Annotated in this window: 102 protein-coding genes, 4 tRNA genes, 3 rRNA genes, 2 pseudogenes and 1 riboswitch (1 of these 112 only partly in view); of the genes and pseudogenes, 64 read left to right on the forward strand and 47 right to left on the reverse strand. The window is 53.9% G+C overall.

Annotated elements, in window-relative coordinates; genetic code table 11:
- Window positions 1–100 precede the first annotated feature (100 nt).
- Together rph and pyrE are read left to right on the forward strand one after the other, a co-directional pair.
- Window positions 101–817, forward strand: a complete 717-nt coding sequence (rph, locus tag LK04_RS19355) for a ribonuclease PH (protein ID WP_039328141.1) — start codon at window positions 101–103, stop codon at window positions 815–817.
- Window positions 818–866: 49 nt separating this feature from the next.
- Entirely contained in the window at window positions 867–1,508 is a 642-nt protein-coding gene (pyrE, locus tag LK04_RS19360) for an orotate phosphoribosyltransferase (protein ID WP_034823839.1), read from the forward strand.
- Between the two features lie 85 nt (window positions 1,509–1,593).
- On the opposite strand, the gene slmA is transcribed toward pyrE, so the two are convergent.
- The 3 genes from slmA to coaBC form a co-directional block, all read right to left on the reverse strand.
- Window positions 1,594–2,190 (reverse strand): nucleoid occlusion factor SlmA, encoded by a 597-nt coding sequence (gene slmA / locus LK04_RS19365; RefSeq protein WP_039328145.1) that lies wholly within the window; start codon window positions 2,188–2,190, stop codon window positions 1,594–1,596.
- Window positions 2,191–2,306: 116 nt separating this feature from the next.
- A complete protein-coding gene (gene dut, locus LK04_RS19370) occupies window positions 2,307–2,765 on the reverse strand; it encodes a dUTP diphosphatase (protein WP_039328147.1) in 459 nt (152 codons plus the stop codon).
- A complete protein-coding gene (coaBC, locus tag LK04_RS19375; protein ID WP_039328151.1) occupies window positions 2,743–3,963 on the reverse strand; it encodes a bifunctional phosphopantothenoylcysteine decarboxylase/phosphopantothenate--cysteine ligase CoaBC in 1,221 nt (406 codons plus the stop codon). Before coaBC ends, dut begins: the two co-directional genes overlap by 23 nt.
- Window positions 3,964–4,153: 190 nt before the next feature.
- On the opposite strand from coaBC, the gene radC reads away from it, so the two are divergent.
- The 4 genes from radC to mutM all read left to right on the forward strand — a co-directional run bounded on the left by radC (window position 4,154) and on the right by mutM (window position 6,348).
- Window positions 4,154–4,810, forward strand: coding sequence for a RadC family protein (gene radC / locus LK04_RS19380; RefSeq protein ID WP_039328154.1), 657 nt, complete (start codon window positions 4,154–4,156; stop codon window positions 4,808–4,810).
- A gap of 242 nt (window positions 4,811–5,052) precedes the next feature.
- On the forward strand, window positions 5,053–5,289 hold the full coding sequence (gene rpmB, locus LK04_RS19385) for a 50S ribosomal protein L28 (RefSeq protein WP_007885297.1): 237 nt from the start codon (window positions 5,053–5,055) through the stop codon (window positions 5,287–5,289).
- A gap of 11 nt (window positions 5,290–5,300) precedes the next feature.
- Entirely contained in the window at window positions 5,301–5,468 is a 168-nt protein-coding gene (gene rpmG, locus LK04_RS19390) for a 50S ribosomal protein L33 (protein WP_001051798.1), read from the forward strand.
- A 70-nt stretch (window positions 5,469–5,538) separates the two neighbouring features.
- Complete coding sequence (mutM, locus tag LK04_RS19395; RefSeq protein WP_039328161.1) at window positions 5,539–6,348, forward strand: bifunctional DNA-formamidopyrimidine glycosylase/DNA-(apurinic or apyrimidinic site) lyase; 810 nt, start codon at window positions 5,539–5,541, stop codon at window positions 6,346–6,348.
- Between the two features lies 1 nt (window position 6,349).
- Here the strand turns inward: mutM and coaD are convergent, their stop codons facing one another.
- From coaD to LK04_RS19425, 6 genes are all read right to left on the reverse strand, one after another.
- Window positions 6,350–6,838, reverse strand: a complete 489-nt coding sequence (gene coaD / locus LK04_RS19400) for a pantetheine-phosphate adenylyltransferase (protein WP_039328164.1) — start codon at window positions 6,836–6,838, stop codon at window positions 6,350–6,352.
- A complete protein-coding gene (locus tag LK04_RS19405; protein ID WP_039328167.1) occupies window positions 6,835–7,611 on the reverse strand; it encodes a glycosyltransferase family 2 protein in 777 nt (258 codons plus the stop codon). The genes coaD and LK04_RS19405 overlap by 4 nt, the downstream gene beginning before the upstream one ends.
- A gap of 3 nt (window positions 7,612–7,614) precedes the next feature.
- Window positions 7,615–8,889: a lipid IV(A) 3-deoxy-D-manno-octulosonic acid transferase gene (gene waaA / locus LK04_RS19410; protein ID WP_039328170.1), complete on the reverse strand. Its 1,275-nt coding sequence runs from the start codon at window positions 8,887–8,889 to the stop codon at window positions 7,615–7,617.
- Window positions 8,890–8,974: 85 nt separating this feature from the next.
- Window positions 8,975–10,108, reverse strand: a complete 1,134-nt coding sequence (locus LK04_RS19415) for a glycosyltransferase family 4 protein (protein WP_039328174.1) — start codon at window positions 10,106–10,108, stop codon at window positions 8,975–8,977.
- Window positions 10,101–11,177, reverse strand: a complete 1,077-nt coding sequence (rfaQ, locus tag LK04_RS19420; protein ID WP_039328176.1) for a putative lipopolysaccharide heptosyltransferase III — start codon at window positions 11,175–11,177, stop codon at window positions 10,101–10,103. Before rfaQ ends, LK04_RS19415 begins: the two co-directional genes overlap by 8 nt.
- Window positions 11,178–11,250: 73 nt before the next feature.
- Window positions 11,251–12,201, reverse strand: a complete 951-nt coding sequence (locus LK04_RS19425; protein ID WP_039328179.1) for a glycosyltransferase — start codon at window positions 12,199–12,201, stop codon at window positions 11,251–11,253.
- A 215-nt stretch (window positions 12,202–12,416) separates the two neighbouring features.
- Between LK04_RS19425 and LK04_RS19430 the strand changes: the two genes are divergently transcribed.
- Entirely contained in the window at window positions 12,417–13,448 is a 1,032-nt protein-coding gene (locus tag LK04_RS19430; RefSeq protein ID WP_039328182.1) for a glycosyltransferase family 9 protein, read from the forward strand.
- Here the strand turns inward: LK04_RS19430 and LK04_RS19435 are convergent.
- Window positions 13,423–14,394, reverse strand: a complete 972-nt coding sequence (locus LK04_RS19435; RefSeq protein WP_039328185.1) for a polysaccharide deacetylase family protein — start codon at window positions 14,392–14,394, stop codon at window positions 13,423–13,425. The two genes, LK04_RS19430 and LK04_RS19435, sit on opposite strands and share 26 nt — an antisense overlap.
- Window positions 14,395–14,579: 185 nt before the next feature.
- Here LK04_RS19435 and LK04_RS19440 point away from each other — a divergent pair, with 185 nt between their 5' ends.
- A complete protein-coding gene (locus LK04_RS19440; protein ID WP_039328188.1) occupies window positions 14,580–15,662 on the forward strand; it encodes a glycosyltransferase in 1,083 nt (360 codons plus the stop codon).
- Window positions 15,663–15,697: 35 nt separating this feature from the next.
- On the opposite strand, the gene tdh is transcribed toward LK04_RS19440, so the two are convergent.
- Window positions 15,698–16,726, reverse strand: coding sequence for an L-threonine 3-dehydrogenase (gene tdh, locus LK04_RS19445; RefSeq protein ID WP_039328191.1), 1,029 nt, complete (start codon window positions 16,724–16,726; stop codon window positions 15,698–15,700).
- Entirely contained in the window at window positions 16,723–17,931 is a 1,209-nt protein-coding gene (locus LK04_RS19450; RefSeq protein ID WP_039328194.1) for a glycine C-acetyltransferase, read from the reverse strand. Before LK04_RS19450 ends, tdh begins: the two co-directional genes overlap by 4 nt.
- A 232-nt stretch (window positions 17,932–18,163) precedes the next feature.
- Here LK04_RS19450 and rfaD point away from each other — a divergent pair, with 232 nt between their 5' ends.
- Genes rfaD through LK04_RS19470 form a run of 4 tightly spaced genes read left to right on the forward strand, consistent with a single transcriptional unit; the run spans window position 18,164 to window position 22,031 of the window.
- Window positions 18,164–19,096 carry an ADP-glyceromanno-heptose 6-epimerase gene (rfaD, locus tag LK04_RS19455; RefSeq protein WP_039328197.1) on the forward strand — a complete coding sequence of 311 codons (933 nt, stop codon included), beginning with the start codon at window positions 18,164–18,166 and terminating at the stop codon, window positions 19,094–19,096.
- Window positions 19,097–19,113: 17 nt separating this feature from the next.
- Window positions 19,114–20,157, forward strand: a complete 1,044-nt coding sequence (gene rfaF / locus LK04_RS19460; RefSeq protein ID WP_039328200.1) for an ADP-heptose--LPS heptosyltransferase RfaF — start codon at window positions 19,114–19,116, stop codon at window positions 20,155–20,157.
- Between the two features lie 2 nt (window positions 20,158–20,159).
- Entirely contained in the window at window positions 20,160–21,122 is a 963-nt protein-coding gene (rfaC, locus tag LK04_RS19465) for a lipopolysaccharide heptosyltransferase RfaC (RefSeq protein WP_039328204.1), read from the forward strand.
- A complete protein-coding gene (locus LK04_RS19470; RefSeq protein ID WP_039328207.1) occupies window positions 21,123–22,031 on the forward strand; it encodes a hypothetical protein in 909 nt (302 codons plus the stop codon). It abuts the gene before it with no gap.
- A 34-nt stretch (window positions 22,032–22,065) separates the two neighbouring features.
- Here the strand turns inward: LK04_RS19470 and LK04_RS19475 are convergent, their stop codons facing one another.
- From LK04_RS19475 to envC, 3 genes are all read right to left on the reverse strand, one after another.
- Window positions 22,066–23,145: a glycosyltransferase family 9 protein gene (locus LK04_RS19475; RefSeq protein WP_039328315.1), complete on the reverse strand. Its 1,080-nt coding sequence runs from the start codon at window positions 23,143–23,145 to the stop codon at window positions 22,066–22,068.
- 129 nt (window positions 23,146–23,274) lie between these two features.
- Window positions 23,275–24,177, reverse strand: a complete 903-nt coding sequence (locus tag LK04_RS19480) for a divergent polysaccharide deacetylase family protein (protein WP_039328317.1) — start codon at window positions 24,175–24,177, stop codon at window positions 23,275–23,277.
- Window positions 24,178–24,180: 3 nt separating this feature from the next.
- A complete protein-coding gene (gene envC, locus LK04_RS19485; protein ID WP_039328211.1) occupies window positions 24,181–25,482 on the reverse strand; it encodes a murein hydrolase activator EnvC in 1,302 nt (433 codons plus the stop codon).
- A 250-nt stretch (window positions 25,483–25,732) separates the two neighbouring features.
- On the opposite strand from envC, the gene LK04_RS19490 reads away from it, so the two are divergent.
- From LK04_RS19490 to cysE, 5 genes are all read left to right on the forward strand, one after another.
- Window positions 25,733–26,164 (forward strand): rhodanese-like domain-containing protein, encoded by a 432-nt coding sequence (locus tag LK04_RS19490; RefSeq protein ID WP_039328214.1) that lies wholly within the window; start codon window positions 25,733–25,735, stop codon window positions 26,162–26,164.
- A gap of 17 nt (window positions 26,165–26,181) precedes the next feature.
- Entirely contained in the window at window positions 26,182–26,436 is a 255-nt protein-coding gene (gene grxC, locus LK04_RS19495) for a glutaredoxin 3 (protein WP_039328217.1), read from the forward strand.
- A 39-nt stretch (window positions 26,437–26,475) separates the two neighbouring features.
- Entirely contained in the window at window positions 26,476–26,940 is a 465-nt protein-coding gene (gene secB, locus LK04_RS19500) for a protein-export chaperone SecB (protein WP_034823785.1), read from the forward strand.
- Window positions 26,940–27,959, forward strand: coding sequence for an NAD(P)H-dependent glycerol-3-phosphate dehydrogenase (gene gpsA / locus LK04_RS19505; RefSeq protein WP_039328222.1), 1,020 nt, complete (start codon window positions 26,940–26,942; stop codon window positions 27,957–27,959). The genes secB and gpsA overlap by 1 nt, the downstream gene beginning before the upstream one ends.
- Before the next feature lie 67 nt (window positions 27,960–28,026).
- Complete coding sequence (gene cysE / locus LK04_RS19510; protein ID WP_039328225.1) at window positions 28,027–28,842, forward strand: serine O-acetyltransferase; 816 nt, start codon at window positions 28,027–28,029, stop codon at window positions 28,840–28,842.
- Here the strand turns inward: cysE and trmL are convergent.
- The 3 genes from trmL to cpxR are packed head-to-tail and all read right to left on the reverse strand — an operon-like array spanning window position 28,839 to window position 31,419.
- Entirely contained in the window at window positions 28,839–29,312 is a 474-nt protein-coding gene (trmL, locus tag LK04_RS19515; RefSeq protein WP_039328230.1) for a tRNA (uridine(34)/cytosine(34)/5-carboxymethylaminomethyluridine(34)-2'-O)-methyltransferase TrmL, read from the reverse strand. The genes cysE and trmL overlap by 4 nt on opposite strands.
- Window positions 29,313–29,347: 35 nt before the next feature.
- The gene (gene cpxA / locus LK04_RS19520) at window positions 29,348–30,724 is read right to left on the reverse strand and encodes an envelope stress sensor histidine kinase CpxA (protein ID WP_039328236.1); all 1,377 of its coding nucleotides are present in this window, start codon (window positions 30,722–30,724) and stop codon (window positions 29,348–29,350) included.
- Window positions 30,721–31,419, reverse strand: coding sequence for an envelope stress response regulator transcription factor CpxR (gene cpxR / locus LK04_RS19525; protein ID WP_039328240.1), 699 nt, complete (start codon window positions 31,417–31,419; stop codon window positions 30,721–30,723). The genes cpxA and cpxR overlap by 4 nt, the downstream gene beginning before the upstream one ends.
- A gap of 150 nt (window positions 31,420–31,569) precedes the next feature.
- Between cpxR and cpxP the strand changes: the two genes are divergently transcribed.
- The 5 genes from cpxP to LK04_RS19550 all read left to right on the forward strand — a co-directional run bounded on the left by cpxP (window position 31,570) and on the right by LK04_RS19550 (window position 36,377).
- Window positions 31,570–32,082, forward strand: coding sequence for a cell-envelope stress modulator CpxP (gene cpxP / locus LK04_RS19530; protein WP_039328243.1), 513 nt, complete (start codon window positions 31,570–31,572; stop codon window positions 32,080–32,082).
- A 200-nt stretch (window positions 32,083–32,282) separates the two neighbouring features.
- Window positions 32,283–33,185: a CDF family cation-efflux transporter FieF gene (gene fieF / locus LK04_RS19535; RefSeq protein WP_039328246.1), complete on the forward strand. Its 903-nt coding sequence runs from the start codon at window positions 32,283–32,285 to the stop codon at window positions 33,183–33,185.
- Between the two features lie 207 nt (window positions 33,186–33,392).
- Window positions 33,393–34,355, forward strand: a complete 963-nt coding sequence (gene pfkA, locus LK04_RS19540; protein ID WP_039328251.1) for a 6-phosphofructokinase — start codon at window positions 33,393–33,395, stop codon at window positions 34,353–34,355.
- Between the two features lie 147 nt (window positions 34,356–34,502).
- Window positions 34,503–35,492, forward strand: coding sequence for a sulfate ABC transporter substrate-binding protein (locus LK04_RS19545; protein ID WP_039328254.1), 990 nt, complete (start codon window positions 34,503–34,505; stop codon window positions 35,490–35,492).
- Window positions 35,493–35,621: 129 nt separating this feature from the next.
- A complete protein-coding gene (locus tag LK04_RS19550; RefSeq protein ID WP_039328256.1) occupies window positions 35,622–36,377 on the forward strand; it encodes a CDP-diacylglycerol diphosphatase in 756 nt (251 codons plus the stop codon).
- Window positions 36,378–36,513: 136 nt separating this feature from the next.
- On the opposite strand, the gene tpiA is transcribed toward LK04_RS19550, so the two are convergent.
- The 3 genes from tpiA to fpr form a co-directional block, all read right to left on the reverse strand.
- The gene (gene tpiA / locus LK04_RS19555; RefSeq protein WP_039328259.1) at window positions 36,514–37,281 is read right to left on the reverse strand and encodes a triose-phosphate isomerase; all 768 of its coding nucleotides are present in this window, start codon (window positions 37,279–37,281) and stop codon (window positions 36,514–36,516) included.
- Between the two features lie 120 nt (window positions 37,282–37,401).
- Window positions 37,402–37,992, reverse strand: coding sequence for a YiiQ family protein (locus LK04_RS19560; protein ID WP_039328263.1), 591 nt, complete (start codon window positions 37,990–37,992; stop codon window positions 37,402–37,404).
- A gap of 106 nt (window positions 37,993–38,098) precedes the next feature.
- Window positions 38,099–38,845, reverse strand: a complete 747-nt coding sequence (fpr, locus tag LK04_RS19565; RefSeq protein ID WP_039328266.1) for a ferredoxin--NADP(+) reductase — start codon at window positions 38,843–38,845, stop codon at window positions 38,099–38,101.
- Between the two features lie 291 nt (window positions 38,846–39,136).
- On the opposite strand from fpr, the gene emrD reads away from it, so the two are divergent.
- Window positions 39,137–40,333: a multidrug efflux MFS transporter EmrD gene (gene emrD, locus LK04_RS19570; RefSeq protein WP_039328269.1), complete on the forward strand. Its 1,197-nt coding sequence runs from the start codon at window positions 39,137–39,139 to the stop codon at window positions 40,331–40,333.
- On the opposite strand, the gene glpX is transcribed toward emrD, so the two are convergent.
- From glpX to LK04_RS19585, 3 genes are all read right to left on the reverse strand, one after another.
- Window positions 40,323–41,333 (reverse strand): class II fructose-bisphosphatase, encoded by a 1,011-nt coding sequence (gene glpX / locus LK04_RS19575; RefSeq protein ID WP_039328271.1) that lies wholly within the window; start codon window positions 41,331–41,333, stop codon window positions 40,323–40,325. The two genes, emrD and glpX, sit on opposite strands and share 11 nt — an antisense overlap.
- A gap of 98 nt (window positions 41,334–41,431) precedes the next feature.
- Window positions 41,432–42,943: a glycerol kinase GlpK gene (gene glpK / locus LK04_RS19580; RefSeq protein ID WP_034823749.1), complete on the reverse strand. Its 1,512-nt coding sequence runs from the start codon at window positions 42,941–42,943 to the stop codon at window positions 41,432–41,434.
- A 29-nt stretch (window positions 42,944–42,972) separates the two neighbouring features.
- Entirely contained in the window at window positions 42,973–43,821 is an 849-nt protein-coding gene (locus LK04_RS19585; protein WP_039328274.1) for an MIP/aquaporin family protein, read from the reverse strand.
- A 421-nt stretch (window positions 43,822–44,242) separates the two neighbouring features.
- On the opposite strand from LK04_RS19585, the gene zapB reads away from it, so the two are divergent.
- Window positions 44,243–44,482 (forward strand): cell division protein ZapB, encoded by a 240-nt coding sequence (gene zapB / locus LK04_RS19590; RefSeq protein ID WP_034823745.1) that lies wholly within the window; start codon window positions 44,243–44,245, stop codon window positions 44,480–44,482.
- A gap of 153 nt (window positions 44,483–44,635) precedes the next feature.
- Here zapB and rraA read toward each other — a convergent pair whose 3' ends face one another.
- The 6 genes from rraA to priA form a co-directional block, all read right to left on the reverse strand.
- Window positions 44,636–45,121 (reverse strand): ribonuclease E activity regulator RraA, encoded by a 486-nt coding sequence (gene rraA / locus LK04_RS19595; protein ID WP_039328319.1) that lies wholly within the window; start codon window positions 45,119–45,121, stop codon window positions 44,636–44,638.
- Between the two features lie 154 nt (window positions 45,122–45,275).
- Window positions 45,276–46,610, reverse strand: coding sequence for an HslU--HslV peptidase ATPase subunit (hslU, locus tag LK04_RS19600; RefSeq protein ID WP_039328277.1), 1,335 nt, complete (start codon window positions 46,608–46,610; stop codon window positions 45,276–45,278).
- An 11-nt stretch (window positions 46,611–46,621) separates the two neighbouring features.
- Complete coding sequence (hslV, locus tag LK04_RS19605; protein WP_071885763.1) at window positions 46,622–47,152, reverse strand: ATP-dependent protease subunit HslV; 531 nt, start codon at window positions 47,150–47,152, stop codon at window positions 46,622–46,624.
- A 187-nt stretch (window positions 47,153–47,339) separates the two neighbouring features.
- Window positions 47,340–48,230, reverse strand: a complete 891-nt coding sequence (gene ftsN / locus LK04_RS19610) for a cell division protein FtsN (protein WP_039328280.1) — start codon at window positions 48,228–48,230, stop codon at window positions 47,340–47,342.
- Window positions 48,231–48,379: 149 nt separating this feature from the next.
- Window positions 48,380–49,384 (reverse strand): DNA-binding transcriptional regulator CytR, encoded by a 1,005-nt coding sequence (gene cytR, locus LK04_RS19615; RefSeq protein ID WP_418903655.1) that lies wholly within the window; start codon window positions 49,382–49,384, stop codon window positions 48,380–48,382.
- Window positions 49,385–49,584: 200 nt separating this feature from the next.
- Window positions 49,585–51,783, reverse strand: a complete 2,199-nt coding sequence (priA, locus tag LK04_RS19620) for a primosomal protein N' (RefSeq protein WP_039328286.1) — start codon at window positions 51,781–51,783, stop codon at window positions 49,585–49,587.
- Between the two features lie 222 nt (window positions 51,784–52,005).
- Between priA and rpmE the strand changes: the two genes are divergently transcribed.
- On the forward strand, window positions 52,006–52,221 hold the full coding sequence (gene rpmE, locus LK04_RS19625) for a 50S ribosomal protein L31 (RefSeq protein WP_021506837.1): 216 nt from the start codon (window positions 52,006–52,008) through the stop codon (window positions 52,219–52,221).
- 77 nt (window positions 52,222–52,298) lie between these two features.
- Here rpmE and metJ read toward each other — a convergent pair whose 3' ends face one another.
- Entirely contained in the window at window positions 52,299–52,616 is a 318-nt protein-coding gene (gene metJ, locus LK04_RS19630; RefSeq protein WP_034823729.1) for a met regulon transcriptional regulator MetJ, read from the reverse strand.
- A gap of 277 nt (window positions 52,617–52,893) precedes the next feature.
- On the opposite strand from metJ, the gene metB reads away from it, so the two are divergent.
- The 3 genes from metB to metF all read left to right on the forward strand — a co-directional run bounded on the left by metB (window position 52,894) and on the right by metF (window position 57,591).
- The gene (gene metB, locus LK04_RS19635; RefSeq protein WP_039328291.1) at window positions 52,894–54,054 is read left to right on the forward strand and encodes a cystathionine gamma-synthase; all 1,161 of its coding nucleotides are present in this window, start codon (window positions 52,894–52,896) and stop codon (window positions 54,052–54,054) included.
- Window positions 54,055–54,056: 2 nt separating this feature from the next.
- Window positions 54,057–56,489, forward strand: coding sequence for a bifunctional aspartate kinase/homoserine dehydrogenase II (locus tag LK04_RS19640; RefSeq protein WP_039328294.1), 2,433 nt, complete (start codon window positions 54,057–54,059; stop codon window positions 56,487–56,489).
- 205 nt (window positions 56,490–56,694) lie between these two features.
- A complete protein-coding gene (metF, locus tag LK04_RS19645; RefSeq protein ID WP_039328297.1) occupies window positions 56,695–57,591 on the forward strand; it encodes a methylenetetrahydrofolate reductase in 897 nt (298 codons plus the stop codon).
- 230 nt (window positions 57,592–57,821) lie between these two features.
- Here the strand turns inward: metF and ppc are convergent, their stop codons facing one another.
- Both ppc and argE read right to left on the reverse strand, forming a co-directional pair.
- Window positions 57,822–60,473 (reverse strand): phosphoenolpyruvate carboxylase, encoded by a 2,652-nt coding sequence (ppc, locus tag LK04_RS19650; RefSeq protein ID WP_039328300.1) that lies wholly within the window; start codon window positions 60,471–60,473, stop codon window positions 57,822–57,824.
- Window positions 60,474–60,719: 246 nt separating this feature from the next.
- The gene (gene argE, locus LK04_RS19655) at window positions 60,720–61,868 is read right to left on the reverse strand and encodes an acetylornithine deacetylase (RefSeq protein ID WP_059109822.1); all 1,149 of its coding nucleotides are present in this window, start codon (window positions 61,866–61,868) and stop codon (window positions 60,720–60,722) included.
- A 169-nt stretch (window positions 61,869–62,037) separates the two neighbouring features.
- Between argE and argC the strand changes: the two genes are divergently transcribed.
- The 5 genes from argC (at window position 62,038) to oxyR (ending at window position 67,698) form a co-directional block, all read left to right on the forward strand.
- Complete coding sequence (argC, locus tag LK04_RS19660) at window positions 62,038–63,042, forward strand: N-acetyl-gamma-glutamyl-phosphate reductase (protein ID WP_039336502.1); 1,005 nt, start codon at window positions 62,038–62,040, stop codon at window positions 63,040–63,042.
- Window positions 63,043–63,057: 15 nt separating this feature from the next.
- A complete protein-coding gene (gene argB / locus LK04_RS19665) occupies window positions 63,058–63,831 on the forward strand; it encodes an acetylglutamate kinase (protein ID WP_039336504.1) in 774 nt (257 codons plus the stop codon).
- A gap of 15 nt (window positions 63,832–63,846) precedes the next feature.
- Window positions 63,847–65,064 carry an argininosuccinate synthase gene (locus tag LK04_RS19670; RefSeq protein ID WP_039336506.1) on the forward strand — a complete coding sequence of 406 codons (1,218 nt, stop codon included), beginning with the start codon at window positions 63,847–63,849 and terminating at the stop codon, window positions 65,062–65,064.
- A 76-nt stretch (window positions 65,065–65,140) separates the two neighbouring features.
- Window positions 65,141–66,514 (forward strand): argininosuccinate lyase, encoded by a 1,374-nt coding sequence (argH, locus tag LK04_RS19675; protein ID WP_039336508.1) that lies wholly within the window; start codon window positions 65,141–65,143, stop codon window positions 66,512–66,514.
- A gap of 266 nt (window positions 66,515–66,780) precedes the next feature.
- Window positions 66,781–67,698, forward strand: coding sequence for a DNA-binding transcriptional regulator OxyR (oxyR, locus tag LK04_RS19680; RefSeq protein WP_039336511.1), 918 nt, complete (start codon window positions 66,781–66,783; stop codon window positions 67,696–67,698).
- Here oxyR and sthA read toward each other — a convergent pair.
- Window positions 67,681–69,081: a Si-specific NAD(P)(+) transhydrogenase gene (gene sthA / locus LK04_RS19685; protein WP_021506825.1), complete on the reverse strand. Its 1,401-nt coding sequence runs from the start codon at window positions 69,079–69,081 to the stop codon at window positions 67,681–67,683. The two genes, oxyR and sthA, sit on opposite strands and share 18 nt — an antisense overlap.
- Window positions 69,082–69,274: 193 nt before the next feature.
- On the opposite strand from sthA, the gene fabR reads away from it, so the two are divergent.
- Complete coding sequence (fabR, locus tag LK04_RS19690) at window positions 69,275–69,919, forward strand: HTH-type transcriptional repressor FabR (protein ID WP_039336513.1); 645 nt, start codon at window positions 69,275–69,277, stop codon at window positions 69,917–69,919.
- 18 nt (window positions 69,920–69,937) lie between these two features.
- Window positions 69,938–70,294 (forward strand): YijD family membrane protein, encoded by a 357-nt coding sequence (locus LK04_RS19695; RefSeq protein ID WP_039336515.1) that lies wholly within the window; start codon window positions 69,938–69,940, stop codon window positions 70,292–70,294.
- A gap of 36 nt (window positions 70,295–70,330) precedes the next feature.
- On the opposite strand, the gene trmA is transcribed toward LK04_RS19695, so the two are convergent.
- Window positions 70,331–71,434: a tRNA (uridine(54)-C5)-methyltransferase TrmA gene (gene trmA, locus LK04_RS19700; protein WP_039336517.1), complete on the reverse strand. Its 1,104-nt coding sequence runs from the start codon at window positions 71,432–71,434 to the stop codon at window positions 70,331–70,333.
- A gap of 99 nt (window positions 71,435–71,533) precedes the next feature.
- A riboswitch (cobalamin riboswitch) is annotated at window positions 71,534–71,716 on the forward strand.
- Window positions 71,717–71,785: 69 nt separating this feature from the next.
- On the opposite strand from trmA, the gene btuB reads away from it, so the two are divergent.
- From btuB to LK04_RS19750, 9 genes are all read left to right on the forward strand, one after another.
- Window positions 71,786–73,657, forward strand: a complete 1,872-nt coding sequence (gene btuB, locus LK04_RS19705; protein ID WP_039336519.1) for a TonB-dependent vitamin B12 receptor BtuB — start codon at window positions 71,786–71,788, stop codon at window positions 73,655–73,657.
- The gene (murI, locus tag LK04_RS19710) at window positions 73,602–74,453 is read left to right on the forward strand and encodes a glutamate racemase (protein ID WP_039336521.1); all 852 of its coding nucleotides are present in this window, start codon (window positions 73,602–73,604) and stop codon (window positions 74,451–74,453) included. Before btuB ends, murI begins: the two co-directional genes overlap by 56 nt.
- 396 nt (window positions 74,454–74,849) lie before the next feature.
- Window positions 74,850–76,389, forward strand: a 16S ribosomal RNA gene (locus tag LK04_RS19720).
- Between the two features lie 73 nt (window positions 76,390–76,462).
- A tRNA-Ile gene (locus tag LK04_RS19725) sits at window positions 76,463–76,539 on the forward strand.
- A gap of 117 nt (window positions 76,540–76,656) precedes the next feature.
- Window positions 76,657–76,732 (forward strand) — tRNA-Ala (locus LK04_RS19730).
- A gap of 204 nt (window positions 76,733–76,936) precedes the next feature.
- Window positions 76,937–79,842, forward strand: a 23S ribosomal RNA gene (locus LK04_RS19735).
- 228 nt (window positions 79,843–80,070) lie between these two features.
- Window positions 80,071–80,186: ribosomal RNA gene (gene rrf / locus LK04_RS19740) — 5S ribosomal RNA — on the forward strand.
- The 16S, 23S and 5S rRNA genes sit together here with 4 tRNA genes alongside, the layout of an rRNA operon.
- A gap of 102 nt (window positions 80,187–80,288) precedes the next feature.
- Window positions 80,289–80,365 (forward strand) — tRNA-Asp (locus LK04_RS19745).
- An 8-nt stretch (window positions 80,366–80,373) separates the two neighbouring features.
- Window positions 80,374–80,449: transfer RNA gene (locus tag LK04_RS19750), tRNA-Trp, on the forward strand.
- Window positions 80,450–80,567: 118 nt separating this feature from the next.
- On the opposite strand, the gene hdfR is transcribed toward LK04_RS19750, so the two are convergent.
- Window positions 80,568–81,389, reverse strand: coding sequence for an HTH-type transcriptional regulator HdfR (gene hdfR / locus LK04_RS19755; RefSeq protein WP_034820037.1), 822 nt, complete (start codon window positions 81,387–81,389; stop codon window positions 80,568–80,570).
- A gap of 121 nt (window positions 81,390–81,510) precedes the next feature.
- On the opposite strand from hdfR, the gene LK04_RS19760 reads away from it, so the two are divergent.
- Window positions 81,511–81,849: a DUF413 domain-containing protein gene (locus LK04_RS19760; RefSeq protein WP_039333392.1), complete on the forward strand. Its 339-nt coding sequence runs from the start codon at window positions 81,511–81,513 to the stop codon at window positions 81,847–81,849.
- 28 nt (window positions 81,850–81,877) lie between these two features.
- Here LK04_RS19760 and LK04_RS19765 read toward each other — a convergent pair whose 3' ends face one another.
- Window positions 81,878–83,398, reverse strand: coding sequence for a YifB family Mg chelatase-like AAA ATPase (locus LK04_RS19765; RefSeq protein ID WP_039333389.1), 1,521 nt, complete (start codon window positions 83,396–83,398; stop codon window positions 81,878–81,880).
- Window positions 83,399–83,725: 327 nt separating this feature from the next.
- Between LK04_RS19765 and ilvL the strand changes: the two genes are divergently transcribed.
- The 6 genes from ilvL (at window position 83,726) to ilvA (ending at window position 90,288) form a co-directional block, all read left to right on the forward strand.
- The gene (gene ilvL, locus LK04_RS20250) at window positions 83,726–83,824 is read left to right on the forward strand and encodes an ilv operon leader peptide (protein ID WP_071531048.1); all 99 of its coding nucleotides are present in this window, start codon (window positions 83,726–83,728) and stop codon (window positions 83,822–83,824) included.
- Window positions 83,825–83,973: 149 nt separating this feature from the next.
- Window positions 83,974–85,620, forward strand: a complete 1,647-nt coding sequence (gene ilvG / locus LK04_RS19770) for an acetolactate synthase 2 catalytic subunit (RefSeq protein WP_039333388.1) — start codon at window positions 83,974–83,976, stop codon at window positions 85,618–85,620.
- Window positions 85,617–85,874 (forward strand): acetolactate synthase 2 small subunit, encoded by a 258-nt coding sequence (ilvM, locus tag LK04_RS19775; protein WP_034820026.1) that lies wholly within the window; start codon window positions 85,617–85,619, stop codon window positions 85,872–85,874. The genes ilvG and ilvM overlap by 4 nt, the downstream gene beginning before the upstream one ends.
- Window positions 85,875–85,892: 18 nt before the next feature.
- Window positions 85,893–86,822 carry a branched-chain amino acid transaminase gene (locus tag LK04_RS19780; protein ID WP_034820022.1) on the forward strand — a complete coding sequence of 310 codons (930 nt, stop codon included), beginning with the start codon at window positions 85,893–85,895 and terminating at the stop codon, window positions 86,820–86,822.
- 61 nt (window positions 86,823–86,883) lie between these two features.
- Window positions 86,884–88,734, forward strand: coding sequence for a dihydroxy-acid dehydratase (gene ilvD / locus LK04_RS19785; RefSeq protein WP_039333387.1), 1,851 nt, complete (start codon window positions 86,884–86,886; stop codon window positions 88,732–88,734).
- 6 nt (window positions 88,735–88,740) lie between these two features.
- Window positions 88,741–90,288 (forward strand): threonine ammonia-lyase, biosynthetic, encoded by a 1,548-nt coding sequence (gene ilvA / locus LK04_RS19790; RefSeq protein WP_039333386.1) that lies wholly within the window; start codon window positions 88,741–88,743, stop codon window positions 90,286–90,288.
- Here ilvA and ilvY read toward each other — a convergent pair whose 3' ends face one another.
- Window positions 90,289–91,170: an HTH-type transcriptional activator IlvY gene (ilvY, locus tag LK04_RS19795; RefSeq protein ID WP_039333397.1), complete on the reverse strand. Its 882-nt coding sequence runs from the start codon at window positions 91,168–91,170 to the stop codon at window positions 90,289–90,291. It lies immediately after the preceding gene.
- A 161-nt stretch (window positions 91,171–91,331) separates the two neighbouring features.
- On the opposite strand from ilvY, the gene ilvC reads away from it, so the two are divergent.
- The gene (ilvC, locus tag LK04_RS19800) at window positions 91,332–92,807 is read left to right on the forward strand and encodes a ketol-acid reductoisomerase (protein ID WP_039333385.1); all 1,476 of its coding nucleotides are present in this window, start codon (window positions 91,332–91,334) and stop codon (window positions 92,805–92,807) included.
- 281 nt (window positions 92,808–93,088) lie between these two features.
- On the opposite strand, the gene LK04_RS19805 is transcribed toward ilvC, so the two are convergent.
- The 3 genes from LK04_RS19805 to LK04_RS19815 all read right to left on the reverse strand — a co-directional run bounded on the left by LK04_RS19805 (window position 93,089) and on the right by LK04_RS19815 (window position 96,659).
- Window positions 93,089–94,423, reverse strand: coding sequence for an MFS transporter (locus LK04_RS19805; RefSeq protein ID WP_039333384.1), 1,335 nt, complete (start codon window positions 94,421–94,423; stop codon window positions 93,089–93,091).
- Between the two features lie 289 nt (window positions 94,424–94,712).
- Complete coding sequence (gene yhjD, locus LK04_RS19810; RefSeq protein ID WP_039333383.1) at window positions 94,713–95,714, reverse strand: inner membrane protein YhjD; 1,002 nt, start codon at window positions 95,712–95,714, stop codon at window positions 94,713–94,715.
- Between the two features lie 45 nt (window positions 95,715–95,759).
- A complete protein-coding gene (locus tag LK04_RS19815; RefSeq protein WP_039333382.1) occupies window positions 95,760–96,659 on the reverse strand; it encodes a LysR family transcriptional regulator in 900 nt (299 codons plus the stop codon).
- A 115-nt stretch (window positions 96,660–96,774) separates the two neighbouring features.
- Here LK04_RS19815 and LK04_RS19820 point away from each other — a divergent pair, with 115 nt between their 5' ends.
- On the forward strand, window positions 96,775–97,533 hold the full coding sequence (locus LK04_RS19820) for an SDR family NAD(P)-dependent oxidoreductase (protein ID WP_039333381.1): 759 nt from the start codon (window positions 96,775–96,777) through the stop codon (window positions 97,531–97,533).
- Between the two features lie 139 nt (window positions 97,534–97,672).
- Here the strand turns inward: LK04_RS19820 and LK04_RS19825 are convergent, their stop codons facing one another.
- Entirely contained in the window at window positions 97,673–98,521 is an 849-nt protein-coding gene (locus LK04_RS19825) for a PhzF family phenazine biosynthesis protein (protein ID WP_039333379.1), read from the reverse strand.
- Window positions 98,522–98,634: 113 nt separating this feature from the next.
- Here LK04_RS19825 and LK04_RS19830 point away from each other — a divergent pair, with 113 nt between their 5' ends.
- Window positions 98,635–99,258 carry a glutathione S-transferase family protein gene (locus tag LK04_RS19830; protein ID WP_039333378.1) on the forward strand — a complete coding sequence of 208 codons (624 nt, stop codon included), beginning with the start codon at window positions 98,635–98,637 and terminating at the stop codon, window positions 99,256–99,258.
- Here the strand turns inward: LK04_RS19830 and LK04_RS19835 are convergent.
- Window positions 99,225–100,715, reverse strand: coding sequence for a PLP-dependent aminotransferase family protein (locus LK04_RS19835; protein WP_039333375.1), 1,491 nt, complete (start codon window positions 100,713–100,715; stop codon window positions 99,225–99,227). The genes LK04_RS19830 and LK04_RS19835 overlap by 34 nt on opposite strands.
- Before the next feature lie 136 nt (window positions 100,716–100,851).
- Between LK04_RS19835 and LK04_RS19840 the strand changes: the two genes are divergently transcribed.
- A complete protein-coding gene (locus LK04_RS19840) occupies window positions 100,852–101,439 on the forward strand; it encodes a LysE family translocator (RefSeq protein WP_039333373.1) in 588 nt (195 codons plus the stop codon).
- A 39-nt stretch (window positions 101,440–101,478) separates the two neighbouring features.
- Here LK04_RS19840 and LK04_RS19845 read toward each other — a convergent pair whose 3' ends face one another.
- The 4 genes from LK04_RS19845 to LK04_RS19860 form a co-directional block, all read right to left on the reverse strand.
- The gene (locus tag LK04_RS19845; protein ID WP_081998112.1) at window positions 101,479–101,844 is read right to left on the reverse strand and encodes a helix-turn-helix domain-containing protein; all 366 of its coding nucleotides are present in this window, start codon (window positions 101,842–101,844) and stop codon (window positions 101,479–101,481) included.
- Window positions 101,841–102,146: a type II toxin-antitoxin system HigB family toxin gene (locus tag LK04_RS19850; protein ID WP_039333393.1), complete on the reverse strand. Its 306-nt coding sequence runs from the start codon at window positions 102,144–102,146 to the stop codon at window positions 101,841–101,843. The genes LK04_RS19845 and LK04_RS19850 overlap by 4 nt, the downstream gene beginning before the upstream one ends.
- A gap of 131 nt (window positions 102,147–102,277) precedes the next feature.
- On the reverse strand, window positions 102,278–103,888 hold the full coding sequence (mqo, locus tag LK04_RS19855; protein WP_039333371.1) for a malate dehydrogenase (quinone): 1,611 nt from the start codon (window positions 103,886–103,888) through the stop codon (window positions 102,278–102,280).
- A 531-nt stretch (window positions 103,889–104,419) separates the two neighbouring features.
- Complete coding sequence (locus LK04_RS19860) at window positions 104,420–104,662, reverse strand: DUF1158 domain-containing protein (protein ID WP_039333369.1); 243 nt, start codon at window positions 104,660–104,662, stop codon at window positions 104,420–104,422.
- A gap of 283 nt (window positions 104,663–104,945) precedes the next feature.
- Between LK04_RS19860 and mntP the strand changes: the two genes are divergently transcribed.
- The 9 genes and pseudogenes from mntP to LK04_RS19905 form a co-directional block, all read left to right on the forward strand.
- Window positions 104,946–105,518, forward strand: a complete 573-nt coding sequence (gene mntP, locus LK04_RS19865; RefSeq protein ID WP_039333367.1) for a manganese efflux pump MntP — start codon at window positions 104,946–104,948, stop codon at window positions 105,516–105,518.
- 655 nt (window positions 105,519–106,173) lie between these two features.
- The gene (dgcN, locus tag LK04_RS19870; protein ID WP_039333365.1) at window positions 106,174–107,181 is read left to right on the forward strand and encodes an N-acetyltransferase DgcN; all 1,008 of its coding nucleotides are present in this window, start codon (window positions 106,174–106,176) and stop codon (window positions 107,179–107,181) included.
- 1 nt (window position 107,182) lies between these two features.
- A complete protein-coding gene (gene dgcA, locus LK04_RS19875; RefSeq protein ID WP_039333363.1) occupies window positions 107,183–108,148 on the forward strand; it encodes an N-acetyl-D-Glu racemase DgcA in 966 nt (321 codons plus the stop codon).
- 15 nt (window positions 108,149–108,163) lie between these two features.
- Complete coding sequence (locus LK04_RS19880; RefSeq protein WP_039333361.1) at window positions 108,164–110,029, forward strand: ABC transporter ATP-binding protein; 1,866 nt, start codon at window positions 108,164–108,166, stop codon at window positions 110,027–110,029.
- A 21-nt stretch (window positions 110,030–110,050) separates the two neighbouring features.
- A complete protein-coding gene (locus tag LK04_RS19885) occupies window positions 110,051–111,592 on the forward strand; it encodes a glutathione ABC transporter substrate-binding protein (protein ID WP_039333359.1) in 1,542 nt (513 codons plus the stop codon).
- Window positions 111,593–111,692: 100 nt separating this feature from the next.
- Window positions 111,693–112,622 (forward strand): ABC transporter permease, encoded by a 930-nt coding sequence (locus LK04_RS19890; protein WP_039333357.1) that lies wholly within the window; start codon window positions 111,693–111,695, stop codon window positions 112,620–112,622.
- Complete coding sequence (locus tag LK04_RS19895; protein ID WP_039333356.1) at window positions 112,622–113,506, forward strand: ABC transporter permease subunit; 885 nt, start codon at window positions 112,622–112,624, stop codon at window positions 113,504–113,506. The genes LK04_RS19890 and LK04_RS19895 overlap by 1 nt, the downstream gene beginning before the upstream one ends.
- Window positions 113,507–113,508: 2 nt before the next feature.
- Window positions 113,509–114,567: pseudogene (locus LK04_RS19900) on the forward strand (P1 family peptidase).
- A 131-nt stretch (window positions 114,568–114,698) separates the two neighbouring features.
- A pseudogene (locus tag LK04_RS19905) lies at window positions 114,699–115,343 on the forward strand (M55 family metallopeptidase) (it continues 128 nt past the right edge of the window).

The raw sequence follows: 115,343 nt of genomic DNA on the forward strand, positions 1-115,343 counted from the left end.
CGGCTAAATTTCATCCGGGATTGTCGCTCACGCGGGCAGGACAGCCGGGTGGGAAGTCCGTATAATGCGCAGCCAAACCTAAGCAAGCCGGAGAGAAACCATGCGTCCAGCAGGCCGTAACGCATCTGAAGTGCGTCCCGTCACCCTTACTCGTCACTACACCAAACACGCTGAAGGCTCTGTCCTTGTCGAGTTCGGTGAAACCAAAGTGCTGTGTACCGCCACTGTTGAAGAAGGTGTGCCGCGCTTCCTCAAAGGGAAAGGTCAGGGCTGGGTCACCGCTGAATATGGCATGCTGCCGCGCTCAACCCACAGCCGTATGGCGCGTGAAGCGGCGAAAGGTAAACAAGGTGGGCGCACGCTGGAGATTCAGCGTCTAATTGCCCGCTCGCTGCGTGCAGCAGTGGATTTAGAGGCTTTGGGTGAATTTACTATCACGCTGGATTGCGATGTGATTCAGGCTGATGGCGGCACTCGCACCGCATCCATTACCGGCGCTTGCGTGGCCTTGGCCGATGCGCTGAATGCGCTGGTGGAGGCCGGTAAACTGAAAGCCAACCCGATGAAAGGCATGGTTGCTGCCATTTCTGTCGGGATTGTGGGCGGTGAAGCGCTGTGCGATCTGGAGTATGTGGAAGATTCCGCGGCTGAAACCGACATGAACGTGGTGATGACAGAAGATGGCCGCATGATTGAAGTACAGGGCACTGCTGAAGGTGAGCCGTTCAGCCATGAGGAATTACTGCAGTTGCTGGCGCTGGCGCGAGGCGGCATTGAGCAGTTGATTCAGGCGCAAAAAGCAGCGTTAACAAATTGATTTAACAGGCGACCACAGAGTCGCCTTTTCTTTATTTGAGGAGTGAGAAATGAAAGCCTGGCAGCGTCAGTTTATTGAATTCGCCCTGAACAAAGGGGTTCTGAAGTTTGGTGAGTTCACACTGAAATCGGGTCGTAAAAGCCCGTATTTCTTTAACGCCGGTTTGTTCAATACAGGACGTGATTTAGCGCTGCTGGGACGTTTTTATGCGCAGGCACTGGTAGACGGTGGTGTGGACTTCGATCTGCTGTTTGGCCCAGCTTATAAAGGCATTCCGATTGCGACCACCACCGCGGTGGCGCTGGCCGACCACCATGACCGTGACGTGCCTTATTGCTTTAACCGCAAAGAAGCCAAAGACCACGGCGAAGGTGGCTTGCTGGTGGGCAGCCCGCTGCAGGGTAAAGTGATGCTGGTGGATGATGTGATCACCGCAGGCACGGCAATTCGTGAATCCATGGATATTATCAGTGCGCATAACGCGACGCTGGCGGGCGTGATGATTTCTCTGGATCGTCAGGAGCGTGGACGGGGTGATATCTCTGCCATTCAGGAAGTCGAGCGCGACTACCAGTGCAAAGTAACCGCTATCATTACGCTGGCGGAGCTGATTGACTACCTGGAAGAGAAGCCGGAGATGGCGGACCATCTGGCGAAAGTGCGAGCCTATCGGAAAGAGTACGGGATATAATCTCGCTGTATGATGACGGTCGCCATGAATGGCGACCCTACTGCGACGTTTCGTAGGGTGCGCTTTGAGGTGCACCCACTCATGATTACACTAACTGCGCGGCCATCAATGGCCAGCGGGTGTCGAAATCCGCGGTGGGACGGAAGCGGAATTCAGAGCGCACATAACGCGACAGTAACCCTTCACAAAACGCCAGCAGTTGGCTCGCCAGCAGCGTTTCATCGGTTTGGAAACCATCACCTTCACGCATTTTTTTCTCACGCATCACCTGACGTAGCTGCACCTCAATGCGTTCAAACAGCTGGTTAATGCGCCCTTGCAGGCGATCCTGTTCAAACATCAGCGCGTGCCCAGTCAGAATGCGCGTCAGCCCGGGATTACGCTCACCAAATCCCAGAATCAATTGCACGATAAGACGCAAGCGGGCAACTGTTTCTTTTTCATCTTTCAGGATCAGATTGATGCGAGTAATCAGACTGTCTTCGATAAATTCGATCAGGCTGTCGAACATGCGCGTTTTGCTGGGGAAATGACGATACAGCGCCGCTTCCGAAACGCCTACATTGGCTGCCAGCTTGGCGGTGGTGATGCGCTGACTGCCATCGCTCGACTCCAGCATTTGCGCCAGCGCCTGCAAAATCTCTTCGCGACGATTCCGTTTCGCGACTTTTTTTTCTGCCATGACCTTCAAGACCCCTGAGATTCACCAAAAACAGGCAATACTGCCTCATCTACCACAAGCGCAATGGCCTGTGGCGATGAGAAATAAAAAGATGGCTTAGCGAAAAGTGTCGCGTGTTACTGGCGGCCAGAGTGACCAAAGCCGCCTGCACCGCGATCGCTGGTGTCGAATTCTTCTACCAGATTGAATTCGGCTTGCACAACGGGTACGAACACCAGTTGCGCCAGGCGGTCACCAGGTTGCAGAGTGAAGCTGTCCTGACCACGGTTCCAGACCGACACCATTAACTGACCCTGATAATCGGAGTCAATTAAGCCGACCAGGTTACCCAGCACGATGCCGTGCTTATGACCCAGGCCCGAACGCGGCAGAATCACTGCTGCCAGTGAAGGATCGGCAATATGAATTGCCAAACCGGTAGGCACCAACGTGGTCATGCCTGGGGTGATCTCCAGAGCACCATCCAGGCAGGCGCGAAGATCGAGGCCTGCAGAACCTGGGGTTGCATAAGTTGGCAGCGGGAATTCATTACCCACACGCGCATCAAGAATTTTAACGTCGATTTTTTTCATCATAACGGCTGACAATCTCGTCTATTAATTGTTGGCCAAGGAGCGTCTTATCACTGAGCGGTAAGACTTTCTCTCCTTCCTGCCAAAAAAGGTGAAGAGCATTGGTGTCGCTATTGAATCCCTGTCCGGCCTGCGCCACATCGTTGGCGCAAATCAGGTCCAGGTTTTTCCGCACCCGTTTTTGCCGCGCGTATTCTTCCACATTCTGGGTTTCGGCAGCAAATCCCACCACATAAGGGCGATTTTTCTGCAATGCGGCAACACCGGCGACAATGTCTGGGTTCTTCACCAACTGCAGCGTGACGTTATCATCGCCACCCTGTTTTTTGATTTTCTCTGCGGCAATGGATGCCGCCCGGTAGTCTGCCACGGCAGCACTGGCAATGAAAATATGTTGTTGGCTGATTTGCGCCATCACGGCGGCTTCCATTTCCAGTGCACTGCCCACATCAACACGCTTCACGCCCGCCGGTGTTGACAGCGAGACCGGGCCGGACACCAGTGTCACGTTGGCACCGCGTTTGACTGCCGCCGCGGCAATGGCGTAACCCATTTTTCCCGAGCTGTGATTACTGATATAGCGCACCGGATCAAGCGCTTCACGGGTTGGACCGGCGGTGATCATAATGTTGAGATGTTGCAGATCGTTGACGGGCGCCGCCCATTCAAGTGCATAAGCCACAATGGCCAGTGGATCAAGCATACGCCCAGGGCCGATATCACCGCAGGCCTGGCTGCCGCTATCCGGGCCCCAAATCAAGACGCCACGTTGATGTAAACGCTGCAAGTTCTCTTGCGTGATGGCCGCGCGATACATTTGTTGATTCATGGCGGGCACGATGGCCAGGGGCGCTGCGCTGGCGAGGCAGGCCGTCGTGACCAGATCGTTAGCCATACCTGCGGCGAGGCGCGCGATCAGGTCAGCCGTGGCGGGAGCCAGCAGGATCAGGTCAGCCCATTTGGCCAGCTCAATATGGCCCATTGCCGCTTCGGCGGCGGGGTCGAGCAGATCATCAAATACCGGATAGCCAGAAACGGCTTGTAAGCTCAACGGCGTAATAAACGCTTTCGCGGCTTCGGTCATCATCACACGCACGTCAGCGCCGCGATCGCGCAGCCGACGCACCAACTCAGGAGCTTTATAAGCAGCAATGCCGCCGCTGACACCGAGCAGAATTTTTTTACCGGCTAATCCCGTCATGTTTCTGGCCTCAACTCAAAACGGATTGCTGCGTCACACGCGGCAGATGGAGGGAACTTTATCACAAAATCCGCTACTCGCCTTTTCACTGCCTGCGGCCTTTGCGAGCCGTCTCTGAAATCGCAACCTGCTTGCTGGTGTGAAACCTGGCTGGCGCGCACAATCGCCACTTCGCAGGGAGGGCAAGGCAATGACAGAACTGGCACCACGGGAAAAGCTGGCGTTAAAGGGCGCGGAATCACTGAGCGATGCAGAACTGCTGGCAATATTTTTGCGCACGGGCAGTCAAGGCACCAACGTGATGCTGCTGGCACAGCTGATGCTCAATGAGTTTGGTTCACTTTATCGCATCATGACGGCGAGCCATGAGGCGCTGGGGAAGATCAAAGGGTTGGGCTCGGCGAAGATTACGCAGTTGCATGCGGTAGCTGAGCTGGGACGGCGCTTTTTTGCCAGCCAGCTGGCACGGGAAAATGTGATGGAAAATCCGCAGGTGACGCGTCATTACCTGCAAAGCGTGTTGGCGCATCAGGAACGCGAAGTGTTTATGGCGCTGTTTCTGGATAACCAACATCGTGTCTTGCAAGCACAGAAGATGTTTTCCGGTACCATTGCCAGCGTTGAGGTACATCCACGTGAAATTGTGCGTGAAGCGCTGAAACTCAACGCCGCTGCCGTGATTCTGGCGCATAATCACCCTTCTGGCATCGCTGAACCGAGTCGCGCCGATCGCGATATCACCGGTAAAATCGGGCAGGCTTGTGCCTTACTGAATATTCGTTTGCTTGACCATTTGGTGATCGGTCGCGGCGAGTACACTTCTTTCGCTGAGCGCGGCTGGCTGTAAAACATGCGTCTGGTTGGGCAGAAATGATGCATTTTCGCGCGATCCATAGGGATCTTTATCTGTTCGGGACTTGAGCACACCGCCTGAGCGGCGTATACTACGCCACCTTTGAGAATCTCGGGTTTGGCGTTTGGGTCAGCTTAGCGGGTTCACATGGAACTCGCCTGGCGGGCTAAGGCCTGACGAGGCGGCCAAAACCTAGTTTTTAAAGCTCGAGCTTATTTGATTTTTGGAGAATAGAAATGTCACGAGTCTGCCAGGTAACTGGAAAGCGTCCGGTGACGGGTAACAACCGTTCCCACGCAATGAACGCGACGAAACGCCGTTTCCTGCCGAACCTGCACTCTCACCGTTTCTGGGTTGAGAGCGAAAAGCGCTTCGTTACTCTGCGTGTATCTGCTAAAGGTATGCGTGTTATTGATAAAAAGGGCATTGATACGGTTCTGACCGAAATCCGCGCCCGTGGTGAGAAGTACTAAGGAACTGAATCATGGCTAAAGGTATTCGTGAGAAGATCAAGCTGGTTTCCTCTGCTGGTACAGGTCACTTCTATACCACCACGAAGAACAAGCGCACTAAACCAGAGAAATTAGAACTGAAAAAGTTCGATCCGGTTGTACGTCAGCACGTGATCTACAAAGAAGCCAAAATTAAGTAATTTTGGTGTTCTTGCTAAAAACCCGGCTTCGGCCGGGTTTTTTGTTTCTGCGGTTTGTTGAGGAGATGACATGCCTGAATTACCAGAGGTAGAAACCAGCCGACGTGGCATTGAGCCACATCTGGTGGGCGCAACGATTTTGCATGCGGTGGTGCGTAACCCTCGCCTGCGTTGGCCGGTCTCGCACGAAATTCATGCGCTAAGCGACCAGCCCGTGCTGAGTGTGCAGCGTCGCGCAAAATACCTGCTGCTGGAACTGCCGCATGGCTGGATTATCATTCACCTCGGCATGTCCGGTAGTTTGCGTATTCTGCCCGGCGAACAGGCGGCTGCGAAGCACGATCACGTCGATTTAGTGATGAGTAACGGCAAAGTGCTGCGCTACACCGACCCGCGTCGCTTTGGAGCCTGGCTGTGGACCGCTGACCTGGAAGGCAGCAGTGTGTTGGCGCATCTTGGCCCGGAGCCGCTCAGTGCCGAATTTGATGGTGCTTATCTGTTTGAGAAGTCACGCGGTAAACGTACGGTGATTAAACAGTGGCTGATGGATAACAAAGTGGTGGTCGGCGTGGGCAACATCTACGCCAGCGAATCGCTGTTTACGGCTGGAATCTTGCCCGACCGCCCAGCGATGAGTTTAAGCCGCGAAGAGGCAGAGCTGATGGTTGCCACCATCAAAGCCGTGTTACTGCGCTCAATTGAACAAGGCGGTACTACGCTGCGTGATTTCCTGCAAACGGACGGTAAGCCGGGCTATTTTGCACAGGAACTGCAGGTCTATGGCCGGGCGGGAGAGCCGTGTCGCGCGTGTGGTACACCGATTGTCAGCGGTAAACATGGCCAGCGCAGCACCTTCTGGTGCCCACGCTGTCAGCACTAAATCAAGGTTGCTGCGCCAGTCGCGCCAGCAATGCCTGATGCACTACGGCAGGCAGAAATGCCTGCACATCGCCATGATGACGTGCAACTTCCTTCACCAGTGACGATGAGACGAAAGAGAAACCTTCGGACGGCATCAGAAAAACGCTTTCCAGGTTAGGCAGCAGATGGCGATTCATTTGTGCCAGTTGCAGCTCATATTCGAAATCTGATACGGCGCGTAATCCCCGCACCAGCACATTGGCGTTTTGCGCTTTGGCAAAATTCGCCATGAGATCGCTGAAACCCACAACCTCGACATTCGGCAGATGCGTTGTCACCTGACGCGCCAAATCCACGCGTTCATCCAGTGAGAACAACGGTTTCTTGCTCGGGCTGGCGGCAATGGCCACCACGATGCGGTCAAACATTTGCGCCGCGCGCGTGACAATATCCAGATGCCCCAGTGTGATGGGATCAAACGTGCCGGGATAAATCGCTTTAGTGCTCATACGCGGCCTTGTGTTGAGGTGTGATGCAGCGCCCAGAGCGCCGAGTATTTGTTGAAGGTGTACTGTGCGTTCACGACAGCCAAAATCCAGCCCTGTTTGCCATCAAGGAAGCCGGCGCGCAGTAACAGGGTTTTGAGGAACGCCCCCAAGGTGTGGCTGAAAATGGAGAAAAGCCCACAGCGTTTGCCGCGCTGGAAACGCTCAACTGCCCAGGCTTCGGCATAATTCATCTGTTTGCGCTGAAAAGCGATCAGATCGCGGCAGGTGAGGTGCTGCAAATCACCGGTGAGCGCAACAACTGGCGCGCCTTGCGTATCCAGCGATTCGTGCACCAGGTTGTCGTTGTAGTTGAGTGCGCGTGGATACAGGCGCAGAACGCGATCCGGATACCAGCCACTATGGCGCATAAAGCGGCCAAGGAACAAATTACTGCGTCCGAGGCTGTAAACCGTATTCGCTGCGGGTTGCTCCAGGACGTGTTCAATCGCACGGCGTAATTCAGGCGTCACACGCTCATCGGCATCCAGCATCAGGATCATATCGCCGCTGGCAAAAGCCTGCGCGCGTTGACGCTGTTTACCAAAGCCATCCCAACCTTCCGCCTGATAAACCTGTGCGCCCAGTGCACGGGCAACGTCTGCCGTAGCGTCCTGACTGCCGGAATCCAGCAGCACAATCTCATCGGCCCAACTGACCGAGGCTAACGCCTCAGGTAGCAGTTCAGCTTCGTTTTTGGCGATCATCACCACGGAGAGACGTTGGCGTTGCGACATGAGTTAGTGAGCTCGCGGCGGTAAATGAGGTTCGAGTAACTGTAGCAGACGCTGTAATGCGCCCTGGTTTTGATGCAGCACTTCCACGGCATGTCGGCCATAGTAGCGGCGATAGTCGTCATCCTGCAGCAGGTTAGCGACTTGTTTTTCCAGCGAAATCACATCGGTAACCGTGATCAAACCTTCCGCCTGCTGCAACTTGGCGCAGATATCTTTGAAGTTCCAGATGTGCGGCCCCATCAATACGGGAATGGCATGCGCTGCCGGTTCCAGTGGATTGTGGCCGCCGCGCTCGACCAGACTTCCGCCGACAAAGGCGATATCGGCAATGCCGTACAGCATCATCAGTTCGCCCATGGTATCGCCGATCACCACTTGCGTTTCGCTGGACGGAATTTCACCGCTGCTGCGCAGAATAAAGCTGAAGCCGCGTTTTTGCGTCAGATCGCAGGCATCTTTGAAACGTTCAGGATGGCGTGGTACCAGAATCAGCAGCAGGTCTGGGAATTGCTGCAGCAGACGGCGATGGGCATCAAGAATGATGGTCTCTTCACCTTCATGAGTACTGGTCGCAATCCACACCTGGCGGCGCGAAGCCCACTGGCGGCGAAGCGTGACGGCTTTTGCGGCCAGTTCAGGGGTGACAGAAATATCAAACTTCAGGCTGCCCGTGACGGCCAGATGTGAACGTTTAAGTCCGAGGCTGAGGAAGCGATCGGCATCTTCGCTGTTCTGCGCCGCAATCAGCGTAATGCGTTGCAGCAAGTCACGCATAAAGCCGCCCAGCTTTTTATAGCCTTTGGCCGAACGTTCAGACAGGCGCGCGTTGGCAATCACCAGAGGAATCTGGCGCTGATGCAGAATCCGGATAATGTTGGGCCACAGCTCAGTTTCCATAATGATCACCAGACGTGGATTGACGGTGTCGAGGAAACGGTTGATGGAGCCGGGCAAGTCGTAAGGCAGATAGACGTGATGCACGTCTTTGCCAAAGGCAGACTGGGCGCGTTCCGAACCGGTTGGCGTCATGGTGGTGACAGTAATGGGGAGCGTTGGGTAGCGATGGCGCAGTGCGCGTACCAAGGGTACCGCGGCCAGGGTTTCGCCCACGGAAACAGAATGCAGCACAATGCCATGCGGTTGCACTTTGCCAACGCAATAGCCGTAGCGCTCAGCCCAGCGTTTACGATAGGCCGGTGCTTTTCGACCGCGCAGCCACAGGCGCAGCCAGATGAATGGCTGAATCAGATAGAGCAGGGCTGTGTATAGAGTTGTCATAGTTATCGTTACGACAGGTTCGCGTCAAAAAACACATGAAAGGCGGCATGTTATCAGAAACTGGCCGCCTGCTCATACCACTTCGTCAGCTGGCCTTCAGTACCTGCTGATAAAGTGAGGTCAGTGCCTGCGCCAGTCGTTGCGGACCAAAAGGTTCGATTCTGCGGCGTGCGGCTTCGCCCATGGCAGAATTCTGTAAAAGCGCAGGTGTCGCCATAATGGCATCATTTAACGCTTTGATATCCAACGCATCGCAAACGAAGCCTTCTTGACCTGCTGTAATGAATTCTGCACCACCGCAGCCCGTGCTGGTGATTACTGCTAAACCACAGGCCATCGCTTCCAGCACCACATTCGGAAAAGGATCATAAAGCGTCGGCAGCAGCAGTGAATCAGCCGCATGATAGTACGGCTGGACATCCTGCTGTACGCCAACAAAGCGCAGGCGATCAAGACAGTTAAGCTGGTTAGCTAACTGCTGATAACGCGACAACTGCTTATCCTGACCAACGACAATCAGATAACGGTCACTGTTGGCCAATGCGCTAATGGCGGCTTTCAATCCTTTGCGCTCAAAGCCGGAGCCGACATAAATCATCACCGTGGCATCTTGCGGCAATGTCAGTTGCTGACGCATGGCATAGCGCTGGGCTTCTGTGGCTGGCTGAAAACGTTGGCTATCGATGGCGTTATGAATGACGTGTATCTTGCTGCCATCGAGCGTGAAATGACGCAAAATATCCTGTTTGACCATCTCTGAATTACAGATGACGGCTTTTAAGGACGGCGTGTTGAACATTTCCGCTTCAGCCTGCAATACATAGCGATGATAAGGGCTGAGGCTGGCGCTTAAACGCTGCCAGGGCGAGACGATGCGTGCCCGCTGCTCAAGCCACACGCGATGCACGCCGTCACCGGCGCGAAAGATATCGCAGCCCGCGATACGTTCGTGACTCTGAACGATATCGAACTTTTCGCGCTCCCAGCATTCGCGTGCGGCGCGCGCAAATCCGCGTTCGCGTGAGACGCGGCCAAATTTAGCGGGATTGCAAATGTGCAGATGCCAGGCCGGATTGGGCGTGCCCTGCCAGCTGCGGGTAATGATATTGAGATCGAGCTGTTCACTATCCAGCGCTTCCAGCGCACGTGAAATAAAGCGCTCAGCACCGCCATCCGGGCGATATTTCTGCCGGACAATCGCCAGGCGTAACTTAGTCATGCAAAAAACTCCTTGCGGCGGCAATCACATCCTCAACGGGAATCGCGGAGAGATAGCGCTGCTCGGTTTTTGTATCGATATCGTCGGGGGATGGCAGCGGAGCATAATCACCGGCCCAAATGACGCGATTATTGTCACCCCACGGACGCCAGTGATGCAGCTTGGTGGGACCAAACAGTGCCAGGCAAGGCGTATTGAGCGCGGCGGCCATGTGCATTGGGGCTGAATCCACGCCAATAAACAGTTGCGCTGCATCGATCAACGCCGCCAGTTGCGGTAGTGAGAGCTGCCCAGCCAGTGACACCACGTTCTGGCTATGGCAGAGCGACTGAATGTTAGCGATCATCGCCTGCTCTTTCTGATCCGGTGCTGCGGTCAGGACAACGGTGTGGCCATCGGCAGTGAGCGTATCGATGAGCTGCGCGACTTTTTCATCTTCCCAGCATTTGAATACCCAGCGTGAGGTCGGCTGTATCACGATAAACGGGCCGGTGACGTGTTGCTGCGCCAAAACAGCCTGCACTTTTTGCTGATCGGCTGCGCTAAAGTGCATCGAGGCTTTCGCACCTTCCGCACTGATGCCGAGTGGTTCCAGCGCCGCCATATTTTGCTCAACGGTGTGCAGCTGATTGTAGTTCTGAGTGGATATCAAGTGATTATGGCACCAGCGCCAGAGTGCATTATCGCGCTTCGCAAAGGCAAAGCCGATGCGAACCGGTGCGGCAGAAAAGCCGGTAATGATCGCACTGCGCCACTGATCGGCAAGGTTAATCACCACATCATAATGGCAGGCACGGACCGCAGAGAGCAGGGCCATTTCATGGCGAAACTTTTGCCAGCCGCCTTCCTTTTTCCAGTTACGATCGATGATATGCAACTGACGGATGGCGGGATGTGCTTCCAGCATTGGCCGCGTCTCTTTATACAACAGGACGTCGATATTGGCCTGGGGATAGCGCTGGCGTAGTGCATTGATAGCCGGCGTGGTCAGCAGCATATCGCCGTGATGACGCAGCTTAATCAGCAGAATATTTTTCGGTGCAAACTGGGCTGGAATCGGGCTTGCCATACTCAAATGATCTCAAAATTCAGTGAGCTGATTGTAGGGCAAACCCCCAGGGTGCGAAAGCCAGCCGCGGCGCTTATTTCTTACGCCAGCGATAAATCCGGCTCAACCACAACATTAACTGATACCACTGTCTGGCACCGCGTGCGTTACGCAGCATTCGTTTGTGAGTTTGAGTGGCAAAGATATCCGCAATCATCGCCTGGCGTGCGCTCTCTTCGGGCTCGCGGCGGATGGAGTGGCAGACGCTGAGTGCTTCACGGGTAATCTGATAGTGAAATGCCGGATAAATTTTAATGCGTGTGCGATAGCTTGTATTGATCTCTTCCAGCATCTGCGCGATTTTCAGGTAGTGCTGTTGATATTCCACGTTACGCTGACCTGTGCGCTTGCGATTACTGATCGATGCATCGTGCATGTAATACCGATACAGCATCTGATCGGTATAGCGCACACGTTTGACGTTGAACATAAACTCGGTGGTCCAGGGAATATCCTGATGGTGTAGTCCCGGCTCGAAGGTGAGATTGAGTTGTTCAATCAGTTCGCGGCGGTAAATACCAAGCCACACTACATGCATATAACGATGGGTCTGTAACGCGGTGTTCAGCCACTCTGGCCCACTGAGCACTTGGGTGCTCCTTAAACGATCCAGAGGAATCAGCGGTTTGGTGGTCTGGCTGGCTTTGAAGAACCATTCAGCGTTGCATTGCGCGGCGTCTAACTCATCACTTTCTGCCATCTCGACCAGCGTTTGATACATCGCCGGGTTCATGGTGTCGTCGGCGTCTGGGAAAGTGACGTATTTGCCCCTTGCGACGGCCAGCCCGGCATTACGTGCACGTGAAACTCCGCCATTGGCCTGATGGATGACACGTACATGAGAATGCTGCTGCGCGTAGGCATCGGCCCGTTCACCTGAGCCATCGGTGGAGCCATCATCAACGATGATAATTTCCAGTGAGCTTAGCGTTTGCGTCAGCAGGGACTGCATAAAAGTCTCGAGCATCGCACCGGCGTTGTACATCGGCGAGATGATGGAGAGTAAGGGAGCATTTTCCGACATTGTTGTGATGTTTTTATCAGTAATTAACGAAATTCTTACGTTAATTATTGCTAAGGAATTCAGAACTTTTTGGACATTTATGGTCAAAAGTAGTTAGCTCGCTAGCATTTTCGCACTTTTAGGAATGGTGATAGCCGAAAAGCGCAGCATATATCTTTATACACCTGGGTCTTAGCATGAAAAATATACTCGTTATCCGACGCGATAATATCGGTGATATGGTCTGTACCACTCCTTTACTGGAAGGCATAAAACAGGCATTTCCAGAAGCAACCATCACTTTGCTGGTGAACAAAATTGCGCAGGATGTGGTGAGTTACAATCCCCATGTTGACCGTCTGTATGTGTATAAGAAAGCCAAGCATCGCGCCAAAAATGAGACCACGCTGGGCGTTTACTGGCAACGGGTGAAGATCATGCTGGCACTGCGTAAAACCCGATTTGATGCCACCATTCTGGCCAATCCTGTGCCTTGCAAATACAGCCTGAGGCTGGCGAAGTTGGCGGGCGCGCACAACATTATCGGCGCCGCCCAGGCAGATGCGCAGCTGGATCATCCCTTCCAGAAAACAGATTTTCACGGCAAGCATCAGGTTGAGCACACCTACTCTTATCTTTCGGCATTAACGGATGCCTACCCCGCGGTCCCTCAGGTCAATCTCTACCTCGCGGAGGCAGAACGCGAAGCGGCGAGCGCACGCGTCGCAGCATTATTTCCCGCGCCGGGTAAAGTCTTCGGTGTTCATATCAGTAGCCGCAGCCCAAAACGCCGTTGGCCGGTGGCATCTTATGCCGCTTTTATTAATAAATTGCTGGAAGATGAGCAGGCGCGGGTACTGGTTTTCTGGTCGCCGCAAGGCACACTGGATGCCAATGATAAAGGCGATGCCGCACGCGCCGATGAGCTGATGGAACAAGTAAACTCAGCCCGCGCAGCACGTTACCCAACTGCGTCAGTGCGTGAGTTGATTGCCGGTTTTGACCGCTGTGAACAAATTTTGTGTAGCGATGGTGGCCAGATGCATTTGGCCGCAGGTTTACATAAAAAGCAGGTGGTGTTCTTTGGCGATACCAATGCCAGCATCTGGCATCCGTGGTCTGGAAAGTACCATATTATGCAGACCGCTTCCGGTGAATGCAGCGATGTCACTCTGGAAACGGTCTGGCAGGCCTGGCAGGAACTCAGCGCTGAGCCTGCTGGCGTGTGAAGCTGGCGTAATATTCCGCCAGTGTCTGGCCGACAAAGTTCGGTGCCAACCAGCTAAACAGCGCTTCGAGATCTTCGTATAGCTGCTCGATGTCACGTTCATTTTTAAACGTTGGGCTACCATCGGGCATGAATTCGGAGCTGTGCAACATAAACTCGGTGTAATTGTTCCCTTCCGCCAGTGACATCTCCACGACGCGCTTCATATCTGCAATGTTGCCACCCGATGGGCGCAACCAGTGCACAGCAGGGCTTTTTTGTTTACCGCGTAGTCGGTAAGCACCCTGTTTGAACGCATTCATCAATGCGGAATACTTGTACTGGATGCTCATCGGGACTTCGAGTAGCGATGAATCACCACTGCGCGAAATATCCTGTGGATCGATGAAATAAGGTTTGGCCGGGAAATGGGTATAGTTAGTGCCGCCGTTACCTTGCGGCGCACCGCGCGTGTAGGACCAGTTCACACGTGGCGTGACCGAACAGTCTACCTGATAGCCCAACTCAGTCAGGATCGCAGCGTAGCGTTCATCAAATGCCCAGCGACCGGCGCGATGACTTAACATTTTGGTTTGGAACTTTTCTTCGAGGAGATCCGTCATATAAGCGACTTTGTCACGCAGCACGCTATCGGGGTACTCGATCAGAAAAGGCTGCCAGCGCCAGTCATCGTCAGTCAGCGGGGCTTCGGGTGGACTGTTCCAGGCATGGAGATGCATCCCGATTTCGCCTTGCTTACGGGCAATCACATCTTTGCCAAATTCGACAAACGCAGGATCAATCGCCATTTCATAGTTGGTCAGCCAGGTGGGTTTAAAACCATAACGTTCGCACAACGCCTGAAAACGTGGCAGATAGCCGGTGTTTTTGGTGGTGATTGAGCGGTGATTGCGCCAGAGATTGTCGCCTTCGGTGTCAATGGTAATAAGGAACGCGTGCCGGGTCATGTTCGCCGCCTGAGGCCAATAAAATCGCAATGTTACGCTGTGCCCTGCAGTGACGCAAAACTATTTGTCTCGGCAGTAAACAGGCGAAAAGGGGGATGAATGTGCGTTAATATTCTCCACGCATAGCTGGCATTCACCCGTTTTCTAAAACTGATAGGTAGGACAATTTGTCAAAACGCATACTGATGGTGATCGATGGTTTACCAGGCGGCGGCGCCGAGAAGGTGGTGTTGACGCTGGTTGCTGGTATGTTGGCGCTGGGGCATCGAGTCTCACTCTTTTCTCTGCGCAAAGTGTGCGAGTATCCGTTGCCAGAAGGCGTGGATTATCACGTCATTCAGGACACCAACCGTAAGCCGTGGCGCAAATTGACCGAACTCAGTCGGCGTGCTCGTTTACTGGATGCCGCCGTCAGGAAGGCGGAAAAAGAGGGCGGTCAATTCGATCTTGTGGTCTCACATCTGCACAAAACCGATCGTATTGTGCGCCGCAGCCGGGCACTCCGGCAGGAGAAGACCTGGTGTTGCCTGCATGGCGTATTCTCTGCATCTTATTTGGGGCATCGCACCGGGTTATCTCGCTGGTTGAAGGCACGTAAAATCCGTCAGGTTTATCAGGGACGCAACGTGGTGGGTGTCTCGCCCGCGGTGCTTGAAGATCTCAAGTCTGCTTTTGCCGTGCAGCCCTCACGTGAAGCGGTGATTGGCAACCCATTCGATGTTGAGCAAATTCGACAACTGGCCGCCGAGCCCGCTGACGTGCCGCCAGCCGGTTTCCTGGTGCATGTGGGGCGCTTCCACGAAACTAAGCGCCATGACCGTCTGCTTAAAGCCTATGCATTGAGCAATATCCAACAGCCTCTGGTGCTGTTAGGCCAGGGTTCACCTGAACGCAAAGCCGCCCTGCAAGCGCAGGCGCAGACGTTGGGTATCGCCGACCGGGTGATTTTCCAGGGCTTTACGCTGAACCCGTATGCCTGGATAAGCCGGGCAACCATGTTGATTGTCAGTTCGGATAGCGAGGGCTTTGGAAACGTCCTCATCGAAGCGATGCTCTGCGGCACGCCTGTGGTAAGCACCCGTTGTCCCGGCGGTCCAGAGTGGTTATTGCAGGGCGATTTAGCGCGTGGTCTGTCCGAACTTAATCCGGAATCCCTGGCGGAGAAAATGCAGGAGATTTATCAGCATCCGCCACTCATACAGGCCGATGCATTTGCCGGGTTTGATACTTTATCAATCTGTCAGCAGTATCTGGCATTGAGTCGATAGAGCCTGCGGGAGGGTTGCTTACCTCCCGCAAACAGTTAATCCCAGCTCAATACCACTTTCCCAGAGCGACCAGAGCGCATCTCGTCAAATCCTTGCTGGAAATCATCGATGTGGTAGCGGTGTGTAATGATGGGCGTTAAATCGAGACCAGACTGAATCAGCGCCGCCATTTTGTACCAAGTCTCAAACATCTCACGGCCATAAATGCCTTTGATGAATAATCCTTTAAAGATCAACAGATTCCAGTCAATGGCCATCTCACCCGGGGGGATCCCCAACAAGGCGATGCGCCCACCGTGGTTCATGACGTCCAATAACGTGCGAAACGCTGGGGGGGCGCCAGACATCTCCAGCCCAACATCGAAACCTTCGGTCATGCCCAATTCCGCCATCACATCACGCAGATTTTCCTGCGCTACGTTGACTGCGCGGGTGACTCCCATCTGGCGTGCCAGACTAAGCCGATACTCGTTGATATCGGTGATCACCACATTACGTGCACCCACATGTTTGCATACTGCCGCCGCCATGATGCCAATCGGACCCGCGCCAGAGATCAGCACATCCTCACCGACCAGATCAAAGGACAACGCGGTATGCACGGCGTTGCCGAAGGGATCGAAAATCGCGGCCAGTTCATCCGGAATATTGTCGGGGATTTTGAAAGCGTTAAAAGCGGGGATAACCAGATATTCAGCAAAACAGCCCTGACGATTGACACCCACTCCAACCGTGTTGCGGCAGAGATGCGTGCGCCCGGCGCGGCAGTTACGGCAATGGCCGCAGGTGATGTGGCCTTCACCCGAAACGCGATCGCCAACTGAAAATCCCTTAACCTCTTCACCCATTCCCACGACTTCACCGACATATTCGTGGCCCGTGATCATCGGGACGGGAATAGTCTTACGCGACCAGTCATCCCAGTTGTAGATGTGCACGTCCGTGCCGCAAATCGCGGTTTTGCGAATTTTAATCAGCAGGTCGTTATGGCCAGGTTCTGGAATCGGTGCATCGTTGATCATCCAGATGCCTTCTTCGGCTTTTAATTTAGCCAGCGCTTTCATTTTGCCGCTCCTGTAATCACACCCAGCTGTTGGCCAATGCGCGTAAAGGCCGCGACGGCATGCTCAAGCTGTGCCTGCGTGTGCCCGGCAGATATCTGCGTGCGGATACGCGCCTGACCTTGTGGCACCACGGGATAGAAGAAGCCCGTGACGTAAATACCTTCCTGTTGCAGCAGGCTGGCAAACTGCTGTGCCACTTTGGCATCACCCAACATCACCGGAATAATGGCGTGATCGGCTCCCGCCAGCGTAAAGCCTGCGGCTGTCATTTTTTCGCGGAAGAAGCGGGCATTTTCCCAGAGACGTTGGCGTAAGCCATCGCCTTCACTCAGCAAATCCAGCACACGCAGTGAGGCGGTGACGATGGCGGGGGCCAGCGAATTAGAGAACAGGTAAGGGCGTGAACGTTGACGCAGCCACTCGACGACCTCTTTTTTGGCGGCCACGTAGCCACCGGATGCGCCGCCTAACGCCTTACCTAAGGTGCCGGTCAGGATATCAACGCGGTCCATGATGCCACAATATTCGTGTGAGCCACGCCCGGATGCGCCGACAAAGCCAACAGCATGAGAATCATCTACCATCACCATTGCATCAAATTCGTCGGCTAAATCGCAAATACCCTGCAAATTAGCGATAACGCCATCCATTGAGAACACGCCATCGGTGGCGATCAGGATGTGACGCGCGCCCTTATCACGCGCCTCTTGCAAGCGGATGCGTAGCTCGCTCATATCGTTATTGGCATAGCGATATCGCTGCGCTTTGCACAAGCGCACACCGTCAATGATCGAGGCGTGGTTGAGCGCATCAGAAATGATGGCGTCTTCCGCGCTGAGCAGGGTTTCAAACAGACCGCCGTTGGCATCAAAACAGGAGGAGAAAAGTATGGCATCTTCCATGCCCAGAAACGCCGCCAGCTTGTGTTCTAACTGCTGATGAATATCCTGAGTTCCGCAGATGAAGCGCACCGACGCCATGCCAAAACCATGCGAATCCATGCCCTCTTTGGCTGCCTGTATTAACGCAGGATGATTAGCCAGGCCAAGATAGTTATTGGCGCAGAAGTTAATGACGGGTGGGCTGTTGGCGACGGTGATTTCCGCCTGCTGTGCCGACGTAATGGTGCGTTCCTGTTTGAACAATCCGTCCTGACGTGTTGTCTCAAGCTGTTGACGGATTTGCGAATAAAACTGACTGGACATGATTCTGCTCCTCAGATAGCAAAATTTTGGCACATATTACTGATCGAAAAGCATCGTGCCGACATTTACGCCAGGGAAATCTCAGTTTTGCAGCATAGTTCACGTGATGGTTGCGATTTGTGCAGCCGTTGCAGAGTCATCTGGCTGCCTGTCTCGGGCTGAAATGTTATGATGTTAGGCATTAGTGCGTGAAACCTCCTGTTTCACCCCAAACTGTTTAAAGGCAAAGCATATGATTATCGTAACCGGTGGCGCTGGCATGATTGGCAGCAACATTGTTAAAGCGCTGAACGATCGCGGTCTTACCGATATTCTGGTGGTGGATAATCTGAAAGACGGCACCAAATTCGTGAACCTCGCGGACCTCGATATCGCGGATTACATGGATAAAGAGGAATTCCTCTCTTACATCATGTCCGGCGAAGATCTGGGTCCCATTGAAGCGGTGTTCCATGAAGGTGCTTGCTCAGCGACCACCGAGTGGGACGGCAAGTACATGATGGATAACAACTATCAGTACTCAAAAGACCTGCTGCATTTCTGTCTGGAACGTGAAATTCCGTTCCTGTATGCCTCTTCAGCCGCCACCTACGGCGGCCGTAATGAGAACTTCATCGAAGAACGCCAGTACGAGCAGCCTCTCAACGTCTATGGCTACTCAAAAATGCTGTTTGACCACTATGTGCGTCAGATTTTGCCAGAGGCGAATTCGCCGGTGTGTGGTTTCCGTTACTTCAACGTATACGGCCCACGCGAAGGGCATAAAGGCAGCATGGCCAGCGTGGCTTTCCACCTCAACACCCAGATCGGCGGCGGTGAAAATCCGAAACTGTTTGAAGGCAGCGACGATTTCCGCCGTGACTTCATCCACGTTGATGATGTGGTTGCGGTTAACCTGTGGTGCTGGGAGAACGGCATTTCGGGTATCTATAACTGCGGCACGGGTCGCGCGGAATCCTTCCAGGAAGTGGCGGATGCGGTACTGAATTTCCACCAGAAAGGCCAGATTGAGTACATTCCGTTCCCAGACAAGCTGAAGGGTCGCTATCAGGCCTTCACCCAGGCCGATCTCACCAACCTGCGTGCAGCGGGTTACGACAAGGCGTTCAAAACTGTCGCGCAGGGTGTGGGTGAATACATGGCCTGGCTGAACCGTAACGCATAAGGAATCCGGCACCAGCGATGAAAATTCTGGTTATTGGCCCATCCTGGGTCGGCGATATGATGATGTCGCAAAGTCTCTATCGCACGCTCAAGGCTGAGCATCCAGATGCGGTGATTGATGTGATGGCGCCGGCCTGGTGTCGGCCTTTACTGTCACGCATGCCAGAGGTCAATCAGGCGCTGGCGATGCCGCTTGGCCATGGTGCTTTAGCGCTGGGTGAGCGGCGTCGTTTGGGGAAATCTCTCAGCGCCAGTGGCTATGATCGCGCTTACGTGCTGCCTAACTCGTTTAAATCGGCGCTGGTGCCGTTTTTTGCCGGAATTAAACGCCGTGTCGGTTGGCGTGGTGAGATGCGTTATGGCTTGCTAAATGATGTGCGCGTATTGGATAAACCGGCATTTCCGCTGATGGTCGAGCGTTATGTGGCGCTGGGTTATGATCAGCCAGTATCTTCTGCCCAGCAGTTACCGCAGCCCTTGCTCTGGCCGCAACTGCGCGTAGATGATGAAGAAAAGCGCATGACGGCCGCGCAATTTTCACTTTCCGCCGATCGTCCGGTTATTGGGTTTTGCCCAGGGGCTGAATTTGGCCCGGCTAAGCGCTGGCCGCATTACCACTATGCTGCCTTAGCGGAACAACTGATTGGTGAAGGCTATCAGGTTGTGCTGTTCGGCTCGGCTAAGGATCGTGAAACCGGTGACACTATTGTGCAAACGCTATCAGACGACGCGCGTGCACACTGCAAAAATCTGGCCGGTGACACGCAGTTGGAGCAGGCCGTTATCTTGATTGCTCACTGTGCTGCCGTTGTCAGTAATGACTCTGGCTTAATGCATATTGCTGCCGCGCTGAATCGCCCACTTGTGGCGTTGTATGGCCCAAGCAGCCCGGATTTCACGCCGCCATTGTCGCATCAGGCTCGCGTTATTCGTCTGATCACGGGCTATCACAAAGTGCGTAAGGGTGATGCCGAAGAAGGCTATCACCAGAGTTTAATTGATATTCAGCCTGCTCGCGTTCATCAGGAACTGAGTGCGCTGCTGCAGCCGGTGCGGGAGTAGCCATGCACGTTTTGATTGTTAAAACCTCCTCAATGGGAGACGTGCTGCATACCTTACCTGCACTCACCGATGCGATGCAGGCCATGCCGGGCATCCGTTTTGATTGGGCAGTGGAAGAGAACTTCGCTCAAATCCCAGGCTGGCACCCAGCAGTGGATAAAGTCCTGCCGGTTGCCATTCGCCGCTGGCGTAAACACTGGTTTGGCAGCCAGCAGCGTGAAGAGCGTGTGCTTTTCAAGCGTGACCTGCAATCGCGTGAGTATGACGTGATCATTGATGCGCAAGGCCTGATTAAAAGTGCTGCGCTGGTCACGCGCTTGGCTAAGGGGATCAAACACGGGCAAGACAGCCGGAGTGCCCGTGAGCCTTTTGCCAGCTGGTGGTATGACAAACGTCATGAAATCAATAAGCAACAGCATGCCGTTGAGCGAACGCGGGAACTGTTTGCCAAAAGCCTTGGATATGAAAAACCGGCTACGCAAGGCGACTATGCAATTGCCCGACATTTCCTCTCCATGCTGCCTCAGGATGCACATCAGTACCTGGTGTTCCTGCACGCGACCACGCGTGACAATAAACACTGGCCGGAATCGCACTGGCGTGAACTGATAGAGCTGGTACAGCCAACGGGCCTGAAAATAAAGCTTCCTTGGGGGGCAGAGCATGAGCATCAGCGTGCATTAAGAATGGCTGAGGGGTTTACACATGTTGAGGTGCTGCCAAAGCTTACGCTGGAACAGGTTGCGCAGCAGTTAGCTGGCGCGCGTGCGGTGGTCTCTGTGGATACCGGCTTGAGTCATCTGACAGCCGCGCTGGACCGGCCCAACATCACGCTCTTTGGGCCAACCGATCCAGGCTTGATTGGGGGATATGGTCAAAATCAGCATGAACTACGCGGTGAAGATGGCACCATGCAGGCAATTTCTGCCAACAGGGTCATGGATAAATTGCGGGAATTACTCTGAATGGACTCGATCTTCAAGCAATTGTATCGTTATACCCATGCCAGGGTTATGCGGCACAACGAAAACTTTTGGCCGTATATTGCGATTCAACGTGCAGATGAAGATCATATTCAGAAATTATCGTACTGCAGAAAAAATGTTCCCCTGGAAAATCTGAGTGATCTTCATGCGAAGGTGTCTGGCGATGTGACCATTCTCGCCACAGGGCCGTCTATCAATTCACTGGATTTGCAAAAGCTGTCCGATACCACTTTTATTGGTGTTAATGGGGCCTATCATTTACGTAATAATGTTAAGTTTTCTTATTATGTCATTGTGGATCGTGGGTTTGTTAAGCAACGTGCAAATCTGGTTAAGGACGTGCTGGCGGACAAAAATTTAGTGCTTTTCACCACTGTGCACTGTTTGAACGACATGCTTAAGAGCGTGTTGTTAAACGACATCCAGTGTCGATTGGCAATTATCGAAGATCTCAGCTTCAAGGTGTTCCGTGAAAAGGTTATGCCCTATGACTACGAACGGTATTACCGAGAAAAAAACGGCATTAAAATATTCCCCACTGAACCCCGTGCAGGGTTTTCATGGGATATCCGTCAGGGGATTTTCGATGCAGGTACCGTTGCCTATTGGGCTCTGCAAATTGCCGCGTGGTTAGGTGCTCATCGTATCTTATTGGCCGGTGTCGATATGAATAACTTTGACGCGCCAAGGTTTTATGAAAGTGAGGGAGATAAATTACCCAGTTTTCTCTCTTCTAATTTTGAAAGCATCATCAGACCTGCTTTTCTGCATGCAAGTAGAGAGTTGGGCCGCGCAAATATCAAAACCTATAATTTGTGTTTAAATAGTGGATTAGGCGATGATATTTTTGAAAAAACCACGCCGGATGTGCTTTTTCCTCAGAAATAATCCGCCAGGTTATTAACCTAACCTGGCAGTGAAATTATTTTTTAATCACCATCTTCAATTCCTGCAAAACGGTATCGACGCTGATTTTCCGCAATGGGTAGATCGCGTCGTCGCCTGCTTCCGGTTCTATGCGAATCGTTTTATGAATCGATAAATCCTGATACGGGCCTGTATGCCGTGGGTTAGCGCTGACGTACAGGCTCACCGTTGGCGTTTGGGCTGTAATGGCAATATGCAGCGGACCGGTGTCTCCGGTGACTAATGCATCGATCGAATTGATGAGTTCAATCAACGCTGGAAGACGGGTTTTTCCAATGTAAGACGTCACTCGGGAGTGATATTTTTCAGGCAACATTTTGAAGAACTCTTTTTCAATTGGCTGGTCTTGTCCTGCACCTGTCAATATCACCTTCGAGTCAGCAATGTCAGTGAAAATACGTTCTGCTAATTGAGCAAAATGCTCAACAGGCCAGCAGCGATTTTTACCTGATGCCCCCATCTGAAAACCAATGGTTGGACTCAGAGCGCTGCGCGGCGTTTTATTAACCGCAATCGGAAACTGCATTTTAATATCGGCCGGATCACAGCCTAAAACGCTAATTAAATCCATTTTGCGTTGAATGATATGGCCATCTACGCTGGTCGAGTATTTATCCAGCCAATGGTTAAATACCGGTTTGTCATGGCGAAAGTTATCTCGAATGATATACTTTGAACCACCAAGGCGGGAGCATAAAATATCGTAACCCAGGCTTGAATGTAAAAGTAATGTTAAGTCTGGTTGGAATTGACGTATTTTTCTAATCAAGTTCGGTGCACGAACAATTTTATTATCCCAGATGGCGACTTGATCAAACCATTCACTTTTTTCGACCAGATCGCGGTTTTTATCACTGGATACCAGCATAAGTTTGGCAGCAGGGTAACGGCGTTTTATGGCTTTAATGGCTGGGGTGTTGAAGAGTAAATCCCCTAATGCAGTCGTTGAGAAAATAACAATGCGTTCAAATTCATGATTTGAACTTAACGGCTGCTTATTTTTATCAATCTGACTCAGTCTGGCATGCAAACTCAGTACGTTATTGATTAAATTTATTTTCCAAATCTTTTTCATTAATCCGATTAACCCTAAGAACCTGGCAAATTTGACATCAATGCTGGGAAATAATTTCGTTATCATAACGAAAAAAACGCCAGTCCCGAATGGCACTGACGTTAATTTTTCATGTTGTTGACGATTAGCTTAGAAAAGCGAACCTAACTGTTTGATTAGTTTGCTTTCTGAAACATGCTCGATGATCAGATCCACCGCACGGCTTTGTGGTACTGGCGGTAGCGGTTTACTCACCTTACACACGCCCGGCGCATGGAACTTGGTGGGCAGCGGTTTTGCTGGCTGAGAGGATGGGCCGGATCCCTGATGCAACGGTTCATTCAGTAGCTGGCTTGGGCGTACCAAGGTGATATCGCCAGGCAGCGATGGCAGCATTTGTTGCAACACGCGAACCGTGGTCGGATGCGGATGACCAATCGCAATGGCATAGCCATCACGCTGTGCCAGTTTAACTGCGCGGGTGAATTGCTCGCGAATCGAAGCTTCATTCTGGCTGTCATCGAGGAATACGCGGCGTTTGAGTACTTTTACATGCGTGCCTTGCGAGGCTGGAATGGACTGGCTGTTGCCAATCGTCATGCTATCGAGAAAGTAGTAGTTGTACTGGTTGAGTACCTGCATCACTTTCTGCATGCCGGGCAGGCTTGAGGTCATTTTGCTGCCCATATGGTTGTTCAGGCCCACGGCGAACGGGACTTTACCCGTTGCATCGCGAATGATGCGTGCGATCTCTTCGCTGCTCATTTCCGGAGTGAGGGTATCTTTCTCCAGTGGCTGCTTACTAAGCGGTGCCATGGGCAGATGGATCAACACTTCATGGCCGCCCTGATGGGCTTTGGTCGCCATTTCACGCGCGTGTGGTGCATTGGGAAGTACAGCGACGGAAATCGCCGCTGGCATTTGCAACACTTTGTTCTCTTCTACAGGCCGGTAACCGAAGTCGTCGATGACTATCGAAAGTTTGCCGGCCTGAGCAGAAAGTGACAAAAACAGCGCACAGAGCGCGATTGAAAGCTTTTGGGGCTGAAACAACACTTATCTTCCTAACCACGGTAGTGGATTGACGGCCTTTCCCTGGCGTCGGATTTCAAAGTAGAGCGAAGGCGTGCCGCGGCCGCCACTGGTACCCACTAAAGCGATAGGCTGTCCTGCCTTCACCTGAGTACCGACGCTCACCAGCGCACTTTGGTTGTAGCCATAAAGACTCATGTCGCCTTTACCATGTTCCAGCACCACAACCAGACCGTAGCCTTGCAGCCAGTCGGCCATCAGTACGCGTCCATCGGCGATGGCTTTCACTTCTGTACCTTCTGGTGCATCAATCACCAGACCTTTCCAGCGCAGTTCGCCCTGCATGGATTCGCCGAAGCGATGTTCTATGCGTCCGTTGACCGGCCACAGAGCTTGACCTCCAGGCCTGCCAAGTCCGCCGGTTCGTGCCATCAGTTCACGCTCGCTCTGCGTGGGCTGATAGTTGGAACCTTTGGCTTTTGCCTGCGCCTGGCGTTGGCGAACTTTCTCTGCCTCGCGTGCTTCGCGTTCCGCACGTTCACGTGCTTCACGTTCCGCTTTGGCAATTTTATCTTGCAGGCGGCTTTCGTTTTCCCGCATTTCGACCAGATCGGCTTGATCTTTTTCCAGCGAGCTTTCCAGCACCGTCAGCGTTTTCTTGCGTGCTGCACTGGCGGTTTCCAGCTTGGTTTGCTGTGTTTGCTGCTGTGACAACAGCGATTTCTGCTGTTCCTGTTTGCCTTGTAATGCCTGGCGCTGTTCCGCGAGCTGCTGCTGGGTTTGTTTGAGATCGTCGATGTTTTTCTGACGTGCGGCATTGAGATAGCCGAAATAAGCCAGAATACGCTCACTGCGCTGCGCTTCTTCACCACCTAACAGCAATTGCAAACCATTGTGCTGCCCCTGGCGGAACGCCGCATCCAGTTGTTGCGCCAGCAATTTTTCCTGCTGGGCCTGCTGTTTTTCCAGGTGAGAGATAGAGGTGGTGATCTGTGCGATTTCGCCGTTCAGCGCGGTCAGGCTATTACGTGTTTCGCGCAATTGACGGCTGGCTTGAGCAATCACTTTTTCCTGGCTTTGCAGTTGGTCAAGGAGCTTGCTGCGCTGCAGTTTCTGCGCTTTGACGCTCTTTTCTTTCTCGGCGATATCTTGCTGAATGGATTTCAGCTGTGTTTTGCTGTCATCGGCGCTGTGAGCGGCAATTGGCAACAACAGCGCGCCCGCACAGAGCAGGCTTCGGGAGATTTCGGACCAGAAAAATAACAACGGATGCGCTGGGCCGTTGTGGCGAGTCCTTGTGTGTGTAACGGTCGCTTTTCCCTTCATAGTCGATAATTATTCCACGATGAACAGCCGCTTACCAGTTATCCCGGGCGGGTTTTGCTTAACGAAAGATGTCCGTGCCGAGCTTACTGGCATTAACTTTGTCTTAATTTTGCGATTAGAACACTTTTTTTGGAAAATGACGCACAAATCGTAACTCTGCCCGCTTCACGACTGTACATGAGAAGTGGCGCAGGTATACTCAGAACCCTTGTTTTAGCTTAATTAGCCCGGTCTGGAGTCGTTACCCCTCATGCAAGATATTATGCAGTTTGCAAGCAATCACACCATCCTTAGTCTGGCATGGGTTGTTTTACTCGTTCTGGTGATTGTGACCACCGTTAAAGGAATGTTCTCTAAGATAAAAACCATCAGCCGTGGCGAAGCAACCCACCTGATTAACAAAGAGGACGCGGTGGTTGTAGACGTGCGCTCGCGCGATGACTATCGCAAAGGACACATTTCAGGGGCGATTAACGTTGCCGCCGCTGATATTAAAAAAGGCAGCTTTGCCGACCTGGAAAAGCACAAGTCACAGCCCATAATTGTGGTATGTGCCACCGGCCAAAGCGCGGGTGAATCGGCAGCGAAATTGAGTGCCGCAGGTTTTGAGAACGTTTCTGTGCTGAAAGATGGCGTGAGCGGCTGGAGTGGTGAGAACCTGCCGCTGGTACGTGGTAAATAATTCCCTGAGGTATCCGCATGGCTAATGTAGAGATTTATACCAAAGTGACCTGCCCGTATTGCCACAGAGCAAAGGCGTTGCTGGATCAAAAAGGCGTGTCGTTCAAGGAGATTCCTATTGATGGGAACGCGACGAAACGTGAAGAAATGATCCAACGCAGCGGGCGTACAACGGTTCCACAAATTTTTATTGATGCACAGCACATTGGTGGCTGTGACGATCTTTACGCGCTGGATGGGCGTCAGGGATTGGATCCCTTACTCCAGGCATAATTTCTCGATAAGACAATTTAACTCACAGGATTTAGTCACATGTCAGAACATTCTACTAACGAAATGCAGTTCCAGATTCAACGTGTCTATACCAAAGACGTTTCTTACGAAGCGCCAAATGCCCCTCAGGTTTTCCAGAAAGAGTGGGAACCTGAAGTGAAGCTGGATCTGGACACAGCTTCGTCTCAGCTGGCTGATGAAGTGTACGAAGTCGTTCTGCGTGTGACTGTGACCGCAACTGTGGGTGAAGACACCGCGTTCCTGTGTGAAGTACAGCAGGCAGGTATCTTCACTATCGGCGGTATTGAAGGTACGCAGATGGCGCATTGCTTGGGTGCTTACTGCCCGAACATTCTGTTCCCTTATGCGCGTGAGTGCATCACCAGCCTCGTATCGCGTGGTACTTTCCCGCAGCTCAATCTGGCGCCAGTTAACTTTGATGCCCTGTTCATGAACTATCTGCAGCAGCAAGGTGAAGGCGAAGCGCCACGTCAGGATGCCTGATGACTACACTTAACGCTTCTATTAGCGTCATCGGTGCCGGCTCGTACGGCACCGCATTGGCCATCACTCTGGCCCGCAACGGCCATCCGGTATTACTTTGGGGCCACAACCCACAAAGCGTGGCGCAGCTCAAAGCTGACCGATGCAATACCGCTTTCCTGCCCGATGTTCCTTTCCCCGATAATCTTGCCCCTGAGGCCGATCTGGCGACAGTCGTTAATGCCAGCCGCGATCTGCTTGTGGTCGTGCCCAGCCATGTTTTTGGCGACGTGCTGACTCAGCTTAAGCCACATCTGCGCGCGGATTCTCGCATTGTCTGGGCAACTAAGGGCCTGGAGAAAGAAACCGGGCGTTTATTGCAGGATGTCGCACGTGAAATTCTGGGCGATAGCATTCCGCTGGCGGTGATTTCCGGACCAACCTTTGCGAAAGAACTTGCGGCAGGATTGCCAACCGCCATTGCGCTGGCAGCTACGGATGCGCAATTCGCTGACGATCTGCAGCAAAAACTGCACTGCGGTAAAAGCTTCCGCGTTTATAACAATCCGGACTTCATCGGTGTGCAACTTGGCGGTGCCGTGAAAAACGTGATCGCCATTGGCGCTGGCATTTCTGATGGTATCGGTTTTGGCGCTAACGCCCGAACCGCGCTCATCACGCGTGGCCTGACAGAAATGAGCCGCCTGGGAGCTGCGTTAGGTGCTGATCCCACCACTTTTATGGGGATGGCGGGACTAGGCGATTTAGTGCTGACCTGTACCGATAATCAATCACGCAACCGTCGTTTTGGCATGATGCTGGGGCAGGGTGAGAGCGTTGATGAGGCACAACGCATTATCGGACAAGTTGTAGAAGGTTATCGAAACACTAAAGAAGTCAAAGCATTGGCGGCACGAATGGGTGTCGAGATGCCGATAACTGAGCAGATTTATCAGGTCTTGTATTGCGAAAAATCGGCGCGAGAGGCAGCATTGAGTTTACTTGGCCGTGCAAGGAAGGACGAAAACAGCCAAAGCTGAAGCCGGATGCCCAGCTAAACCACCTGCAGCGCCTCTCAGGCGCTTTTTTTATCGGGAGCACAGAGCAATGTCGTCAGAAGAGTTAGAACTGGTCTGGAACAACATCAAAGCTGAAGCCAGAGCGCTGGCTGATTGTGAACCCATGCTGGCCAGTTTTTATCACGCGACATTGCTCAAGCATGAGAACCTCGGCAGTGCGCTGAGCTACATGCTGGCGAACAAACTGGCGAACCCCATTATGCCTGCCATCGCCGTGCGCGAGATCGTTGAAGAAGCCTATCGTGAAGACCCAGAGATGATTGTCTCAGCGGCTTATGATATCCAGGCAGTGCGTATGCGTGACCCGGCCGTCGATAAATATTCCACACCTCTGCTCTATCTGAAAGGCTTCCATGCGTTGCAAGCCTATCGCATTGGCCACTGGCTGTGGAAAGAGGGGCGTCGCGCTCTGGCTGTTTACCTGCAGAATGAAATCTCAGTCTCCTTCGCCGTGGATATTCACCCGGCTGCACGTATTGGTCGCGGCATCATGCTCGACCATGCAACGGGCATCGTCATTGGTGAAACGGCGGTGGTGGAAAACGACGTGTCGATTTTGCAGTCGGTGACGTTAGGCGGTACCGGTAAAACCAGCGGCGATCGCCATCCGAAGATCCGTGAAGGCGTGATGATTGGGGCGGGCGCCAAGATTCTGGGCAATATTGAAGTGGGACGCGGAGCGAAAATTGGCGCCGGGTCGGTCGTCTTGCAACCCGTCCCCCCGCATACCACAGCGGCAGGCGTACCGGCGCGCATCGTCGGCAAACCCACCAGTGATAAGCCATCAATGGATATGGATCAACTCTTCAATGGCGCCGGTTTTGAATACGGCGACGGCATCTAGCTTTTGATCAGTGCGCCACTGTAATCAAGCTGGCGCCACGCTTCATACACCACCACCGATACCGCATTTGACAGGTTCATACTGCGACTTTCCGCCATCATCGGAATGCGGATCTTCTGCTCTGCAGGCAGCGCATTAAGAATCTCTGCCGGTAATCCACGGCTTTCTGGACCAAACAGCAAATAATCCCCTTTCTGATAGCTTACCGCGCTATGTGCCGGTGTCCCTTTGGTGGTTAAGGCAAAGAGGCGCTGTGGGGCTTCTGACGCGAGAAACGCCGCATAATTGGCGTGTTTCTTCAGCGAGGTGTATTCGTGATAGTCCAGCCCGGCACGGCGCAGGCGTTTATCATCCCAGGCAAAGCCCAGCGGCTCAATCAGATGCAACTGAAAGCCGGTGTTCGCACAGAGGCGGATGATATTGCCGGTATTTGGCGGGATTTCAGGTTCAAATAAAACGATGTTCAGCATAAGGCCCCCGGAAACGAGGGCCGAAGCATAGCAAATTATTGGCGAGCGGAGTACAGCGGTAACCACAGCGTAAGACGCAGGCCCCCCAGTGGACTGTCATCCGCTTTCACCCAACCTCGGTGTTGCTGGACGGCCGTTTCAACAATCGCCAGACCTAAACCGGTGCCACCGGATTCACGATCGCGCGCTTCATCTGTGCGATAAAACGGACGGAAAATCTGTTCGCGATCCTCGGCACTGACGCCTGGGCCATCATCATCGACGTGGACAGTGATACCCTGAATATCTACTGAGAAGCTGACACTGATGTGGTTGTGGGAATAGCGCAACGCATTACGCACGATATTTTCCAACGCACTCTCCAGCGCATGCGGGTTGCCATAGAGCGGCCATGGGCCAGGCGGGTAAGGCACATCCATGGTTTTACCCATCTGCTCTGCTTCGAATTTGGCGTCTTCCAGCACGCCATTCCAAAGCTGGTTTGCCTTCATCGCTTCACTCACCAGCGCATTTTTGTGTTGCGTGCGCGACAGCACCAGCAGATCGTTAATCATGCCATCCAGGCGCTGTGCTTCCGTTTCGATACGTTGTAGCTCTTTACCTTCACCGTTACGACGACGCAGCAGCGCTGTGGCCAACTGAAGGCGCGTAAGCGGCGTGCGCAGTTCATGGCTGATGTCAGACAGCAGGCGCTGTTGAGCAGTCATCATACGTTCTAGCGCACTCACCATTTGGTTGAAGCTCGATCCTGCGGCGAGAAACTCCTGTGGGCCGGATTCCAGTTCAGGATGCTGGCGTAAGTTACCGCTTGCTACTTCATCGGCCGCATACTTCAGTTTGCGTGCCGGGCGAGCCAGGCTCCACGCCAGCCATAACAGCAGTGGCGAGCTGATCAGCATCGTGACAATCAGCAGCAGTAAAGGTCGATCAAATAACAGGTTAACAAAATCCAGCTGCGAACTGGTGGCAGGTCGAATCAGGTAAAGTTGGTAATTGTCTTCGCCATCGCGCACGGCGAAGGGGCCGACCATTTCCACTCGACCATACTTCTTCTTCTGCGGATGATCGGCGTTATCTGCCTGGCCAATAAAGTTACGGATCACCTGCATTTCATTGTGTTGAGCGCCGATGACGCGGCCTTCACTGGTCACCAGCAATAAGCGTTGCCCCGGCGGCGCCCATTTATCGATGGCGCGAAATAGCCTACGCCACCACATCAAATCGTTAGGCGGGTCTTGTGACAGCTCAGCTTCAACGTGCTGTTCAATCATGGTGCCCTGTCGTTGCTCACTTTCCAGCAGCGATGTCATCTGGCGCGAGTCGAGTTTGGGCACCATCAAAACCAGCATCAACACCAACGCCAGCGTGAGCCAGAAGATGGCGAAGATGCGGGTGGTCAAACTTCCAATCATGATGCCGAAACCATCAGATAGCCGCGTCCGCGCAGAGTTTTAAACCACGGATGACCATCACGACGTTCCGGCAATTTACGACGCAGGTTAGAGATATGCATGTCAATGGCACGGTCAAACGGCGTCAGGCGTTTGCCCAGTACTTCCTGGCTTAGATGTTCGCGCGAAACCACCTGACCCAAATGCTGTGCCAGCAAATAAAGCAGGGTGAATTCGGTACCCGTAAGATCCAGTGTTTCAGTATCGAAACTGGCTTCCTGGCGACCGGGATTCAGGCGTAAACAATCCACTTCCAGCGTTGGCGAGCTGTTGTCATGCTGCTGTTGCTGTTCGCTCCAGTTTGAACGGCGCAAAATAGCGCGGATACGCGCTACCAGTTCGCGGTCGTTAAACGGTTTTGGCAGATAGTCGTCCGCGCCCAGCTCAAGGCCTAGAACGCGATCTAACTCACTGCCACGCGCGGTCAGCATAATGACCGGGGTCTGATGTTGCTGGCGTAATTCTTTCAACGTATCGATACCGTTCTTTTTCGGCATCATGACGTCGAGCAATAACAAGTCAACGGTGTTGTCCAGTAGGTTGAGCGCCTGCTCGCCATCACCGGCGACAATCACCTCAAAACCTTCCATTTCAAGCAGTTCTTTAAGCAGCGAAGTTAATTCGCGGTCGTCATCAACCAACAGGATTTTATTCATTTTTTATTGCCCTCCGCAGGCAAAATACCGTGTTCCATGACCTGCAATCCAACGCTTTACGTAGTTTTACACCCCCTGACGGATGTTTGCAGCCATCGCCGTACACTAGCTCTCGTTGAATCGCAAAACGGAACGAACTGGGAGTAAACGATGCGCTACTTAACCGCCGTCGTCATTGCCTCAGCGATGGTTCTCAGTCACGCCAGCGCAGAAGCAGCAGACACGACGACGATTGACGAGATGCATCAGAACAGCGGATTGACGACAGGCAGTATGACGCAAAATCCGCAAAGCCACATGTTCGATGGCATTGAGCTGACTGAACAACAGCGGCAACAGATGCGAGACCTGATGCAGCAAGCGCGACACGAACGCCCCGTATTGAGCGTTCAGGACATTGAAACTATGCATGACCTTGTCATTGCAGACAAATTTAACGAATCGGCTATCCGCCAGCAGGCAGAAAAACAAGCCCGCGCGCAGGTTGAACTGCAAGTTGAGATGGCTCGGGTTCGTAACCAGATGTATCACCTGCTTACGCCTGCACAGCAAGCGTTATTGCAGCAGAATTATGAGCGGCGTCTCAACAATATGCGTCAGCTCTCCGGATTGCAGCCATCACCACCGCTGCATGCAGTGAGTAGTACCAGCAGTAACCAGTAACATAGTATCCCTGTTTTCCTTGCCATAGACACCATCCCTGTCTTCCCCGCCATGATGGCGGGGTTTTTTTTGCCTGTCATTGCGCTGACGCATCATTAACTTAATATTCAATTCACGCACCTTAAGCTGGCCGATGATAAACTTTAGCCATGATTTAACAACGGCGTGGCGCTTTTGCGTGCGCTTTAATGAGGCAAGGCATGGATCCCTCCTATGCAAAACTCGTCAATCGGGCGGCGCTGGCAGCAACGACATTGGCGACACTGCTGTTAATCGTCAAAGTTTTTGCCTGGTGGCTAACCGGTTCAGTCAGCATGCTGGCCGCACTGGTCGATTCACTGGTCGATATTGCGGCATCACTCACTAACCTCTTAGTGGTGCGCTATTCATTACAGCCAGCCGATGATGATCATACCTTTGGTCACGGTAAAGCGGAGTCACTGGCAGCGCTGGCTCAGAGCATGTTCATCTCTGGTTCTGCCCTGTTTCTCTTCCTCACCGGTATTCAGCACCTGGCGTCACCCAATACGCTGCATTCGCCGCTGGTAGGCATTGTGGTGACGGTGGTTGCTCTGTTCTCAACGTTGTTGCTGGTGACGTTCCAGCGCTGGGTTGTCAGGCGCACACGTAGCCAGGCCATTCGAGCGGATATGCTGCACTATCAATCCGATGTGGTGATGAACGGCGCAATTCTGGTTGCCCTGGTGTTAAGCAGCTATGGTTTTGTCAGGGCAGATGCGTTATTCGCCTTGGGGATCGGCGTCTACATTCTCTATAACGCATTGCGTATGGGCTATGAAGCGGTGCAATCGCTATTGGATCGCGCGTTGCCGGAAGAAGAAAAACAGGCAATTATTGATGTCGTCAGTGACTGGCCAGGCGTACGTGGTGCGCATGCGTTACGTACGCGTCAGTCTGGGCCGACGCGTTTTATACAGCTGCACCTGGAAATGGATGATCACTTGCCGTTGCTGCAGGCGCATCAGGTGGCCGATCAGATTGAGCAAGCATTGCGGCAAAAATTTCCCGGTTCTGACGTAATCATTCATCAGGATCCCTGTTCGGTGGTGCCTGAAAATCAGCAAGGTTTTTTTCAGTTTTAGCGGTTAAATATCATGGCGTTGCGTGATAAAAATGACGTAACGCTAACAACTCTGTAAAAAATTAGCGAAAACTTGTCTGACCTGAATCAATTCAGCATCAAGCCTTTGATATACTATCTGCAACTATTAAGCCGCACGATCGTGAATGGGTTTACACCGGTCGGCAGGCAGGAATAATCCTTAGTTTTGAACAATCCAGAGGTTGTCATGATCAAAAAAATCGGAGTACTGACCAGCGGCGGTGACGCCCCAGGCATGAACGCAGCCATTCGCGGAGTTGTCCGTTCCGCGCTGAGTGAAGGCCTTGAAGTTTTTGGTATCTACGACGGCTATCTGGGATTGTATGAAGATCGCATGATCAACCTCGACCGTTACAGCGTGTCAGACATGATCAACCGTGGCGGCACTTTCCTTGGCTCTGCGCGCTTCCCGGATTTCCGTAATGAGGAAGTTCGCCAGGTCGCGATTGAGAACATGAAAAAGCGCGGCATTGATGCGCTGGTGGTGATTGGCGGTGACGGCTCCTACATGGGTGCCAAGCGTCTGACCGAAATGGGCTTCCCGTGTATTGGTCTGCCTGGCACCATTGATAACGACGTAGCAGGAACCGACTACACCATTGGTTACTTCACCGCACTGGAGACCGTGGTGGAAGCGATTGACCGTCTGCGCGACACCTCATCTTCACACCAGCGTATCTCTATCGTTGAAGTGATGGGTCGTTACTGCGGTGATCTTACCCTGGCTGCTGCGATTGCTGGCGGTTGCGAATTTATCGTGCTGCCGGAAATCCCTTACACCCGCGAAGAGCTGGTGGAAGAGATCAAAGCCGGTATCGCTAAAGGTAAAAAGCACGCCATTGTGGCGATCACTGAGCACATCTGTGATATCGACGACCTGGCACATTACATTGAAGCGGAAACCAAACGTGAAACCCGTGCCACCGTACTTGGTCACATTCAGCGTGGCGGTGCGCCATGTGCCTATGACCGTATTCTGGCTTCACGCATGGGTGCTTACTCTATTGAGCTGCTGTTGCAGGGTTACGGCGGCCGTTGCGTCGGTATCCAAAACGAGAAGATGGTGCACCACGACATCATCGATGCGATTGAGAACATGAAGCGTCCGTTCAAACGCGATTGGCTCGACACTGCGAAAAAACTCTACTAATCAAACTGCATCAGGGCGCGACCTTAATCGCGCCCTTTTTTGTGCAACCTTATATTCCCCAAAGTTATAAACACTCTTTTTTAATTCTTTAATCTATGGATTGGTTTGTGTCAGTCTTGTTCTATAACGACCTCGGGAGAGCAAGCAATGAACAAGTGGAGTATTGGTGTCACCCTGTTACTGGCTTCAACCAGTGTTTTGGCAAAGGATATCCAGCTGTTAAACGTTTCTTACGATCCAACGCGTGAGTTGTACGAGCAGTACAACAAAGCGTTTAGCGCTCACTACAAACAAGAGACCGGCGACAACGTGGTGATTCGCCAGTCGCACGGCGGTTCAGGTAAGCAGGCAACCTCAGTCATCAACGGCATTCGTGCCGATGTGGTGACGCTGGCGCTGCAGTCTGACGTGGATGCCATTGCTGACCGTGGTCGTATCGATAAGAACTGGATCAAACGCCTGCCTGATAACTCCGCACCTTACACCTCAACCATCGTGTTCCTGGTACGCAAAGGCAACCCGAAGGGCATCCATGACTGGAACGATTTGATTAAGCCTGGTGTCTCGGTCATCACCCCGAACCCGAAAACCTCTGGCGGCGCACGTTGGAACTATCTGGCCGCATGGGGCTGGGCACTGGACCAAAACCATGGCGATCAGGCCAAAGCGCTGGCTTATGTGAAAGCGCTGTTCAAGAATGTGGAAGTGCAGGATTCCGGCGCGCGCGGCGCGACCAATACCTTTGTTGAACGTGGTATTGGCGATGTGCTGATTGCCTGGGAAAACGAAGCCTATCTGGCGGTGAATAAGCTGGGTAAAGACAAATTTGAAATCGTCACCCCGAGCGAGTCGATTCTGGCGGAGCCAACGGTTTCCGTGGTAGACAAAGTGGTGGATGAGCAGGGCACGCGCAAAGTCGCCGAAGAGTATCTGAAGTACCTTTACTCACCGGAAGGCCAGACCATCGCGGCGGAAAACTTCTATCGTCCACGCGATCCTGAAGTGGCCAAGAAGTTTGCCAGTACTTTTGCCCCGGTCAAACTCTTCACAATCGACAGTAAGTTTGGTGGCTGGACACAGGCCCAGAAAACCCACTTCGCCGATGGTGGCAGCTATGATCAGGTGATGAAACCGTAATCGCATCATCTTTAAATTGAAACGGTCAGCCTTGCGCTGGCCGTTTTGCTTTGCGTGGCAGCAAAAGTCCGTGACTTTACCCATTCGGCAGGCGAGGATGCAGGCAGGTGATGAACAGAGGGCCAGGCCATGCAGGGAAGTCGTCGTACCCTGAAGTTATTGACCGTGTTGTTGCTGCTATTGATAGTGGGGCTGATCGTCAGTGCCTTTCACTTCCAGAAAAATTCTAATGCGTTATGGCAGATCATCAGTGAGAAGTGCGTACCCAATATGGCTAAGAGCGGCAATCCTGCCCCTTGCCAGCAGGTTAACACTGCTCAGGGTTATGTCACGTTAAAAGACCTCAACGGGCCATTACAGTTTTTACTGATGCCGATTGAGAAAATCACCGGCATGGAAAGCCCCATCATTCTCGAACCCACTACGCCAAATCTGTTTGCTGCCGCCTGGCAGCAGCGCAGTTTACTGGCGAAAAAACGCGGTGCGCCGATTGATGATAGCGCACTGTCGCTGGCGATAAATGCGCAATATGGTCGCTCGCAGAATCAGCTGCACATCCACATTTCCTGCTTACGTCCAGATATTCGCCAGCAGTTGGATAGCATGACGGCACGACTTAACGAGCAGTGGCAATCCGCTACGCTGCGCAAACATCATTATCTGATTCGTACGCTTTCGACCGCTGAACTGGCGCAACAAAGCGCATTTATCCGTCTGGCAGAAGAAGTGCCAAATGCACGCAGTGAGATGGGGAAATATGGGCTGGCATTGGTCGCGTTACCGGATGGTCGCCTGGCGTTACTGGCGTTGGAGCGGAACTGGCTGAAGTTGAATAGCGGTTCGGCGGAAGAGTTGCAGGACCATCAATGCCAGATTTTGCATTAATAAAACCCACGACCGCCAATGCGCGCCCTCACTACCCAACCGTAGCGGCGCGATTTATCGCGCAATAAATTGCGCCGCTACGTGTAATGATGAAAAAGGCGGCCCTTGGGCCGCCCTTTAAACCGCAGTCTACAGCTTAAGCGTTTTTCGCTGCCGCAGCGGCTTTCACGATAACTGCGAAAGCGTCCGCTTTCAGTGATGCACCGCCAACCAGCGCGCCATCAATGTCTGGCTGGGTGAACAGTTCTGCCGCATTTTTATCGTTAACAGAACCGCCGTACTGAATGATCACCTGCTGAGCAATCGCCGCATCTTTCTTCGCGATGTGGTCACGGATGAATTTGTGCACGGCCTGAGCCTGTGCAGGGGTGGCTGATTTACCGGTACCGATCGCCCAGACTGGCTCGTAAGCGATAACCACGCCTTCAAAGGCAGCAGCACCCTGAGTTTCCAGTACCGCGTCGATCTGACGTGCGCACACTTCTTCGGTTTTGCCCGCTTCGTTTTCTGCTTCGGTTTCACCGATGCACAGGACGGGAATCAGACCAGCCGCTTTCAGCACCGCAAATTTCTTCGCGATGAACTCGTCACTTTCTTTGTGGTAAGTACGGCGCTCAGAGTGGCCGATAATAATGTATTTCGCGCCGACGTCTTTCAGCATGTCTGCGGAGGTTTCACCGGTGAATGCGCCTGACAGGTTAACGTCGACGTTCTGAGCACCCAGTGCAATGTGGCTACCGGAAATGGCGTGTTTTGCCAGGTCAAGATAGATAGCCGGTGGGGCAATCGCTACACCACAACCTTCCACACCTGACAGCTCTTTGCGCAGACCTTCGATCAGCTCGCCCGCCATGTGCTTACTGCCGTTCAGTTTCCAGTTACCCATAACCAGTGGATGTCGCATTCTTTCCTCCGCATAACGCGATTCATGAAATAGCGCTGCCATCGGGCAGCGATGTCTGCCAGACAGTATAGAGATCAAATGTGCCGCTGGCTTTGCTTTTCGTCATTTTTGCCGGAGTGATCAGGGGGTCGCAAGCGAGAGTTTTATTGGCTCAACCGCGAAGGTCAAACCCTTGTCGCCGTTGTCTGCCACCACAAAACGCAGTGCACCTTCGTTGCGAGCAAAATAGCGCACGCCTTTACCGGCACTGAGGAGGGAATCGAGTTTTTTGCGTCCGTCTTCAAGTGACAATCCCGGCATGAAAAAGCGCAGCAGGGCGGTCATGTAATCCATGGCGCGGGCCTGCGCGGCTTTCATGTCAGGGCCTGGAACCGGTAGCCAGGTGATTTGTAGCGTTTTGATTTTTCCGGTGCCTTGCTCCAATGCGGTGGAAGCGTACAGCGTTTCGCTGATTTTGCTGGCAGCGCGCGTCAGGTTGCTCTTGTCGTCGCGATTATCGATAGCGCGATATTCCAGCAGCGGCTGTTCTGGATTCGCCGCATTATATTTTTCGCGGAACTGCGCGATGGTCATATCAAAGGTGGGCGCGCCCGCCAGCAAATAGGGCGCAGCGGGCAGATGATCGCTACGATCCTGCGCAGGTGCATCCTCCGCCCAGGCGGGAAATGTCAGTGCGAGGCTAACAAGCAGCGCGACTGGCAGGTTCTTCATTGCTTCGGCCCTAAATCATTCACTTAGCCCATGATTAGAACGGTTTTTACCGACCAAAGTCAAAACTCGCACTGAGAAAAATCTGACATTAATCACACCGCACTTATCACCAGTAATGTTCGCTGGTCATATGACCGGGTTTGCGTTTGAAATGTTTGCGCATATCACGCGACTCTTTCAACAACTGCTGGGTATCACGCACCATTTGTGGATTGCCACACAGCATCACGTGGCTGGTGTCAGCTGTCATCGGCAAGCCAACGGCACGTTCTAATGCTCCGCTTTCTATCAATTGTGGCACACGGCCGTGCAGTGAACCGGCTATCTCTTCGCGGCTCACCATTGTTTGGATATGCAGTTTGCCCTGATAGCGCTGTTGCAACTGCTGCATCAGCGGTAAAAAGCTCAGGTCATCGGCATAGCGCGCGGCATGAACCAGCACAATATTGTCAAAACGTTCCAGGCCTTCACCTTGCTGCAGAATCGACAAGTAGGGACCGATTGCGGTGCCGGTAGCCAACATCCACAGGGTGCGGCAGTCGGGAATTTCGTCGAGCACAAAAAATCCTGCGGCTTCTTTGGTCACCATCACCTGATCGCCAGGCTGTAATGCCTGTAAACGCGGGCTGAGTTTACCTTCCGGTACCGTGACCAGATAAAACTCCAGCAGCGGATCCTGCGGGGCATTCACATAAGAGTAAGCGCGCTGTACGCGTTCGCCGTCAATCTCCAGCGCCAGTTTGGCAAATTGCCCGGCGGTGAAAGCATCAATGGGCGCGGTAACGCGCAGGCTGAACAGTGCGTCGGTCCAGTTTTTCACTTCTTTCACTTCAGCATTGATCCACTCTGCCATGATCGCTCCTTATTGTTGATTATTCAGGCATGTCACTATCATCGTCAGCCAGCCAGCTCATTTCCAGCCCTGTGCCGGGCAAAGCGCTCTCAGCGACAAATGGAGCGCACAGATCAGCAACTGTAGCGACCACTTTACAAGCCTGGTACATAAGCTTGCCGCCTGCGCGTAAACCACTTTGCGCTCACCTCTCGATTTGTCACTCAATCCTGATATTTTTGCCGCCATTCATTTCAGATGGCATTTTTTCATGCTGTCTTAATTTTGTTTCTCAGGCAGACATTTTGTTCCATGTTGAAAAATAAAACGCAAAACCGCTTCCTGTTATTCATGCTGATCGTTTTAGTGGCCGTGGGTCAGATGGCGCAAACGATCTATGTTCCGGCGATGGCCAACATGGCGGAAGCGCTCAATGTGCGCAGCGGCACCATGCAGCAGGTGATGGCCGCATACTTGATGACCTATGGCGGATCGCAGCTGATCTACGGCCCACTGTCAGACAATGTTGGTCGTCGCCCGGTGATCCTTATCGGCATGACGATCTTTGCCGTGGGCGCGTTGATCGCCATGTTCGCACCCTCGCTACACATTTTAGTCCTCGGCAGCGCGGTGCAAGGGCTGGGGACTGGCGTGGCGGGTGTGATGGCGCGCACCATGCCACGCGATCTCTATTCGGGTATTGCGCTGCGCCAGGCTAACAGTCTGCTGAATATGGGCATTCTGGTCAGCCCACTGCTGGCACCGGTGATAGGCGCATTGCTCACGCATCTGTTTGGCTGGCACGCCTGTTTCGCCTTCCTGCTGCTGCTGTGTGTGGGCGTAACGGCCTCTATGGCGCGGTGGTTACCGGAAACGCGTCCCGTTGAAACGCCTGCTACGCCGTTCCTGCGTCGTTATGCCACGTTGCTCAGTGACGGCAATTTTGTGCGCTTTCTGCTACTGCTGATTGGCGCACTGGCAGGCATCGCGGTGTTTGAGGCCAGCTGTGGCGTGCTGCTCGGAGGTGTGCTGGGTCTTGATGGGTTGACCGTCAGTATTCTGTTTATTCTGCCCATTCCGGCGGCGTTCTTTGGCGCATGGTTTGCCGGGCGTGAGCAGAAATCCTGGCACACGCTGATGTGGTATGGCGTCAACAGTTGCTTGCTGGCTGGTTTATTGATGTGGGTCCCAGCCTGGTTCGGCATCATGAATATCTGGACGCTGCTGGTGCCAGCCGCGTTGTTCTTCTTTGGTGCCGGTATGCTGTTCCCGCTGGCGACCTCTGGCGCAATGGAACCCTATGCCTGGTTAGCGGGCAGTGCGGGTGCGCTGATTGGTGGCTTGCAGAATTTGGGTTCAGGCGTGATTGCCTGGCTATCCGCGCTGTTACCTCAGCACGATCAGTCCAGCCTTGGCATGCTGATGTTTGTGACGTCACTGGTGATGTTGCTGTGCTGGTGGCCGCTCTCACGTCATCCTGAGAGCGGCAAACAGGCGATTACAGGATAAACTGATGCAGCGCCGCGTCTTTGCGGTCCAGATAATGGATCGACTGGATGCGGCGAATGGTGCGTGATTTGCCGCGCACCAACAGGGTTTCGCTGGTGGCGATGTTACCGTTGCGGGTGATGCCTTTCAGCAGGTCACCGGTGGTGATGCCGGTGGCAGCGAAAATCACGTTATCGTTACGCGCCATCTCCTCCAGCTTCAGCACTTCTCCGGCTTTAATGCCCATCTCGGCGCAACGTTGCAGCTCTTGCTCGCCAAGACGGCGATTCTCTTCGCTATCCCCTTTGACGTCGTGACGCGCCAGCAAGCGGGCTTGCATGTCGCCATCCATCGCACGGATCACTGCCGCTGACACTACGCCTTCTGGCGCGCCGCCGATACCGTAGAGAACATCAACTTCACTGTCTGGCATGCAGGTGAGAATGGATGCGGCCACATCACCATCCGGGAAGGAAAACACGCGCACGCCGAGTTGCTGCAACTGCGCAATCACCGCATCGTGGCGGGGTTTGGCCAGAATCGAGACGGTCAGTTGGCTGAGGGGTTTATCGAGTGCGATAGCGATGTTTTTGAGGTTGGTTTCCAACGGCAGATTGAGATCGATGGTCCCACGTGCGCCCGGCCCGACAATCAGCTTTTCCATGTACATATCAGGTGCGTGCAGGAAGCTGCCTTTATCGCCCACCGCCAGCACGGCCAGCGCGTTGGCCTGGCCCATGGCCGTCATGCGTGTGCCTTCAATCGGGTCTACGGCGATATCCACCGCGTCGCCACGGCCGGTACCGACTTTTTCTCCGATATACAGCATCGGGGCTTCATCGATTTCGCCTTCGCCAATCACAATCTGGCCGTCGATATCGATGGTATTGAGCATAATGCGCATGGCGTGAACGGCTGCGCCGTCAGCCGCATTTTTATCGCCGCGTCCTAACCAGTGATAGCCCGCTAACGCAGCGGCTTCGGTCACACGGGAAAATTCAATCGCGAGTTCTCGTTTCATGGTTGCACCTGATAAAAAACAGGCAAGCAGTGTAGCACGGAGGGGAAAGTGAGACGGGTAGAAAAACCCGCGGCAGGGTGCCGCGGGTCAGTTGAGTATTACTCTGAGTCTTCCCACGCTTGTGCGCGCGCGACAGCTTTCTTCCAGCCAGCGTAACGTACGTTACGTTCGGTGGTTTCAATGCTTGGGCGGAACTCGCGCTCAACCACGGCTTTCGCACGCACTTCTTCCAGATCGCTCCAGAAGCCAACCGCCAGGCCCGCCAGGTAAGCGGCGCCTAATGCTGTGACCTCACGCACTTCTGGACGCTCAACGCGGGTACCCAGAATGTCTGACTGGAACTGCATCAGGAAGTTGTTGGCAACCGCACCGCCATCAACACGCAGGGATTGCAGGCGCGTACCGGCATCATTCTGCATGGCTTCCAGTACGTCACGCGTCTGGTAAGCGATGGATTCCAGAGTCGCGCGGATGATGTGGTTAGCATTCGCACCACGTGTCAGACCAAAGATGGCGCCACGCGCATACGGATCCCAGTATGGTGCGCCCAGACCGGTGAAGGCTGGCACCATGTAAACGCCGTTGGTGTCTTTCACTTTCAGCGCGAAGTATTCAGAGTCAGTTGAATCACTGATCAGCTTCATCTCATCACGCAGCCACTGAATGGACGCGCCGCCGATAAACACCGCACCTTCCAGTGCATAGTTCACTTCACCGCGTGGGCCGCAGGCGATGGTGGTCAGCAGGCCGTGGGTGGAGGTCACCGCTTCGGTACCGGTGTTCATCAACATGAAGCAGCCAGTGCCGTAAGTGTTTTTCGCCATGCCAGGTTGCACACACAGCTGGCCGTACAGCGCTGCCTGTTGGTCACCTGCAATACCGGCGATAGGAATACGCGTACCGCCTTTACCACCGATGTTGGTCTGGCCGTAGATTTCAGAAGAGCCTTTAACTTCCGGCAGCATTTCGCGCGGAATATCAAGGATCTCCAGCATGCGCTCATCCCACTCCAGCTTGTGGATGTTGTACATCATGGTACGCGAGGCATTGGTGTGATCGGTGATGTGTACGCGGCCCTGTGTCATTTTCCACACCAGCCAGGTATCAACGGTTCCGAACAGCAGCTCGCCACGTTTTGCACGCTCACGCGCACCTTCCACGTTGTCGAGAATCCACTTCACTTTGGTGCCGGAGAAGTACGGGTTAATCACCAGACCGGTGGTGTGCTGGATGTACTCTTCCAGTCCCTCTTTCTTCAGCTTGTTACAGTAGTCCGCAGTACGCGGATCCTGCCAGACAATGGCGTTGTAGATTGGCTTACCGGTCTCTTTATCCCACACGATGGCGGTTTCACGCTGGTTAGTGATACCAATCGCGGCAATTTCATCAGAGCGAATGTCGGCATGAGCCAGCACTTCTACCAGCGTTGAGCTTTGTGAGGCCCAGATGTCCATTGGGTCATGCTCTACCCAGCCCGCTTTCGGGTAGATCTGGGTAAATTCACGCTGTGAGACGGCGACGATGTTCGCGTCATGATCCAGTACCACGGCACGGGAGCTGGTCGTGCCCTGATCGAGCGCGAGAATGTATTTTTTATCAGTCGTAGTCATTTTATTTTCCTGATGATTAACGATGAAACTTACGCTTTACGCTGCTCAGCGCGTGCGACCGGTTTTTCTGTTTTGCTGGCTTCCGCCACATTGACAGGCAAGTTACGGCCAATCAGTGAACGGTAACCGAAGGCTCCGAGGCAGGCACCCACTAATGGGCCAAAAATCGGAACCAGGAAGTAAGGAATATCTTTGCCACCGGTAAAGGCCACGTCACCCCAACCGGCGATGAAGGCAAACAGTTTTGGACCAAAGTCACGTGCCGGGTTCAGTGCGAAGCCGGTGAGTGGGCCCATTGAACCGCCAATCACGGCAACCAGCAGACCAATTAACAGCGGCGCCAGCGGACCACGAGGCACACCATTGCCGTCGTCAGTCAGTGCCATAATCACCGCCATCAACACTGCCGTAATCACCATCTCCACCAGGAAAGCCTGACCTACAGTGATGTGTGGGTTTGGATAGGTAGAGAAGATGCCGGCCAGGTCGAGGCTCTGCACGCTACCGCGTACCATTTGATGGCTGACTTCATAATCAAAGAACAAATTGTAGTAGAGACCATAAACCAACGCTGCCGCACAGAAGGCTCCGGCAACCTGCGCCAGGATGTAGGGCAGAACTTTACGGCCTTCGAAGTTAGCGAACAGGCACAGCGCGACGGTAACGGCTGGATTCAAATGCGCACCTGACACGCCAGCACTGAGATAAACTGCCATGGAGACAGCTAAACCCCAGATAATACAAATTTCCCACTGACCGAATGCGGCACCCGCCAGTTTCAGCGCCGCCACACAGCCTGCACCAAAAAAGATGATCAAACCGGTGCCGAGAAACTCGGCGATGCACTGACCTTTTAGTGTGTTCGTTGTCTGACTCATAATGGTATTCCTGAAGCGAGGTTAAATTTTATCAGTTTTTGTTCTCAATCCATGAGTCACCCAGCTCTTATGTAGGGCTGATGTGAATTTATCGTTAACGAGCATAAACGAGAAATAGCGAAATCGAAATATGTGTACTGCGTCATAAAAATGCGCGTTTTCGCGTCTTTTGCTTTTCTTTATGACCCATTAACCCTGCTGTCACTGGGTGCAATACCGTGACCGCGCGCAAAAATGCGCGAACGTGAGCGTTTTTTTAAGCATTAACTGAAAAGTGTTACAGACTAGCGTTGCAGGCCCTGTGCCGCTGGACTTGCAAGGTCTCGCTACATACAATCGGGACATCGTGGCTGGACGCACCATAACAAGGCAGTCCCAGCACCATCAACGCCTTGCAAGAGATTTAGGAGAGGTCAGAAAGATGTCATTTGAAGTGTTCGAAAAACTGGAAGCGAAAGTACAGCAGGCGATTGATACCATCACTCTGCTGCAGATGGAAATTGAAGAGCTGAAAGATCAGAACAACACGCTGCGCAACGAAGCCAGCCAGGCTTCTGGCAACCAGGATGCACTGGTACGTGAAAACCAGCATCTGAAAGAAGAGCAGCATGTATGGCAGGAGCGCCTGCGTGCACTGCTGGGAAAAATGGAAGAGGTTTAAGCCAGTATTTAAACATCAGCGCTTAAACCAACGGGTGCCTCGGCACCCGTTTTATACCCGTCATACTTCAAGCCGCAGGTGCGTTGGCTGCCTTCCTGCACCAAGAGTAGGCCCCATGAGGGGACTCGAAGTATTTAAGGTGTATTTTGTGGCTTACTCGATATCGAGTGCGTCTTCCGACAGGATGATACCGGTATTGTCGGCATACAAGTGGTCACCGGAGAAGAAGGTGACACCACCAAAGTTAACGCGAACGTCACTTTCACCAATACCTTCACCTGCAGCGCCTACGGGAATCGCGGCAATCGCCTGAATGCCGATCTCCAGCTCCTCCAGATCGTCAACCTGGCGCACGGAACCGTAAACCACCAATCCTTCCCACTCATTTTGCGCGGCCAGACGTGCCAGTTGTGCATCCACCAGCGCGCGACGTACGGAACCTCCGCCGTCAATGACCAGCACACGACCCCGACCATTCTCTTCGAGTAAATCATAGAGCAGGCCGTTGTCTTCGAAACATTTCACTGTGGTGATTTGTCCACCGAATGAGGTGCGTCCGCCAAAATTTGAAAAGAGCGGTTCAACCACGTTCACTTCTTCATGGTAGATGTCACAGAGTTCGGAAGTATCGTATTTCATGAGGGTATCGTCTGTTTGCCACAGGAGGGGTAAGTATATCGCTATCTGAGGATTGTTGGCAAAATCATCAACCGTCAAAAAAAGCGCTGCATCAATATCCTGCGCAAAAAAAATGCCCGGCGCAGTGGCCGGGCATCGCACATCGATGAGACGATTACAGAATAAAGCGGCTGAGATCTTCGTCTGCCACCAGCACGTCCAGATGCTTGCCAACGTACTCGGCATCAATGGTGATGGATTCACCGCTACGATCGCTGGCGTCATAGGAGATGTCTTCCATCAGACGTTCCAACACCGTGTGCAGGCGGCGCGCACCGATGTTCTCGGTGGTTTCATTGACCTGCCATGCGGCTTCAGCGATACGACGAATGCCGTCTTCGGTGAAATCGACATTCACACCTTCTGTGCCCATCAGCGCTTTGTACTGCACGGTAACGGAGGCATTAGGTTCTGTCAGAATGCGCTCAAAGTCATTCACAGTCAGCGCTTGCAGCTCAACGCGAATCGGTAAACGACCCTGCAGTTCTGGAATCAGATCCGATGGGCTCGCCACCTGGAATGCGCCCGAAGCAATAAACAGGATGTGGTCAGTTTTGACCATGCCGTGTTTGGTTGAAACGGTGCAACCTTCTACCAGCGGCAGCAAGTCGCGCTGCACGCCTTCACGTGAAACGTCAGGACCGGAAGACTGGCCGCCGCGCTTACAGATTTTGTCGATTTCGTCGATGAAAACGATACCGTGCTGCTCAACAGCCTCGATAGCGTCCTGCTTCAACTCTTCCGGATTCACCAGTTTTGCCGCTTCTTCCTCGATCAGCAGCTTCATCGCGTCTTTGATCTTCAGCTTGCGTGCTTTCTGCTTCTGACCGCCGAGGTTTTGGAACATCGACTGCAACTGGCTGGTCATCTCTTCCATGCCAGGAGGAGCCATGATCTCAACACCGGCAGAAGAGGCCGCCAGATCGATCTCAATTTCTTTATCGTCCAACTGGCCTTCACGCAGCTTCTTGCGGAAAGACTGGCGTGCAGCAGAAGGTTCAGCGGTGTGCTCCGCCTGGCCCCAGTTATTTTTTGCCGGTGGGATCAGCACATCGAGAATGCGCTCTTCAGCCATCTCTTCGGCACGGTATTTGTTTTTCTCGATCGCCTGGCTGCGCACCATCTTGATAGCGGAGTCGGTCAAATCACGAATAATCGAGTCCACTTCTTTACCGACATAACCGACTTCGGTGAATTTAGTGGCCTCAACTTTGATGAAAGGTGCGTTAGCGAGTTTTGCCAGACGGCGAGCGATTTCGGTTTTACCGACACCGGTCGGGCCAATCATCAGAATGTTTTTTGGTGTCACTTCATGGCGCAGCTCTTCGTCGAGCTGCATGCGGCGCCAGCGGTTACGCAGCGCAATCGCGACGGCCTTCTTGGCGCCATCCTGGCCAATGATGAAGCGGTTAAGCTCGCTGACAATCTCACGGGGAGTCATCTCAGACATGATTTTAATCCTTACGCCTTAGACGGTAATTCTTCGAAGTTAATGTTGTGGTTGGTGTAGATGCAGATATCACCCGCGATGTTCAGCGCTTTCTCTACGATATCGTGCGCACCAATGTCCGTGTTCTCCAGCAGGGCGCGTGCCGCTGCCTGGGCGTAAGGTCCGCCAGAACCGATGGCAATCAGGTCATTTTCCGGCTGAATCACGTCACCGTTACCGCTGATGATCAACGAGGAGTTTTCATCAGCGACCGCCAGCAGTGCTTCAAGACGGCGCAGCATGCGATCGGTGCGCCAGTCTTTTGCCAGTTCGACCGCGGCTTTCACCAGGTGACCCTGATGCATCTCCAGCTTGCGCTCGAACAGTTCAAATAGGGTGAAGGCATCTGCAGTACCGCCAGCAAAACCAGCGATGACTTTGTCGTTGTAGAGACGACGCACTTTCTTAACATTGCCTTTCATCACGGTATTGCCGAGAGTCGCCTGGCCATCACCGCCAATTACGACTCGGCCGTTGCGTCGTACACTTACTATTGTTGTCACGGGCAGACCCCTTGTTGCAGTGGAAAAGGAACGCCGCGCACAGAGCGCGGAGTATCATGCAACCAGATATGGGGCAAGTTTAGAGGGTTTCAACCCCAAGATTTGTCTTACTTGACAGGGCAGGTGAGCTGGCGAGGTACGCTCACCCCTGTTGTATGCTCAGGGGGAGTGCACTTGCCGCTCGTCTTTAAGGTAATGCGAGAGGAATACAGCTGCTGTGGCCGGAACTGTGTAAGCGTTTGACGGTGCTGTCCGCGCTGCTGCGATCTTTAAACGGTCCGATAACCACGCGATTCCAGCCACCGCCGGTGGTGATGCGGCTTTCGAAACCTTCGAATGCCAGCCCCGCACGCACAGATTCTGCCTGATCGGTACCTTTAAACGATCCACACTGCACCATCCAGCGCTGAGCAGTGGCCTTCTCTTCCGGCTTCGCTTTTGCCGTCTCCTGCGGTTTCGGCTGTTGCACCGGCTCGCGGGTAATTGGCGCGGGTTGCTGCTGCTGACGCGTGGCCTGCTGCTGCTGAATCTGCTGTTGGCGCTGCTGCTGTTGTAACTGTTGCTGCTGGCGCTGTAATTGCTGTTGCTGAACTTGCACCTGCTGCTGACGTTGCAAGGTTTGCTGGCGCTGCGCAGGTGTTTGCTCGTTCCATGGCACTTCGTTCAGCTGCGTGGGTTGCTGGCGCATATCCGCCTGCATCTGCTCCAGCAGCTGACGTTGTTCATCAGTGAGTTGGGTTTGCGACTGCACGCCACCGCCAGCAGACGGTTCAGTCGGCGTTGGCACGGTGATCTGGCGATTTTCCAGCTCTTTGATGTACTTCCAGCGCTCTTCCGGCTTAGGCGGAAGGCCGTTGCCGTTGGCTTTATGATTCGGAATAACCTCAGTCTCTTCTTTTTTATGATGAGAGATGAACCATAAACCACCGGCAAAGGTGACCAGCACGGCCACGGCCAGTACCATCATCAGCTTTGAGGTGCCGGAGCCGCCTTTGCTTTTCTTGCTGCGGCCCGCTGCGGGTTTTTTGCGACGCGTCCCTGTTGAACGCCCGCGGCCTACATAATCTCTCTGTGCCACTTTCGTTCTGATACCCTTTAAAAAATGCCAATGGGCCTGTAAATGTACTGTTAATTGCCCGGCAAGGAATGCGCCATGTTACTCAAGGGCTGGAACTTTGACCAGCAGAGTCTGCCTTAAGAATCTGCTGAAAATGCAGGGTTCCATCGTTATTTTTCACGTTTTGCGGCGGGTGCCGTGCTCCCGCGCACGCGCAGCTCTGCATCCAGCAGGCGAGACCCGTTATTGACCCGCTTACCTTGTAACTCATCGAGCAACAGCAGCATCGCTTCGCGGCCGATGGCAAATCGCGGCTGGGCGACGGTGGTCAGCGGTGGATCGTAATACTGTGCCAGCTCGATATCGTCAAAACCCACCACGGAAAGGTCCTGAGGAATGCGCATGCCGAGTTTACGTGCTTGATTCATCGCGCCCAGCGCCATCAAATCGCTGTGACAGAATATCGCTTTAGGCGGGATCGGTAAGCTCATTAACTGTTTCAGCGCATTAGCGCCTGCTTCGAAGGTGAAATCACCGTGGACAATCATCGTCGGGTCAATGGCGATATTGCTGCGGCGCAGCGCCTGAATATAGCCTTGCAAACGATACTGGCAGAGTGGGATGTGCTCAGGGCCGGTGATACACGCAATCTGGCGATGGCCGAGTTGCAGCAGATGGTTGACCGCTTCAAAGGCTGCGGTCAGGTTATCGATGTGCACCGTGGGCAGCGCCATTTCTGGGGCAAACTCATTGCCCATCACCATCGGTGGCAGATTGCGTTGATCTTCAATACCCGCCTCGAATGGCAACTGTGAACCCAGCAGCACCATCCCGTCGATTTGCCGTGTCAGCATCAGGTTCAGGAAGGTTTTTTCTTGTTGATCCTGATGCGCGCAGTCACCAATCAGCACCAGATAACCTTCCTGAGCGGCAGTCACTTCCACGCCACGAATGATTTCGCTAAAGAAGGGGTCACAGATGTCCGGCACAATCACCAGAATGGTTTGAGTTTCACCGCGTTTGGCGTTGCGCGCCAATCCATGTGGCGCGTAGCCTACGTCAATGACGGCCTGTTCAACTTTCTGCCGGGTGGCAGCCGAGACTTTTTCTGGATTCATCAACGCACGAGATACCGTGGCGGTTGAAACGCCGGCTTTCTCGGCCACATCTTTCATGGTGGCAGCAGATGAAGGTTGCTTCTGGTCCAACGTATAACTCCTGACGCGGTACAGCGCATTGATTTTCAGACATTGCCGGGCTTCAGCCGGGATGGGCACTATTGATAACCCAACGCCGGATGAGGTTGTTACTTAATTTGCATAAAAATTGTGACTTGTGCGACTTTTTTCGATCTGGCTCGCAGATGTGATGTGGCTTAGCTCTCAGTAGGATCGATATCCAGCGTCCATTTCACTTTACGCGCGGCTGGCAAGGTTGAGACTAAGGGCAATGAACTGCTGAGCAACTGTTGCAGGCGTTTGCGTGAAGGGTGCTGTATCAGCAGTTGCCAACGCCAGCGTCCACTGCGTTTCGGCGCCAGAGCAGGAACCGGACCCATCAACCACATGGCTTCATCTTTCAGTGGGCTGGCTTCCAGCAAATTACGCAGCTGCGTCAGAAATTCGGCGGCCTGCGCGTTATCCAAGTCTTCAGCCCGAAACAGCGCATGGCTGGTCCAGGGGGGGAGTTGGACGGATTGGCGCTCCAGCAAGGTTTCATCAGCAAAAGCGAAATAGCCGCGATGGAGCAGCGTCTGCAACAGGGGATGTTCCGGATGATGGGTTTGTAGCAACACTTCACCCTGTTTTCCGGCGCGTCCAGCGCGGCCCGCGACCTGGGTATACAGCTGCGCAAAGCGTTCGGCGGCCCGGAAGTCAGCGGAGAACAACGCGCCATCGACATCCAGTAGCGATACCAGCGTCACATCGGGGAAATGGTGGCCTTTGGCCAGCATCTGCGTACCGACCAAAATGCGGGCTCCCCCGCGATGTACATCGGCCAGATGTTGTTCCAGCGCGCCTTTGCGGCTGGTGGTATCACGGTCGATGCGCGATACCGGCACGCCAGGGAAGAGTGTGCTGAGCTGCTGTTCCAGCTGTTCGGTCCCTACACCCACCGGCATCAAATGCGTCGAACCACAGCCAGGACACTGGTTTGGCAGCGGGCGCTGGCTGTCGCAATGGTGGCAGCGCAACTGGCGGTGATGTTGATGGAGGGTGTAATAGCTATCGCAACGCTGACACTCGGCTAACCAGCCGCAGTCGTGGCACATTAACGCCGGAGAAAATCCGCGTCGGTTAAGGAACAGCAACACCTGATTATCGGCCTGTAAATGCTGACGCATTTTGCCTAACAGCGCAGGGGCCAGGCCGCCTTTTAGCTGCTGGCCCTTAAGATCGATCAGCTGTTGCAAAGCCGGTTTGGCATTTCCAGCGCGCTTGGTGAGATTGAGCTGGCGATATTTCCCGACGCGCACATTGTGCAGGGTTTCCAGCGCCGGCGTGGCTGAACCCATCACGACAGGAATATCCTCCTCGTGCGCACGGAACACCGCCAAATCACGAGCCTGATAGCGCCAGCCTTCCTGCTGCTTATAAGAGCTGTCGTGCTCTTCATCAATAATGATCACGCCAGGACGGGCCAGCGGCGTGAACAAGGCCGAGCGCGTGCCGATGATAATCGCCGTTTCGCCGCGGCGCGCACGCAGCCACACTGCCAGGCGCTCACTGTCGTTGAGTGCAGAGTGCAGGACATCGATGGGCGCATCAAATCGTTCGCGGAAGCGGGCGATAGTTTGGGGCGTCAGCCCGATTTCTGGCACCAGCACCAGCGCCTGTTTGCCGCGTGCCAGCACATTCTCCAGCACGCTGAGGTAGACTTCCGTTTTACCGGAACCGGTAATGCCTGCCAGTAACCAAGGGGCATAGTGCTCGTCTTCGCTGCGAATCGCACCTACTGCCATGGCTTGATCGGTGTTCAGGCGCAGGCGATCGCCTTTTACGGCAAAGGTGGTGCGCCAGTCGTGCATTTGCGGCGCGTGTTCACGCAGATCACACAGCCCTTTTGTGCGCAGCGATTGCAGCGCAGCATCAGTCAGATCCTGTTCACTGACCTGGTGGCGATAAAGCGGCTGTTGGCGCAGTGCCGCCAGTGCCTGCTGCTGCTTAGGCGCACGCTTCAGGCTTTCCATCGCCACTTCACGTCCCGCGTCGTTGATCACCCACTGCCAGAGCGGGGATTCCTGAGCCGGTTTACCCTGGCGCAACAGCACCGGCAACGCGTGGCTCAGCACTTCGCCGAGTGGGTAATGATAGTAACTTGCTGCCCAGTTGAGGATGCGCCACAGTGCGGGAGAGAAAAGGCTCTGATCGTCCAGCACGCTTTCCAGTTGCTTTAGCTGCGTCAGAGGCAGATCGCTGCTTTCTTGAATCTTCACCACAATGCCAATCATTTTGCGATTGCCAAACGGTACGCTCACGCGGCTACCGACCACCGGCTGCGGCGCGTCGATGGGCAGCAGGTAGTCAAACAGGCGAGGCAGCGGAACGGGCAGGGCAACCTGAACAACGGGCATGTCGATCTCTATCCGGTTCTGTCAAAAGGAGAAGTAGTGTACACGCTCGCTTCAGCAGCGGGTATAGATCGCCGGGATTTGCCTGGTGCGGTCAAATTCTGTATACTATGCCGCCTTTGATGAGACGACTCGTCAAAGATACACTTAATTGTTCAACCGCGTGTGGTGCTGTGCAGGTTCGCCTGGCACGGAGAGCGACACGGCCTTTTATGAGGTTCTCCCATGAAACAAGGTATTCACCCGAAATACGAAGCTGTGACCATCACCTGCTCTTGCGGCAACGTGATCAACACCCGTTCAACCATGACTGGTACCCTGAACCTGGACGTGTGCGGCAAATGCCACCCGTTCTACACTGGTAAGCAGCGTGTTGTTGATTCTGGTGGTCGTGTTGATCGCTTCAACAAGCGTTTCAGCATCCCAGGCAGCAAGAAATAAGATTATTTGCCATCGAATCTTCATGATTCGGCAGCAAGAAAAAACCCAGCCAAGGCTGGGTTTTTTTGTTTCTGGACTCAGTATTCCCAGGTATCGGGATCGATGCCCATCTCACGCATGATCTGTTTGGCTTCTTCCGGAATCTCATCACTGCGTTCTTTACGCAGATCAACATCATTTGGCAGAGGCTGCCCGGTGAAAGCATGCAAAAAGGCTTCGCACAGCAATTCGCTGTTAGTGGCATGACGCAGGTTGTTCACCTGACGGCGGGTGCGCTCATCCGTTAAAATTTTCAGCACTTTCAGCGGGATAGAAACTGTAATTTTCTTGACCTGCTCGCTCTTCTTACCGTGCTCAGCGTAAGGGCTGATATATTCGCCGTTCCATTCAGCCATGGGTTACCTTAATCAATAAAAGTTGAATATGGGGAAATCCGTTGATTATGCCCGATTTTTCGATGCCTGACCGCTTAAACTGCCGGTTTTATGCTTAAACATCGCTTTTCACAGGAAAGCGCGCTGAACACCAGGCGATGACGCGTAATTTTAGCGGTTATTGATGATTTGCTCAATCTATACGCAAAGACATTTAGATGTCCAGATGTATTGACGTCTATGCGCTGAATGTTATCCTGTTGCCACTTCTTATTACACTTCAGGAACAGTAAGCACCATGACGCGTAAACAGGCAACCATCGCAGTACGCAGCGGTTTGAATGATGACGAGCAATATGGCTGCGTTGTCCCCCCGATTCATCTTTCCAGCACCTACAACTTTCTCGATTTCAACGAACCGCGTGCGCATGACTACTCACGTCGCGGAAATCCTACGCGTGATGTGGTACAACGCGCGCTGGCCGAGTTGGAAGGTGGTGTGGGCGCGGTATTGACCAATACCGGGATGTCGGCAATCCATTTGGTGACCACCGTGTTCCTGAAGCCGGGCGACCTGTTGGTGGCCCCACATGACTGTTACGGCGGCAGCTATCGCCTGTTCGACAGCCTGAGCAAGCGTGGCGCTTATCGCGTCAAATTTGTCGATCAGGGTGATAAAGCAGCACTGGCCGCGGCACTGGCTGAAAAACCGAAGCTGGTGCTGGTCGAAAGCCCAAGCAACCCGTTGCTGCGCGTGGTGGATATCGCCGGTATTTGCCAGGCGGCGCGTGAAGCTGGTGCCGTCAGCGTGGTGGATAACACCTTCCTGAGCCCGGCGTTGCAGAACCCGCTGGCATTGGGCGCCGATCTGGTGATCCACTCTTGCACCAAATACCTGAATGGCCACTCCGACGTGGTGGCGGGTGCAGTGATTTCTAAAGATCCTGCCGTGGCAACCGAACTGGCCTGGTGGGCGAATAATATTGGTGTAACCGGCGCAGCGTTTGATAGCTACCTGCTGCTGCGCGGTTTGCGCACGCTGGCACCACGTATGGCGGCCGCACAACGTAATGCGCTGGCAATTGTTGATTACCTGAAGCAACAACCGCTGGTGAAAAAACTGTATCATCCATCTCTGCCGGAAAATGCGGGTCATGAGTATGCGGTACGTCAACAGCGTGGCTTTGGTGCGATGCTCAGTTTTGAACTCGACGCTGATGAAGCACGTCTGCGCCGCTTCTTGAAAGCGCTGCAGCTGTTCACCCTGGCAGAATCGCTGGGTGGCGTAGAGAGTTTGATTTCGCATACCGCGACCATGACGCATGCCGGTATGTCTGCGGAAGCGCGTGCCGCAGCGGGAATTTCGGAAACGCTGTTGCGTATTTCTGTCGGAATTGAAGATCACGAAGATTTAATCGCCGATCTGGATAATGCCTTCCGGATCGCAGCCGAGGACTAAGCATGACGATTTCAGCAGGCGCGGGAACGCCGAACAAGCAGTTGCATAAATTTGGTGGCAGTAGCCTGGCCGATGCGCGTTGTTATCAGCGTGTTGCCAGCATCATGGCGGATTACAGCCAGCCGGGCGACTTAATGGTGGTCTCTGCCGCAGGCAGTACCACCAATCAGCTGATTAGCTGGCTCAAGTTGAGCCAGAGCGATCGCCTATCTGCGCATCAGGTGCAACAAGCTTTACGGCGTTACCACAGCGAGCTGATTGCTGCGCTGCTGCCTGCTGAATTTGCTGAAACCCTGACGGCTTCGTTTATTCGTGATTTGGAACGTCTTGCGGCACTGCTGGATGGCACCATCACCGATGCGGTCTATGCCGAAGTCGTCGGTCATGGCGAACTTTGGTCGGCGCGTTTGATGGCCGCGGTACTTAGCCAGCGTGATATTGAAGCGGCCTGGCTGGATGCACGTGACTTCCTGCGTGCCGAGCGTGCTGCGCAGCCACAGGTGGATGAAGGCAAATCCTGGCCGTTGTTGCAGGCATTGCTGGCACAGCATCCGCATAAACGTCTGGTGGTGACCGGCTTTATCAGCCGCAGCGATGCCGGTGAAACCGTGTTGCTGGGCCGTAATGGTTCGGATTACTCGGCCACGCAGATTGGTGCGCTGGCTGGCGTCAGTCGCGTGACCATCTGGAGTGACGTGGCCGGGGTTTACAGTGCCGATCCACGTAAAGTCTCCGATGCTTGTCTGTTACCGCTGCTGCGTTTAGACGAAGCCAGCGAACTGGCACGTCTCGCTGCCCCGGTGCTGCATACCCGCACGTTACAGCCAGTCTCAAATAGCGATATCGATTTGCAACTGCGTTGCAGTTACCAGCCAGAGCAGGGTTCCACGCGCATTGAACGCGTGCTGGCTTCTGGCACCGGCGCGCGTATCGTCACCAGCCATGACGACGTGTGTCTGGTGGAGATTCAGATCCCAGACAACCATGACTTTAAAACCCAGCAGAAAGAGATCGATCTGCTGCTGAAGCGGGCGCAACTGCGTCCGTTAGCGATTGGCGTGCATCCTGACCGTCGGTTGCTGCAACTCTGCTACACCTCAGAAGTGGTGAACAGCGCCTTTAACCTGTTGCAGGACGCCGCGCTGCCGGGTCATCTGCAATTGCGTGATGGCTTAGCGCTGGTGGCGCTGGTGGGGGCAGGCGTGACGCGCAATCCTCTGCACAGCCATCGTTTCTGGCAGCAAATTAAAGATCAGCCGGTTGAGTTTGTCTGGCAGTCAGAAGACCATATCAGCATCGTTGCGGTACTGCGTGTCGGCCCAACCCAGCATCTGATTCAGGGACTGCACCAGTCGCTGTTCCGCGCGGAAAAACGCATTGGTTTAATGCTGTTCGGCAAAGGCAATATCGGTTCGCGTTGGCTGGAGCTGTTTGCTCGCGAGCAGGAAAGTTTATCGGCGCGGACCGGTTTTGAATATGTGCTGGCGGGTGTGGTGGACAGTAGCCGCAGCCTGCTGAGCTATGAAGGTCTTGATGCCAGCCGCGCATTGGCTTTCTTTGAAGATGAAGCCGAAGCGCGCGATGAAGAGTCATTGTTCCTGTGGATGCGCGCCCACCCGTTTGATGATTTAGTGGTGCTGGATGTCACTGCCAGTGCGCCGTTGGCCCAGCAGTACCTTGATTTTGCCAGTCACGGTTTCCACGTCATCAGTGCAAATAAAGTGGCGGGGGCATCAAGTGGTCAAAGCTGGCGCCAGATCCGTGATGCCTTCGCGAAAACCGGTCGCCATTGGTTGTATAACGCCACCGTGGGCGCCGGTTTGCCGGTCAACCATACGGTGCGCGATCTGCGTGAAAGCGGTGACAGCATTCTGGCGATCAGCGGCATTTTCTCCGGTACGCTGTCGTGGCTGTTCCTGCAATTTGATGGCACGGTGCCGTTCAGTGAGCTGGTGGATCAGGCCTGGCAGCAGGGCTTAACCGAGCCCGATCCACGCGTTGATTTATCGGGTCAGGACGTGATGCGCAAGCTGGTGATTCTGGCGCGTGAAGCCGGTTATGACATTGAGCCAGACCAGGTGCGTGTCGAATCGCTGGTGCCAGCGGATTGCGAAGACGAATCTATCGATCACTTTTTCGAGAACGCCGACGATCTTAACGACCAGATGCTGCAACGCCTTGAGGCCGCGCAGGAGATGGGGTTAGTTCTGCGCTACGTGGCGCGTTTCGACGCGAATGGCAAAGCGCGCGTTGGTGTTGAGGCGGTGCGTCCTGAGCATCCGCTCGCCTCGCTGCTGCCGTGTGATAACGTATTTGCCATCGAAAGCCGCTGGTATCGTGATAATCCGCTGGTGATCCGTGGGCCAGGCGCAGGCCGCGATGTCACGGCGGGCGCACTGCAATCTGATATCAACCGCCTCGCGCAACTGCTGTAATCTTACCTATCCTGCAGACGGCGTCCGTCGTCTGCATTTCCCTCTTTTCATGAAACTCTTTCACATTGGTTGAATTATTGTCACGCCTGTACATTAATTTTAGGTTGACGCTAACCCCGTAATCGTTCAATTTAAGCATCTGGACGTCTAAACGTATGGATGTTCGGGGGCCGCAAAATAATCGATGTGATGACGAGGTAACAGGATGAGTTTCTTTCACGCCAATCAACGCGAAGCGCTGAACCAAAGCCTGGCTGAGCTGAACGGGCAAATTAATGTTTCTTTTGAGTTTTTCCCGCCGCGCACCAGTGAAATGGAAGAGACCTTGTGGAGCTCCATCGATCGACTCAGCAGCCTGAAGCCTAAATTTCTCTCCGTCACCTACGGTGCCAACTCAGGCGAGCGTGACCGTACGCATAGCATCATTAAAGGCATTAAAGATCGTACCGGCCTGGAAGCGGCGCCGCATTTAACCTGTATCGATGCCACTCGTGATGAACTGCGTGCGATTGCACGTGATTACTGGGAAAACGGTATCCGTCATATTGTGGCGCTGCGTGGCGATTTACCGCCTGGCAGCGGCAAACCCGAGATGTACGGCGCGGATTTAGTTGAATTGCTTAAAGAAGTGGGCGATTTTGATATCTCCGTGGCGGCTTATCCAGAAGTGCATCCCGAAGCGAAAAGTGCCCAAGCGGACCTGATCAACCTGAAGCGTAAAGTGGATGCGGGAGCCAATCGCGCTATCACGCAGTTCTTCTTTGATGTCGAAAGTTATCTGCGCTTCCGTGACCGCTGCGTAGCGGCAGGCATTGACGTGGAAATCGTGCCGGGGATTCTGCCAGTATCGAACTTCAAACAGCTGCAGCGCTTCGCCACCATGACCAACGTTCGTGTACCTGGCTGGATGAATGCAATGTTTGAAGGGTTGGATAACGATCCAGAGACACGCAAAATGGTCGGCGCCAGTGTCGCCATGGACATGGTAAAAATCCTGTCACGCGAAGGTGTGAAAGATTTCCATTTCTATACGTTGAACCGTGCAGAGCTGAGCTACGCCATTTGTCACACGCTGGGTGTGCGTCCGCCTGTCTTGGCCTGATCATCTACAACGGAATCACGAATAAGAGGGCCAATGGGTCCTCTTTTTTTATAGGCACTGGCTTACAGAGTGAGAAGAGGCGGCAAATGGAGTAAAGCGTCGAGCGCCATGGATGGCGCCCGCCGAGCGATCAGGGACGAGACAGCGACTTTACGTAATTTGTCGCCTCTTCTCGCGACGCCCATGAAAAAAGGGGCACATTGGCCCCTTCATGATGAGCGTTTTCACCACTAGCCCGTATTACGCATACCCGCCGCAACACCTGCAATCGTTACCATCAGTGCTTGTTCAACGCGTGCATCTGGCTCATCACCACGATCTTCCTGCGCACGCGCACGATGCAGCAATTCAGCCTGCAGCACGTTGAGCGGATCGGTGTAGACGTTACGCAGCGCGATGGACTCGGCAATCCATGGTTGGTCGGCCATCAGATGCGCATCGTTGGCGATGGTCAACACAGCTTTGATATCCGCTGCCAGCTGATCGCGCAGTTGCTGGCCCAACGACCACAGCGATTTATCCACCAGACGCTGATCGTAATACTCCGCCAGCCACAAGTCGGCTTTCGAGAACACCATTTCCAGCATACCCAGGCGCGTAGCAAAGAACGGCCATTCGCGGCACATCGCTTCCAGTTGATCCTGATGGCCTTCATCCATCGCTTTCTGCAGCGCGGCACCCGCACCGAGCCAGGCCGGCAGCATCAGGCGGTTCTGCGTCCAGGCAAAAATCCACGGAATGGCACGCAGTGACTCCACGCCACCGGTTGGACGACGCTTCGCCGGACGCGAGCCGAGCGGCAGTTTGCCCAGTTCCTGTTCCGGTGTTGCGGAACGGAAATACGGCACGAAGTCAGGATTTTCACGCACATAGCCACGGTACATCGCGCAGGAGTGCGCTGACAGACCGTTCATGATCTCCTTCCACTCACGCTTTGGTTCTGGCGGCGGCATCAGGTTGGCTTCCAGAATCGCACCGGTATACAGCGACAGACTAGCGATGGTGACTTCTGGCAAACCGTACTTGAAGCGAATCATCTCGCCCTGTTCAGTCACGCGCAGGCCACCTTTCAGGCTGCCCGGCGGTTGCGACAGCAGTGCTGCATGGGCAGGTGCGCCGCCACGGCCGATGGAACCACCGCGTCCGTGGAACAGCGTCAGCGTGATGCCGGCCTTCTCACAGGTTTTGATCAGCGCGTCTTGTGCTTCATATTGTGCCCAGCTGGCGGCCATCACGCCGGCATCTTTTGCCGAGTCGGAATAACCAATCATCACCATCTGTTTGCCGTTGATGAAGCCGCGATACCAGTCGATGTTCAGCAACTGCGTCATCACGTCATTGGCGTTGTTCAGGTCATCAAGGGTTTCAAACAGCGGCGCAACCGGCATCGCATAAGGAATGCCCGCTTCTTTCAGCAGCAGATGCACGGCCAGCACATCTGACGGCGTTTTTGCCATGGAAATCACGTAGGAAGCGATCGATCCTTCTGGCGCATCGGCCACCACTTTACAGGTGTCCAGCACTTCACGCGTGTTGTCGCTTGGCTCCCACTGGTGTGGCAGCAGCGGACGTTTGGAATTCAGTTCACGGATCAGGAACGCCTGCTTGTCGGCTTCTGACCAGCTTTCATAATCACCCAGACCAAGGTAGCGCGTTACTTCAGCAATCGCCTCAGTATGACGGGTGCTCTCCTGGCGAATATCAATGCGCACTAGCGGTACGCCAAAGCATTTCACGCGGCGCAACGTATCCAGCAGTTGGCCATTGGCAATGATGCCCATACCGCACTGTTGCAGCGATTGATAGATAGCGAACAGCGGTTGCCACAGCTGATCGTTGTTCACCAGCAAATCAGCCGGACGCGGCAGGCGTTCACCTTTCAGACGACGCCCCAGATACGCTTGGGTGGTCATCAGCTGGCCACGGATGCGCTTGAGGATCATGCGATACGGTTCCAGCGCTTCGGGATCGCCGCACAGCTCACGCACTTCATCGCTGCATTCAGACATCGACAGCTCAGAGATCAGCACACCCACATCGCGCAGGAACAGATCGGCGGCTTTCCATCGGCTCAGTTGCATCGCATGACGGGTGATCGGCGCAGTAACGTTGGGGTTGCCATCGCGGTCGCCACCCATCCATGAGGTGAATTTAATTGGGACGAAGTCCACTGGCAGCTTGATGCCAAAAGTCTCTTCGACTTGTTCATTCAGCTCACGCAGGAAAGCCGGCACGCCTTGCCACAGGCTGTTTTCCACCACTGCAAAGCCCCATTTGGCTTCGTCAATCGGGGTAGGGCGATATTTACGGATTTCATCCGTATGCCAGGCTTGCGCGACCAGTTGGCGCAAGCGACGCATCACCTGCGTGCGCTCATAATCGGAGATGTCGCTGTGATCGAGTTGCTGCAAGCAGCTATTCACTTCACCCAGCATGTGAATCAAGGTGCGACGTGTGATTTCGGTTGGGTGCGCAGTTAACACCAGCTCCAGCGACAGCGATTCAATCGCCTGACGGATCGCCGCTTCACTCAGGTCGCCCTGCTGTTTCAGATGTTCAAAGGTTTTTTTCAGCAGCTCAGGGTTATTCGCCCCCTCGCCGCTGCGGGAAATGGTCTGATACTGTTCAGCCACGTTGGTCAGGTTCAGGAACTGGCTAAAGGCACGCGCGACGGGCAGCAGCTCGTCGTTAGAGAGGTTTTGCAGCGTGTTCAGCAATTCCTTACGATCGGTGTCATTTCCAGCGCGGGATGATTTAGAGAGCTTGCGGATGGTCTCCACACGTTCGAGGATGTTCTCTCCCAGTGCATCCTTTATCGTATCCCCGAGCAGTTTGCCGAGCATACTGACATTACTTCGCATTGCGGAATATTGTTCGTTCATTTGACCCTGACACCCTCATCGTCTTAAAAGTACCCTTACACCCAACGGGCATAACATCGTCTTTTATCTAGCCACGGTTCTTCCTGTACGTCAATTGACTTAAATTGACGATAATTCGCTGCTAACTACCGGAAATTCATAGAATTAAATTGAGAGGAAGCGAGATAAGTTATTCTTATTATTAAATCCCGAACAATGACCGGGCAATTTGCTGTTTTAACAGTGAATTGCCCCATCTATTGTTAATCAGTGGCAAAAATGCTGTACAACCTGCGTGATAAGCGCATGAGTTGGCTTAATAAATGCGGTATCAATAAATTCATCTGGCTGATGGGCCTGATTGATCGATCCTGGGCCTAAAACCAATGTTGGGCATAACAACTGGATAAAAGGCGCTTCAGTGCAATAGTTCACCACTTCAGTCGGCACACCCAGCAGTTTCTCAACGACTTTCACCAGTTCATGATCGGCAGGGCATTCGTAGCCCGGAATCGGTGGATGCAGTTCGCCTACGGTTAAGCGTCCTGGCCAGCGCTCGCTTACCGGTGCTAAGGCTTCATTCAGCAAACCGTCGAGATCGCTCAGGGTTAAGCCCGGCAGCGGACGAATATCCATATGTAATTCGCAGCAGGCGCAAATTCGGTTGGCGGCGTCACCCCCGTGAATGTGACCAAAGTTCATGGTCGGGTAGGGGATAGCGAAGCCGTCGTGGTTATAACGCGTTTTCAGCGTGTTACGCAGCTGCATCAACTGGGTAATGGACTCATGCATCAGTTCGATGGCGTTGACACCGCGCGCGGGATCGCTGGAGTGGCCTGACTGGCCCTGAATACGAATCACATTCGACAGGTGACCTTTGTGAGCACGTACCGGTTTTAGCGAGGTCGGTTCACCAATAATGGCGCAGTCCGGACGCAGCTGGGTGGATTCCGAAAAATACTTCGCACCGGCCATGGTGGTTTCTTCATCGGCGGTCGCAAGGATGTACAGCGGCTTGCTCAGTTTAGTCACGTCAACTTCACGCAACGCATCCAGAATAAAGGCAAAGAAGCCTTTCATATCCGCCGTACCCAAGCCGTATAACTTGTTGTCGTGTTCAGTCAAGGTAAAGGGATCGCGCGTCCAACGGCCATCATCGTAGGGAACGGTGTCCGTGTGACCCGCCAGCAGCAGGCCGCCCGCACCTAATCCGCTGCGTGCCAGCATGTTGAATTTATGGCGCGTACCCGGTACCGGTTGTACTTCGACACTGAAGCCCAGATCGCGGAACCAACCTGCCAGTAAATTGATTAAAGTTTCATTGCTCTGATCGATGGCGCTGTCGGTCGCGCTGATCGATGGTGTGGCAATCAACTGGCGGTAGAGTTCGATAAAAGGTGGTAATTTTGTCTTCACTGTTGACGGTCCTTGGGTTAGGATGTATCAATATTCATGCATTAATAGTGAATAAAAATACAATAACGTCGTCTGCATGTGAAGAGAGAAATCTTCTGCAAACGGCATCGTGGGCAACGGGGCAAGGCCGCGACCCGGAATGTGTGACTGTAATAAGGTATACAGCCTGATGTTGAATACGCTGATCGTTGGTGCCAGTGGTTATGCTGGCGTAGAGCTTGCCACTTACCTGAATCGCCATCCGCATATGAACATAACCGCTTTGGCGGTTTCAGCGCAAAGCCCGGATGCCGGAAAATTACTGTCGGACCTGCATCCGCAGCTGAAAGGCATTGTGGATTTGCCACTGCAGCCGTTGAGTGATGCCTCAGAATGGGCCGATAAAGTCGATGTGGTGTTCCTTTGCACTGCCCATGAAGTCAGCCACGATCTGGCACCAGGTTTCCTTCAAGCCGGTTGCGTAGTGTTCGATCTTTCCGGTGCGTTCCGCGTCAACGACGAAGCTTTCTATACTCAATATTATGGTTTCAGCCATCAGCATCAGGAGTGGCTGGACAAAGCGGTCTACGGCCTGGCGGAATGGCAGCACGACAAAATTAAAGATGCACAGTTGGTCGCCGTGCCGGGTTGCTACCCAACGGCGGCTCAGCTGTCATTGAAACCGCTGGTTGAAGCGGGCCTGCTTAACGATGCACAGTGGCCAGTGATCAATGCCACCAGCGGCGTAAGCGGTGCAGGGCGTAAAGCCAATGTTGGCACCAGCTTCTGTGAAGTGAGCCTGCAACCCTATGGGCTGTTTAACCACCGTCATCACCCTGAAATCGTTGCGCATTTGGGAACGCCAGTGATCTTCACGCCGCATCTGGGCAGCTTCCCGCGTGGTATTTTATCCACCACCACCTGCCGTCTGAAAGCCGGTGTGACGCAACAAGATGTCGCCGATGCTTTCCACAAGGCCTATCACGACAAACCGCTGGTGCGCGTGTATGACAAAGGCGTGCCTGCGCTGAAAGGGGTGGTCGGTTTGCCGTTCTGCGATATCGGTTTTGCCATGCAAGGCGAGCACCTGATTGTGGTGGCGGCGGAAGATAACCTGCTGAAAGGTGCCTCTTCGCAGGCGGTTCAGTGTTTGAACATTCGTTTCGGCTTCCCCGAAACGCTGTCACTGATTTAAAGGACGGAAACTGCAATGAATCCATTGATCATTAAACTGGGTGGCGTGTTGCTGGATAGCGAAGAAGCGCTGGCCCGTCTGTTTGATGCCCTGCTGGCGTATCGTAATGAATATCAGCGTCCGCTGATCATTGTGCACGGTGGCGGTTGCCTGGTTGACGAGCTGATGAAGAAGCTCGCCCTGCCAGTGAAAAAGAAGAACGGATTGCGCGTGACGCCAGCCGATCAGATTGACATTATTACCGGTGCCCTGGCCGGTACTGCCAACAAAACGCTGTTAGCGTGGGCAAAGAAATACGGCATTGGCGCAGTGGGCTTATGCCTCGGCGATGCTGGCCTGGTGAATGTGGCGCAGTTCGACGAAGAGCTCGGTCACGTGGGCAATGCCACGCCTGGCAATCCTGCGCTGGTGAATACCTTATTAAGTGCAGGCTACATGCCAGTGATCAGTTCAATTGGTATCACTGATGGCGGTGACTTGATGAACGTCAATGCTGACCAGGCGGCGACGGCGCTGGCGGCAACTATCGGTGCTGATTTGGTTCTGTTGTCTGACGTGAGCGGTATTCTCGATGGCAAAGGTCAGCGCATCGAAGAGATGACAGCAGAGAAAGCAGAGCAGTTGATTGCTCAAGGCATTATTACTGATGGCATGATCGTGAAAGTGAACGCGGCGCTCGACGCAGCGCGTACGCTGGGTCGCCCGGTTGATATTGCTAGCTGGCGTCATGCTGAACAGCTGCCAACCCTTTTCAACGGCGTGTCGATTGGCACCCGGATTCTCGCATAATCAAGGATTTAAGACATGAGCACGCAAAAGATTAAGAAAATCGTTCTGGCCTATTCCGGCGGTCTGGATACTTCAGCCATCATTCCATGGTTGAAAGAGAATTACGGCGATTGTGAAGTGGTGGCATTCGTGGCCAACATTGGTCAGGACCCAGCCGATCTGGAAGGCGTTGAGAAGAAAGCGCTGCAGTCTGGTGCTTCTGAATGCCACGTAGCTGACCTGCGTGAAGAGTTCATCAGCGAATACGTTTATCCTGTGCTGCAGACTGGCGCACTGTACGAAGGCACCTACCTGCTGGGTACCTCAATGGCACGTCCTATCATCGCTAAAGCGCAGGTTGAGCTGGCGCTGAAAGTCGGCGCAGACGCGCTGTGCCACGGTGCGACCGGTAAAGGTAACGATCAGGTGCGTTTCGAAACCACCTACACCGCACTGGCACCACAGCTGAAAGTGGTTGCGCCATGGCGTGAGTGGGACCTGCGTTCACGTGAAGCCCTGTTGGATTACCTGAAAGTACGCAACATCCCAACTACCGCTTCGCTGGAAAAAATCTACAGCCGTGACGAGAACGCATGGCACATCTCCACCGAAGGCGGCGTACTGGAAAGCCCAGCGAACGCACCGAACAAAGATTGCTGGGTATGGACCGTTGATCCACTGGAAGCGCCAGACCAGCCAGAGAACGTGACCGTCACCGTTGAGAAAGGCCGTGTGGTTGCCGTAAACGGTGAGAAGCTGAGTCCGTTCCAGTGCCTGGAAAAACTGAATGTGCTGGGCGCGAAGCACGGCGTGGGCCGTATTGATATCGTGGAAAACCGCCTGGTGGGTATTAAGTCTCGCGGCTGCTATGAAACCCCTGGCGGCACCATCATGGTTAACGCCCTGCGTGCGGTTGAGCAGCTGGTGCTGGATCGTGATAGCTTCAAATGGCGTGAGCAGTTGGGCCATGAGATGTCTTACGTAGTTTACGACGGTCGTTGGTTCGCGCCACTGCGTAAATCTATCCAGGCGGCAGCTGAATCACTGGCAGAAGAAGTGAATGGCGAAGTGGTACTGCAGCTGTATAAAGGCCAGGCGACCGCGATTCAGAAAACCTCTGCTAACAGCCTGTACTCTGAAGAATTCGCGACCTTCGGCGAGGACGAAGTGTACGACCACAGCCACGCGGGCGGCTTCATCCGTCTGTTCTCTCTCTCTTCACGCATCCGTGCACTGAACGAGCAGAAGAAGTAATACCGCAGCAGAGACGATTTTTTGCAAGGGCGGCCGCGAGCCGCCCTTTCTTTAACAGAATTCAGGAGTAAAGCAGATGGCACTTTGGGGCGGACGTTTTTCGCAGGCAGCAGACCAACGGTTCAAACAATTCAATGACTCACTGCGTTTTGACTATCGTCTGGCTGAGCAGGACATCACCGGGTCGATTGCGTGGTCAAAAGCGCTGGTGACCGTCAATGTGCTGAGCAGCGAAGAACAACAGCAGCTGGAAGCCGCATTAAATGAACTGCTGGCAGAAGTGCGCGCCAATCCAGAGCAGATTTTGCAAAGCGACGCAGAAGATATTCACAGCTGGGTTGAGGGCAAACTGATCGACAAAGTTGGCGCACTCGGTAAAAAACTGCATACCGGCCGTAGCCGTAACGATCAGGTCGCGACCGATCTCAAACTGTGGTGCAAAGAGCAGGTTGCGCTGCTGCTTGAAGCAACGCGTGAGCTGCAATCGGCTTTGGTGGCGACCGCAGAAGCCAATCAAGACGCAGTCATGCCGGGTTACACGCACTTGCAGCGTGCACAGCCGGTGACCTTTGCGCACTGGTGTCTGGCCTATGTTGAGATGCTGGCGCGTGATGAAAGCCGCTTGCAGGATACCCTGAAGCGTCTGGATGTCAGCCCGCTGGGCTGTGGCGCACTGGCTGGCACTGCGTATGAAATCGACCGTCAGCAGCTGGCGGGCTGGTTAGGTTTCGCCTCTGCCACCCGCAACAGCCTTGATACCGTGTCTGACCGCGATCACGTACTGGAGCTGCTGTCTGACGCATCGATCGGTATGGTGCACCTGTCACGCTTTGCTGAAGACCTGATTTTCTTCAACACCGGTGAAGCGGGCTTCCTTGAACTGTCTGACAAGGTGACGTCTGGCTCCTCACTGATGCCGCAGAAGAAAAACCCGGATGCGCTGGAACTGATTCGCGGCAAATGTGGCCGTGTGCAGGGCGCGTTGACCGGCATGATGATGACGCTGAAAGGTCTGCCACTGGCTTACAACAAAGACATGCAGGAAGATAAAGAAGGGCTGTTCGATGCGCTGGATACCTGGGGAGACTGCCTGCATATGGCGGTGCTGGTGCTGGACGGCATTCAGGTAAAACGTCCACGTTGCCAGGAGGCAGCAGAGCAAGGTTATGCTAACTCCACTGAGCTGGCGGACTATCTGGTGGCGAAGGGCGTACCTTTCCGTGAAGCACACCACATTGTGGGTGAAACAGTGGTAGAAGCGATCAAACAGGGCGTCGCGCTGGAAGCGTTAAGCCTGGCGCAGCTGAAGCAGTTCAGTGCGGTGATTGAGGACGATGTCTATCCGATCCTGTCACTGCAATCGTGCCTGGATAAGCGTAACGCCCAAGGCGGTGTGGCACCACAACAGGTGGCGTTCGCCATCAGCGAAGCGAAAAAGCGTTTAAGCTGATGAAAAAAAAGCGGGCTCCTTTTCGGTAGCCCGCCAACCTCTAGCTTCAGAATTACATGTTGTTATAGGCACATCATCAAGGGCTGGCACTCCCGGCCAACACCACGATTTTTCAAGCTGATTGCAGGTGATGCTCCATGTCATCTCAGCTTCTTTTCTACATTGCTTCGTATGGTCGGTATTATTCCTGTTCATTGCTTGATAGGGCTAATCGTTCATTGCTATTCTATCTATCGCCACGGGCTATCGTGGTTTGGAGGATATCAATGAACATTCGTGATCTGGAGTATCTGGTTTCGCTTGCGGAGCATCGCCATTTCCGGCGTGCAGCTGACGCTTGTCATGTCAGCCAACCCACCTTAAGTGGACAGATTCGTAAGCTGGAAGATGAACTGGGTGTGATGCTGCTGGAACGTACCAGCCGTAAGGTGTTATTTACGCAGGCTGGCTTGTTGCTGGTGGACCAGGCACGAACCGTGTTGCGTGAAGTGAAAGTGCTGAAAGAGATGGCGAGCCAACAGGGTGAAGCCATGTCCGGGCCGCTGCATATTGGTTTGATTCCGACTACCGGTCCTTACTTGCTGCCGCATATCATCCCTATGCTGCACAAGACCTTCCCCAAACTCGAAATGTATCTGCATGAAGCGCAGACCCAGCAACTGCTGGCACAGCTCGACAGCGGTAAGCTGGATTGTGCCATTCTGGCGCTGGTCAAAGAGAGCGAAGCCTTCATTGAGGTACCGCTGTTCGACGAACCGATGAGACTGGCTGTCTATCAGGATCACCCGTGGCATGATCGCGATCGTGTCCCGATGTCAGATCTGGCGGGCGAAAAGCTGCTGATGCTGGAAGATGGCCACTGCTTGCGCGATCAAGCCATGGGCTTCTGCTTCGAAGCGGGTGCAGATGAAGATACCCATTTCCGCGCGACCAGTCTGGAAACACTGCGCAATATGGTCGCGGCGGGAAGCGGCATTACGCTGTTGCCCTCACTGGCGGTGCCAAATGAGCGAGTGCGTGACGGCGTGTGTTATCTGCCGTGCTATAAGCCGGTTCCACAGCGTACTATCGCACTGGTGTATCGTCCGGGTTCGCCTCTGCGCAGCCGCTATGAGCAGCTGGCAGAAGCAATTAAAACCCACATGCAGGGTTATCTGGGCACCACGTTAAAACAGGCGGTTTAACCCGTTAAGCGCGGCCACTCGGTAGGCTTCAGCCATGGTGGGATAGTTGAAGGTGGTATTCACGAAGTACTCAATCGTGTTGCCGCCGTTCTTCTGCTCCATAATGGCCTGGCCGATGTGAATAATCTCCGCGGCACGCTCGCCAAAGCAGTGAATCCCCAAAATCTCTTTGGTTTCGCGATGGAACAGGATTTTCAGGCTGCCCACGTGCATGCCGACAATCTGTGCGCGCGCCAGATGTTTAAACTGCGCGCGACCCACTTCATATGGCACTTTCATCGCGGTGAGCTGTTGCTCGGTTTTACCCACTGAACTGATCTCCGGAATGGTGTAAATCCCGGTAGGAATGTCTTCGATCAGATGCGCAGTGGCTTCGCCTTTGATGATGGCTTGCGCCGCAATACGGCCCTGATCGTACGCCGCTGAAGCCAGACTTGGGTAACCAATGACATCGCCCACGGCATAGATGTGTGGCTGTGCAGTCTGGTACATGCTGTTCACTTTCAACAGACCACGACCATCGGCTTCGAGGCCAACATTTTCCAGCGCCAGCGAATCCGTGTTACCGGTTCGGCCATTCGCGTACAGCAGGCAATCTGCTTTCACTTTTTTGCCTGACTTTAGGTGCATGATCACGCCATCACTCACCCCTTCAATCTTCTCGAACTCTTCGTTGTGACGAATCACAACGCCGCTGTTCCAGAAGTGGTAGGAGAGCGAATCTGACATTTCCTGATCGAGGAACGCCAGTAAACGATCGCGGGTGTTGATCAGATCGACTTTGACGTTGAGCCCACGGAAGATCGACGCGTATTCGCAACCAATCACACCGGCGCCGTAAATAATCACATGGCCAGGTTCATGATGCAGATTAAGGATGGAGTCGGAGTCGTAAATGCGTGGGTGGGTAAAGTCGACGTCTGCTGGATGGTACGGGCGTGAACCGCAGGCAATCACGAATTTTTCTGCGGTTAAGCGTTCGCGGGTGCCATCCGGTTGCTCAACCTCAATGGTGTTGGCGTCGACAAAATGGGCATCGCCCTGATAAAGCTCACACCGGTTGCGCTCGTAAAAACCCTGACGCATCGCCGTTTGTTGGCTGATAACGTTTTCAGTGTGATTCAGAATGTCAGCAAATGAAGAACGCAGGAGTCGGGTGTGATCGCTATAAAGGGGGTTTTGATTGAACTCAATAATACGGCTGACAGCGTGACGCAAGGCTTTAGAAGGGATGGTTCCCCAGTGAGTACAACCGCCGCCGATGTTATGGTAGCGTTCGATCACTGCAATGCGCGCTCCCTGCTTTACCAGGCCCATTGCCGCACCTTCGCCGCCTGGACCGGAGCCAATCACAATGGCATCGTAATCGTAAGACTTTTGCATACCAGTACGTCCTATTTTTCTATCACATTTTTACAACGAGATTCTAACATCTCGCCGCGCACTTCTGAATTCTATCAGCGAAAATTGCCCAGTTTTGACAAAGCGTGAGGTTCACAGACGCTCACAAGTTTGCGCCACTGTACGCTGAAAAGTTTGTTATAGTGCCTGCAAGATCACTCAAAAGGCCGGGAACATGGGCGTCAGGGCGCAACAGAAAGAACGTACACGACGCTCACTGATTGAAGCAGCCTTCAGTCAGTTAAGTGCAGAAAGGAGTTTTGCCAGCCTGAGTTTGCGTGAAGTCGCGCGTGAAGCCGGGATTGCACCTACTTCATTTTATCGTCACTTCAAAGATGTGGATGAGTTGGGTCTCACCATGGTCGATGAAAGTGGCTTGATGCTACGCCAGTTGATGCGCCAGGCGCGTCAGCGCATCGCGAAAGGCGGCAGCATCATCAAGACTTCCGTCTCCACTTTTATGGAATTCATCGGGAACAATCCCAATGCTTTTCGTCTCTTATTACGTGAACGCTCCGGAACCTCGGCGGCGTTTCGTGCCGCGGTCGCTCGTGAAATTCAGCACTTTATTGCTGAACTGGCCGATTATCTTGAGCTGGAAAATCGCATGCCGCGCAGTTTCACTGAAGCTCAGGCTGAAGCGATGGTCACCATCGTGTTTAGTGCAGGTGCTGAAGCGTTGGATGTGGATATCGAACAGCGTCGCAAGCTGGAAGATCGCCTGGTGCTGCAATTACGCATGATCGCCAAAGGTGCTTATTACTGGTATCGCCGGGAGCAGGAACGTCTGGCGGTCACCCTGGAAAAAACCGAAGAGTAATGTGATAAGGATAATGAAATGATTGAGCAAAACCCTCGCGATAAAGGAACGTTGTTACTGGCTTTTATCACCGGTTTAGCGATCAACGGCTCCTTTTCGGTGCTGTTTAGTACTTTTGTACCCTTTTCGATTTTCCCGTTGATTGCTCTGGGCCTGGCGGCCTGGTGCCTGCATCAACGTTATCTGAACCGCAACATGCCGGACGGTATGCCTTCACTGGCTGCGGCGTTTTTCCTGCTGGGCATTCTGGTGTATAGCGCGCTGGTGCGTGCTGAATATCCGGATATCGGCTCCAACTTTATCCCGACCATTCTGATGGTGGCGTTGGTGTTCTGGATTGCCACTCGCTTCCGCCGCGCGAAGAATAAAAGCTAAAAACAACAACGGGAACCACAGGGTTCCCGTTTTGTTTTACGCTTTGCGCGTCAGCCAGACACCGCATTCCATATGATGGGTGTAAGGGAACTGGTCGAACAGTGCCAGGCGCGAAATCTCGTGGGTCTCACCCAGCGTTGCCAGGTTATCGCACAGCGTTTGTGGGTTGCAGGAGATATAAAGGATGCTTGGATAGGCCTGCACCATTTTCACCGTTTCCTCATCCAGCCCGCTGCGTGGTGGATCGACAAAAATGGTTTCGCACTCATAACTCGTCAGATCGATGCCTTCTAAACGGTTAAAACTGCGCACGCCATTCATCGCCTGAGTAAACTCTTCCGCCGCCATACGAATGATCTGCACATTATCAATGTGGTTGGCCGCAATGTTGTACTGCGCTGAGGCCACTGATGGCTTGGCAATTTCCGTCGCCAGTACGCGGCGGAAGTTACGCGCCAGTGCCAGCGAGAAGTTGCCGTTTCCGCAATACAGTTCCAGCAGATCGCCACGCGAACCTTGGGTGACGTCCAACGCCCACTCCAGCATCTGAATGTTCATGGCCGCATTGGGCTGAGTGAAGCTGTTTTCTACCTGGCGATAAATCATCTCTTTTCCTGCCACCGGCAGGCATTCATCGACGTAGTCGCGATCGAGGCAGATTTTGGTCTTGGTTGCGCGTCCAATCAGCTGTAAGTCAATACCTTCGGCGCGCAGTGTGTCGCGCAGTACGGTCGCGGCTTCGGTCCAGTCTGCTTCGAGCTTGCGGTGGTATAACAGCGAAATCACGATCTGATTGCTCATCGTCGACAGGTAGTCGATCTGGAACAATTTAAAACGCAGCGCCGGGTTATCACGGATCGCCTCGATCAGTTTTGGCATCAGCTGGTTGATCAGTTCGCTGGCGGCAGGGAATTGATCCACACGAATGCGCTGCTTGGTTTCTTGATCAAAGATGATGTGATAGAGATCGTCACCCTCGTGCCAGATGCGGAATTCTGCGCGCATGCGATAGTGGCTGACCGGTGAGCGGAACACCTCCACGTCAGGCGCGGCAAAGGGCGCCATCATCGCCTGTAAACGGCTGACTTTCTCTGCCAGTTGCGCGTCGTATTGTTCAATCGGGAGCTGTTCGGGTGTCATCTTCAATCCTGGTAATAAGCCTGCTTGCCGGGCGATTGTAGGCATTCACCTGCTGATGTCCAGTTCTGTGAGAGGAAGATGGCTTTCAGGCCTTCTTAACCTTAGACTGCGACAGCCGGCCTCCTTGAGTTAAAAGGGAATCCAGTGCAAATCTGGAGCTGACGCGCAGCGGTAAATGAATGTCGTGGTGATCGCATCGATAAACACTGTCCTACGGGATGGGAAGTTTTTCACCATTTATGATTCTCAGCCCGAAGACCTGCCGGTGTGACGTCGCAACTACTACGATCATCGCGTGCTATCGATCGTGGGCCTGCGGCATCCTGCTTCGTCTTTTGGATGCTTACAAAAATGAATAAAAGCAAAACCACGCTGTTTGCCTTCAGTGCAACGGCGCTTTCACTCTGGGCTGCATATGGATACGCTCAGGATGATGATACGCAAATCGTGACCGCTAACCGTTTCGCCCAGCCGGTGTCTTCAGTGCTGGCTCCCACTACCGTTGTCACCCGTGATGAGATTGATCGCTGGCAGGCTAAAAGCCTCACTGATGTTATGCGGCGCTTACCTGGCGTGGATATCGCGCAGAACGGTGGCCTTGGCCAATCCAGCTCAATGTTCATCCGTGGCACAAATTCAAGCCACGTGCTGGTGCTCATTGATGGCATTCGCCTTAATCAGGCAGGTATTTCCGGTTCATCTGATTTAAGCCAAATACCGTTGTCGCTGGTGCAACGCATCGAATATATCCGTGGTGCACGTTCTGCGGTGTATGGTTCTGATGCGATTGGTGGCGTGGTTAACATTATTACCGGTCGTGATAAACCGGGTACTACCTTGACCGCGGGGATGGGTTCAAAAGGCTACCAAAGCTACGACGGTTCTACGCAGCAAATGCTGGGCGATGCCACTAAGCTGACCATGGCAGGTAACTATACTTACACCAAGGGCTATGATGTGGTGGCCAATCTGCCTGATGTTTACGGCGATCCGGCACAGAAAGACCGCGACGGCTTTATGAGTAAGACGCTGTATGGGTCGTTAGAGCATCAGTTTAACGATCAATTTAGCGGGTTTGTCCGTGGCTATGGCTTCGATAATCGTACTGCTTACGACGGCTATCCGACTTACGTTGAACCCAACACCTTTGTTGATACTCGCCAGCTTTACAGCCAAACCTGGGATACCGGTTTGCGCTTCAATCAGGGCATCTATTCATCCCAGTTAATTGCCAGTTACAGCCATACCAAGGACTACAACTACAGCCCGCAGCTCGGTAAATATGATGCGACGGCGTCATTAGATGATGTGCAGCAATATAACCTGCAGTGGGGCAATACCGTTCAGGTAGGGCACGGAGCGGTGAGTGGAGGCGTGGACTGGCAGAAACAAACTTCTGAACCCGGCACTAACTCCACTATTGAAGGTCAGGAGCAACGTAATACCGGTATTTATGCGACCGCGCAGCAGCAGTTTGGTAGTGTCACGCTGGAAGGTGCCGTACGTGGTGATGACAATAATGCTTTTGGCTGGCACAACACCTGGCAGAGCAGCGCTTCATGGGCGTTTGTTGACGGCTACAGTGTGTTTGCTTCTTATGGTACGGCCTTTAAATCGCCAAACCTGGGGCAGCTTTACAGCCAGACTTATGGCAACCCGGATCTGAAGCCAGAAAAAAGCAAGCAGTGGGAAGGTGGGTTTGAAGGTCTGACCGGGCCAGTCAACTGGCGTGTATCGGGTTATCGTAATGACATCGACAATCTAATCGATAGCGACCCAAGCACTTACGTTTATTACAACATCAACAAAGCGCGTATCAAAGGTGTCGAAGCTACAGCGTCCTTCGACACTGGCCCATTGAGTCATCAGATCTCTTATGACTATGTTGATGCGCGCAATGCTGAAACCAACCAACAGCTGGTACGCCGTGCTAAGCAGCAGGTGAAATATCAACTCGACTGGACGATCTACGATTTTGACTGGTCCATTACCTATCATTATCTGGGCGACCGTTACGACACCGACTATAACCACTCCTACACCGCGCAGCGCGTAAAATTGGGTGGAGTAAGTTTATGGGATCTTGCAGTGTCGTATCCGGTCACATCACAGCTCACCGTTCGTGGTAGAATTGCCAACCTGTTCGATAAAGACTACGAGACAGTGTATGGCTATCAAACTCCAGGAACGGAGTATTACCTCAGCGCCAGCTACAGCTTCTGATCTGCGTCCCACCGTGCTGGTGTTTGACTCCGGCGTCGGTGGGCTCTCCGTCTATGATGAGGTCCGGCAATTGTTGCCAGACCTTCACTATTTGTACGCCTTCGATAATGAAGGTTTCCCGTACGGCGAAAAAAGCGAAGACTTTATTGTCGATCGTGTCGTTGCGGTTGTTCACGCTATCACCCAACGCTTCCCGCTGGCACTAGTGATTATCGCCTGTAACTCCGCCAGTACCGTTTCTTTACCGGCACTGCGAGAGCGCTTCGAATTTCCCGTTGTCGGTGTGGTCCCGGCCATCAAACCTGCTGCACGCCTGACACGTAATGGTGTTGTAGGACTGCTGGCAACACGTGGCACGGTAAAACGCCCCTACACCCACGAGCTGGTGGCGCAGTTCGCACGTGAATGCAAAATCGAAATGCTGGGATCTGCGGAATTAGTAGAACTGGCAGAAGCCAAGCTGCATGGCGAAGAGGTGGAACTGTCTGATGTGCGCCGCGCTGTACAACCTTGGCTACGAATGAAAGAACCGCCTGACACGGTGGTTTTGGGATGCACCCACTTCCCTCTATTACGTGATGAACTACAAATGGTGTTACCAGAAGGCACGCGATTAGTGGATTCAGGAGCGGCAATTGCGCGCCGAACCGTATGGCTACTTGAGCATGAAGCACCGCATGCGGTTTCTTCTGGCCAGAATATGGCGTTCTGTACGCGCATGGATGATGAGGTGATGCAATTATCACCGGTTTTACAGCGTTATGGCTTCCCGCTGCTGGAAAAACTGGCGATTTAGTGGGGTTTCGATGAAAAAAACAACACTCAGAATTTAATTTGCATTTAGCGCTTGTCAGCCCAAAAGAAATCCCTATACTGCGCCTCCACTGACACGGAACAACGGTTTACGAAGTGATGTGTTCAGGAGGTGGTCTTCAAGGCAACCTTCAGAAAAGCAAAAATAAATGCTTGACTGAGAATGCGGAAAGCGTAATATACGCATCCCGCGCCGCTAGAGAAATCGCGGCACCGCTCTTTAACAATTTATCAGACAATCTGTGTGGGCACTCGCAGGATTGATATCAACGTCTCCGGACGTAAAAAATATCAAGTCTCACGAGTGAACACATAATGAAATTCATTATGACGTTTTACAGATGAGCATCGCTGAACTGGTTTCAGCAAATCAAACTTTAAATTGAAGAGTTTGATCATGGCTCAGATTGAACGCTGGCGGCAGGCCTAACACATGCAAGTCGAACGGTAGCACAGAGAGCTTGCTCTCGGGTGACGAGTGGCGGACGGGTGAGTAATGCCTGGGAAACTGCCTGATGGAGGGGGATAACTACTGGAAACGGTAGCTAATACCGCATAACGTCTTCGGACCAAAGTGGGGGACCTTCGGGCCTCACACCATCGGATGTGCCCAGGTGGGATTAGCTAGTAGGTGGGGTAATGGCTCACCTAGGCGACGATCCCTAGCTGGTCTGAGAGGATGACCAGCCACACTGGAACTGAGACACGGTCCAGACTCCTACGGGAGGCAGCAGTGGGGAATATTGCACAATGGGCGCAAGCCTGATGCAGCCATGCCGCGTGTATGAAGAAGGCCTTCGGGTTGTAAAGTACTTTCAGCGGGGAGGAAGGCGGTGAAGTTAATAGCTTCATCGATTGACGTTACCCGCAGAAGAAGCACCGGCTAACTCCGTGCCAGCAGCCGCGGTAATACGGAGGGTGCAAGCGTTAATCGGAATTACTGGGCGTAAAGCGCACGCAGGCGGTCTGTCAAGTCGGATGTGAAATCCCCGGGCTTAACCTGGGAACTGCATTCGAAACTGGCAGGCTAGAGTCTTGTAGAGGGGGGTAGAATTCCAGGTGTAGCGGTGAAATGCGTAGAGATCTGGAGGAATACCGGTGGCGAAGGCGGCCCCCTGGACAAAGACTGACGCTCAGGTGCGAAAGCGTGGGGAGCAAACAGGATTAGATACCCTGGTAGTCCACGCCGTAAACGATGTCGACTTGGAGGTTGTTCCCTTGAGGAGTGGCTTCCGGAGCTAACGCGTTAAGTCGACCGCCTGGGGAGTACGGCCGCAAGGTTAAAACTCAAATGAATTGACGGGGGCCCGCACAAGCGGTGGAGCATGTGGTTTAATTCGATGCAACGCGAAGAACCTTACCTACTCTTGACATCCAGAGAACTTAGCAGAGATGCTTTGGTGCCTTCGGGAACTCTGAGACAGGTGCTGCATGGCTGTCGTCAGCTCGTGTTGTGAAATGTTGGGTTAAGTCCCGCAACGAGCGCAACCCTTATCCTTTGTTGCCAGCGGTTCGGCCGGGAACTCAAAGGAGACTGCCAGTGATAAACTGGAGGAAGGTGGGGATGACGTCAAGTCATCATGGCCCTTACGAGTAGGGCTACACACGTGCTACAATGGCGCATACAAAGAGAAGCGACCTCGCGAGAGCAAGCGGACCTCATAAAGTGCGTCGTAGTCCGGATTGGAGTCTGCAACTCGACTCCATGAAGTCGGAATCGCTAGTAATCGTAGATCAGAATGCTACGGTGAATACGTTCCCGGGCCTTGTACACACCGCCCGTCACACCATGGGAGTGGGTTGCAAAAGAAGTAGGTAGCTTAACCTTCGGGAGGGCGCTTACCACTTTGTGATTCATGACTGGGGTGAAGTCGTAACAAGGTAACCGTAGGGGAACCTGCGGTTGGATCACCTCCTTACCTGAAGATACCTTCCCGCGAAGTGCTCACACAGATTGTCTGATGAAATTAAAGAAGAGCGTAAAACGCCTGCAGGCTTGTAGCTCAGGTGGTTAGAGCGCACCCCTGATAAGGGTGAGGTCGGTGGTTCAAGTCCACTCAGGCCTACCAAATTCTTCCGATTTCCGCGTTGTGCCGACGGCTCGCATACATTACGTATGCTTCGCATCGACACGCCTTGAACTCGAAAGAATTCTCCTGGTAAGCAGCGTTTTGCACAAACTCTATGGGGCTATAGCTCAGCTGGGAGAGCGCCTGCCTTGCACGCAGGAGGTCAGCGGTTCGATCCCGCTTAGCTCCACCATCAACGAACCCCACGTTGATAACTAACTTCCGAATGCATTTTTAAGTGCATTGCGAAGTTATTGCTCTTTAACAATCCGGAACAAGCTGAAAATTGAAACGACGTGTCGGTTCATTTCTCCGTAATAAGAAATGAATGATGACATGTTCGAGTCTCTCAAATGCTTGCAGCTTGCATGCGTTGTAAAACGCCTGTGGGTTGTGAGGTTAAGCGACTAAGCGTACACGGTGGATGCCCTGGCAGTCAGAGGCGATGAAGGACGTGCTAATCTGCGTAAAGCGTCGGTAAGGTGATATGAACCGCTACAGCCGACGATGTCCGAATGGGGAAACCCGGTGCACTCTGTGCATCATCGTAACATGAATACATAGTGTTACGAGGCGAACCTGGGGAACTGAAACATCTAAGTACCCAGAGGAAAAGAAATCAACCGAGATTCCCCCAGTAGCGGCGAGCGAACGGGGAGCAGCCCAGAACCTGAATCAGCTGGTGTGTTAGTGGAAGCGTCTGGAAAGTCGCAGGGTACAGGGTGATACTCCCGTACACAAAAGCACACCTTCTGTGAGTTCGAAGAGTAGGGCGGGACACGTGGTATCCTGTCTGAATATGGGGGGACCATCCTCCAAGGCTAAATACTCCTGACTGACCGATAGTGAACCAGTACCGTGAGGGAAAGGCGAAAAGAACCCCGGCGAGGGGAGTGAAACAGAACCTGAAACCGTGTACGTACAAGCAGTGGGAGCCTACTTGTTAGGTGACTGCGTACCTTTTGTATAATGGGTCAGCGACTTATATTCTGTAGCAAGGTTAACCGTATAGGGGAGCCGCAGGGAAACCGAGTCTTAACTGGGCGTTAAGTTGCAGGGTATAGACCCGAAACCCGGTGATCTAGCCATGGGCAGGTTGAAGGTTGGGTAACACTAACTGGAGGACCGAACCGACTAATGTTGAAAAATTAGCGGATGACTTGTGGCTGGGGGTGAAAGGCCAATCAAACCGGGAGATAGCTGGTTCTCCCCGAAAGCTATTTAGGTAGCGCCTCGTGAACTCATCTTCGGGGGTAGAGCACTGTTTCGGCTAGGGGGCCATCCCGGCTTACCAACCCGATGCAAACTGCGAATACCGAAGAATGTTATCACGGGAGACACACGGCGGGTGCTAACGTCCGTCGTGAAGAGGGAAACAACCCAGACCGCCAGCTAAGGTCCCAAAGTCATGGTTAAGTGGGAAACGATGTGGGAAGGCACAGACAGCCAGGATGTTGGCTTAGAAGCAGCCATCATTTAAAGAAAGCGTAATAGCTCACTGGTCGAGTCGGCCTGCGCGGAAGATGTAACGGGGCTAAACCATGCACCGAAGCTGCGGCAGCGACGCTTAGGCGTTGTTGGGTAGGGGAGCGTTCTGTAAGCCGTTGAAGGTGGCCTGTGAGGGCTGCTGGAGGTATCAGAAGTGCGAATGCTGACATAAGTAACGATAAAGCGGGTGAAAAGCCCGCTCGCCGGAAGACCAAGGGTTCCTGTTCAACGTTAATCGGAGCAGGGTGAGTCGACCCCTAAGGCGAGGCTGAAAAGCGTAGTCGATGGGAAGCAGGTTAATATTCCTGCACTTGGTGTTACTGCGAAGGGGGGACGGAGAAGGCTAGGTTATCCGGGCGACGGTTGTCCCGGTTTAAGCATGTAGGCGGGAGTTTTAGGTAAATCCGGAACTCTTTTAACGCTGAGGTGTGATGACGAGTCACTACGGTGATGAAGTAACTGATGCCCTGCTTCCAGGAAAAGCCTCTAAGCTCCAGGTAACACGAAATCGTACCCCAAACCGACACAGGTGGTCAGGTAGAGAATACCAAGGCGCTTGAGAGAACTCGGGTGAAGGAACTAGGCAAAATGGTGCCGTAACTTCGGGAGAAGGCACGCTGTCGGTAGGTGAAGTCCCTCGCGGACGGAGCTGAAGGCAGTCGAAGATACCAGCTGGCTGCAACTGTTTATTAAAAACACAGCACTGTGCAAACACGAAAGTGGACGTATACGGTGTGACGCCTGCCCGGTGCCGGAAGGTTAATTGATGGGGTTATCCGCAAGGAGAAGCTCTTGATCGAAGCCCCGGTAAACGGCGGCCGTAACTATAACGGTCCTAAGGTAGCGAAATTCCTTGTCGGGTAAGTTCCGACCTGCACGAATGGCGTAATGATGGCCAGGCTGTCTCCACCCGAGACTCAGTGAAATTGAAATCGCTGTGAAGATGCAGTGTACCCGCGGCAAGACGGAAAGACCCCGTGAACCTTTACTATAGCTTGACACTGAACATTGAGCCTTGATGTGTAGGATAGGTGGGAGGCTTTGAAGCGTGGACGCCAGTCTGCGTGGAGCCATCCTTGAAATACCACCCTTTAATGTTTGATGTTCTAACGTAGACCCGTAATCCGGGTTGCGGACAGTGTCTGGTGGGTAGTTTGACTGGGGCGGTCTCCTCCCAAAGAGTAACGGAGGAGCACGAAGGTTGGCTAATCCTGGTCGGACATCAGGAGGTTAGTGCAATGGCATAAGCCAGCTTGACTGCGAGAGTGACGGCTCGAGCAGGTGCGAAAGCAGGTCATAGTGATCCGGTGGTTCTGAATGGAAGGGCCATCGCTCAACGGATAAAAGGTACTCCGGGGATAACAGGCTGATACCGCCCAAGAGTTCATATCGACGGCGGTGTTTGGCACCTCGATGTCGGCTCATCACATCCTGGGGCTGAAGTAGGTCCCAAGGGTACGGCTGTTCGCCGTTTAAAGTGGTACGCGAGCTGGGTTTAGAACGTCGTGAGACAGTTCGGTCCCTATCTGCCGTGGGCGCTGGAGAATTGAGGGGGGTTGCTCCTAGTACGAGAGGACCGGAGTGAACGCACCACTGGTGTTCGGGTTGTCATGCCAATGGCATTGCCCGGTAGCTAAGTGCGGAAAAGATAAGTGCTGAAAGCATCTAAGCACGAAACTTGCCCCAAGATGAGTTCTCCCTGGGCACTTGATGCCCCTGAAGGGACGTTGAAGACGACGACGTTGATAGGCCGGATGTGTAAGTGCAGCGATGCATTGAGCTAACCGGTACTAATGACCCGTGAGGCTTAACCTTACAACGCCAGAGGCGTTTTTGAAGAGACGCAAAGTAGATTTTCAGCTTAGTTCACCGGATTTTAGATTTAGTTTTGTTCTGCGGACATGAGTCCGAAGGATTTTGCGCTGAGGCAAGGCGCCGACCGAGACGGAACGAAGGAGCATACACAAGTATGTGACTGAGTAACGCGAGAGAAGGCAACGCCGCATCAGCACAAAAGACACAGGACAGAACACCAAGAATTTGCCTGGCGGCTTTAGCGCGGTGGTCCCACCTGACCCCATGCCGAACTCAGAAGTGAAACGCCGTAGCGCCGATGGTAGTGTGGGGTCTCCCCATGCGAGAGTAGGGAACTGCCAGGCATCAAATTAAGACTCGTTATCGGGTCGTGACCTTTCAATTGACACTGAAAGGGCGAAACACCTGAAATCAGAACGTTTTTCTGACTTCAGTACAGTATCGGTGGAGCGGTAGTTCAGTTGGTTAGAATACCTGCCTGTCACGCAGGGGGTCGCGGGTTCGAGCCCCGTCCGTTCCGCCACCCTATTTAGGGGCGTAGTTCAATTGGTAGAGCACCGGTCTCCAAAACCGGGTGTTGGGGGTTCGAGTCCCTCCGCCCCTGCCAGAAAACAATCCTTTGCTTCGGCAAAGGATTTTTTTTGTCCAAAATTCAGCAATGAAACCCAAATTCAGTCATGAAAAGCGTTTGGGTTTCACTGCGATCCACCCAAACTCTCCCCCAATTACTGAGTCAATACCGGAAATTTAAGCAGTTGGCGAATATGCGCCTGTTGATCGCTATTCTGCAACCACACCGCATACAGTGGCCGTACGGCAACAGGTGTATCTGGAATAACCATCAGGTCACTATAAATGCTGTGCCAGGAGTCGGGTAAGAATGCGCAAGCACCAGTGGTGTGAAGTAATTCACGCGTCACATGCGCTGATGTTGTGGTTAATACTGGGACATCATCACTGGACAGATAACTTTCGTGCTGGTGAAAATCTGCGCCCCATTCCAGTTTGATGTAATCATATTTTTCGCGTTTTTCGGTTTTACGTGCGCGAAATAGTGCGAGTGAAATATGACCTATCTGTTGACTGGTGAGTTCATCCATTTTTGGCGCTTCGGTGGTAATTAACAGATCCAACTGACGCTCATGCAACTGCTTAACTAATAGATGCCGTTGCGCGATGCGCGCCTCAAGATGCAAACTTTCACGGTTTTCATAAAGCGTTTTTAACCAAGGGGTTAGATAGGCTTCCCACAGCGATGCGCTGGCGCCTATTGAAAGCTCGTGGTGTTGTTGTGTGTGCGAAACTTCCTTTTTGGCCATCAGCCAGGTACTCATCAAACTTTCTGCATAGGGCAATAAACGCTCACCTGCAGAAGTCAGACGGATATTATTACGATGACGCGTAAAAAGGTTAACCCCCAATTGGTTTTCCAACTGGCGAATGCGAAAACTAACGGCAGATTGCGTGAGGTAAAGCGCTTCAGCAGCACGCCCGAAATGGCGTGTTCTGCTCACTTCGAGGAAAGTTTTCAGTAATTCCGTATCCACAGCATTCTCCCAAAATTTGTTTGTCGTACTGATTTAAATGTTTTGTTTTACACTCTGTCAAGCCTATCTAATACTCCGCGCCATAAATAGCACGGCCATATGAGAGTCAGGAGCGTGTAAAATGGCGGATAGCTTCGCAACAACAAATCGTTTCTTTGATAACAAACATTACCCACGTGGTTTTTCGCGTCATGGTGATTTCACCATTAAAGAAGCTCAGCTTCTGGAACGCCACGGTTACGCCTTCAACGAACTGGACCTCGCTAAGCGCGAACCAGCGACCGATGAAGAGCGTTCGTTTTTAGAAGTATGTCGTGGTGTTCGTGAGCCGCAAACGGAAGCTGAACGCGTCTGGTCGAAATATACCGCACGCATTAAGCGTCCTAAGCGTTTCCACACCCTGTCTGGCGGCAAGCCGCAGATGGACACGGTGGAAGACTTCAGCGATAGCGATGATTAAAAATAACGGGGCCTAAAGGCCCCGTTTTTTATTCCAGACTTTTATGCAGATGGATCAGTAACCGGTCGATGCTGCGATAACTCACCGCCTCCTGCAAATGCTGCCGCAAAATCACCTCCTCACCTGCCAGATCGGCAATCGTCCTCGCCACCTTTAAAATCCGCTGCCATGCTCGCACGGAAAGACCCAGTGAGTTGAGCACTGCTTCCAGCCATTCGGCATCCTGCTGTACTAACGAGCAGCAACGTATAATCTCCGGGTTGGTTAAATGTGCATTCACCTTACCGGCACGCTCCATTTGAGCCTGCCGGGCTGTCAGCACGCGTTTAAGCACATCTGCACTGCATTCTTTGACTTTTTGTTTCTGGCTCAAGGTGCCACTCGGCAGGAGCGGGATTTCCAGCGACAGATCGAAACGGTCAAGGAAAGGCCCGGAAAGCCGACTCAAATAGCGCAGGACCTGTTGAGGCGTGCATCTATTGTGGCTGCCTTGATAATGGCCGGTTGGGCTGGGGTTCATGGCACCGATTAACTGGAAGCGCGCCGGATAGGTCACTTTGGCACGTGCTCGGGAGATCGCAATCTCTCCAGACTCAATGGGCTCACGTAATGAGTCCAGCACCTTACGGTCGAACTCTGGCAGTTCATCGAGAAACAGCACACCATTGTGGGCTAAAGAGATTTCACCGGGTCGCGGCAATGAGCCTCCACCAATCAGCGCATAGAGTGAGGCACTGTGATGTGGCGCTCTAAATGGCCGTCTGCGCCACTGATGGTGAACAGTCCCGCTGCTGACCAGACTATTAATGGCCGCGCACTCCAGCGCTTCCTGATCGTTCAGCGGAGGCATAATACCTGGCAGGCGTGTAGCGAGCATGGTTTTACCGGTACCGGGTGGTCCAAGCAACAATAGGTTATGACCCCCTGCCGCGGTGATCTCAAGTGCCCGGCGACCTTGTTCCTGCCCAATGATGTCGCTGAGATCTTGGTCCGCCTGTTCAAAGGGTTCTGGTTGAGAACGGGCCACCGTCAGTGCGGTCTGGTTATGAAGAAAGGCACAAATCTCGACCAGATGCTTCCCGACCAGGGTATCTCCTTGTTCAATTAATCCGACATCCTGTTGATTCTCATCAGCTAACACCATCCTCCTGCCCGCTTGCAGTGCTGCCATCGCTGCAGGAATCGCGGCCTGAACGCCACAGAGCGCGCCGTTTAGGGCTAACTCCCCCAGGAATTCATATTGCGCCAGTTTTGCGTCAGGAAGCTGCTCTGAGGCTGCGAGAATCGCAATGGCGATAGGAAGGTCATAGCGTCCGCCTTCTTTTGGCAGATCGGCAGGAGCCAAATTGATGGTGATGCGTTTGGCGGGAAAGGTGAAACCACTGTTGATGATTGCGCTACGTACCCGCTCTCGTGCCTCTTTCACGGTGGTTTCCGGCAGGCCAACCAGCGTGAGAGCAGGTAATCCTTTACTGATATGCACTTCTACAGTGACGAGTGGAGCCTGAACACCCAATGCCGCACGGGTTAAAACCTTAGATAAAGACATAACAACTCCTTGTTGCCTTCATCATGCTTATTGAAATGGCAGATGGCGAATGCGATTTGCTAATATCGGTACCTGATTCCGATTAATTACCGTTTTTTGCATCCCTTTCGCTGCTTTTAGAATCCAGATCGTAAAATCTAAATATCCGTTACGCCGCGTGCGTAATGAAAAATTATCACAACTGTAAATAACCTTTTACTTACAATGCGATAACCGTCACGCGCCGTTTGCGTCATAAAAAAACATTATGAAAATTATTGTCAATGACCGGATAACTATGGTAACTCTGTAGGTATTACTTCGAACAATCGAAAAAACAAACAACACATGAAAGCCCTTCTACAAGTGATTAGCCTAGTCGTGATTAGCGTGGTGGTGATTATTATCCCACCGTGCGGGGCATCGCTTGGAGAAAGAAAGGCTTAAAAATCAAGCCCGGAATTCCAAAAACCCCCGCACCGAAAGGTCCGGGGGTTTTTTTTTGACCAGGCTAAATATCAGCGAATCAGCGAGGAACAGATTATGAGCAGTAGCATAAAATTCTGTTGTTCCCCTAGGAATACAGGAGAATAACCATGACAGGTGCACAGTGGGTAGTTCAGGCTTTACGCGCGCAGAGTGTCGACACAGTGTTTGGCTATCCTGGCGGCGCAATCATGCCAGTGTACGATGCGCTCTACGATGGCGGCGTGGAACACCTACTGTGTCGTCATGAGCAAGGTGCGGTGATGGCAGCGATTGGTTATGCGCGTGCCACCGGTAAAACAGGCGTCTGTATCGCCACTTCTGGCCCAGGCGCGACCAACCTGATCACTGGTTTAGCCGATGCGTTGATGGACTCCATCCCGGTGGTGGCCATCACTGGCCAGGTTTCGTCAGCCTTTATCGGTACCGATGCCTTCCAGGAGATTGACGTTCTCGGTTTGTCATTAGCCTGCACCAAACACAGCTTCCTCGTCGAATCCCTTGAAGATTTGCCTTCCGTGATGGCCGAGGCCTTCGCTATTGCCCAGTCTGGCCGCCCGGGCCCGGTTCTGGTTGATATCCCAAAAGACATTCAAATTGCCAGCGGTGATTTAACGCCGCACCTGCTGCCCGTTGAAGAGGCGATCAGCCATTCACCGCAGCACATCGCTGAAGCCCGCGAGTTAATGGCACAAGCGCATAAGCCCATGCTGTACATCGGCGGGGGGGTTGGCATGGCGCAAGCCGTTCCTGCATTGCGTGCGATGGCACAAGAAACCGGCATTCCGATGGTCTCTACGCTGAAGGGTTTAGGCAGTGCTGACCCGTCCAGTGATGTTTACCTCGGCATGTTAGGCATGCACGGCACCAAGGCCGCCAACCTTGCAGTGCAATCCTGTGACTTGCTGATCGCTGTTGGCGCACGCTTTGATGACCGTGTAACCGGCAAACTGGATACCTTTGCGCCGCACGCCAGCGTTATCCACATCGATATCGATCCCGCTGAACTGAACAAACTGCGCCGTGCGCACGTTTCGCTGCAGGGTGATTTAAACCAGGTACTGCCTGCGTTGAGCATGCCGCTGCAGATTGAGGGCTGGCGCACGGAAGTCAAAGCGATGAAAGCCGAGTTCGACTGGCGTTACGATCACCCAGGCGAAGCGATCTATGCGCCTCTGTTGCTGAAACAGGTATCCGATCGCAAAGGCGAGAGTGCCGTGGTTACCACCGATGTGGGTCAGCATCAGATGTGGGCAGCGCAGCACATGAGCTTCACCGCGCCAGAGAACTTCATCACCTCCAGTGGCTTGGGCACCATGGGCTTTGGCCTGCCGGCTGCCGTGGGTGCGCAAGTGGCGCGTCCGGATGACACCGTCATCTGCGTGTCAGGCGATGGTTCCATCATGATGAATATCCAGGAGTTGGGTACCATCAAACGTAAAAAGCTGCCGGTGAAAATCCTGCTGTTGGACAACCAACGCTTAGGCATGGTGCGCCAGTGGCAGCAGCTGTTCTTTGATGGCCGCTACAGCGAGACCATCCTCACTGATAACCCCGATTTCCTCACGCTGGCCAGCGCGTTTGATATCCCAGGCCAGCGCATTAGCCGTAAAGATCAGGTCGACGACGCCATTGATGCTCTGCTGAACAGTGAAGGTCCTTACTTCCTGCATGTTTCGATTGATGAGCATGAGAACGTCTGGCCATTGGTACCGCCGGGTGCCAGCAACGCAAACATGATGGAGAAAACCGCATGAACCAGCATCAATTGTCTATCGAAGCTCGCTTCCGTCCTGAAATATTGGAGCGCATTTTGCGTGTCGTCCGCCACCGTGGCTTCCAGGTGTGCTCGATGAACATGGCATCTGCGATTAACGCCGAGAACATTAATATCGAGATGACCGTTGCCAGCCAGCGTTCTGTCGATTTACTGTCTTCGCAGTTAAGCAAACTTATGGATGTCGCCTGTGTCGAGATCCAGCAACAGACATCACAACAAATCCGCGCTTAGTCGCCAAAGGAAATAGCAATGAGTACGAAGAAAGCAGACTTTATTTGGTTCAACGGGGAGATGGTTAAGTGGGAAGACGCCAAGGTTAGCGTCATGTCTCACGCACTGCACTACGGTACTTCAGTGTTTGAAGGCGTACGTTGCTACGACTCACACAAAGGCCCAGTGGTGTTCCGTCACCGTGAACACATGCAGCGTCTGCACGACTCCGCCAAAATCTATCGTTTTCCTATCGCCGCCTCTGTTGATGAATTGATGGAAGCCTGCCGCGAAGTGATTCGTGTGAACAAACTGAAAAGCGCTTACATTCGTCCATTGGCGTTTGTTGGCGACGTAGGCCTGGGTGTGAACCCACCAGATGGCTACACCACCGACGTGATCATCGCTGCTTTCCCATGGGGTGCTTACCTGGGTGCTGAAGCACTGGAAAACGGTATCGATGCGATGGTGTCTTCATGGAACCGTGTTGCACCGAATACCCTGCCAACCGCGGCTAAAGCCGGTGGTAACTACCTTTCCTCACTGCTGGTGGGCAGCGAAGCGCGCCGCCACGGTTATCAGGAAGGTATCGCTCTCGACACCAACGGCTATATTTCAGAAGGTGCGGGTGAAAACTTGTTCGAAGTGAAAGATGGCATTCTTTTCACGCCGCCATTCACTTCTTCAGCGCTGCCGGGCATCACCCGTGACGCCATCATTAAACTGGCGATCGATCTGGGTATCGAAGTGCGTGAGCAGACCCTGTCGCGCGAATCGCTGTATCTGGCTGATGAAGTGTTCATGTCCGGCACTGCGGCAGAAATCACCCCAGTGCGCAGCGTTGATGGCATTCAGGTTGGTGCCGGCAAACGCGGCCCAGTGACCACCAAAATTCAGAGCGCCTTCTTCGGCCTGTTCACGGGCGAAACCGAAGATAAGTACGGCTGGTTGGATCAGGTTAATCCATAACAAGACCGTTACGCGGGTGCAGCTGCGCCCGCGTCATATTTCAGACTGGAGTAAATAGAGCATGCCTAAGTACCGTTCTGCCACCACCACCCATGGCCGTAATATGGCGGGTGCACGTGCCCTGTGGCGCGCCACAGGAATGACCGACGCCGATTTCGGTAAGCCGATTATCGCAGTGGTTAACTCATTCACCCAATTCGTGCCGGGCCACGTGCACCTGCGCGACATGGGTAAGCTGGTGGCGGAGCAAATCGAAGCTGCCGGTGGTGTCGCTAAAGAGTTCAACACCATCGCGGTGGATGACGGTATCGCCATGGGTCATGGCGGCATGCTGTATTCACTGCCTTCGCGCGAGCTGATCGCCGACTCCGTGGAGTACATGGTTAACGCGCACTGCGCCGATGCCATGGTGTGTATTTCTAACTGCGACAAAATCACCCCGGGCATGCTGATGGCGTCACTGCGCCTCAACATCCCAGTGATCTTTGTTTCCGGCGGTCCGATGGAAGCCGGTAAAACCAAGCTGTCCGACAAAATCATCAAGCTGGATCTGGTCGATGCGATGATTCAGGGCGCCAACCCGAACGTCAGTGACGCCGATAGCGATAAAATCGAACGTTCTGCCTGTCCGACCTGCGGTTCGTGCTCCGGTATGTTCACCGCCAACTCGATGAACTGTCTGGCCGAAGCGCTGGGTCTGGCGCAACCGGGCAACGGTTCACTGCTGGCCACGCATGCCGACCGTAAAGAGCTGTTCCTCAACGCCGGTAAACGCATCGTTAGCCTGACCAAAAAGTATTACGAGCAGGATGATGAGCGCGTACTGCCGCGCAACATCGCCACCAAAGCCGCGTTTGAGAACGCGATGACGCTGGATATCGCCATGGGCGGTTCCACCAACACCGTTCTGCACCTGTTGGCAGCGGCGCAGGAAGGCGAAATCGAGTTCAACATGTCGGATATCGATCGCCTCTCACGCAAAGTGCCACACCTGTGCAAAGTGGCACCGAGTACGCCGAAATATCACATGGAAGACGTACACCGCGCCGGTGGCGTTGTCGCCATTCTGGGCGAGCTGGATCGTGCAGGGCTGATCGACACCACTGCGCGCAACGTTTTGCAGCAGAGCATGCGCGAAACCCTGGATCAGTACGACATCATGCTGACCCAAGACGAAGCGGTGAAGAAGATGTTCCGCGCCGGTCCGGCCGGTATCCGTACTACTCAGGCCTTCTCGCAGGATTGCCGTTGGGACACGCTGGATGATGACCGTGTAGAGGGTTGTATCCGTACCCGCGAACACGCGTTCTCTCAGGATGGTGGCCTGGCCGTGCTGTACGGCAACATCTCTGAAGATGGTTGTATCGTAAAAACCGCCAGCGTTGACGCTGAGCTGCTGACCTTTAAAGGCCCGGCAAAAGTTTACGAAAGCCAGGATGATGCGGTAGAGGCGATCCTCGGCGGTAAAGTGGTGGCTGGCGATTGCGTTGTCATCCGTTACGAAGGGCCTAAAGGCGGTCCTGGCATGCAGGAAATGCTGTATCCGACCACCTATCTGAAATCCATGGGCTTGGGTAAAGCTTGTGCGTTGATCACCGATGGTCGCTTCTCCGGCGGTTCTTCCGGCCTCTCTGTGGGACACATCTCGCCTGAAGCAGCGAGCGGCGGCACCATTGCGCTGATCCAGGATGGCGACATGATCGAGCTGGATATCCCGAACCGTCGTATCCATCTGGATCTGCCAGACAACGAAATCCATGCTCGTCGTGAAAAAGAGCTGGCGCGTGGCGAAGCGGCTTACACCCCGCACAACCGCGAACGTGCTGTTTCCTTCGCGTTACGCGCCTATGCATCCCTCGCGACCAGCGCTGACAAAGGTGCGGTGCGCGATAAGTCCAAGCTGGGAGGCTAACAACTGATGGCTGAGTCTCAACCGCTACCCGCGTCGCCGAACGGCGCGGAGTATTTGCGCGCGGTGCTGCGTGCCCCTGTGTACGAAATTGCCCAGGTCACGCCGCTGCAAAAAATGGAAAAAATTTCATCGCGTCTCGGCAACACCATTTTGGTGAAGCGCGAGGATCGCCAGCCAGTACACAGCTTTAAGCTGCGTGGGGCGTACGCGATGATTGCCGGACTGACTGAAGAGCAAAAAGCACGCGGCGTGATCACGGCTTCGGCCGGCAACCACGCGCAGGGTGTGGCGCTTTCAGCCAGCACGCTGGGCATCAAATCACTGATTGTGATGCCGTTGGCCACGGCAGACATCAAGGTTGATGCAGTGCGCGCATTTGGCGGTGAGGCTTATCTATTTGGTGCCAATTTCGATGAGGCGAAAGCCAAAGCGATTGAGCTGGCTGAGCAGCAGGGGTACACCTTTGTCCATCCGTTCGACCATCCGGCGGTGATTGCCGGGCAGGGCACGCTGGCGATGGAACTGCTGCAACAAGATGCGCATATCGATCGGGTATTCGTGCCGGTCGGTGGCGGCGGTCTGGCAGCGGGCGTGGCAGTGCTGATCAAACAGCTGATGCCGCAGATCAAAGTGATCGCGGTGGAGTCGGAAGATTCAGCCTGCCTGAAAGCGGCACTGGATGCCGGTGAGCCGGTGGATTTGGCACGCGTCGGCTTGTTTGCTGAAGGTGTGGCGGTAAAGCGCATCGGCAGTGAAACGTTCCGTCTGTGCAAAGAGTATCTCGATGACATCATCACCGTAGATAGCGATGCCATCTGCGCAGCGGTGAAAGACCTGTTTGAAGACGTGCGTGCGGTGGCGGAACCTTCAGGTGCGCTGGCGCTGGCGGGTATGAAGAAGTATATCCAGCAGCACGACATCAAAGGCGAGCGCCTGGCGCACGTCTTGTCAGGCGCGAACGTCAACTTCCACGGTCTGCGCTATGTGTCGGAACGCTGTGAAATTGGCGAACAGCGCGAGGCGTTACTGGCGGTGACGATCCCAGAGCAGCAGGGCAGTTTCCTCAAGTTCTGCCAGACGCTGGGTGGTCGCTCCATCACCGAGTTCAACTACCGTTATGCGGATGCGGATAACGCCTGCATCTTCGTCGGTGTGCGCTTAACACGCGGGCTGGAAGAGCGCAGCGAAATCATCAACCAATTGACTGAAAGTGGTTATAACGTCGTGGATCTGTCGGACGACGAAATGGCAAAACTGCATGTGCGCTACATGGTCGGTGGACGTCCGTCGAAACCGCTGCGTGAGCGCCTGTTCAGTTTTGAATTCCCGGAAGCACCGGGCGCACTGCTGAAGTTTTTGCAGACGCTCGGCGCGCACTGGAATATCTCACTGTTCCACTATCGCAGCCACGGTACCGATTTTGGCCGCGTGCTGGTGGCATTCGAAGCTAACGACCAGGAGCCGAATTTCGACACCCATCTCACTGCATTGGGTTACGAATGGCACGATGAGGCGAACAACCCGGCATTCCGTTTCTTCCTCGCCGGGCAGTAGTTACAGCAGGTTCCAGAACGCATTGATAAGCGGCTCCCCGAGCCGCTTTTTTTGTACGCACACGCCTAATTCAAGCGGCGCGACCGACTCGACATTCTCCAGCGTCAACACACGATTACGCACCGGTTCCGGGCTATTCTCCAGTACCACATCCGGCAACAACGCAATACCACATCCCAGCGCCACCATCGAAACAATCGCCTCATGCCCAGAGACCGTGGCATAAATTTGCGGATTGGGAATGCGATGGCGACGGAACCACAAATCGATACCGCGTCGCGCAGGCCCTTGTTCCGGCAGAATAAACGGAATCTGTGACCAGTCTGGATCGTCCTGAGTGGCCTGGCTGCGTACCGGACAAGGCAGTGCCGGGGCGATCAGCACCAGCGGAATGATGCCTAATGGCGTAAAATCTATGCTGGCAGGCAGCGACTCGGGACGACCGGCGATCGCCAGATCCGCTTCGCCGGATTGCACCATCTCAATCGCGTCAGCGGCGTCACCGGTGGTGAGTTTGATCTCCACCTGAGGATGCTCGGCACGGAAGCGGTCGAGAATCGGCGGTAGATGACTATAGGCCGCGGTCACTGAGCAGAACAGGCGCAGCTCACCGCTGAGCGAGGGTCCATTCAGATCCATCACGTGGCGCAGTTGCTGATACTGCAGCAAGGTTTGCTGAGCAAATTGTTTGAGGCGCTCTCCCGCTTCCGTGAGCGTTACCGTGCGGTTATCACGCAGAAACAACGCGTGACCGACATCTTCTTCCAGGCGCTGAATCTGGCGGGATAGCGTGGATGGGCTAACATGCATGGCACGCGCGGTGCGGCCAAAATGGCAGCTTTCGGCCAGATGAAGAAAGAGTTTCAGGTCTCGTAAATCCATGCGCATTTCACCTCAACGTGTTGTTGCAAATTCTGCAATGTGACGTTGTTAATATATCAATTTAAGCAACGGATTTCCTGTCATATGATGGGGTCATTCGCGGCACTGAACGCAGTGTCGTTACTGAACAAAAGCAAACACAACATCTAACCGGAGTACCCATGGCTAACTACTTCAACACATTGAATCTGCGCAACCAGTTAGCGCAGTTAGGCAAATGTCGTTTCATGTCACGCGATGAATTCGCAGACGGCGCAAGTTTCCTGAAAGGTAAAAAAGTCGTTATCGTTGGCTGTGGCGCTCAGGGTCTGAACCAGGGCCTGAACATGCGTGACTCTGGTCTGGATATCGCTTACGCCCTGCGCGCAGAAGCGATTGCTGAGAAGCGTGCTTCTTTCCGCAAAGCGACCGATAACGGTTTTAAAGTGGGTACTTACGAAGAGCTGATCCCGCAGGCGGATCTGGTCGTTAACCTGACGCCAGACAAGCAGCACTCTGCAGTCGTTAAAGCGGTTCAGCCACTGATGAAAGATGGCGCAGCACTGGGTTACTCACACGGTTTCAACATTGTTGAATCAGGCGAGACCATCCGTAAAGACATCACCGTAGTGATGGTGGCGCCGAAGTGCCCAGGTACTGAAGTGCGTGAAGAGTACAAGCGTGGTTTCGGTGTACCAACCCTGATCGCCGTTCACCCAGAAAACGATCCTAAAGGCGAAGGCCTGGCGATTGCTAAAGCTTGGGCTGCGGCAACCGGCGGTGACCGTGCGGGCGTGCTGGAGTCTTCGTTCGTTGCAGAAGTGAAATCTGACCTGATGGGCGAGCAGACTATCCTGTGCGGTATGCTGCAGGCCGGTTCTCTGCTGTGCTTCGATAAGCTGGTGGCTGAAGGTCACGATGCGGCTTACACCGAAAAACTGATTCAGTTCGGCTGGGAAACCATCACCGAATCACTGAAGTTTGGTGGCATCACCCTGATGATGGATCGCCTGTCTAACCCGGCGAAAATCCGTGCTTATGCGCTGTCTGAGCAGCTGAAAACCATCATGGCGCCACTGTTCCAGAAGCATATGGATGACATCATTTCTGGCGAATTCTCTTCAGGCATGATGGCTGACTGGGCCAACGACGATAAAAACCTGCTGACCTGGCGTGAAGAGACTGGTGCAACTGCATTCGAAAACGCACCACAGTTCGACGGTAAAATCGAAGAGCAGGAATACTACGATAAAGGCGTTGTGATGGTTGCGATGGTGAAAGCGGGCGTTGAGTTGGCCTTCGAAACCATGATCGACGCGGGCATCATCGAAGAGTCTGCTTACTACGAATCACTGCACGAGCTGCCGCTGATTGCGAACACCATCGCACGTAAGCGTCTGTATGAAATGAACGTGGTTATCTCTGATACCGCAGAATACGGTAACTACCTGTTCTCCTTCGCGGCCGTACCGCTGCTGAAAGAGTTCATGACCACCCTGCAGCCGGGCGATCTGGGCAAAGCGATTGAAGGCACTCAGGTTGATAACGCGCAACTGCGTGACGTTAACGAAGCCGTTCGTCAGCACCCAATCGAATCGGTTGGTCGTAAACTGCGTGGCTATATGACTGATATGAAACGTATCGCGGTTGCAGGCTAAGCCACACACGACACCGTTTTCAGCACACGAAGAACCCCGGCTTGCCGGGGTTTTTTATGTCTGGAATCCGTACTTTAGTGTTAACACTGCACAGCATTTTGGGCGTAATGCTTGTCAGTTAAGCTGTGATGATAACGCCGTCTGGGGCCATGACACATTTATCACTGTTACCCATGTGCCCGGTCTTAAGTGTTATCTATGCGCACCGTGCAAACCGTACCCAACCCCAGCCAATAAAAAACCCGGCCTGAGCCGGGTTTCATCACGCTAAACAGCCACCATCACACCGCTTCATACAGCGTCTGATTACGCGTCTCTTTACAGGCAATCAGCGCGATCAGCGTCAGTACCGCCATGGATGCCAGATAGAAGCCCACCGCCTGCAAGCCGTAGTTCGCATTCAGCCAGGTGGCGATATACGGTGCCACGGACGCGCCCAAAATCGACGACAGGTTGTATGAGAATGACGCGCCGGTATAACGCACTTCAGTCGGGAACAGCTCCGGCAGCAGTGCGCCCATTGGGCCAAACGTCAGCCCCATAATGCTCAGGCCCAGCAGCAGGAAGCCCATCACCAGAATCTGCGAACCTGAACCCAGCAGCACAGGGAACATTAGGGCAAAGGCGATAATCATCAGCGTAATGGTGATCATGGTACGACGACGGCCATAGCGGTCTGCCAGCAGGCCCGCAATCGGCACCATCACGCCAAAACCAATCACCGCCACCATCAACATCCACAGGAAGCTATTACGTGAATAGCCCAAGCCCGCAGGTGCAGGTGCTGTGCCGTAGCTCATGGAGTACACCGTCATAATATAGAACAGGGTATAGGTGGCCAGCATGATGAAGGTGCCGAGAATGGTCGCGGTCAGATGCTTGCTCAGCAGCGTACCAATCGGCATTTTGACTTGCTTGTTCTCTTTCTGCACTTTGGCAAACACTGGGCTTTCATGCAGTGACACACGCACATACAGGCCAATCAACACCAGCACAGCAGAGAGAATAAAGGGTACACGCCAGCCCCAGCTCATAAACTGCTCATCAGTCAGCAGCCAGGAGAGCAGCAGGAAGGTGCCGTTAGCGAAGAAGAAGCCAATCGGTGCGCCCAGTTGTGGGAACGAACCATACAACGCGCGTTTTTTCGCTGGGGCATTTTCGGTGGCAAGCAGTGCAGCACCGCCCCATTCGCCGCCTAAACCCAGGCCCTGACCAAAACGTGCCAGCGCTAACAGCAGCGGCGCGGCAACACCAATGGTTTGATAGCTCGGCAGTAGGCCGATCAAAACAGTGGAGACGCCCATGGTGAGGAGTGACGCAACCAGGGTCGCTTTACGGCCCACGCGATCGCCAAAGTGTCCGAACAGCGCAGAACCAATTGGGCGCGCGACGAAGGCGATAGCAAAGGTTGCCAGCGACTGTAGCGTGGCAACAGTAGGATCGCCCTGCGGGAAGAAAATGTGCGGGAAGATGATGACGGCCGCAGTGGCATAAATATAGAAATCGAAGAATTCGATAGCGGTGCCGACAAGCGATGCCACGACCACTTTGCCACGGGAATTGACGGGCGTGTCGTCGTGTTTATTGTCGAGTGTTTCTGTGATGGAGGCTTGCATAACTGTTTCTTAATTGTAAATGTAGACAGAGAATCTTACGCACCTGTTTTGCTGCATTCAATGGCGAAAAACCGCGTCAGAACAGGCATTTTCGGCGAAAAAGTGGATAATCTCTGAGTTGCGGCAATCGGCGGCGGATGGGAACGGGAAGTGTCACTTTTTTGGCGGGAATCTCTGCAAAAGGGCCAAATTAAAGTGACCCTTTAGCGTTTCCTGCTGGTTTTTGCTGAATTTGTAGCCAGCAGGAAACATTTTTAGCTGTTGCGGCAAATGTAACAAACTTGCTCGCTTATTTGCCCGGATGCGGCGGTGGCAATTCCTTATCATCCTTGTACTTTGCCGTGGCGATCCACGCGGCGCAGAACAGGGTCAGGCGCGCAAAGAAATAGAAAAATGCCATTAACCCCAGCACGGAACCAAAGGCGGCACCAGACGGCGAGGTCGCCAGTTTCGGCAGCGTTAATGTCATGACAAACTTAATCACCTCAAAGCCAATCGCCGCCAGCAGCGTGCCGCGGAACAGCGCTTTTTTACGCGGCTTGTGGCGCGGCAGAATCCAGAAAATCCACAGGAATAGCAGATAGTTGGCGAAGATGGAGATCGACAGCGCAATAATGGTCATCGCCGGACGCAGCCACTCGATATCTTCCAGCCCTAAGGCATTGACGATGGCGTTTTGTGCGGCACCGGCAATCGAGGTCAGTGACAGCGTAATCACTAGCGCCAGCATCAAACCGAGCAGTGACAGCAAATCACGGGCATATTTCTTCCAGATTTTTTCTTGGTCATCAGGTGTGCGCTCCCATACATCGCGTGACTGGGCGCGCACCGCCTCGCGCAAATTACCCATCCAGTTTATGCCGGAGTAAAGCGCCAGCAGCAAACCGGTCAAGCCTACGGTGGCGCGCTGCTGAATAGCGGTATTCACGGTATTTTTCAGGGTATTGGCTAGCGTGGGGTCACTGATACTGTTAACGATTTTGTTGATCAACTCTGAGAGTAAATCCTGATTCGACGCCAGTACAAAACCGACTGCCGCAAAGGAGACCATCAAAATCGGTATCAGTGACAGGAAAGAGAAGTAGGTGATCGCCGCGCCAAACTGACTTCCGAGACGATCGTTAAAACGTTCCAGTGCGCGCATAAAATGCGCCACTGCCGGGATGGCCTGAAACCAGGCCGCAAAGCGTGAAACGTTCTGAATCGAACCATCCACGGTTTTGTTGCCGGTCTTAATATCAATCAGCGGCTTTTTATCAGCCGCAGGGTCTTTAGTGGGTTTGTCTGTCATAGACGATATGCATCCTGTTCACTGCGAAATTAAAATTATAGCCTGCTATGTCACATACTCCTGCAAGACCTGGCTTAACCACTCCATAAACACCCGCACGCGACGCGCGACATTGCGACGATGGGGATAAAGTAGCGAAATCGGCATAGGCTTCGCCGGGAAGTGATGCAGTACCTCCACCAACTGGCCTGACTCCAGCAGTGGCTGCACACCGATTGCCGGTACCTGAATAATGCCCAGCCCGGCAATACAAGCGGCGCGGTAAGTTTCCGTGCTGTTCACGGTCACCACGCCACCGGTTTGTACGTAATGACACTGCTTGCCATCGAAATATTCAAAACCTAATGATGGCTGCCCAAGTTGCTGGGTGTAGTGCACCATCGCGTGCTGCGCCAGGTCTTCCAGACGCACCGGCATGCCGAAGCGGGAAAGGTAATCGGGGCTGGCACAGTTAATCAAGGCATGCGATCCGATTTTACGCGCGATCAGGCCAGAATCTTTCAGCTCACCCACCCGAATCACGCAGTCAAAGCCTTCGCGAATCACATCCACCTGACGGTCGCTGCTGCTAAGCTCAATCTCAACGCCGGGATAATGTTGCAGGAACTCTGGCAGACGCGGCAGGACAAAACCGGTGGCCATGGCGACCGACATATCGACACGCAGTTTGCCGCTCAAGGTGGCGGGGTCGTGCTGGAACAGGCTGTCCATGTCGTCGAGCATCGACAGCAAATCGAGACAGCGATCGTAATAAACCAACCCATCTTGGGTGAGGTGCACACGGCGCGTGGTGCGGTGGAGCAGACGGGTGCCCATTTGATTTTCCAGCGCCTGCAACTGGCGAGATACGCTGCCTTTAGGCAGACCCAGACTTTCTGCCGCACGGGTAAAACTGCCCATTTCTGCCACCCGCACAAAAACCTGCATTGCGTGAATTTTATCCATGTTGTTCACCGATTGTTGTTGTTAGTGAAACAGTGCTGCGTATTCCTATGCGTTTATAGATCAATTATTCGCGAATATCCTTAATCCGTGTTCAATTTTCCAACTGGAGCGAAACATGAGTCATAAAATTGCATTGATTACCGGCGGCAACCGCGGTTTAGGCAAGAATGGTGCGCTGAAACTGGCAGCTAAAGGCACTGATATCTTATTTACCTATCGTGGTCACGCTGACGAAGCGCAAGCCGTAGTACAAGAGATTGAAGCGCTGGGGGCGCGTGCGGTGGCGCTGCAGCTGGATGTAGGCGATAGCAGCACCTTTGACAGCTTCGTGGCACAGGTCAAAGAGACACTGCAGAAAACCTGGCAGCGAGACAGTTTTGATTATTTAGTGAACAACGCGGGTCACGGTCACTACAAGCTGTTTGCGGAGACCACCGAAGACGAATTCGATGCGTTGGTGAATGTGCACCTGAAAGGGCCGTTCTTCCTGACGCAGAAGTTACTGCCACTGATTGTGGATGGTGGCCGCATCCTGAATATCTCCAGCGGATTAACCCGCATGACGCTGCCGGGATCAGGCACCTACGCCTCAATCAAAGGTGCCATGGAAGTGCTAACGCGCTATCAGGCGAAAGAGTTGGGCGAGCGCCGGATTCGCGTCAACATTCTGGCTCCGGGTGCGATTGAAACGGATTTCGGCGGGGGTCGTGTTCGTGACACCAAAGATCTCAATAATCATATTGCCTCTGTCACTGCGCTGGGTCGTGTTGGCTTGCCGGATGATATTGGTGATGCCATCAGCGCGATCCTGAGCGATGAAACTGGCTGGGTTAACGCGCAGCGTATTGAAGCCTCAGGCGGTCAGGCGCTGTAATCATGTGCGATTTTTAGGGTGCGCATAATAAATGCGCACCCTACGAAAAAACGCATTCAACTCTGTAGGGTCGCCATTTATGGCGACCGATAAGCGCTTAATTGACATGCATGGCTGCTTTTTCACGCCTTGATGCGCCTTACAGATCAATGGTGCCATCAATCACCGTCACGGTCTGGCCACCAATCCAAATTTTATCGTCGCGGAAGCTTACCTGAATCCGTCCTTCTCGCTGAATGGCGCTGCCCTGACGCGCGCGATAATCCTGCGTTTTACCCTGCGCGGCAAAGTAGCGCGCCAGGCAGGCGTTGGCGCTGCCAGTGACCGGATCTTCGGTCAAACTGCCGTTCTCAACCAGCAACGCGCGCACTTCAAACTGTTCACTGCAATCAGCCGGCAGTGGGCCAAATAGGGAGGTACCATTGACGTCGGCGTGTTTATGCAAACGCTGAAGATCCGCTGCGCTGGCCTGAACATCCAGTACTGACTGCGCGCTGCGCATCGGAATCAGCAGCCAGCGAATTCCCATATCCACAATAGTTGGCGTCTGGCTGGCATCAAAATCTTCACTGTTCAGCGCACTGCTCATCAGTGCATCATCAAAGGGGGTCAGCGTGACTTCCGGTGCGGCAAAAGCCAGCGCGCCATCTTCGCTGATGCGCACATCCACCAAGCCGACACCGCACTCTTGCACGATTTTACCAGGCGTTTTTACCGTCCAACCCGCTTCCAGCAGCGCGTGCGCGGTGCCGAGGGTGGGATGGCCAGCAAAGGGCAACTCTCCTTCGGTGGTAAAAATGCGTACCCGGTAATCCGCTGCGGCATCTTGAGGCGGGAGCACAAAGGTGGTTTCGGACAAATTGGTCCAGCGCGCGATCGCGGCCAACTGCGCATCGCTTAATCCCTGTGCATCCATGATCACCGCCAGCGGATTGCCCTTAAACGCTGATGAGGTAAATACATCCACCTGCTTAAACGCGACTTTCATTGTCTCTCCTTGCTCGTTGAGGTTGTCTGAAATTGGGATTTACATCCTGCTTATTGCGCAAGCGCAGCAACAGGGCTATGAATAGATTAAGAATTCTGGAATCGGAGTCCGCTATGTTAAAAGTCTTGGGTCGTACTTCATCAATCAACGTGCGTAAAGTTCTGTGGCTATGCTCAGAACTCGACCTCGAATATGAGCACGAACCTTGGGGTGAAGACCCACTCTCACTGCACTCGGCGGAATTTATGGCGCTCAATCCCAACGCCATGGTGCCGGTCATCATCGAAGATGACTTCGTGATGTGGGAATCCAACGCCATTTTGCGCTATCTCGCCAACAGCAACGGCGGTGACTGGCTCTACCCTGAAAACCCGCGTGCGCGTGCGCCGGTCGATCAGTGGATTGACTGGCAAGCCACGGAACTCAACACCTCATGGCGCTATGCGTTTATGTCGCTGGTGCGTAACTCGCCGGCGCATCAGGATCCGCGTCTACTGGCGGCCGCCATTAAAGGCTGGACGCACACCATGAATATTCTCGACCAGCATCTGCAAAAAACCGGGCGCTATGTCGCAGGCCGCAACTTCTCGCTGGCCGATATTCCTGTCGGCCTTGCGGTGAACCGCTGGTTTGAAACGCCGCTTGAGCACCCTGATTTCCCGGCCGTGCAACTCTATTATGAGCGCCTGACCGAGCGTGAGGGTTACACCACCTGGGGCCGCAACGGCAAACCCTGATCCTGTCCTGGCGCAAGGCCTGTGATTTCACAGGCCAGCGCGCCGGTGCGTTTTATTGCCCACGTATAACGTTCATCAAACGGATAGCAGCAAGAGAGACGCAGCGCGTGCTTGTAGCGATCGCTCAACGTGTACAGCGCACCCGGCGTGACACAAATCTGCTCCTGCAATAACCGATGAAACATCTCCACGGTATCGACCTTGCCTGGCAGCTCCACCCAGAACACAAAGCCACCGCGCGGCAGGGTAGCGCGCGTGCCCACGGGAAAATGCCGCGCCATAATGCCGCGTGCGGCATCAAGATTGGCGGCATAACGGCGTCGCAGCGAACGCAGATGGTGATCGTAACCGCCGCTGGCGAGAAATTCGGCCAGCGTTTCACTCAGGAGCTTTGACTCCGTCATCGATGACACCGCTTTCAAGCGTGCAATGGTGTCGTGAAAACGGCCTGCGGCCGTCCAGCCCACACGGAAATCCGGTGCAACCGTTTTGGTGAAGCTGGTGCAGTAAATCACCCAGCCTTCGCTATCAAAGGCTTTCACCGGCGGCGACAGCGGCCAGTCAAACTGCAACTCGTCATACAAACCATCTTCGATAAGCGGAATATGGTAAGTGTTTACTAACTTCGCCAGCCGCTTTTTATTCTCCAGCGGCATCACATAGCCGAGTGGGTTCTGTGCGCCTGGCATGGCGATAAGCGCCTGAATACGTTTCTCTTGCAGCAGCATCTCTAGCGCATCCAGCGACAAGCCTTGCTCTGGATCGGTCGGTATCTCCAGCGCTTTCAAACCGAGTGATGCCAATAGCGGGAACAAGAAAAAGTAGGTGGGGGACTCCAGTCCCACGCAGTCACCGGGTTTTGTCACAGCCCGCAATGCCAGTTGCAGCGCTTCCATGCAGCCGTGGGTGAGAGTGATCTCTTGCGCCGTAAGATTGATGCCGGTATGCAGACTGCGTCGCGCAATCTCCTCCCGTAAGCGCTCACTACCCGGCGGAAGGGCATAACGTCCCAGCATGGCAGGATCGCGACGTAACAGAGAGGCGGTAATACGCGCTAAACGCACCGACGGGAACAGCTCACTGTCCTGCGGGCAGGCCAGGGAAATATTGGTGTAGTCCGGATTGTTCTGTGCCGCAAACACCTGCTCGATCAGGTCCAGTTTCTGCGTGCTGGGATCGTTCATTTTCGCTGGTAGCGGTTTTATCGGACGAATAACCGCTGGCAGGACGCCGCGCACGTAGTAGCCTGATTGCGGTCTGGCTTCAATCAGGCCGCGATCTTCGAGAATTTGCCAGGCATTCAGCACCGTGTTCACGCTCACCTGATGAGACTGCGCCACACGGCGAATGGCGGGCAGGCGTTTACCCGGCTTCAACGTGCCTTGATGAATCGACTCGGCAAAGCTGTCTGCCAGCTGCTGATAAAGGGTTTGACCCGAGGAAAGGGGAAGGGACACAAAAGCCTCCACACGCGATGGGTACAATTTAAAATTTGCGTAACTGTATCCATCACAATAGTCGTTTTGTGTCTCTGTTTCCATTGCGCTGCACACATTAGCATGGTGTTAACTCTGGACCATCAAGGAACGCACCATGCTCGACCCCTCTTTCTTTAGCTACGTCACCGTCATGTCGATCACGCCAGGTCCAAACAACTTGTTGCTGGCCACGTCGGGCGTAAATTTTGGCTTTAAGCGCACTCTGCCCATGCTGTTTGGCATTCTGCTGGGATGTGCAGTACAGATGCTACTGGCGAGCATGGCGTTGGATCTGCTGCTGCACTGGATGGCATCGATTCGGTTGCCGCTCACGGTAGTGGGGTGCAGTTATTTGCTATGGCTTTCATGGAAAATCTTCCGTGCCGCTGCCCCTGAAGCGCGTGAACGCCCTCGCCCGATGACGCTGGTGGGCGGCATCTGCTTTCAGGCGGTGAATCCGAAGGCTTGGTTAATGGTGACCAACGTGGCATTGATGTATGCCAACAGCAATGGCGTGATAACGGTTCTACTGGGATTCGCCGCGCTGAACTTGCCCTGCATTCTGATCTGGGCCGCGTTGGGCGATCGCCTGCGCACGCATTTGCAGGTGGCGTGGAAACGCCAGGCATTTAATAGCCTGATGGCGCTGTCGCTGGTCGCGACAACCGGATGGATGTTGTATGACGCGGTGTTACTGAGTTAAATCGAGGTGCGCAGAAACGCGCACCTGGCAAAGTGTGTTTTAAAGTCCCACCAGGCTCTCCAAAGGGATGCCAAACTGCTTGTGGAGATTTCGGATCATCTCCAGGGACAAAGAGCGTTTACCGTTTAACACCTCATAAACGCGATTACGGCGACCAATAGCAGGCTCCAGATCTTTTGCCGTTAAGCCTTGCTGCTCCATGCGGAATTTTATCGCCTCAATGGGGTCAGCAGCTTCAATGGGATAATGTTCTTTTTCCCACGCCTCAATCAGCATACTCATCACAATCATATAATCGCTCTCAGGCGTACCCAGCGCAGGGACATCATCAAAGAGCGGGGAGATTGCCTCAAGAGCCGCTTCGTAATCCAGTTCGGTGTGGATAGGTTTAATGGTCAGTGTCATTTACGTTGCTCCACTGTATTTGCGTCAATGGCATCGTATTCCCGGTGTGTGCCGATAAATTTTATAAACATCAGCTTTTGCGGGTAGGCGATGGCCGCAACCAGTCGATAATCATTTCCCTTAATGTTGAATACCACGCGGCTGCCTTTAAGAATGCTGGCACTGAGGTATTGATCCTTGATGTCTGCCGGATTTGACCAGTTGGCCTTTTGCGCTTCATCAATCCAGGCTCTCAACGGCTGAGCTGAGTCGGGGTTCGCCGTCATGAACTCCCTGAGTGACCTTACCGATATGATTCTCATCTCGCGCATCTTAGTCCCGCATTGGGACTATAGCAAATCTAAATCCCAATTTGGGACATTTCTCGCAAAGAACATAAAAAAGGCCGCTTGCGCGGCCTTATCAACATTATCTGGCAATCAAGATTGCCGGGTTACTTCCCCACCACGTGAGCGGTTTCGCGCGCTTCGTCGTTCGCGGCGTCTGGGGTGACCGCAGGCGCGTAATCGAGTTGCAGTACGCGGCTGGTTTCCGCCAGAATCTTCTCGGTCAGCGCCACATCACCATTCATCTTGCGGCCCCAGGTTGGGATCACCGCACGGATTTTGGTCTGCCACTCAGGCGAACGCATCTGCTCTGGGAAGGCTTTCGCCATCAGCTCCAGCATGATGGGCGCAGCGGTTGAAGCACCTGGTGAGGCACCCAGCAACGCAGAAATCGAGCCATCTTGCGAGGTCACCACTTCGGTGCCAAGGCGCAACACGCCGCCCTCTTTCTCATCATTCTTGATGATCTGCACGCGCTGGCCAGCGGTCACCAGACGCCAGTCTTCCTGCTTCGCTTGTGGTACGTAAGCACGCAGGGCTTCCATACGATCGTCTTCGCTCTGCAATACCTGATCGACCAGGTATTTCACCAGATCGAAACTTTTCAGCCCGACCTGTACCATCGGCAGCAGGTTACTGGTGTTCATGGCACCAAACATATCCAGCAGCGAGCCTTGCTTCAGGAACTTAGTCGAGAAGGTGGCGAACGGGCCAAACAGCAGCACCTGTTTGCCATCCAGCACGCGGGTATCCACGTGTGGCACGGACATCGGCGGTGCGCCAACGCTGGCTTTACCGTACACCTTCGCCATGTGCTGTTGCACCACGTCTGGGTTTTCGGTCACCAGGAAAGAGCCGCCCACCGGGAAACCGGCGTAGCCTTTCACTTCTGGAATGCCGGATTTCTGCAGCAGTGGCAGCGCTGCGCCGCCCGCACCGATAAACAGCTGGCGGGTGATCAGCACGCGATTTTCACCGCTGGTGAGATTATGCAGGCTGACCTGCCAACGACCATCATTCAGGCGCTTGATATCACGCACTTCCTGGCGCAGACGCAGGCGGAAATTAGGTTTCTTCTCTAAAGAAGCAATCAGTTGGCGCGTGACTTCACCGAAGTTCACGTCAGTACCCATGTCGGTCCAGGTGGCGGCCACTTTCTGCTTACTGTCGCGTCCATTCATCACCAGTGGGATCCACTGGGTGATCTGTTCACGGTCTTCAGAATAATGCATGCCACGGAACAGAGTACTTTTTTGCAGTGCCTGGAAACGTTTGCGCAGGAATTCAACGTTATCGTCGCCCCAGACAAAGCTCATATGCGGCGTGCTGTGAATAAAGCTTTTAGGGTTGCGCAGGTTGCCCTTCTGAACGTGGTACGCCCAGAACTGACGGGAAATCTGGAAGGATTCGTTGATCGCCACCGCTTTGGCAATGTCGATGCTGCCATCCGCCTTCTGTGGCGTATAGTTCAGCTCGGCCAGCGCAGCGTGACCGGTACCGGCATTATTCCAGCCGTTGGAGGACTCCACCGCGACATCATCGAGGCGTTCCACCATTTCAATCGACCAGTCTGGCTCCAGATCCTGCAGCCATGTGCCTAAGGTCGCACTCATTACGCCTGCACCAATCAGCAGAACGTCAACGTCTTTTCGTTCCTGAAGTTTTGCGCTATCCATGCCAGCGGCGGCTAGCGCCAGGTTTACCGCAGTGTTGCTCATGAGGCGACATCTCCTCTCTCTGTTGACCTGAAGCTCAACAGGTTCGCAGGCGAAACAGCCACGCTTCTTTCGAGCGCGTCGCGCTGTTTCTCAAAGGTTAAGACTCAGGTTTAAGTCATGGGGACGATAACGGTTAACTGCACGTTATGCATATGCATTTGAATATAACATTCTCGTATCGGAATTAAACGTTTGTTTATTTTTTAAAGGCGGAAATGATTCAGCATAAGAATTAATCAGCTCAACCCCGCTGGTATAAGGGATTTTTATCCCTTAATCAGAGAGTTATGGTAACGCAGTTGTTGCGATATTGTGAGAGGAAAAGGCATGGGATGGTTGCTTAGTGAGCTGGATCACAACTTAACACTATGATTAAATTGATTTAATGTGAAATTGATTTTTTATGCGGTTTTTCTGTTGCGCAATGTTTCGCCAGGTTCTGTAAAAATAATGTTACATTCCTGTGGTTCTTAAATTATCTGCCGCGTTCTGCTTTGGTCAGAAGAAAAATGCATCACGCAGCGGATAACATCATGCCTTGGACCAGAGGCGCCAGGCGAAACGGATGACGAAAAATTCAATCGCGCCGAGGATCAGGAACCACAGGCAGAAGACGATGGTGTAGAGCTGATTTACATCCTGCAAATGCAAATTCTCTTGCAGTTGTCTGGCCAGCGTGACGCCAAACTGAGGTGCTGGCAACAGCAGGGCAGAGAGAAAGCCCAGCAGCAAAATACCACCAGGGATGATTAACGTTTCAAACGGGTTTTTCATCGCAGTTTTCCTATCAATAAGCGCGGGCATTAGCGCACAAAAGGGCGCAATGGTGCAATCCCCGTGCCGCTCAAGCCTCAGAATTTTCTTCAATTCCATTCACTTAGCGACATAAATAGCGCAAGTTAAGAGTTATAGCCTTTGCTATACTTAAATCCATGATTTTACTGTCTTTTTTTTGGCGTTTTTGCGTGCTAGACTGCGCGCACTTTTTTATTACTGAACAATAGATGCGGAAAATTGCCTGTTTGAACGCTTTTTCCGCGGCATTGATTGAAAACCCATGACATTTATCGCAACTCTGATTCTGGCCTTTGGTATGTCGATGGACGCCTTCGCCGCAGCACTGGGCAAAGGCGCATCCTTGCATCGCCCGAATTTCAAAGAAGCGCTACGCACGGGCTTAATTTTTGGTGTCATTGAAATGCTGACACCGCTGATTGGCTGGGCCATTGGTCTGGCTGCCAGCCGCTACATTATGGCTTGGGATCACTGGGTGGCATTTGGCCTGTTAACCGTACTCGGCGGCCGTATGATGATGGAAGGTTTTCGTCAGACGGCGGATGAGCCGTGTGAGGCGCCACAGCGTCATGGCTTTATGGTGCTGGCACTGACAGCGGTAGCAACCAGTCTCGATGCGTTGGCGGTGGGCGTCGGCCTCGCCTTCCTGCAGGTGAATATTATTCTGACGGCAGTTACCATTGGTGCCGCCACCACTATTATGGCAACCACCGGCGTGATGGTGGGACGTTTCATTGGCCCGGTGATGGGCAAGTGGGCAGAAGTCTTGGGCGGCGTGGTGTTAATCAGTATCGGTTGTACCATTCTCATTGAGCATCTGAATCTGTTCAGCTAACTATACCCGTCATACTTCGAACCGCAGCTGCGTTGGCTGCGCGTGCTCACTCCAGTCACTTACTGATGTAAGCTCCTGGAGATTCACCCACTTGCCGCGTGATTCGGCCTTCGGCCTCACCCTTCGGGCCAGCGCAAGCGCTGTTCAAAAGCGCCGTAAGGCACTTTTGTGCTGCAATTCGAATTATTTAGGTATTGGATCCCCATTTTTGTGATCTGGTTCAAAAATATTTGCGTGAAAAATGCGCGTTAGTTATACTTTTCGCATATTTCTTCAACAATTTTTGAGCCAGGTAATCATGAAACGCTTTTTCCGCTACGTGTTCCGCGCCTATGTCGAGACCTTTAAACACGTCCCGCCAGGCGCGCTTTAAATACCCGTCATACTTCGAACCGCAGCTGCGTTGGCTGTGCGTGCTGCGATTCGAATTATTTAGGGTATTTCACCCGTGAATGGCCCTACGATTTTCTTATCTCTCCCGCCAGTTCATCCTACTTATTGCCTCAAAAAAATCCTTTCTAGCGCTGGCACCATCAGTTTTTGATCTGGCTATAGCCTGACGTTATACCCCGCCACCAAACAAGCATTCGTCACCTTTTTCTCCGCATGGAATAGTCGATTCAGGCCCTCTAACCCGTCTGAAACGAGAAACATCATGCTGATCCCTCAACCCTATTTACTGTTCCTTGGCGATGTCACCGATCCACTGGCTGCTAAAACCGCGCGCGGCATTCATGTCTGGCGACCGGAGCAGTGCGTGGGCGAAATTAAACTGCCGGGCTGTACTGTCAGCCTGGGTCTGGACGTGCTCGATATTGCAACGGCAAAAGAGCGTGGGGCAAAAACCCTGGTACTGGGTACCGCTAATGCCGGTGGCTATCTGCCTGAGCACTGGCTTGAAACCGTTAAAGGTGCCATTAAAGCCGGTATGAACGTGGCCAGCGGTCTGCATCATCGTCTGGTGGATGAGCCCGAGCTGGTGGCGTTAGCGCAAGAGTTTGGTGTGGAACTGTTTGACCTGCGCCATATGCGTCCAAAACTGAATGTCGGCAGCGGTAAGAAGCGTACAGGTAAGCGAGTGCTTACTGTTGGCACCGACTGCTCGGTGGGCAAAATGTACACCTCACTGGCACTGGAAGCCGCCATGCGTGAGCGCGGCATGAAAGCTGATTTCCGTGCCACCGGCCAAACCGGCATTCTGGTGGCGGGTGAAGGGATTGCGATTGATGCGGTGATTGCCGACTTCATCGCCGGTGCGGTTGAAGCGTTGTCACCGGCCAATGACGCCGACCACTGGGATATCGTGGAAGGTCAGGGTTCCCTGTTCCATCCTTCTTATGCGGGCGTCAGCATGGGTCTGATCCATGGTGCGCAGCCGCACTGGCTGGTGATGTGTCATGAAATGGGCCGTCCACATATGCGTCATTTGCCGCATCAGCCGATGGTCAGCCTGAAAGATTGTGTTGAAGCCAACCTGCGCGCCGCTCATGTCACCAGCGACAATGTGCAACTGGCCGGTTTCGCCATCAACACCTCAAACTACAGCGAAGCGGAAGCGCGCGCCTTCTGCGCAGAAGTCAGTGCCGAATTCGGCGTGCCAGCAACCGACCCAGTGCGTTTTGGTATTGCAGATATCGCTGCACTGCTGCAGGAGCGTGGCTAATATGCGGCGCATGCAGATTGAAGTGCTTGAGCTGCCGCTGGCGCGTCCCTTTGCGATCTCACGTGGCACACGCACGGCTGTAACCGTCATCCGCGTCACGCTGGAGCAAAACGGTTTTATTGGTCGTGGCGAATGCACACCGACGCCGCGCTACGATGAAACGCCAGACAGCGTGCAGGCCGAACTGGAAGCGCTGCGCGAGGATGTCGAAGCTGGCTTAAGCCGTCTCGATCTGCAACGTCGTATCTCTGCCGGTTCAGCGCGAAATGCGCTGGACTGCGCGCTGTGGCGTCTGGATGCGGCACTCGCCAAACAGACGCTGTGGCAACAGTGTGAGCGGGTTGCACCGCCTTCGGTGATTACCGCTGAAACCTTAAGCCTCGATTCAGTTGAAAACATGGCCGCGGCGGCGGCGGATGCGGTTTCACGCGGTGCCATCCTGCTGAAAATTAAGCTTAATCGCGATGAGATTCTGGAAAAGGTTGCGGCGATTCGCGCCGTTGCACCGCGTGCCACGCTGATCATTGACGCCAACGAAGCCTGGTCAGGTGTGGATCTGCACAGCCTGCTCACCGCTTTGCAAGCCTACAACATCGCCATGGTCGAACAGCCACTGCCTGCCGGTCAGGATCAGGACCTGCAACGTTTTCCCCATCCCATTCCGGTGTGTGCCGACGAAAGCTGTCACACCCGTGAAGATATCGCGCAGCTGCGTAATCGCTACGAAATGATCAACATCAAGCTGGATAAATGCGGTGGTCTGACCGAAGCCTTGGCGATGGTCGAAGAAGCACAGAAGCTGGATATGCGTTTGATGGTGGGCTGCATGTTGGGCTCTTCACTGGCGATGGAAGCCGCGCTGCCGGTGGCGATTGCCGCCGAGCATGTCGATCTGGATGGCCCGATTTGGCTGGCCGCCGATAGCTCACCTTTCCTTACCTACGCTCAAGGCCGAATCCGGCTGTAACCGCACGAGGCAACGATGACGGACACTTTACTTACTCCCAACGCCGCCAGCGTTGCCGGTTCCGCGCCGGTCCTCGCGATTCAGGATCTCAGCGTCTCGTTTCGCGGCCGCAGCGGCGAAAACCAGGCTCTCAAAGGCATCAGTTTTGCGATTCATCCGGGCGAAATTGTCGCCGTGGTGGGCGAAAGCGGCTCAGGAAAATCGGTCACGTCGCTGGCGGTGATGGGCTTACTGGCAGCATCGGGGCGCATCGATCGCGGCAGCATGCAGTTCCGCGATCGCCAAGGCAAAGCGCATGCCCTGGAGAAGCTGGATGAAACACAGCGCCGTGCGTTACGCGGCCGTGAGATGGCGATGATTTTTCAGGAGCCGATGACCTCGCTCAACCCGGTATTGCGGGTAGGCGATCAGCTCACGGAAGCGCTGCGCGATCACCAGCTGTGTGATAAACCCACGGCGGATGCACGTGCGCGTGAACTGCTGCGTCAGGTGCGTATTGCTGATGTCGATCGCATCATGAAAAGCTACCCGCATTCGCTGTCGGGTGGCATGCGTCAACGCGTGATGATCGCGCAGGCATTGGCCTGCGATCCCCAGTTGTTAATTGCCGATGAACCGACCACCGCGCTGGACGTAACGGTTCAGGCGCGCATTCTTCACATCCTGCGCGATCTGCAACGTGAAAAGCAGATGGCGGTACTGTTTATTACCCATGACATGGGCGTGGTGGCGGAAATCGCCGACCGTGTGGTGGTAATGCTGCGCGGTGAAGTGGTAGAGGAGGGCACAGTCGATGAGATTTTCAACGCCGCTCAACATCCTTACACCCAGGCCCTGCTCGCGGCGGTGCCCAAGCTCGGCGATATGCGTGAGCACAGCTGGCCGCAGCGTTTCCCATTGCTGGGTGCGCCACACAGCCATAACGCGGAACAGCGCACCGCCCGTTATGACGAAACCCCACTGCTGGATGTGCGTGGCCTGAAAGTCTATTACCCGATCCGCAGCGGAATCTTCTCCGCGCTGACGCATCAGGTGCACGCGGTCGAGCAGATCGACTTCAGCTTATGGCCGGGGGAAACCTTAGCGATTGTCGGCGAGAGCGGCTGTGGCAAATCCACCACGGGCCGCGCGCTGATGCGTCTGATCAACAGCCATGCCGACAGCATCCATTTTCAGGGCAGTGAAATCGCCGATCTCAAAGAGGCGCAGTTCCAGCCGCTGCGTAGTGAAATCCAGATGGTGTTTCAGGACCCGTATGCCTCACTCAATCCACGACTCACCGTTGGGTTCACCATTGCGGAGCCCCTGTTGCTGCACGGTTTGGTGAAGTCGCTGGAGGAAGCCACGCCGCAGGTGAATGCCTTGCTGAAAAGCGTCGGTCTGTTACCGGAACATGCCCAGCGTTACCCGCATGAGTTCTCTGGTGGCCAGCGTCAGCGCATCGCCATCGCGCGTGCCATGGCGTTGAAACCCAAAGTCATCATTGCCGATGAAGCGGTGTCCGCACTGGATGTGTCGGTGCAGGCGCAGGTGGTGAATCTGATGATGGACCTGCAACAGCAAACCGGTGTGGCATGGATTTTCATCTCGCATGATATGGCGGTGGTGGAACGCATCGCTAATCGCGTGGCGGTGATGTACCTCGGCCAGATTGTTGAACTGGGGCCACGTCAGTCGGTATTTAACCAACCGCAACATCCTTATACCCAACGTCTGCTGGCCTCGGTGCCGGTGGCCGATCCACAGAACCGTCAACCCCGCATTTTCGAAGACAGCGAGATCCCCTCGCCGCTGCGCAAAGTGGGCGAAACGGTCACAAAACCCCGTTATCGCCAGGTTGCGCCGCAACACTGGGTCGCTGACGACATTGCATCGCGTTAACGCTCAATACCAGGAGATTTCATGAAATCGAATTTTCGCCGTGCTTCACTGGCTGTTGGATTGACCCTCGCGCTGGCTGCTGCCGCGCAGGCGCAGGATCTGCGCATCTCAATGTATGCAGATATCACCGGGCTGGACCCGCATGATACCTCGGACAACGTCAGCTACTCCGTACAGAGCGGTATCTTTGAACGTCTGTTCCAGTTTGATGCCAAGATGAAGCTGCAACCCTGGCTGGCGACCAGTTACACCAGCAATGACACCGCCACCGAATTTACCCTGACGCTGCGTAAAGGCGTCACCTTCCAGGACGGCACGCCTTTTGATGCCGAGGCGGTAAAAGCCAACCTTGAACGCCTGGCCGATCAAACCAAAGGGCTGAAGCGTAATAGCCTGTACAAGATGATTGCCAAGGTCACGGTGCTGGCACCGGATCAGGTGAAAATCGATCTCAACCAATCTTTTGGTGCCTTCATCAACACTCTGGCGCACCCGTCGGCGGTGATGTGGAGCCCGGCGATCCTCAAGCAGTATCCAGAAGAAGCCCAGTTGCGCTTACATCCGGTCGGCACTGGCCCGTTCAAGTTTGTCGAGTGGCAGCCAGGCAAAGCGGTTTCGCTGGTGAAGTATGACGGCTACTGGCAGAAAGGCTGGCCGAAGGTGGATAAAGTGACCTTCTCACCGAGCCCAGAAGACGCAACGCGCGTAGCGGCGCTGAAATCAGGGCAGGTCGATGCGATCTGGCCACTGCCATCGGACCTGATCGCCACCGTGCAGAGCGACAGCAAATTGGCGATCCAGCGCGATCCGAGCATTTACCTCTATTACATGGCGATTAACACCCAGCATAAACCGCTGGCCGACGTGCGAGTGCGCCAGGCGATTAACTACGCCATCGACCGCGATCTGTGGCTGAAAGTGGCGTTCGCCGGTATGGGTAAAGCGGCTACCTCTGCCATGCCAGAGGGGGTGCAGTTCTACCAGAAGCAGACTGAGCCAAACTACCGCTATTCCGTCGACCAAGCCAAAGCACTGCTAAAAGAGGCGGGATATCCGAACGGGCTGGATCTTAAACTCTGGACCACCAATGCCACCGCCAGCGTGCGTGCAGCACAGGTATTGAAAGCGCAGCTGGCGACTGTCGGCATTCGCGCCACCGTGACGCCAATGGATTCCGGCACGCGCAACGCCAAGCTGTGGGGCGTGAAAGATCCGAAGCAGGCAGAATTTGACCTTTACTACGGTGGCTGGTCAACCTCGACCGGTGATGCAGACTGGGCGCTGCGTCCGCTGTATGCCACCGAATCCTGGGTGCCAACCTCGTATAACGTTTCCTACTTCAGCAACCCGGATGTGGATAAAGCCATTGCCGGTGGTTTAGCCACGGCCGATCCGGCCAAGCGCGGCGCAGCCTATGCCGAAGCGCAGAAACTGTTGTGGAAAGATGCACCTGTCGCCTTCCTCGGCACGCCAGATAACCTGGTGGGTAAACGCAGCAACCTGAGCGGTGTGTCGATGCTGCCGGATGGCAATTTCCTCTATACCCAAGCGGCATTTAAGTAAGGCGATGCGGGTATTGGTCGCCATAAATGGCGACCCTACTTTGTAGGGTGCGCATTTATGCGCACCTGAATACCGACCGCACTCACCATAAAGGAAGCGCATGTTCGCATACATCATTCGTCGACTACTGGAGATGATCCCCGTCCTGCTGGTGGTCTCGTTACTGGTGTTCGGCTTTATCAAGCTGCTGCCGGGCGATCCGGCGCGCATTTACGCCGGACCTGATGCGCCGATCGAAGCGGTCGAAGCCGCACGCCAGCATCTCGGTCTCAACGATCCGTTGCCGCAGCAGTACGTTAACTGGATCGGTGGATTACTGCGTGGCGATCTTGGTGTGACCTATCGCACCCAACAGCCGGTGCTGGACGTCATCAAACAGGGCTTTATGCCTACGCTGTGGCTGGCGCTGGCAGGGTTTGCCTGGTCAGTGATCCTCGGCTTGTTCCTCGGCGTTTTCGCGGCGCTTAAACGCGGAAAATGGCAGGACTGGACGCTAATGAGCGTCGCCGTGGGCGGCATCTCAATGCCGACCTTCTGGCTGGGGTTACTGCTGATCCAGTTCGTCGCCATGCCGTTTGGTCTGTTTTCGGTCAGTGGTTTCAATAAAGCCAGTGACATCATTCTGCCCGCCATCACTCTCGGTTCCTCCGTGGCCGCCGTGATGGCGCGCTTCACCCGTTCCGCCTTCCTCGAAGTGGCACAGGAAGATTATGTGCGTACCGCCAAGGCCAAAGGGCTACGCAACCGGCTGGTAACGTGGAAACACGTGATGCGTAACGCACTGATCCCGGTGATCACCATGTTGGGTCTACAGTTCGGTTTTCTGCTCGGTGGATCGATCGTGGTGGAGAGTGTCTTCAACTGGCCGGGATTGGGCTGGCTGTTGATCGAGTCGATCAAAGCACAGGATCAACCAGTGATTCAGGCGTTGGTGATGCTGTTCGTGTTTGAATTTATTGTGATTAACCTGCTGGTGGATCTGCTTTACGCCGTGGTCAACCCAGCCATTCGCCTGCGACAGGAGTCGTGATGAGTACACAATCTCTGTCTGCCGCATCACCTCAGAGCATTCGCTCGCCGTGGCGCGATTTTCTGCACGCCTTCGTGCGCAACCCGCTGGCGCTGGTGTCAGGCGGTTTTGTCTTGTTGCTGGTGCTGGTGGCGATTTTTGCCCCGTGGCTGGCACCCTGGGACCCGATGGCACCGGACTGGATGGCGCTGTCATCACCGCCGTCCTCGGCACACTGGATGGGCACTGATGAACTGGGACGCGACCTGCTAAGCCGCATCATCTATGGTGCGCGCATTTCGCTCTATGTCGGCGTGCTGTCGGTGACGTTGGGCATGGTAGTCGGTGTGTTCTTCGGCTTGCTGGCGGGCTATTACGGCCGCTGGGTGGATATGCTCATCATGCGCGGTGCTGATGTGCTGTTCGCTTTCCCGGGCATGCTGCTGGCGATTGCGGTGGTGGCGATTCTCGGTCCGGGGCTGAATAATGTGATCATTGCCGTGGCGGTGTTTAGCGTCCCGGTGTTTGCCCGCATTGTGCGTGCCTCCACCTTGTCACTAAAACAAGCGGCCTACGTGGAAGCGGTGCGCTGTGCGGGCGCGCCAGATCGGGTGATTCTGCTGCGCCATATTCTGCCGGGTACGCTCTCCAATGTGATTGTCTATTTCACCATGCGCATCGGCACCAGTATTCTGACGGCAGCGGGCTTGAGTTTTATTGGCCTCGGTCCAGAACCCGATGTGCCAGAGTGGGGGAATATCCTGGCGATGAGCCGCAGCATGATGATGGCGGGCTTATGGCACGTCAGTGTCTTCCCCGGCCTGGCGATCTTTATTACCGTGCTGGCGTTCAACCTGCTGGGTGATGCGCTGCGCGATACGCTCGATCCTAAACTGAAGAGCTAAACATGGATTTTCAACAACTGCAGCGCGATCTGCTGCTGCAACGCTGGCGCAGTGAGCGACAGCTGGGACAACCGCGCAGTGCCTGTGGCCCGACCAATCGCATCAGCGATGTGCCCGGCGTGCGCGTCGGCCATCACACCTTAGACAACGGTGAGATGCAAACTGGCGTCACGGCAATTGTGGCCGCCCGGCGACAACCTGTTCCTCAACCCATTACCCTGCGGTGCGGCGGTATTTAACGGTTTCGCCAAGCCGGTTGGACTGGTGCAAGTGGAAGAGTTGGGAGTACTGCAAACGCCGATCTTACTGAGCAACACGCTGGCGGTGGGCACGCTGTTTACCACTCTGGTGGCGCGATGCTATCAGCCGCAACCCGGAACTAGGCCGCAGCCTGCCCACGGTGAACCCGTTAGCGTTGGAGTGCAATGACGGCTGGCTTAATGATATTCAGGCATTAGCGGTGACCGAAGCCATGGCGCAGCAGGCACTGGATTCCGCCCAGACCGATTTCGCGCGTGGCAGCGTCGGAGCGGGGCGCGGCATGAGCTGCTTCAGTCTGAAAGGCGGCATCGGTACCGCATCTCGCCTCATTCCTTCCCTGAATGCACGCTCGGCGTGCTGGTGCTGCGCCATTTTGGTGCGCTCACCGCCCTGACGCTCGACGGTGTGCGCCTTGGCGAGATGATTGCCCCATTGTTGCCAGAGCTGACACCACAGCGTGACGCCGGTTCCATCATCATTATCATGGCCACCGATGCCGCGCTGGATGCGCGCCAGTTGAAGCGTATCGCTAAACGCGCGGGGCGGGGTTAGGGCGTTTGGGCAGCTATTGGGGGCATGGATCCGGCGATATCGCCGTGGCCTTTTCCACCCAAACCACGCCACAGCCGCCGGAAGATGCCGCGCTGGAACCGCTGCTTGCCGCCGCCGCCGATGCTACTGAACACGCGGTGTTAGATGCCTTACTGAGCGCTGAGGCGGTCAGCGGTTTTCGCGGGCATCACCGACCGTCATTGACGGAAGTACTGGATAAACTGGCGACGACATCTCGGTCGGCATAAATGCCGCCCCTACAAAAACATGTGATACCCGTAGGGTCGCCATTTATGGCGACCTTGTTCATCACCGCACGGAACTAACATAACCTCATGAAATCTTTATCTCTGCCGATATTGAAGGTATTGCGGGCGTGATGCGTCCGGAGCAGTGCTCGCCTGGCCATGCGGAGTACCAGCTGGCGCGTGGACTGATGGAACAAGAGGTGAATGCCGCCATTGACGGTGCCTTCGCAGGCGGAGCCACCGAAGTGGTGGTCGCAGACAGCCACGCGCACTGACCAACCTGCGTGCGGAAAACATCGATCGCGCGCGCGTATGGTACAGGGCAAACGCGCGGTTTATCGATGGTGGAAGGCATTGAGCAGCAGCCGTTTGATGGCCTGTTTTTTATCGGCTATCACAGCGCGGCGGGTGAACCCGGCGTACTGGCTCACACCATCAATGGTCGTGCGTTCTGGCGTATCCACATCAACGGTAAAGTGATGGGGAAAGCGATATTTATGCCGCTGCCGCTGCCGAGCAGGGTACGCCGCTGTGGTTAGTCAGTGGCGATGATCAGTTGCAGGGCTGGATAGCGGAGCACTATCCGTCAGTGGATTATGTCTGCGTGAAACGCGCGATCTCTCATACCTGCGCCGAATCCATCAGCCCGCAGGGCGCACAGCACGCCATTCGCCATGCCGCTACGGCCGCTGTACAGCGCGCCCGCCAGGTCAGCACCACACGCCTGACGGCACCCTATGAGATGCAATTACAGGCCAGCAAACCGGTATTAGCGG

Source organism: Pantoea vagans, from assembly GCF_001506165.1.
Taxonomy (GTDB): domain Bacteria; phylum Pseudomonadota; class Gammaproteobacteria; order Enterobacterales; family Enterobacteriaceae; genus Pantoea; species Pantoea vagans_C.

Bases quoted from the DNA above. Each gene is read 5' to 3' on its own strand.
- LK04_RS19640 (WP_039328294.1), top strand. From the start codon at position 54,057: ATGACGATTTCAGCAGGCGCGGGAACGCCGAACAAGCAGTTGCATAAA.
- trmL (WP_039328230.1), bottom strand. From the start codon at position 29,312: ATGCTGAACATCGTTTTATTTGAACCTGAAATCCCGCCAAATACCGGC.
- cpxA (WP_039328236.1), bottom strand. From the start codon at position 30,724: ATGATTGGAAGTTTGACCACCCGCATCTTCGCCATCTTCTGGCTCACG.
- dgcN (WP_039333365.1), top strand. From the start codon at position 106,174: ATGCTGATCCCTCAACCCTATTTACTGTTCCTTGGCGATGTCACCGAT.
- LK04_RS19825 (WP_039333379.1), bottom strand. From the start codon at position 98,521: ATGAAAGTCGCGTTTAAGCAGGTGGATGTATTTACCTCATCAGCGTTT.
- dut (WP_039328147.1), bottom strand. From the start codon at position 2,765: ATGATGAAAAAAATCGACGTTAAAATTCTTGATGCGCGTGTGGGTAAT.
- trmA (WP_039336517.1), bottom strand. From the start codon at position 71,434: ATGACACCCGAACAGCTCCCGATTGAACAATACGACGCGCAACTGGCA.
- LK04_RS19885 (WP_039333359.1), top strand. From the start codon at position 110,051: ATGAAATCGAATTTTCGCCGTGCTTCACTGGCTGTTGGATTGACCCTC.
- sthA (WP_021506825.1), bottom strand. From the start codon at position 69,081: ATGCAAAAGTCTTACGATTACGATGCCATTGTGATTGGCTCCGGTCCA.
- metB (WP_039328291.1), top strand. From the start codon at position 52,894: ATGACGCGTAAACAGGCAACCATCGCAGTACGCAGCGGTTTGAATGAT.
- LK04_RS19765 (WP_039333389.1), bottom strand. From the start codon at position 83,398: ATGTCTTTATCTAAGGTTTTAACCCGTGCGGCATTGGGTGTTCAGGCT.
- rpmE (WP_021506837.1), top strand. From the start codon at position 52,006: ATGAAACAAGGTATTCACCCGAAATACGAAGCTGTGACCATCACCTGC.
- LK04_RS19890 (WP_039333357.1), top strand. From the start codon at position 111,693: ATGTTCGCATACATCATTCGTCGACTACTGGAGATGATCCCCGTCCTG.
- coaBC (WP_039328151.1), bottom strand. From the start codon at position 3,963: ATGACGGGATTAGCCGGTAAAAAAATTCTGCTCGGTGTCAGCGGCGGC.
- LK04_RS19425 (WP_039328179.1), bottom strand. From the start codon at position 12,201: ATGTACAACGCCGGTGCGATGCTCGAGACTTTTATGCAGTCCCTGCTG.
- mutM (WP_039328161.1), top strand. From the start codon at position 5,539: ATGCCTGAATTACCAGAGGTAGAAACCAGCCGACGTGGCATTGAGCCA.
- yhjD (WP_039333383.1), bottom strand. From the start codon at position 95,714: ATGACAGACAAACCCACTAAAGACCCTGCGGCTGATAAAAAGCCGCTG.
- ilvM (WP_034820026.1), top strand. From the start codon at position 85,617: ATGAACCAGCATCAATTGTCTATCGAAGCTCGCTTCCGTCCTGAAATA.
- btuB (WP_039336519.1), top strand. From the start codon at position 71,786: ATGAATAAAAGCAAAACCACGCTGTTTGCCTTCAGTGCAACGGCGCTT.
- emrD (WP_039328269.1), top strand. From the start codon at position 39,137: ATGTTGAAAAATAAAACGCAAAACCGCTTCCTGTTATTCATGCTGATC.
- LK04_RS19880 (WP_039333361.1), top strand. From the start codon at position 108,164: ATGACGGACACTTTACTTACTCCCAACGCCGCCAGCGTTGCCGGTTCC.
- priA (WP_039328286.1), bottom strand. From the start codon at position 51,783: ATGCCCGTTGTTCAGGTTGCCCTGCCCGTTCCGCTGCCTCGCCTGTTT.
- LK04_RS19450 (WP_039328194.1), bottom strand. From the start codon at position 17,931: ATGTCCAGTCAGTTTTATTCGCAAATCCGTCAACAGCTTGAGACAACA.
- LK04_RS19545 (WP_039328254.1), top strand. From the start codon at position 34,503: ATGAACAAGTGGAGTATTGGTGTCACCCTGTTACTGGCTTCAACCAGT.
- grxC (WP_039328217.1), top strand. From the start codon at position 26,182: ATGGCTAATGTAGAGATTTATACCAAAGTGACCTGCCCGTATTGCCAC.
- pfkA (WP_039328251.1), top strand. From the start codon at position 33,393: ATGATCAAAAAAATCGGAGTACTGACCAGCGGCGGTGACGCCCCAGGC.
- LK04_RS19550 (WP_039328256.1), top strand. From the start codon at position 35,622: ATGCAGGGAAGTCGTCGTACCCTGAAGTTATTGACCGTGTTGTTGCTG.
- LK04_RS19405 (WP_039328167.1), bottom strand. From the start codon at position 7,611: ATGTCGCAACGCCAACGTCTCTCCGTGGTGATGATCGCCAAAAACGAA.
- ilvY (WP_039333397.1), bottom strand. From the start codon at position 91,170: ATGGATTTACGAGACCTGAAACTCTTTCTTCATCTGGCCGAAAGCTGC.
- mqo (WP_039333371.1), bottom strand. From the start codon at position 103,888: ATGAGCAACACTGCGGTAAACCTGGCGCTAGCCGCCGCTGGCATGGAT.
- slmA (WP_039328145.1), bottom strand. From the start codon at position 2,190: ATGGCAGAAAAAAAAGTCGCGAAACGGAATCGTCGCGAAGAGATTTTG.
- LK04_RS19470 (WP_039328207.1), top strand. From the start codon at position 21,123: ATGGACTCGATCTTCAAGCAATTGTATCGTTATACCCATGCCAGGGTT.
- ilvL (WP_071531048.1), top strand. From the start codon at position 83,726: ATGAAAGCCCTTCTACAAGTGATTAGCCTAGTCGTGATTAGCGTGGTG.
- hslU (WP_039328277.1), bottom strand. From the start codon at position 46,610: ATGTCTGAGATGACTCCCCGTGAGATTGTCAGCGAGCTTAACCGCTTC.
- ilvD (WP_039333387.1), top strand. From the start codon at position 86,884: ATGCCTAAGTACCGTTCTGCCACCACCACCCATGGCCGTAATATGGCG.
- rpmB (WP_007885297.1), top strand. From the start codon at position 5,053: ATGTCACGAGTCTGCCAGGTAACTGGAAAGCGTCCGGTGACGGGTAAC.
- LK04_RS19850 (WP_039333393.1), bottom strand. From the start codon at position 102,146: ATGAGAATCATATCGGTAAGGTCACTCAGGGAGTTCATGACGGCGAAC.
- LK04_RS19840 (WP_039333373.1), top strand. From the start codon at position 100,852: ATGCTCGACCCCTCTTTCTTTAGCTACGTCACCGTCATGTCGATCACG.
- oxyR (WP_039336511.1), top strand. From the start codon at position 66,781: ATGAACATTCGTGATCTGGAGTATCTGGTTTCGCTTGCGGAGCATCGC.
- LK04_RS19560 (WP_039328263.1), bottom strand. From the start codon at position 37,992: ATGAAGAACCTGCCAGTCGCGCTGCTTGTTAGCCTCGCACTGACATTT.
- ilvA (WP_039333386.1), top strand. From the start codon at position 88,741: ATGGCTGAGTCTCAACCGCTACCCGCGTCGCCGAACGGCGCGGAGTAT.
- fieF (WP_039328246.1), top strand. From the start codon at position 32,283: ATGGATCCCTCCTATGCAAAACTCGTCAATCGGGCGGCGCTGGCAGCA.
- metF (WP_039328297.1), top strand. From the start codon at position 56,695: ATGAGTTTCTTTCACGCCAATCAACGCGAAGCGCTGAACCAAAGCCTG.
- rfaD (WP_039328197.1), top strand. From the start codon at position 18,164: ATGATTATCGTAACCGGTGGCGCTGGCATGATTGGCAGCAACATTGTT.
- pyrE (WP_034823839.1), top strand. From the start codon at position 867: ATGAAAGCCTGGCAGCGTCAGTTTATTGAATTCGCCCTGAACAAAGGG.
- LK04_RS19815 (WP_039333382.1), bottom strand. From the start codon at position 96,659: ATGGATAAAATTCACGCAATGCAGGTTTTTGTGCGGGTGGCAGAAATG.
- argH (WP_039336508.1), top strand. From the start codon at position 65,141: ATGGCACTTTGGGGCGGACGTTTTTCGCAGGCAGCAGACCAACGGTTC.
- secB (WP_034823785.1), top strand. From the start codon at position 26,476: ATGTCAGAACATTCTACTAACGAAATGCAGTTCCAGATTCAACGTGTC.
- rfaQ (WP_039328176.1), bottom strand. From the start codon at position 11,177: ATGGCAAGCCCGATTCCAGCCCAGTTTGCACCGAAAAATATTCTGCTG.
- LK04_RS19820 (WP_039333381.1), top strand. From the start codon at position 96,775: ATGAGTCATAAAATTGCATTGATTACCGGCGGCAACCGCGGTTTAGGC.
- LK04_RS19415 (WP_039328174.1), bottom strand. From the start codon at position 10,108: ATGACTAAGTTACGCCTGGCGATTGTCCGGCAGAAATATCGCCCGGAT.
- argC (WP_039336502.1), top strand. From the start codon at position 62,038: ATGTTGAATACGCTGATCGTTGGTGCCAGTGGTTATGCTGGCGTAGAG.
- LK04_RS19845 (WP_081998112.1), bottom strand. From the start codon at position 101,844: ATGACACTGACCATTAAACCTATCCACACCGAACTGGATTACGAAGCG.
- LK04_RS19780 (WP_034820022.1), top strand. From the start codon at position 85,893: ATGAGTACGAAGAAAGCAGACTTTATTTGGTTCAACGGGGAGATGGTT.
- rph (WP_039328141.1), top strand. From the start codon at position 101: ATGCGTCCAGCAGGCCGTAACGCATCTGAAGTGCGTCCCGTCACCCTT.
- cysE (WP_039328225.1), top strand. From the start codon at position 28,027: ATGTCGTCAGAAGAGTTAGAACTGGTCTGGAACAACATCAAAGCTGAA.
- murI (WP_039336521.1), top strand. From the start codon at position 73,602: ATGGCTATCAAACTCCAGGAACGGAGTATTACCTCAGCGCCAGCTACA.
- metJ (WP_034823729.1), bottom strand. From the start codon at position 52,616: ATGGCTGAATGGAACGGCGAATATATCAGCCCTTACGCTGAGCACGGT.
- LK04_RS19490 (WP_039328214.1), top strand. From the start codon at position 25,733: ATGCAAGATATTATGCAGTTTGCAAGCAATCACACCATCCTTAGTCTG.
- argB (WP_039336504.1), top strand. From the start codon at position 63,058: ATGAATCCATTGATCATTAAACTGGGTGGCGTGTTGCTGGATAGCGAA.
- fpr (WP_039328266.1), bottom strand. From the start codon at position 38,845: ATGGCAGAGTGGATCAATGCTGAAGTGAAAGAAGTGAAAAACTGGACC.
- tdh (WP_039328191.1), bottom strand. From the start codon at position 16,726: ATGAAAGCGCTGGCTAAATTAAAAGCCGAAGAAGGCATCTGGATGATC.
- cytR (WP_418903655.1), bottom strand. From the start codon at position 49,384: ATGAAAGATGTGGCCGAGAAAGCCGGCGTTTCAACCGCCACGGTATCT.
- coaD (WP_039328164.1), bottom strand. From the start codon at position 6,838: ATGAGCACTAAAGCGATTTATCCCGGCACGTTTGATCCCATCACACTG.
- LK04_RS19760 (WP_039333392.1), top strand. From the start codon at position 81,511: ATGGCGGATAGCTTCGCAACAACAAATCGTTTCTTTGATAACAAACAT.
- LK04_RS19695 (WP_039336515.1), top strand. From the start codon at position 69,938: ATGATTGAGCAAAACCCTCGCGATAAAGGAACGTTGTTACTGGCTTTT.
- zapB (WP_034823745.1), top strand. From the start codon at position 44,243: ATGTCATTTGAAGTGTTCGAAAAACTGGAAGCGAAAGTACAGCAGGCG.
- ppc (WP_039328300.1), bottom strand. From the start codon at position 60,473: ATGAACGAACAATATTCCGCAATGCGAAGTAATGTCAGTATGCTCGGC.
- rraA (WP_039328319.1), bottom strand. From the start codon at position 45,121: ATGAAATACGATACTTCCGAACTCTGTGACATCTACCATGAAGAAGTG.
- LK04_RS19895 (WP_039333356.1), top strand. From the start codon at position 112,622: ATGAGTACACAATCTCTGTCTGCCGCATCACCTCAGAGCATTCGCTCG.
- mntP (WP_039333367.1), top strand. From the start codon at position 104,946: ATGACATTTATCGCAACTCTGATTCTGGCCTTTGGTATGTCGATGGAC.
- dgcA (WP_039333363.1), top strand. From the start codon at position 107,183: ATGCGGCGCATGCAGATTGAAGTGCTTGAGCTGCCGCTGGCGCGTCCC.
- LK04_RS19435 (WP_039328185.1), bottom strand. From the start codon at position 14,394: ATGACCCGGCACGCGTTCCTTATTACCATTGACACCGAAGGCGACAAT.
- LK04_RS19805 (WP_039333384.1), bottom strand. From the start codon at position 94,423: ATGCAAGCCTCCATCACAGAAACACTCGACAATAAACACGACGACACG.
- cpxP (WP_039328243.1), top strand. From the start codon at position 31,570: ATGCGCTACTTAACCGCCGTCGTCATTGCCTCAGCGATGGTTCTCAGT.
- glpK (WP_034823749.1), bottom strand. From the start codon at position 42,943: ATGACTACGACTGATAAAAAATACATTCTCGCGCTCGATCAGGGCACG.
- ilvG (WP_039333388.1), top strand. From the start codon at position 83,974: ATGACAGGTGCACAGTGGGTAGTTCAGGCTTTACGCGCGCAGAGTGTC.
- rpmG (WP_001051798.1), top strand. From the start codon at position 5,301: ATGGCTAAAGGTATTCGTGAGAAGATCAAGCTGGTTTCCTCTGCTGGT.
- gpsA (WP_039328222.1), top strand. From the start codon at position 26,940: ATGACTACACTTAACGCTTCTATTAGCGTCATCGGTGCCGGCTCGTAC.
- tpiA (WP_039328259.1), bottom strand. From the start codon at position 37,281: ATGCGACATCCACTGGTTATGGGTAACTGGAAACTGAACGGCAGTAAG.
- LK04_RS19475 (WP_039328315.1), bottom strand. From the start codon at position 23,145: ATGAAAAAGATTTGGAAAATAAATTTAATCAATAACGTACTGAGTTTG.
- LK04_RS19440 (WP_039328188.1), top strand. From the start codon at position 14,580: ATGGTGATCGATGGTTTACCAGGCGGCGGCGCCGAGAAGGTGGTGTTG.
- LK04_RS19860 (WP_039333369.1), bottom strand. From the start codon at position 104,662: ATGAAAAACCCGTTTGAAACGTTAATCATCCCTGGTGGTATTTTGCTG.
- cpxR (WP_039328240.1), bottom strand. From the start codon at position 31,419: ATGAATAAAATCCTGTTGGTTGATGACGACCGCGAATTAACTTCGCTG.
- fabR (WP_039336513.1), top strand. From the start codon at position 69,275: ATGGGCGTCAGGGCGCAACAGAAAGAACGTACACGACGCTCACTGATT.
- rfaC (WP_039328204.1), top strand. From the start codon at position 20,160: ATGCACGTTTTGATTGTTAAAACCTCCTCAATGGGAGACGTGCTGCAT.
- envC (WP_039328211.1), bottom strand. From the start codon at position 25,482: ATGAAGGGAAAAGCGACCGTTACACACACAAGGACTCGCCACAACGGC.
- glpX (WP_039328271.1), bottom strand. From the start codon at position 41,333: ATGAAACGAGAACTCGCGATTGAATTTTCCCGTGTGACCGAAGCCGCT.
- radC (WP_039328154.1), top strand. From the start codon at position 4,154: ATGACAGAACTGGCACCACGGGAAAAGCTGGCGTTAAAGGGCGCGGAA.
- LK04_RS19585 (WP_039328274.1), bottom strand. From the start codon at position 43,821: ATGAGTCAGACAACGAACACACTAAAAGGTCAGTGCATCGCCGAGTTT.
- rfaF (WP_039328200.1), top strand. From the start codon at position 19,114: ATGAAAATTCTGGTTATTGGCCCATCCTGGGTCGGCGATATGATGATG.
- LK04_RS19430 (WP_039328182.1), top strand. From the start codon at position 12,417: ATGAAAAATATACTCGTTATCCGACGCGATAATATCGGTGATATGGTC.
- LK04_RS19830 (WP_039333378.1), top strand. From the start codon at position 98,635: ATGTTAAAAGTCTTGGGTCGTACTTCATCAATCAACGTGCGTAAAGTT.
- LK04_RS19670 (WP_039336506.1), top strand. From the start codon at position 63,847: ATGAGCACGCAAAAGATTAAGAAAATCGTTCTGGCCTATTCCGGCGGT.
- ilvC (WP_039333385.1), top strand. From the start codon at position 91,332: ATGGCTAACTACTTCAACACATTGAATCTGCGCAACCAGTTAGCGCAG.
- waaA (WP_039328170.1), bottom strand. From the start codon at position 8,889: ATGACAACTCTATACACAGCCCTGCTCTATCTGATTCAGCCATTCATC.